108 protein-coding genes, 2 tRNA genes, 4 rRNA genes and 1 pseudogene (2 of these 115 running past the window's edge) are annotated in these 114,876 nt (G+C 58.5%); 58 read left to right on the top strand and 57 right to left on the bottom strand.

From position 1 onward, the window contains the following. Positions 1-232 carry the 5' portion of an aminoacyl-tRNA deacylase gene (locus ACA052_RS00815; RefSeq protein ID WP_497647974.1) on the bottom strand. 230 nt of this gene lie to the left of the window's left edge, so the window shows 232 of its 462 coding nt (coding positions 1-232); it begins with the start codon at positions 230-232; its stop codon lies off the left edge, out of view. A gap of 265 nt (positions 233-497) precedes the next feature. Between ACA052_RS00815 and ACA052_RS00810 the strand changes: the two genes are divergently transcribed. Both ACA052_RS00810 and ACA052_RS00805 read left to right on the top strand, forming a co-directional pair. Beyond that, a complete protein-coding gene (locus ACA052_RS00810) occupies positions 498-1,031 on the top strand; it encodes an NfeD family protein (protein WP_497647973.1) in 534 nt (177 codons plus the stop codon). A gap of 2 nt (positions 1,032-1,033) precedes the next feature. Next, on the top strand, positions 1,034-1,789 hold the full coding sequence (locus tag ACA052_RS00805; protein ID WP_008034707.1) for a slipin family protein: 756 nt from the start codon (positions 1,034-1,036) through the stop codon (positions 1,787-1,789). Between the two features lie 9 nt (positions 1,790-1,798). Here the strand turns inward: ACA052_RS00805 and ACA052_RS00800 are convergent, their stop codons facing one another. Further along, positions 1,799-3,370, bottom strand: coding sequence for a glycosyltransferase family 39 protein (locus tag ACA052_RS00800; RefSeq protein ID WP_497647972.1), 1,572 nt, complete (start codon positions 3,368-3,370; stop codon positions 1,799-1,801). Positions 3,371-3,949: 579 nt separating this feature from the next. Here ACA052_RS00800 and ACA052_RS00795 point away from each other — a divergent pair. Further along, entirely contained in the window at positions 3,950-4,639 is a 690-nt protein-coding gene (locus ACA052_RS00795) for an NYN domain-containing protein (RefSeq protein WP_497647971.1), read from the top strand. Here the strand turns inward: ACA052_RS00795 and ACA052_RS00790 are convergent. The 5 genes from ACA052_RS00790 to ACA052_RS00770 form a co-directional block, all read right to left on the bottom strand. Then, a complete protein-coding gene (locus ACA052_RS00790) occupies positions 4,620-6,206 on the bottom strand; it encodes an efflux transporter outer membrane subunit (protein ID WP_497647970.1) in 1,587 nt (528 codons plus the stop codon). The two genes, ACA052_RS00795 and ACA052_RS00790, sit on opposite strands and share 20 nt — an antisense overlap. Further along, the gene (locus ACA052_RS00785) at positions 6,203-7,276 is read right to left on the bottom strand and encodes an HlyD family secretion protein (protein ID WP_497647969.1); all 1,074 of its coding nucleotides are present in this window, start codon (positions 7,274-7,276) and stop codon (positions 6,203-6,205) included. The genes ACA052_RS00790 and ACA052_RS00785 overlap by 4 nt, the downstream gene beginning before the upstream one ends. Before the next feature lie 26 nt (positions 7,277-7,302). After that, positions 7,303-8,841: an MFS transporter gene (locus tag ACA052_RS00780; protein ID WP_497647968.1), complete on the bottom strand. Its 1,539-nt coding sequence runs from the start codon at positions 8,839-8,841 to the stop codon at positions 7,303-7,305. 183 nt (positions 8,842-9,024) lie between these two features. Beyond that, a complete protein-coding gene (locus ACA052_RS00775) occupies positions 9,025-9,942 on the bottom strand; it encodes a LysR family transcriptional regulator (protein WP_497647967.1) in 918 nt (305 codons plus the stop codon). 214 nt (positions 9,943-10,156) lie between these two features. Further along, a complete protein-coding gene (locus ACA052_RS00770) occupies positions 10,157-10,438 on the bottom strand; it encodes a hypothetical protein (protein WP_497650419.1) in 282 nt (93 codons plus the stop codon). Here ACA052_RS00770 and ACA052_RS00765 point away from each other — a divergent pair. Further along, complete coding sequence (locus tag ACA052_RS00765; RefSeq protein ID WP_497650247.1) at positions 10,343-11,206, top strand: RHS repeat-associated core domain-containing protein; 864 nt, start codon at positions 10,343-10,345, stop codon at positions 11,204-11,206. The two genes, ACA052_RS00770 and ACA052_RS00765, sit on opposite strands and share 96 nt — an antisense overlap. A 93-nt stretch (positions 11,207-11,299) precedes the next feature. Here ACA052_RS00765 and ACA052_RS00760 read toward each other — a convergent pair whose 3' ends face one another. The 4 genes from ACA052_RS00760 to ACA052_RS00745 are packed head-to-tail and all read right to left on the bottom strand — an operon-like array spanning position 11,300 to position 14,992. After that, complete coding sequence (locus ACA052_RS00760; RefSeq protein ID WP_497647966.1) at positions 11,300-12,166, bottom strand: ABC transporter permease; 867 nt, start codon at positions 12,164-12,166, stop codon at positions 11,300-11,302. 20 nt (positions 12,167-12,186) lie between these two features. Beyond that, positions 12,187-13,047 (bottom strand): ABC transporter ATP-binding protein, encoded by an 861-nt coding sequence (locus ACA052_RS00755; RefSeq protein ID WP_497647965.1) that lies wholly within the window; start codon positions 13,045-13,047, stop codon positions 12,187-12,189. Positions 13,048-13,052: 5 nt separating this feature from the next. Then, positions 13,053-14,078, bottom strand: coding sequence for an ABC transporter substrate-binding protein (locus tag ACA052_RS00750; RefSeq protein WP_497647964.1), 1,026 nt, complete (start codon positions 14,076-14,078; stop codon positions 13,053-13,055). Between the two features lie 17 nt (positions 14,079-14,095). Next, positions 14,096-14,992, bottom strand: a complete 897-nt coding sequence (locus ACA052_RS00745) for a TauD/TfdA dioxygenase family protein (RefSeq protein WP_497647963.1) — start codon at positions 14,990-14,992, stop codon at positions 14,096-14,098. Between the two features lie 230 nt (positions 14,993-15,222). Here ACA052_RS00745 and ACA052_RS00740 point away from each other — a divergent pair, with 230 nt between their 5' ends. Next, the gene (locus tag ACA052_RS00740; protein WP_497647962.1) at positions 15,223-15,588 is read left to right on the top strand and encodes a tryptophan synthase subunit beta; all 366 of its coding nucleotides are present in this window, start codon (positions 15,223-15,225) and stop codon (positions 15,586-15,588) included. A 123-nt stretch (positions 15,589-15,711) separates the two neighbouring features. Here the strand turns inward: ACA052_RS00740 and lapD are convergent, their stop codons facing one another. Together lapD and lapG are read right to left on the bottom strand one after the other, a co-directional pair. Beyond that, positions 15,712-17,658 (bottom strand): cyclic di-GMP receptor LapD, encoded by a 1,947-nt coding sequence (gene lapD, locus ACA052_RS00735; RefSeq protein ID WP_497647961.1) that lies wholly within the window; start codon positions 17,656-17,658, stop codon positions 15,712-15,714. A gap of 14 nt (positions 17,659-17,672) precedes the next feature. Then, on the bottom strand, positions 17,673-18,365 hold the full coding sequence (gene lapG / locus ACA052_RS00730) for a cysteine protease LapG (protein WP_497647960.1): 693 nt from the start codon (positions 18,363-18,365) through the stop codon (positions 17,673-17,675). 229 nt (positions 18,366-18,594) lie between these two features. On the opposite strand from lapG, the gene ACA052_RS00725 reads away from it, so the two are divergent. The 5 genes from ACA052_RS00725 (at position 18,595) to ACA052_RS00705 (ending at position 25,577) form a co-directional block, all read left to right on the top strand. After that, positions 18,595-19,305 (top strand): GntR family transcriptional regulator, encoded by a 711-nt coding sequence (locus ACA052_RS00725; RefSeq protein ID WP_497647959.1) that lies wholly within the window; start codon positions 18,595-18,597, stop codon positions 19,303-19,305. A 640-nt stretch (positions 19,306-19,945) separates the two neighbouring features. Further along, positions 19,946-20,722: a DUF3050 domain-containing protein gene (locus ACA052_RS00720; protein WP_497647958.1), complete on the top strand. Its 777-nt coding sequence runs from the start codon at positions 19,946-19,948 to the stop codon at positions 20,720-20,722. Further along, positions 20,719-21,648 carry a diiron oxygenase gene (locus ACA052_RS00715; protein WP_497647957.1) on the top strand — a complete coding sequence of 310 codons (930 nt, stop codon included), beginning with the start codon at positions 20,719-20,721 and terminating at the stop codon, positions 21,646-21,648. Before ACA052_RS00720 ends, ACA052_RS00715 begins: the two co-directional genes overlap by 4 nt. 13 nt (positions 21,649-21,661) lie before the next feature. Then, the gene (locus ACA052_RS00710) at positions 21,662-25,078 is read left to right on the top strand and encodes an amino acid adenylation domain-containing protein (protein WP_497647956.1); all 3,417 of its coding nucleotides are present in this window, start codon (positions 21,662-21,664) and stop codon (positions 25,076-25,078) included. 31 nt (positions 25,079-25,109) lie between these two features. Beyond that, positions 25,110-25,577, top strand: coding sequence for an SRPBCC family protein (locus ACA052_RS00705; RefSeq protein WP_497647955.1), 468 nt, complete (start codon positions 25,110-25,112; stop codon positions 25,575-25,577). Between the two features lie 169 nt (positions 25,578-25,746). Here ACA052_RS00705 and rrf (ACA052_RS00700) read toward each other — a convergent pair. From rrf (ACA052_RS00700) to ACA052_RS00665, 8 genes are all read right to left on the bottom strand, one after another. Next, a 5S ribosomal RNA gene (gene rrf / locus ACA052_RS00700) occupies positions 25,747-25,862 on the bottom strand. Between the two features lie 109 nt (positions 25,863-25,971). Then, positions 25,972-26,087, bottom strand: a 5S ribosomal RNA gene (gene rrf / locus ACA052_RS00695). Positions 26,088-26,247: 160 nt separating this feature from the next. After that, positions 26,248-29,139: ribosomal RNA gene (locus ACA052_RS00690) — 23S ribosomal RNA — on the bottom strand. Positions 29,140-29,378: 239 nt separating this feature from the next. Continuing rightward, positions 29,379-29,454, bottom strand: a tRNA-Ala gene (locus tag ACA052_RS00685). Positions 29,455-29,463: 9 nt separating this feature from the next. Beyond that, positions 29,464-29,540, bottom strand: a tRNA-Ile gene (locus ACA052_RS00680). 123 nt (positions 29,541-29,663) lie between these two features. Next, positions 29,664-31,200, bottom strand: a 16S ribosomal RNA gene (locus tag ACA052_RS00675). Together the 16S, 23S and 5S rRNA genes with 2 tRNA genes alongside form the textbook arrangement of a ribosomal RNA operon. 591 nt (positions 31,201-31,791) lie before the next feature. Continuing rightward, entirely contained in the window at positions 31,792-33,012 is a 1,221-nt protein-coding gene (locus ACA052_RS00670; protein ID WP_497647954.1) for a CaiB/BaiF CoA transferase family protein, read from the bottom strand. Positions 33,013-33,025: 13 nt separating this feature from the next. Beyond that, the gene (locus ACA052_RS00665) at positions 33,026-34,207 is read right to left on the bottom strand and encodes an acyl-CoA dehydrogenase (protein ID WP_497647953.1); all 1,182 of its coding nucleotides are present in this window, start codon (positions 34,205-34,207) and stop codon (positions 33,026-33,028) included. A 157-nt stretch (positions 34,208-34,364) separates the two neighbouring features. Between ACA052_RS00665 and ACA052_RS00660 the strand changes: the two genes are divergently transcribed. From ACA052_RS00660 to ACA052_RS00610, 11 genes and pseudogenes are all read left to right on the top strand, one after another. Further along, positions 34,365-35,264 carry a LysR family transcriptional regulator gene (locus ACA052_RS00660; protein ID WP_497647952.1) on the top strand — a complete coding sequence of 300 codons (900 nt, stop codon included), beginning with the start codon at positions 34,365-34,367 and terminating at the stop codon, positions 35,262-35,264. A 435-nt stretch (positions 35,265-35,699) separates the two neighbouring features. Then, positions 35,700-36,821, top strand: coding sequence for a Re/Si-specific NAD(P)(+) transhydrogenase subunit alpha (locus ACA052_RS00655; protein WP_497647951.1), 1,122 nt, complete (start codon positions 35,700-35,702; stop codon positions 36,819-36,821). An 11-nt stretch (positions 36,822-36,832) separates the two neighbouring features. Beyond that, positions 36,833-37,189, top strand: coding sequence for an NAD(P) transhydrogenase subunit alpha part 2 (locus ACA052_RS00650; protein ID WP_007992881.1), 357 nt, complete (start codon positions 36,833-36,835; stop codon positions 37,187-37,189). Next, positions 37,186-38,619 carry an NAD(P)(+) transhydrogenase (Re/Si-specific) subunit beta gene (locus ACA052_RS00645; RefSeq protein ID WP_497647950.1) on the top strand — a complete coding sequence of 478 codons (1,434 nt, stop codon included), beginning with the start codon at positions 37,186-37,188 and terminating at the stop codon, positions 38,617-38,619. The genes ACA052_RS00650 and ACA052_RS00645 overlap by 4 nt, the downstream gene beginning before the upstream one ends. Positions 38,620-38,808: 189 nt before the next feature. Next, on the top strand, positions 38,809-40,302 hold the full coding sequence (gene scpC / locus ACA052_RS00640; RefSeq protein WP_497647949.1) for a succinyl-CoA:acetate CoA-transferase ScpC: 1,494 nt from the start codon (positions 38,809-38,811) through the stop codon (positions 40,300-40,302). 319 nt (positions 40,303-40,621) lie between these two features. Continuing rightward, positions 40,622-40,837 (top strand): DUF1127 domain-containing protein, encoded by a 216-nt coding sequence (locus ACA052_RS00635; RefSeq protein ID WP_497647948.1) that lies wholly within the window; start codon positions 40,622-40,624, stop codon positions 40,835-40,837. Positions 40,838-41,093: 256 nt separating this feature from the next. After that, positions 41,094-41,303, top strand: coding sequence for a DUF1127 domain-containing protein (locus tag ACA052_RS00630; protein ID WP_497647947.1), 210 nt, complete (start codon positions 41,094-41,096; stop codon positions 41,301-41,303). A gap of 145 nt (positions 41,304-41,448) precedes the next feature. Next, positions 41,449-41,766, top strand: a complete 318-nt coding sequence (locus ACA052_RS00625) for a DUF2388 domain-containing protein (protein WP_497647946.1) — start codon at positions 41,449-41,451, stop codon at positions 41,764-41,766. Between the two features lie 168 nt (positions 41,767-41,934). Continuing rightward, positions 41,935-42,006, top strand: a pseudogene (locus ACA052_RS00620) (DUF2388 domain-containing protein); the annotation flags it as partial. A 27-nt stretch (positions 42,007-42,033) separates the two neighbouring features. Then, a complete protein-coding gene (locus ACA052_RS00615) occupies positions 42,034-42,354 on the top strand; it encodes a DUF2388 domain-containing protein (protein ID WP_497647945.1) in 321 nt (106 codons plus the stop codon). Further along, complete coding sequence (locus tag ACA052_RS00610; protein WP_497647944.1) at positions 42,351-44,312, top strand: DUF7844 domain-containing protein; 1,962 nt, start codon at positions 42,351-42,353, stop codon at positions 44,310-44,312. Before ACA052_RS00615 ends, ACA052_RS00610 begins: the two co-directional genes overlap by 4 nt. Before the next feature lie 155 nt (positions 44,313-44,467). Here ACA052_RS00610 and ACA052_RS00605 read toward each other — a convergent pair whose 3' ends face one another. From ACA052_RS00605 to trpB, 3 genes are all read right to left on the bottom strand, one after another. Beyond that, on the bottom strand, positions 44,468-44,923 hold the full coding sequence (locus ACA052_RS00605; RefSeq protein ID WP_497647943.1) for an anti-virulence regulator CigR family protein: 456 nt from the start codon (positions 44,921-44,923) through the stop codon (positions 44,468-44,470). 121 nt (positions 44,924-45,044) lie between these two features. Next, positions 45,045-45,857: a tryptophan synthase subunit alpha gene (gene trpA / locus ACA052_RS00600; RefSeq protein ID WP_497647942.1), complete on the bottom strand. Its 813-nt coding sequence runs from the start codon at positions 45,855-45,857 to the stop codon at positions 45,045-45,047. Beyond that, on the bottom strand, positions 45,857-47,092 hold the full coding sequence (trpB, locus tag ACA052_RS00595; RefSeq protein ID WP_497647941.1) for a tryptophan synthase subunit beta: 1,236 nt from the start codon (positions 47,090-47,092) through the stop codon (positions 45,857-45,859). The genes trpA and trpB overlap by 1 nt, the downstream gene beginning before the upstream one ends. 112 nt (positions 47,093-47,204) lie before the next feature. Between trpB and ACA052_RS00590 the strand changes: the two genes are divergently transcribed. Then, positions 47,205-48,098: a LysR family transcriptional regulator gene (locus ACA052_RS00590; protein ID WP_497647940.1), complete on the top strand. Its 894-nt coding sequence runs from the start codon at positions 47,205-47,207 to the stop codon at positions 48,096-48,098. On the opposite strand, the gene ACA052_RS00585 is transcribed toward ACA052_RS00590, so the two are convergent. Continuing rightward, entirely contained in the window at positions 48,095-48,421 is a 327-nt protein-coding gene (locus ACA052_RS00585) for an ElaB/YgaM/YqjD family protein (protein ID WP_497647939.1), read from the bottom strand. The genes ACA052_RS00590 and ACA052_RS00585 overlap by 4 nt on opposite strands. Before the next feature lie 155 nt (positions 48,422-48,576). On the opposite strand from ACA052_RS00585, the gene ACA052_RS00580 reads away from it, so the two are divergent. Beyond that, positions 48,577-48,792, top strand: coding sequence for a dodecin (locus ACA052_RS00580; protein ID WP_149412791.1), 216 nt, complete (start codon positions 48,577-48,579; stop codon positions 48,790-48,792). A gap of 123 nt (positions 48,793-48,915) precedes the next feature. Continuing rightward, on the top strand, positions 48,916-49,137 hold the full coding sequence (locus ACA052_RS00575; protein ID WP_497647938.1) for a DUF1161 domain-containing protein: 222 nt from the start codon (positions 48,916-48,918) through the stop codon (positions 49,135-49,137). A gap of 67 nt (positions 49,138-49,204) precedes the next feature. Here the strand turns inward: ACA052_RS00575 and ACA052_RS00570 are convergent, their stop codons facing one another. Then, entirely contained in the window at positions 49,205-50,206 is a 1,002-nt protein-coding gene (locus ACA052_RS00570; RefSeq protein WP_497647937.1) for an LLM class flavin-dependent oxidoreductase, read from the bottom strand. A gap of 242 nt (positions 50,207-50,448) precedes the next feature. Here ACA052_RS00570 and ACA052_RS00565 point away from each other — a divergent pair, with 242 nt between their 5' ends. Together ACA052_RS00565 and ACA052_RS00560 are read left to right on the top strand one after the other, a co-directional pair. Beyond that, the gene (locus tag ACA052_RS00565) at positions 50,449-50,880 is read left to right on the top strand and encodes an OsmC family protein (RefSeq protein WP_497650415.1); all 432 of its coding nucleotides are present in this window, start codon (positions 50,449-50,451) and stop codon (positions 50,878-50,880) included. A gap of 168 nt (positions 50,881-51,048) precedes the next feature. Continuing rightward, the gene (locus tag ACA052_RS00560) at positions 51,049-51,282 is read left to right on the top strand and encodes a DUF1161 domain-containing protein (RefSeq protein ID WP_497647936.1); all 234 of its coding nucleotides are present in this window, start codon (positions 51,049-51,051) and stop codon (positions 51,280-51,282) included. A gap of 6 nt (positions 51,283-51,288) precedes the next feature. Here ACA052_RS00560 and ACA052_RS00555 read toward each other — a convergent pair whose 3' ends face one another. Continuing rightward, positions 51,289-51,708, bottom strand: a complete 420-nt coding sequence (locus ACA052_RS00555) for a PA0061/PA0062 family lipoprotein (protein ID WP_497647935.1) — start codon at positions 51,706-51,708, stop codon at positions 51,289-51,291. Positions 51,709-51,748: 40 nt separating this feature from the next. After that, positions 51,749-52,171: a PA0061/PA0062 family lipoprotein gene (locus ACA052_RS00550; RefSeq protein ID WP_497647934.1), complete on the bottom strand. Its 423-nt coding sequence runs from the start codon at positions 52,169-52,171 to the stop codon at positions 51,749-51,751. 60 nt (positions 52,172-52,231) lie between these two features. On the opposite strand from ACA052_RS00550, the gene ACA052_RS00545 reads away from it, so the two are divergent. Next, positions 52,232-53,308: an aminopeptidase gene (locus ACA052_RS00545; RefSeq protein WP_497647933.1), complete on the top strand. Its 1,077-nt coding sequence runs from the start codon at positions 52,232-52,234 to the stop codon at positions 53,306-53,308. 98 nt (positions 53,309-53,406) lie between these two features. Here ACA052_RS00545 and ACA052_RS00540 read toward each other — a convergent pair whose 3' ends face one another. Then, a complete protein-coding gene (locus ACA052_RS00540) occupies positions 53,407-54,057 on the bottom strand; it encodes an HAD family hydrolase (protein WP_497647932.1) in 651 nt (216 codons plus the stop codon). A gap of 25 nt (positions 54,058-54,082) precedes the next feature. Next, entirely contained in the window at positions 54,083-54,628 is a 546-nt protein-coding gene (locus ACA052_RS00535; RefSeq protein ID WP_497647931.1) for a gamma carbonic anhydrase family protein, read from the bottom strand. Positions 54,629-54,716: 88 nt separating this feature from the next. Between ACA052_RS00535 and prlC the strand changes: the two genes are divergently transcribed. Together prlC and ACA052_RS00525 are read left to right on the top strand one after the other, a co-directional pair. Continuing rightward, complete coding sequence (prlC, locus tag ACA052_RS00530) at positions 54,717-56,768, top strand: oligopeptidase A (RefSeq protein ID WP_497647930.1); 2,052 nt, start codon at positions 54,717-54,719, stop codon at positions 56,766-56,768. Next, positions 56,765-57,052: a YheV family putative zinc ribbon protein gene (locus tag ACA052_RS00525; protein WP_497647929.1), complete on the top strand. Its 288-nt coding sequence runs from the start codon at positions 56,765-56,767 to the stop codon at positions 57,050-57,052. The genes prlC and ACA052_RS00525 overlap by 4 nt, the downstream gene beginning before the upstream one ends. 59 nt (positions 57,053-57,111) lie before the next feature. On the opposite strand, the gene ACA052_RS00520 is transcribed toward ACA052_RS00525, so the two are convergent. Beyond that, positions 57,112-57,756 (bottom strand): phosphatase domain-containing protein, encoded by a 645-nt coding sequence (locus ACA052_RS00520; RefSeq protein WP_497647928.1) that lies wholly within the window; start codon positions 57,754-57,756, stop codon positions 57,112-57,114. 140 nt (positions 57,757-57,896) lie between these two features. Continuing rightward, complete coding sequence (locus tag ACA052_RS00515) at positions 57,897-58,202, bottom strand: hypothetical protein (RefSeq protein WP_497647927.1); 306 nt, start codon at positions 58,200-58,202, stop codon at positions 57,897-57,899. A gap of 206 nt (positions 58,203-58,408) precedes the next feature. On the opposite strand from ACA052_RS00515, the gene ACA052_RS00510 reads away from it, so the two are divergent. From ACA052_RS00510 to ACA052_RS00500, 3 genes are all read left to right on the top strand, one after another. Further along, entirely contained in the window at positions 58,409-59,467 is a 1,059-nt protein-coding gene (locus ACA052_RS00510) for a PA0069 family radical SAM protein (protein ID WP_497647926.1), read from the top strand. A 244-nt stretch (positions 59,468-59,711) separates the two neighbouring features. Next, on the top strand, positions 59,712-60,443 hold the full coding sequence (locus tag ACA052_RS00505; RefSeq protein ID WP_497647925.1) for a carbonic anhydrase: 732 nt from the start codon (positions 59,712-59,714) through the stop codon (positions 60,441-60,443). Positions 60,444-60,533: 90 nt separating this feature from the next. Continuing rightward, positions 60,534-62,060 (top strand): SulP family inorganic anion transporter, encoded by a 1,527-nt coding sequence (locus ACA052_RS00500; RefSeq protein WP_497647924.1) that lies wholly within the window; start codon positions 60,534-60,536, stop codon positions 62,058-62,060. An 85-nt stretch (positions 62,061-62,145) separates the two neighbouring features. Here ACA052_RS00500 and ACA052_RS00495 read toward each other — a convergent pair whose 3' ends face one another. Next, entirely contained in the window at positions 62,146-62,796 is a 651-nt protein-coding gene (locus tag ACA052_RS00495; protein WP_497647923.1) for a hypothetical protein, read from the bottom strand. 372 nt (positions 62,797-63,168) lie between these two features. On the opposite strand from ACA052_RS00495, the gene coxB reads away from it, so the two are divergent. The 4 genes from coxB to ACA052_RS00475 all read left to right on the top strand — a co-directional run bounded on the left by coxB (position 63,169) and on the right by ACA052_RS00475 (position 67,637). Continuing rightward, a complete protein-coding gene (gene coxB / locus ACA052_RS00490) occupies positions 63,169-64,296 on the top strand; it encodes a cytochrome c oxidase subunit II (protein WP_497647922.1) in 1,128 nt (375 codons plus the stop codon). A gap of 82 nt (positions 64,297-64,378) precedes the next feature. Continuing rightward, the gene (gene ctaD / locus ACA052_RS00485) at positions 64,379-65,968 is read left to right on the top strand and encodes a cytochrome c oxidase subunit I (RefSeq protein ID WP_133835161.1); all 1,590 of its coding nucleotides are present in this window, start codon (positions 64,379-64,381) and stop codon (positions 65,966-65,968) included. A 204-nt stretch (positions 65,969-66,172) separates the two neighbouring features. Then, positions 66,173-66,724, top strand: a complete 552-nt coding sequence (locus ACA052_RS00480; protein WP_497647921.1) for a cytochrome c oxidase assembly protein — start codon at positions 66,173-66,175, stop codon at positions 66,722-66,724. Positions 66,725-66,749: 25 nt separating this feature from the next. Continuing rightward, positions 66,750-67,637, top strand: a complete 888-nt coding sequence (locus ACA052_RS00475) for a cytochrome c oxidase subunit 3 (RefSeq protein WP_497647920.1) — start codon at positions 66,750-66,752, stop codon at positions 67,635-67,637. 83 nt (positions 67,638-67,720) lie between these two features. On the opposite strand, the gene ACA052_RS00470 is transcribed toward ACA052_RS00475, so the two are convergent. Next, positions 67,721-67,924, bottom strand: a complete 204-nt coding sequence (locus tag ACA052_RS00470) for a twin transmembrane helix small protein (RefSeq protein WP_497647919.1) — start codon at positions 67,922-67,924, stop codon at positions 67,721-67,723. A gap of 70 nt (positions 67,925-67,994) precedes the next feature. On the opposite strand from ACA052_RS00470, the gene ACA052_RS00465 reads away from it, so the two are divergent. From ACA052_RS00465 to ACA052_RS00445, 5 genes are read left to right on the top strand one after another with little or no spacing between them, the layout of a single operon-like run. Continuing rightward, positions 67,995-68,735: an SURF1 family protein gene (locus tag ACA052_RS00465; protein ID WP_497647918.1), complete on the top strand. Its 741-nt coding sequence runs from the start codon at positions 67,995-67,997 to the stop codon at positions 68,733-68,735. After that, on the top strand, positions 68,701-69,309 hold the full coding sequence (locus ACA052_RS00460; RefSeq protein ID WP_497647917.1) for a PA_0111/PP_0108 family redox-active disulfide protein: 609 nt from the start codon (positions 68,701-68,703) through the stop codon (positions 69,307-69,309). Before ACA052_RS00465 ends, ACA052_RS00460 begins: the two co-directional genes overlap by 35 nt. A gap of 10 nt (positions 69,310-69,319) precedes the next feature. Next, positions 69,320-70,393, top strand: a complete 1,074-nt coding sequence (locus tag ACA052_RS00455; RefSeq protein WP_497647916.1) for a COX15/CtaA family protein — start codon at positions 69,320-69,322, stop codon at positions 70,391-70,393. Further along, a complete protein-coding gene (cyoE, locus tag ACA052_RS00450) occupies positions 70,381-71,280 on the top strand; it encodes a heme o synthase (protein ID WP_497647915.1) in 900 nt (299 codons plus the stop codon). The genes ACA052_RS00455 and cyoE overlap by 13 nt, the downstream gene beginning before the upstream one ends. After that, complete coding sequence (locus tag ACA052_RS00445) at positions 71,277-71,912, top strand: SCO family protein (protein ID WP_497647914.1); 636 nt, start codon at positions 71,277-71,279, stop codon at positions 71,910-71,912. Before cyoE ends, ACA052_RS00445 begins: the two co-directional genes overlap by 4 nt. 150 nt (positions 71,913-72,062) lie before the next feature. On the opposite strand, the gene ACA052_RS00440 is transcribed toward ACA052_RS00445, so the two are convergent. From ACA052_RS00440 to ACA052_RS00430, 3 genes are all read right to left on the bottom strand, one after another. Continuing rightward, positions 72,063-72,833 carry a MetQ/NlpA family ABC transporter substrate-binding protein gene (locus tag ACA052_RS00440; protein ID WP_497647913.1) on the bottom strand — a complete coding sequence of 257 codons (771 nt, stop codon included), beginning with the start codon at positions 72,831-72,833 and terminating at the stop codon, positions 72,063-72,065. Positions 72,834-72,895: 62 nt separating this feature from the next. Further along, a complete protein-coding gene (locus ACA052_RS00435) occupies positions 72,896-73,570 on the bottom strand; it encodes a methionine ABC transporter permease (protein ID WP_497647912.1) in 675 nt (224 codons plus the stop codon). Further along, positions 73,570-74,577, bottom strand: a complete 1,008-nt coding sequence (locus ACA052_RS00430) for a methionine ABC transporter ATP-binding protein (protein ID WP_497647911.1) — start codon at positions 74,575-74,577, stop codon at positions 73,570-73,572. Before ACA052_RS00430 ends, ACA052_RS00435 begins: the two co-directional genes overlap by 1 nt. Positions 74,578-74,790: 213 nt before the next feature. On the opposite strand from ACA052_RS00430, the gene katE reads away from it, so the two are divergent. Continuing rightward, the gene (katE, locus tag ACA052_RS00425) at positions 74,791-76,980 is read left to right on the top strand and encodes a catalase HPII (protein WP_497650414.1); all 2,190 of its coding nucleotides are present in this window, start codon (positions 74,791-74,793) and stop codon (positions 76,978-76,980) included. Positions 76,981-77,068: 88 nt separating this feature from the next. Here the strand turns inward: katE and ACA052_RS00420 are convergent, their stop codons facing one another. From ACA052_RS00420 to zur, 4 genes are read right to left on the bottom strand one after another with little or no spacing between them, the layout of a single operon-like run. Continuing rightward, on the bottom strand, positions 77,069-77,785 hold the full coding sequence (locus tag ACA052_RS00420) for a PA5502 family lipoprotein (RefSeq protein WP_497647910.1): 717 nt from the start codon (positions 77,783-77,785) through the stop codon (positions 77,069-77,071). A gap of 37 nt (positions 77,786-77,822) precedes the next feature. After that, complete coding sequence (znuB, locus tag ACA052_RS00415) at positions 77,823-78,611, bottom strand: zinc ABC transporter permease subunit ZnuB (protein WP_497647909.1); 789 nt, start codon at positions 78,609-78,611, stop codon at positions 77,823-77,825. Beyond that, positions 78,604-79,389, bottom strand: a complete 786-nt coding sequence (znuC, locus tag ACA052_RS00410; protein ID WP_497647908.1) for a zinc ABC transporter ATP-binding protein ZnuC — start codon at positions 79,387-79,389, stop codon at positions 78,604-78,606. Before znuC ends, znuB begins: the two co-directional genes overlap by 8 nt. Beyond that, positions 79,389-79,871 carry a zinc uptake transcriptional repressor Zur gene (zur, locus tag ACA052_RS00405; protein ID WP_497647907.1) on the bottom strand — a complete coding sequence of 161 codons (483 nt, stop codon included), beginning with the start codon at positions 79,869-79,871 and terminating at the stop codon, positions 79,389-79,391. Before zur ends, znuC begins: the two co-directional genes overlap by 1 nt. Before the next feature lie 57 nt (positions 79,872-79,928). On the opposite strand from zur, the gene znuA reads away from it, so the two are divergent. Continuing rightward, on the top strand, positions 79,929-80,858 hold the full coding sequence (gene znuA, locus ACA052_RS00400; protein ID WP_497647906.1) for a zinc ABC transporter substrate-binding protein ZnuA: 930 nt from the start codon (positions 79,929-79,931) through the stop codon (positions 80,856-80,858). 169 nt (positions 80,859-81,027) lie between these two features. On the opposite strand, the gene ACA052_RS00395 is transcribed toward znuA, so the two are convergent. Continuing rightward, positions 81,028-81,978, bottom strand: a complete 951-nt coding sequence (locus ACA052_RS00395; protein ID WP_497647905.1) for a homoserine kinase — start codon at positions 81,976-81,978, stop codon at positions 81,028-81,030. A gap of 56 nt (positions 81,979-82,034) precedes the next feature. After that, complete coding sequence (locus ACA052_RS00390; protein WP_497647904.1) at positions 82,035-82,325, bottom strand: DUF2782 domain-containing protein; 291 nt, start codon at positions 82,323-82,325, stop codon at positions 82,035-82,037. Between the two features lie 74 nt (positions 82,326-82,399). On the opposite strand from ACA052_RS00390, the gene polA reads away from it, so the two are divergent. Beyond that, entirely contained in the window at positions 82,400-85,171 is a 2,772-nt protein-coding gene (polA, locus tag ACA052_RS00385; protein ID WP_497647903.1) for a DNA polymerase I, read from the top strand. Positions 85,172-85,558: 387 nt separating this feature from the next. On the opposite strand, the gene yihA is transcribed toward polA, so the two are convergent. After that, positions 85,559-86,209, bottom strand: a complete 651-nt coding sequence (yihA, locus tag ACA052_RS00380) for a ribosome biogenesis GTP-binding protein YihA/YsxC (RefSeq protein ID WP_497647902.1) — start codon at positions 86,207-86,209, stop codon at positions 85,559-85,561. Between the two features lie 191 nt (positions 86,210-86,400). Here yihA and ACA052_RS00375 point away from each other — a divergent pair, with 191 nt between their 5' ends. The 7 genes from ACA052_RS00375 (at position 86,401) to ACA052_RS00345 (ending at position 93,713) form a co-directional block, all read left to right on the top strand. Beyond that, the gene (locus ACA052_RS00375) at positions 86,401-86,691 is read left to right on the top strand and encodes a c-type cytochrome (RefSeq protein WP_027926152.1); all 291 of its coding nucleotides are present in this window, start codon (positions 86,401-86,403) and stop codon (positions 86,689-86,691) included. Positions 86,692-86,737: 46 nt separating this feature from the next. Further along, the gene (locus tag ACA052_RS00370; RefSeq protein ID WP_497647901.1) at positions 86,738-87,349 is read left to right on the top strand and encodes a c-type cytochrome; all 612 of its coding nucleotides are present in this window, start codon (positions 86,738-86,740) and stop codon (positions 87,347-87,349) included. A 200-nt stretch (positions 87,350-87,549) separates the two neighbouring features. Next, positions 87,550-88,191 (top strand): thiol:disulfide interchange protein DsbA/DsbL, encoded by a 642-nt coding sequence (locus tag ACA052_RS00365; protein WP_497647900.1) that lies wholly within the window; start codon positions 87,550-87,552, stop codon positions 88,189-88,191. Positions 88,192-88,205: 14 nt separating this feature from the next. Further along, positions 88,206-89,081, top strand: coding sequence for an endonuclease/exonuclease/phosphatase family protein (locus ACA052_RS00360; RefSeq protein WP_497647899.1), 876 nt, complete (start codon positions 88,206-88,208; stop codon positions 89,079-89,081). Next, positions 89,082-91,142 carry a GGDEF domain-containing protein gene (locus tag ACA052_RS00355; RefSeq protein ID WP_497647898.1) on the top strand — a complete coding sequence of 687 codons (2,061 nt, stop codon included), beginning with the start codon at positions 89,082-89,084 and terminating at the stop codon, positions 91,140-91,142. A gap of 102 nt (positions 91,143-91,244) precedes the next feature. Next, positions 91,245-92,024, top strand: coding sequence for an N-acetylmuramoyl-L-alanine amidase (locus tag ACA052_RS00350; protein WP_497647897.1), 780 nt, complete (start codon positions 91,245-91,247; stop codon positions 92,022-92,024). A 75-nt stretch (positions 92,025-92,099) separates the two neighbouring features. Next, positions 92,100-93,713: an EAL domain-containing protein gene (locus ACA052_RS00345; RefSeq protein WP_497647896.1), complete on the top strand. Its 1,614-nt coding sequence runs from the start codon at positions 92,100-92,102 to the stop codon at positions 93,711-93,713. A 7-nt stretch (positions 93,714-93,720) separates the two neighbouring features. Here ACA052_RS00345 and ACA052_RS00340 read toward each other — a convergent pair whose 3' ends face one another. After that, positions 93,721-95,511: an ATP-binding protein gene (locus ACA052_RS00340; RefSeq protein WP_497647895.1), complete on the bottom strand. Its 1,791-nt coding sequence runs from the start codon at positions 95,509-95,511 to the stop codon at positions 93,721-93,723. A 10-nt stretch (positions 95,512-95,521) separates the two neighbouring features. Further along, positions 95,522-96,868 carry a sigma-54-dependent response regulator transcription factor AlgB gene (gene algB, locus ACA052_RS00335; RefSeq protein WP_157710038.1) on the bottom strand — a complete coding sequence of 449 codons (1,347 nt, stop codon included), beginning with the start codon at positions 96,866-96,868 and terminating at the stop codon, positions 95,522-95,524. 435 nt (positions 96,869-97,303) lie between these two features. Here algB and ACA052_RS00330 point away from each other — a divergent pair, with 435 nt between their 5' ends. The 5 genes from ACA052_RS00330 to ACA052_RS00310 all read left to right on the top strand — a co-directional run bounded on the left by ACA052_RS00330 (position 97,304) and on the right by ACA052_RS00310 (position 101,885). Continuing rightward, positions 97,304-97,591: a hypothetical protein gene (locus ACA052_RS00330; RefSeq protein WP_497647894.1), complete on the top strand. Its 288-nt coding sequence runs from the start codon at positions 97,304-97,306 to the stop codon at positions 97,589-97,591. Between the two features lie 81 nt (positions 97,592-97,672). Beyond that, a complete protein-coding gene (locus tag ACA052_RS00325) occupies positions 97,673-97,837 on the top strand; it encodes a DUF1328 domain-containing protein (protein ID WP_003170804.1) in 165 nt (54 codons plus the stop codon). A 2-nt stretch (positions 97,838-97,839) separates the two neighbouring features. Beyond that, positions 97,840-98,316, top strand: a complete 477-nt coding sequence (locus tag ACA052_RS00320; RefSeq protein WP_497647893.1) for an inhibitor of vertebrate lysozyme family protein — start codon at positions 97,840-97,842, stop codon at positions 98,314-98,316. A gap of 791 nt (positions 98,317-99,107) precedes the next feature. Next, positions 99,108-100,439, top strand: coding sequence for a glutamate/aspartate:proton symporter GltP (gene gltP / locus ACA052_RS00315; protein ID WP_497647892.1), 1,332 nt, complete (start codon positions 99,108-99,110; stop codon positions 100,437-100,439). Between the two features lie 216 nt (positions 100,440-100,655). Next, positions 100,656-101,885 (top strand): nucleoside recognition domain-containing protein, encoded by a 1,230-nt coding sequence (locus ACA052_RS00310; RefSeq protein ID WP_497647891.1) that lies wholly within the window; start codon positions 100,656-100,658, stop codon positions 101,883-101,885. 84 nt (positions 101,886-101,969) lie between these two features. Here ACA052_RS00310 and ACA052_RS00305 read toward each other — a convergent pair whose 3' ends face one another. From ACA052_RS00305 to ACA052_RS00265, 9 genes are all read right to left on the bottom strand, one after another. Beyond that, positions 101,970-102,596 (bottom strand): ABC-type transport auxiliary lipoprotein family protein, encoded by a 627-nt coding sequence (locus ACA052_RS00305; RefSeq protein WP_497647890.1) that lies wholly within the window; start codon positions 102,594-102,596, stop codon positions 101,970-101,972. Then, a complete protein-coding gene (locus ACA052_RS00300) occupies positions 102,593-103,531 on the bottom strand; it encodes an MlaD family protein (protein ID WP_497647889.1) in 939 nt (312 codons plus the stop codon). Before ACA052_RS00300 ends, ACA052_RS00305 begins: the two co-directional genes overlap by 4 nt. Position 103,532: 1 nt before the next feature. Continuing rightward, the gene (locus ACA052_RS00295; protein WP_497647888.1) at positions 103,533-104,336 is read right to left on the bottom strand and encodes an ABC transporter ATP-binding protein; all 804 of its coding nucleotides are present in this window, start codon (positions 104,334-104,336) and stop codon (positions 103,533-103,535) included. Continuing rightward, complete coding sequence (locus tag ACA052_RS00290; RefSeq protein WP_497647887.1) at positions 104,333-105,481, bottom strand: ABC transporter permease; 1,149 nt, start codon at positions 105,479-105,481, stop codon at positions 104,333-104,335. Before ACA052_RS00290 ends, ACA052_RS00295 begins: the two co-directional genes overlap by 4 nt. Before the next feature lie 54 nt (positions 105,482-105,535). Then, positions 105,536-106,564, bottom strand: a complete 1,029-nt coding sequence (locus ACA052_RS00285; protein ID WP_497647886.1) for a DUF5924 family protein — start codon at positions 106,562-106,564, stop codon at positions 105,536-105,538. Between the two features lie 192 nt (positions 106,565-106,756). Continuing rightward, on the bottom strand, positions 106,757-108,133 hold the full coding sequence (locus ACA052_RS00280; RefSeq protein ID WP_497647885.1) for a M16 family metallopeptidase: 1,377 nt from the start codon (positions 108,131-108,133) through the stop codon (positions 106,757-106,759). Between the two features lie 174 nt (positions 108,134-108,307). After that, positions 108,308-109,966 (bottom strand): Na/Pi cotransporter family protein, encoded by a 1,659-nt coding sequence (locus ACA052_RS00275; RefSeq protein WP_497647884.1) that lies wholly within the window; start codon positions 109,964-109,966, stop codon positions 108,308-108,310. A gap of 293 nt (positions 109,967-110,259) precedes the next feature. Continuing rightward, positions 110,260-111,027, bottom strand: coding sequence for a TerC family protein (locus ACA052_RS00270; RefSeq protein WP_497647883.1), 768 nt, complete (start codon positions 111,025-111,027; stop codon positions 110,260-110,262). 85 nt (positions 111,028-111,112) lie between these two features. After that, a complete protein-coding gene (locus tag ACA052_RS00265; protein ID WP_218439974.1) occupies positions 111,113-112,420 on the bottom strand; it encodes a CitMHS family transporter in 1,308 nt (435 codons plus the stop codon). 416 nt (positions 112,421-112,836) lie between these two features. Here ACA052_RS00265 and ACA052_RS00260 point away from each other — a divergent pair, with 416 nt between their 5' ends. Further along, the gene (locus ACA052_RS00260) at positions 112,837-113,238 is read left to right on the top strand and encodes a GFA family protein (RefSeq protein WP_497647882.1); all 402 of its coding nucleotides are present in this window, start codon (positions 112,837-112,839) and stop codon (positions 113,236-113,238) included. On the opposite strand, the gene ACA052_RS00255 is transcribed toward ACA052_RS00260, so the two are convergent. Continuing rightward, positions 113,239-113,565 (bottom strand): DOPA 4,5-dioxygenase family protein, encoded by a 327-nt coding sequence (locus ACA052_RS00255; RefSeq protein WP_497647881.1) that lies wholly within the window; start codon positions 113,563-113,565, stop codon positions 113,239-113,241. Between the two features lie 84 nt (positions 113,566-113,649). Here ACA052_RS00255 and ACA052_RS00250 point away from each other — a divergent pair, with 84 nt between their 5' ends. Then, positions 113,650-114,315, top strand: a complete 666-nt coding sequence (locus tag ACA052_RS00250) for an NAD(P)-dependent oxidoreductase (RefSeq protein ID WP_497647880.1) — start codon at positions 113,650-113,652, stop codon at positions 114,313-114,315. 72 nt (positions 114,316-114,387) lie between these two features. On the opposite strand, the gene ACA052_RS00245 is transcribed toward ACA052_RS00250, so the two are convergent. Beyond that, positions 114,388-114,876, bottom strand: partial view of a choline sulfate utilization transcriptional regulator gene (locus ACA052_RS00245; protein WP_497647879.1) — the 3' portion only. It continues 462 nt past the right edge of the window; 489 of the gene's 951 nt are visible here — the last part of the coding sequence; the start codon falls outside the window, past its right edge; the stop codon is at positions 114,388-114,390.

Raw genomic sequence — 114,876 nt, 5'->3', positions numbered from 1 at the left:
ATTCGCCACTGCCACGCACTTTAGTCAGGTCCAGATGACGGCTCGCCGGCAGAACGGCCATCAGATAATGACCGTGGTGGTCGTCGAGGATCACCGATTTGGCCACCCGTTCGGCAGGAATGCCCGCGACCCGCGCCGTTTCAAGGCTGCTGGCCGAGTGGGGGTGGGTGACGACGTCATATTCGCAGTGCGCCTTGTCCAGGCTGCCCTGCACGGTTTTTGCCATACGCATGATGCACCTCGGTGTCCGCAACACCTGTTGGCGGACGATGGTTAAGCCTGTTCGCTTCATTGAAAGTCTAGGCCCGCTGACGCCATCGCGCGGGAAATCTGCCGGTCGGATGAGGTCAACAACTGAGCAAAATTCATACAATTCATAGCTCGACTAGACTGTAAGAAGCGATGAGCTAATGCGGACTGCCTGAATCAGCGCGGTGCTCTCAGGTTCATCGTCGGAGCGCCGCCCGGAGCGAGCTCGCTCCTACAAAGGAGGGCGTGTGAACACTCGTTGTTGTGCAGTTGCGCTGCTGTTGGCCTTGAGCGGATCGGTTTTCGCGGCGGACGCCGTCGTGTTGCTGGTTCCCAACCCGATCGGGATCTGGCTGATCACGTTCGGCATTGCATTTCTGATCGCCGAAGCAGCCCTTCCCAATTATGGCGTGATCGGGTTGGGCGGCATTGTGATGTTCGTCATCGGCGCGGTGATCTTGACCAACACCGAAGTGCCTGTCCCATTGATGATCGGCCTGGGATTGGTGAGTGCCCTGCTGCTGATTTTCCTGTTGGTCCATGCCCTGAAAACCCGGCCGCGCCATACGGTCAGTGGCGATGCCGGACTCATCGGCAGCATCACCCCGGTGACGTCGTTGCAGGCCGGCAATGCCTATAACGGTTGGGTACACCTGCAAGGAGAACAGTGGCAAGTACTCAGCGCTACGCCGCTACAACCGGGGCAACGGGTCCGGGTAGTGGCGCGCAAGGGATTATTGCTGCAAGTGGCCGCGACTGACGCGGCGCCGGTTGGAGAATAGTCATGGGCCTGCAACTGGGGTTTGCCGCACTGCTGCTGTTGGTGATCGCGCTGGCGGGATCGACCTTTCGTATCCTGCGCGAATACGAGCGCGGGGTGGTGTTCCAGCTCGGCCGCTTCTGGCAAGTCAAAGGCCCCGGCCTGATCCTGCTGATTCCGGTGGTCCAGCAAATGGTCCGCGTCGACTTGCGCACCGTGGTCCTCGATGTACCGCCGCAAGACGTGATCACTCGCGACAACGTCTCGGTCAAGGTCAACGCCGTGCTGTACTTCCGCGTGCTCGATCCGCAAAAAGCGATCATTCAGGTCGAAGACTTTCTCATGGCCACCAGCCAACTGGCCCAGACCACCCTGCGGGCAGTGCTCGGTAAACACGAACTCGATGAACTGCTGGCCGAGCGCGAACGGCTGAACATCGATATCCAGCAAGTGCTCGACGCCCAGACCGATGCCTGGGGCATCAAGGTGGCCAACGTCGAGATCAAACACGTGGACCTCAACGAATCGATGGTCCGCGCCATCGCCAAACAGGCCGAGGCCGAGCGTGAACGCCGAGCGAAAGTGATCCACGCCGAAGGTGAATTGCAGGCCTCGGAAAAACTCATGCAGGCCGCCGAAATGCTCGGTCGTCAACCGGGTGCCATGCAATTGCGGTACATGCAGACGCTGAGTTCGATTGCCGGGGACAAGAGTTCGACGATTGTCTTTCCACTGCCGATCGAGTTGCTGAAGGGGATGGCCGACCTGTCGAAACCTTAAGCCATCGGCTCAATGCAGCACGAACAAACGCGCATTGGCACCGCCGGCGTGGGTTTCGTCAACGCGCTGCCAGCCTGCGGGCAACGGCGCGAACTCGTCCGGCACACCCACGGTGCCGATCAACCACACTCGGCCGCTGCCTTTGGGCAAGCCGCCAAGGTTGTCCAGGTAGATGTCCTGGCTCACCAACGTGCCGAAACCGTAGGCATTCGGCCGGCTCGAAGCACCATTGGCCAGCGGCGGGGTGTACAGCAGCGGTTTTGCGTCGGTGCGGTTGTAATAGACGTAGCTGAGGTACCAGAGCATGTCGCTGGTGACGATGCGGTCGCCGCTCACGAAGTGCTGGTTCACGTAGTCGACCATGACGCTGGTCTGATCATTAATATCCACCGTGGCGTTGTTCTTCAGGCCCACCAACTCAACGCCGACAAACAGCACCAGCACGGTTAGCGCCAGCATCCGAAAGCCTGAATACAGGCGATCGACAGCCAGCGCCACAATCATTGGCAACCCCAAGGCATAGGCCGTCAGGTAACGCTCGATAAATACCGGCGTGATAAACGACACTCCGAACACCAGTAGCAACGGCAGTGATGTGTAGATCACCAGCAGCGCGCTGCCACGAATGACGCTGCGGTCCCGCACCAGCGCCACCCCCGCAATGGCCAGCAACGCCAGCGGCAGCGCGATGAACATCAGCGTCGGCAGGTTCTCGCCATCGTCCTGCAACAGGAACGACCATAGCATCGAAGGCAACGAGCCGAACGTGACCGGCGTCTCCCACCCCACATCGCCATTGGCCTTTAGCTGATCCATGTGCTGGATCAGATCGATCAGGCTTGGCACCCACGGCAGGTACAACAGCACGATCGCCACGTTCGCCAGCCACCAGCCGGGACGCTGGATATGCCGCAACCGATACCCTGGCTGTACGCGGATCAGCCCCAGATAAAGCCAGTGGCACAGTACACAAAGCGCGGTGAAGTAATGGGTGTAGAAAGCGGCAGTCATCAGCAACGTATACGCCACCAGATAACGCGTGCGCCGGGGGTACCTGACCCAGTAGACCAGCGCAATCGTGGCGCCGATCAACCACAGTCCCAGCAGCGAATACATTCGCACTTCCTGGCTGTAACGCACCGCCGTGGGCAGCAGCGCCAGCAAGAAACCCGTCAGTAACGCGGCACGCCGGGTGGCGATCAGGTCCATCAGCCAGACGCCAAGCCAGACCGTAGCGATACCGGGCAATGCGCTGAGAACGCGGATCGAAAAAATACCGTCGCCGAACAGCTCGACCCAGCCATGCAACAGCAGGAAATATAGCGGCGGGTGTACGTCATGGGCCGCGTGCACCCAGATTCCGGCCATGGAGTAGTGGCTCAGCAACAGGCTGGACCCTTCATCACCCCAGATGGCCGCAGCCGTCAGGTCGTAGAAACGCACCAACGCGGCCAACGCCAGGATCGGCAACAGCCAGTGCTCCTGCGCCCACCGCAACCAGCGCTGAACAGTCGCCCAGACGCCAGGCGCAGCGTGCGGACCATCGGTGCCGCCAAGCGGCGTCTCTCTGCGCGCCTCCATTGCTACCCCTTGCAATTGCCGGTGCAAACACCACGGCCATGACCACGAAGCCTGTTGATCACTGTAGGTCAGGCGCAGTTCCGTCGTCGATACTGGCTTTTCGACCAACGACCGCTGCCAAACATAGGAATCAACTTCACTCTGGTTCGGCGTAGATAGAAGTTTGTTGTTTCAAAGAGACAATCCTTTCAGAGTTGTTGATTGGCCAGCTCCCGAAGGGGCGATGGGTACTAAATCCCACACAAAATCGGGAACCTCCATTCAATCTAAATTGAAAATAGCGATAGACATTGTCCGATCAAGTGACGGGCGCGACCGCCCCCTTTTCCCTGCAATAATTGCTAATAGCTGAGGCTAGGAATGCCTTGACCGTCGCCCCCGCAAACGCACAAAACTAGTCGGCCGGCACTGGAATTCGTCCAGTCGAGTGGGCGCTGGTCAGTCGAGGGTTGACGTGCAAGATGCACTCAATCTAGGATCAGCTCACTACTCAACCCCGTACGCAGAGATTCAGTTCTCTGGCAGTTGGGGTGAAAAAACCGGCCTCGGCCGGTTTTTTCGTTTCTGAGGATTGGATTTGTGCGCACTGCGTTCTTCGTTGACGGCTACAACGTGTTCTACGGGTTGTTGGCAGGCACGCCTTACAAATGGCTGAATCTGCCGCGCTTGCTGACGCATATCGCCAATATCGAAAATCCTCAGAGCGTCCTTGCCTCGATGGACTACTTCACCTCCTCGGTCAAACCTGAGCTTGCTACCCGTGGCAGGATTTCAAAGGAGGCTCAAGACTCTTACGTCCGCGCCCTGAAGGCCAACAATGTCATTGTTCACTACGGTCGCCACCAACTTGAGCGGGCAAGCGCTCCGCGTTTTATCGACAAGAAAATCGCTGCGTCGCGCCAGGACAAAGTCGCGATATGGAAACTTGAAGAGAAAGAAACTGACGTCCATATCGCCATAAGCATGTATCGCACCGCAGCCAAGCAAGCCAATATCCATATTGCCGAACGCATTCAACAGTTGGTTCTGGTATCCGGTGATACCGATATGACACCCGCGCTAAGGGCCATCCGAGAGGACTTCCCTCTAATGACAGTGGGGGTCGTTCTTCCATGCCGGACCGGGCTCAAGCGTTCTCCACCTGGCTCGCTGATAGAATATTCACACTGGATGCGCCGAGTCGTCTCGTCAGAAGAATTGCAATCACACCAGTTCCCAACTCGAGTACCCACTCATAAGGCGCCGGCGATCAAACCGGATTACTGGTAACGACCTCTGGAACCGGATACACCGACTCCCACCCCCCACCCAATGCCTTGTACAACCCGACCATCGCCAGCGACACACCGGTCGAACTCTCCACCCATTGTTCCTGCGTCGCCAGCAGCGCGCCTTGCACCGTCAGCACGTTGACGAAGTCCACCACGCCTTCCACGTATTGCTGCTGTGCAGTGCGCAGGGCGATCTGGTTCTGGCGCACGGCTTCGGCGAGGCTGTCGCGGCGTCGTTGGCTGGCGTTGTAGGCCGTCAGCTGATCATCGATTTCATGCCAGGCGCGCAACACGGTCTGCTGGTAGGCGATTGCGGCTTCCTGTTGCTGGGCTTCGCGCAAGTGCAGCACGCCACGCAAACGTCCGCCATCGAAAAGAGGCAGGCTGAACTGCGGACCGATGCCGAACGAACGCGAGCCCCAAGAACCGAAATCGCTAAGCTGCATCGCCTGCGAACCGAGGTTGCCTGACAGGGTGATCCGCGGGTAGAAATCGCCCTTGGCCACGCCGATACTCGCGGTGGCCGCATGCAGGCGTGCTTCGGCCTGGCGGATGTCCGGACGCCGCTCGGCCAGTTGCGACGGCAGGCCGATGGCGACCTGGCGCGGGGTTGACGGCACCGGAGCGTCTGTGGACAACTCGGTCGATAGCGCTTGCGGCCGTTCGCCCATCAACAAGCTCAAGGCGTTGATCAGTTGCGACTGTCGCTGCTCCAGCGCCGGCAGGCGCGATTCGATGGCCGCCACTTGTGCGGCCGCTTCGGCGACGTCCAGGTCAGTGGCGACACCATCGGCCAGGCGCAGCTGTGACAGTTTCAGGCTGTGACGAGCGACGTCGAGGTTTTGCTCGGTGACCGCTCGCGTACTTTGCACCCCGCGCAACTGAATGTAGCCCTGAGCGGTTTCCGCGAGCACCGACAGCAGCACCCCGCGGCGGTCGTTTTCCGCGACTTCCAGGGTGGCGTCGGCGGCTTCGGTTTCGCGTCGGACGCGGCCCCAGAAATCCAGTTCCCAGGACGCAGAGAAGCCCGCGTCCCACAGGTTGAACGCCGAGTTGCCGTCGTGCCCCGAGGGATCGCTCAAGCCTTCGCCGCTGTTGCGATTACGCCCGTAACTGCCGGTTGCCGCGGTGTGAGGATAACGGTCGGCCGTGATCACCTGACGCGCGGCGCGACTTTGCTGCAAGCGACTGCTGGCGAGTTTCAGGTCGAGGTTGTCGGTCAGGGCACGTTGGGTCAGCGCCGAGAGTTTCGGGTCATGAAAGGTCTCCCACCAGCGTTCTTCCATGTCGGCCGTCACCGCTGCACTGGCGGCGGCTTTTGCCGATTTCGACCATTCAGCGATTTGCGGTGCCTGGGGCTTCTGGAAGTCGGGGCCTACGGTGCAGGCGGTGAGGCTCATGACGAGTAAGGCACAGAGGGTCAGTTGAGGCAGCCGGCCTCTTCGCGAGCAGGCCCGCTCCCACAGTGGATCTCCTTTTGTGCCGAGGTTGTGGCCGTTGCGCAGAAATAATGTGGGAGCGGGCTTGCTCGCGAAGGCGCCAGAACAGTCGACCGAGATCTTCATCGTTGCACAACCTCATGCTCACCCGCGCTCGCTGCGCTCGCCGTATCAATCCTCGCCTCCACCGACATCCCCACCCGCAACCGCTCGACCAGTGGCTGCCCCGATTCCAGCACAATCTTCACCGGAATCCGCTGCACAACCTTGGTGAAGTTGCCGGTCGCGTTATCCGGCTTGACCGACGCAAACGTCACGCCAGTGGCCGGGGCAATGCTCTCGACCCGACCGCGCAACGCTTCACCGCCAAGGCTGTCGACACGCACCTGCACGCTCTGCCCCGGTTGCACGTCAGTCAGTTGGGTTTCTTGAAAGTTGGCGACCACATAAGCCTGCGCCAGCGGCACCACAGCCAGGAGCTTGCTCCCCGGCGTGACGTAGGCGCCGACCCGCACAGCGCGTTCACCGACCATGCCGTCCTGCGGCGCGACGATCCGCGTGTAGGACAACTCGTAGCTGGCAATTTCCAGCGCCGCTTGCGCGCGTTTCAGTCCACCTTCAGCGGCGTCGCGCTGAGCGCTAAGGATGTCGACCTGCTTGCGCTCCGCCGCCAATACGGCCGTTACGTTGGCCAGCCGAGCAGAGGCCTGATCGATTCGGGTCCGTGCCTGCTGAGCGTTTTGCACCGTGCCGGCGCCCACCCCGGCGAGGTGGTCGTAGCGGTTCAATTCATGTTCGGCGAAAGCCATTTCCGCCTTGGCCGACACCACGGTCGCTTGGGCCTGAGCAATCATCGACGTCTGCCGTTCAAGCGTCGCCCGTGCATTTTGCAATTGCGCCCTGGCCACCAATGTCTCGGCGTCGGCAGCTTGAGCGGCGGCGCGCAAATCCCGATCATCGATCAATGCCAGCAACTGCCCGGCTTTGACTTGCTGGTTGTCTTCCACCAGCACGTCCTTGATGAACCCGGCGACGCGCGGCACCACCAATGTGAAGTCCGCCGAGACAAAGGCGTCATTGGTGTTCTGCTGCGTGCGCTTACCGAAAATGCCGGGCACCAGCAGGTAAACCAGAACGCCGATGGCTAACGCTGCGGCAACGCCGACAGCCACTTTTTGCTTTGCATGAGTCGTCATAAAAACCTTCGGTTTCAGTGGAGCGTTCAAGTTGGCGCACGCGGCGGATAGACCCGCGTCGGCAGCCAGAAAATCAGCAGGATCAGCGTCAACGCGATGCCGCTCATGCACAGATAAAGGTCCGCAGCCGTCAGCACCACGGCCTGCTCATGCAGCCGGTGGGCAAGGCCTGAGCTGTCGCTGTCGGCCAGCGGTGAGTTGCCGAGGCTGTCCACCAACATGGTCGAATGAAAATGCAGTCGTGAAGTGGTCAGCGTCTCGATCACCCCGGTGGCAATTACCGCCGACAGGCCTTTGACGGTGTTGAACCAGGCCGAAGCGAAGGGACCTTCCATCGGGGAAATGCTGCCGGTCGCGAGCATCAACAGCGGCAGCACCGCCATCGGCTGACCGAAGATTTGCAGCAGTTGCTGGACGTAGAAGTCATCGCGAATCCACACCGACGTCAGCTGCGAACCGCCGAGGCAGGACAGCGCCAGCATGCCCAGGCCGATCCCCAGCACCCAGCGGCAATCGACCCAGCGCAGATTGCACAGCGCCGCCACCAACGGCAGCGCGATCAACTGTGGCAATGCCGCCAAGAGCATGATCGGCGCGGTTTGCACCGGACGATAACCCTGCACCTGCGCCAGGTAGCTGGACGGAATAACGATTACCGCCAGCAGCACCACCAGCACGCCTGCCAACGTCAACAAGGCGAACGAGAGGTTGCGGATGCCGAGCATCTGCATTTTGAAAAACGGGATCGGCTGCGACCATTCGTTGATCAGGAACAGCACCAGCAACAGCAGTCCACCGCCGAGCAATCCGCAGATCAGGTTCGACGCGAACCAGTCCAGACGATTGCCTTGAAGGATGCCAATCACCAGCATGCAGATCGCTGGAAACCCCAGCAGCACACCGCGCCAGTTGAACTGCTTGAAGCGCTCCAGGCGCACCGGATCCTGGGGCAAACCGTAGGCCACTGCGAGCATGGCAATCAGGCACGGCGCGATGATTTGCCAGAAGGTCCATTGCCAACCGACGTATTCCGTCCACAATCCGGCCAGCGGAGTGCCGAGCCCGGGACCGAACGTCGCCGTCAGGGCATAGCCGGCCAAGCCATACAGCTTCACGTTGGCCGGCAAAAAGCGCAGCGCAACCGTCATCAGCATCGGTGGCAACGCGCCGCCGGCCAGGCCCTGCAAGGTGCGCAGGACCAGCAGGCTTTCGTAGTTCGGCGCGAACGGACAGAGCACGCCCAGCAACGTGAAAGCGCTGATGGCGCAGAGGGTGAACCGGCGCAGCGAAAACGTCACCGAACACCACGGCGCGAAGGCCGTCGCGGCGACCGAGGTCGCGGCATAGCAGGCGACCAGCCAGGTGCCTTCGTCGTAGCCGATGGCCAACGCGCCGCGAATGTCGGACAGGGCAACTTTGGTCACCATCTCGTTCAGGCCCGACACCAATACCGCCACCAACACGCCCACCAGGCCGATGATGATCCGCGGGCCGAAAACCGGTGGCGTGGCAGCAGGGGCTGGGCTGGTCACGGCGAGTGGCGCCGTGACGGTGAGGGAAGTCATGTACTGCAAGCTCCGGAATTTGGGTACCGGAGCATTTTAGGAAGCGCGGGGCGTTACGAAAATCAACTTATTGGCAGGTTATAATTGCGCCGGACGCAATTCTTAAATCAAAAGATCGCAGCCTTCGGCAGCTCCTACAGGGATAACAGGTAGGAGCTGCCGAAGGCTGCGATCTTTTGATCCTCAGGGCTGTGCCGCCAACCACGTCTCATCACAACACGCCTTGAGTGTTTCACGCAGCCAGCGGTGAGCCGGATCCTTGTCGAAACGCGGATGCCAGGCCTGGGTCAACATCAACGTCGGCAGCGGAACCGGCAAAGTGAACGAGCGCAGTTTCAAGCCCAGCCGCCGCACGCTCAATATCGCTTCCTGGGGCACAGGCAGAATCAGGTCGGAATCGGGCAGCGCGAACATCGCCGCATGGAAACTCGGCGCGATCACCGCCACCCGCCGCTCCAGCCCCAAGGCGTTGAGCGCGGCATCAATTGGCCCGCGAGCAATGCCGCGTCGGGACATGCTGATATGTGAAAACCCGGCGAAGCGCTCGGCCGTGATCTCCGCGTCGAACAGTGGATGGTCCTCTCGAACCAAGCCTACGAAGTGCGTGGAGAACAGATTCTGCACCTTCACTTCCGGGGTCTGCGGCCGGGTATTGCTGACGTTCAGATCAATCCGGCCTTCGCGCAGCGCTTCATCATCGCCATCGCCTTCGGGCACGAATCGCAGTTCGCAATGCGGGGCCTGGCGATCCAGGGTGTCGAACAACCTGCCACCGTAGACACCGACGAAAAAGTCATTTGCGCGAATGCTGAAACGCCGGCGCAGCGAACCCAACTCCACCGCATCTGCCGAACGAAACAGCAACGCAGCCTGCTCCACCACGTCGCGTACCTGCTCACGCAACGCCAACGCCTTGGGCGTAGGCACCAGGCCGCGACCGGCGCGTACCAGGATCGGATCGCCGATAGCCTCGCGGATCCGCGTCAACGTCCGGCTCATCGCCGCCGGGCTGAGGTTCATCCGCCGCGCAGCGCCCACCACGCTGCCCTCGTCGAGCAAGGCGTCGAGGGCGACCAACAGGTTCATGTCCGGGAGTTGCATGTTAAGCACTCGTGGCTGATCAGGATTGAGTCAGACGCAATGCTAGCAGATCAAAAGATCGCAGCCTGCGGCAGCTCCTACATGGGAGCGCGTTTCCTTTGCAGGAGCTGCCGCAGGCTGCGATCTCTTTTCAGACGCGACGCGAAATCCAAAAAACTAGCAGTTCTGATAGTTCACAAGCCTTGGGGTGAGGCGTAAAACTTACGAATGGAACTCACCAAGCACCCACCTTTAGCGGAAATTCGGCATGAGCCAAAAAAGTCCTGACTCGCACCGCACCGTGTTGCTGGCAACCGATCGCAATCATTCCATCATCGGCGAAGTCGTCGATGGTCAGGCCAACACCATCGGTTACTCCGCCTATGGCAAGCAATCCGCGCAGCAGGACGTCGAGACGCGGCTGGGTTTCAATGGCCAATTGCGTGAAGCGAACGCCGGCTGGTATTTGCTGGGTAACGGTTACCGCGCTTACAACCCTACGCTGATGCGATTTCATAGTCCGGACAGTTGGAGTCCGTTTCAACGGGGCGGGTTGAATGCGTATATGTATTGCGTGGGGGATCCAGTGAATCGGTCGGATCCTACGGGTCATGTTTCACATTTTCTGGGCAAATTGGGCAAATTTGCCTCTGGCGTCGACAAGTTTCTCTTCGGAGGCGCCGATGTTACCGGCCCTAGCCGTACCAGAGCTCTAAAAGCCTCAGCGCCATTGGGCACAATGAGTCCCGAAAATACGGGGGAAGGAAGGGCACTTGCCGGGATAGGTACTGATGTCGCCGCAGCACCTGGCGCCAGACGACACCCTGACTCAATGGGACTGAATTTGGGCACTACGACGCCTAGGAGTCGCCCTGGGTACGCAGGTGGTGCCGCCATGGACGGACTGACCTATCGCACCTCTCGCTCAATACCTCAAACACCAACCGCTGTTAGTGGTAGCGCCAGCCCCCACAGGAACGGAACTAACACTCCGCCAGCCTACGAACCACCACCGTCATATGCGCAAGCAACAGCTCTCTGGAACGCTGACACTTTTGCTCACTCGCAACAGCCTCAGACCTACACGGTCAACAAAATGGCCAGAGCTCCTGCGGAAAATGTGGGGGCTGCGGCTCCTTACCAGGCACCGGCAGGGGCACCGCCACAGCCACCAGCACTTGTGGTTGAGCAAAATCAGCTTTTGCAGGGAATTGCAGAATTAAACGACATGCAACGGGATATGATTCAGCTTCGAGCTAACGCCTGGAGGTGTCGGATTCTTTGAGTCCGCTGCGGCAATGTCAGCACGCTTTGACACGCGTCGATCGTCGGCGTGAGTATTGGTGGACTATGGTTTTTAGGCAGCATTTTTCTGACCTCACCGCTGCATCCCCCACCGCTTCACCGTCACCCGCTCCAACGTATCAAACACCAGATTCTCCACCAGCAACCCAATCAAAATCACCACCGCCAACCCGGCAAACACCTTGTCCGTATACAGCTCATTGCGATTCTGAAAAATGTACCACCCCAACCCACCCTTGCCGCTGGTAGCGCCAAACACCAGCTCGGCCGCGATCAACGTGCGCCAGGCGAAAGCCCAGCCGATTTTCAGCCCGGCGAGAATCGATGGCAGCGCAGCGGGAATCAGGATGAACAGCACGAAGCGCATGCCTTTCAAACCGTAATTGCGGCCGGCCATGCGCAAGGTTTCCGAGACGCCGAGGAACCCGGCATAGGTGTTCAATGCCAGCGCCCAGAGCACCGAATGCACCAGCACGAAAATCAGGCTGTTCTGCCCCAGGCCAAACCACAGCAGCGCCAGCGGCAACAACGCAATCGCCGGCAGCGGGTTGAACATCGAGGTCAACGTACTCAGCAGATCGCGACCGAACTGTGTCGACACTGCCAACGTGGTCAGGGCAAATGCGAGGACAATGCCGATCAGGTAACCCTTCAGCAACACCACCAGCGAAATCCACACTTTGCCGAGCAACTCGCCACTGAGCAGACCGTCGTACAACGCGCTGCCGGTTTGCAGAAAACTCGGCAACAGCAGGTCGTTGTTTTGCACGCGGGCGACGATTTCCCAAAGCACGGCGAGCAGAATCAGGATCAGGCTTTTACGAATCCAGCCCTGTTGCCACAGACGCTGGCCAAGCGGTAATTCCCGCTCCAGCGGCACACTCGTCAGCGGTTGCAAAACGGTTTCAAATTCTTCACGCACGGATGATAACTGGCTCATCGGGCACTCCTCTCAATGGCTCAATAAGCGATGCGGATGTCGGAAAAATCCAGCTCGCGCTCAGTTTCCGGAGACTGTCCTTCATCAAACAACAGCCGATGAATGCGTCGCGCCGATTCCTGAAACGCTACGCCGCCCAGGCTGTGCAGATCGTATTGGTGGCTGTGGACTTCGGCCCGCACTCGACCCGGATGCGGCGACAACAACAGAATGCGGTTGCCCACCACCAGCGCTTCTTCAATGGAGTGCGTGACGAACAGCAGCGTGAAGCGCACTTCTTCCCAGAGCAGCAGCAATTCTTCCTGCATCTTGCGCCGGGTCAGCGCGTCGAGCGCCGCGAACGGTTCGTCCATCAGGAGGATTTTCGGCTGCATCGCCAGCGCCCGGGCGATAGCGACCCGTGCCTTCATGCCGCCCGACAAGGTGTGCGGATAAGCATCGGCAAACGCCGTCAGACCGACCTTGTCCAGATAGTGCAGCGCCCGCTCTTCAGCTTCACGACGCTTAAGCGTTTTCGACGCCAGCAGCGGAAACATCACGTTCTGTTTGACGGTTTTCCACGGCGGCAGTTGATCGAACTCCTGGAACACCACGATGCGGTCCGGGCCCGGCGCATGGACGGCCTGCCCTTGCAGGCGAATCTCGCCCTCGCAGGGCTGAATGAACCCGGCAACTGCTTTGAGCAACGTCGATTTACCGCAACCGGAAGGACCGAGCAGCACAAAGCGGTCCGCCGGATCGATTTCGAAACTAACTTGATGAGTCGCTCGAACCACACGTTGCGGCGTGCGGTATTCGAGGCTGACATTATCGACCGACAGCAGTGCTTGGGCCGCTGCGTTCGGTTTGCTGACCGTGTGGCCTTGCAAAGGGGCGTTCATCTCGATCAGCTCCCCTGCAGTGGTTTGGCATCCTGGAAGAAGTAGTCCTTCCACGAATCCGGTTTGTTTTTGATCGCGCCGACGCGGTAGAGAAACTCAGCCAGCGGATAGGTATTTTTCGGCGTGACGCTGAACTCGAACTGCGGGTTGTCGATGATTTTCAGCAGTGCAGCACGGTCGATTTTGGCCTTGGTGACGCGGATGTAAGTGTCGGCTGCCGCGCCTTTGTCGTTCTGCGCAAACTGCGCCGCTTCGGCCAGTGCCTCGACGAACGCCTTGTAGGTTTTCGGGTTTTCGTCGCGGAATTTCTCGGTGGCGAACAGCACGGTCGGCGAGTTCGGGCCGAGCAGGTCATAGGTATTGAGCACCACATGCACGTTCGGGTTTTCCAGCGCCTGATCCTGGAACGGCGGGTTGGAGAAGTGACCGGTCAGCTCGGTGCCGCCAGCGATCAGCGCCGCCGTGGCGTCCGGGTGCGGCAGGGCGATGGTGTACTTGTCGAGGCGATTGAATTCCTTGTCACCCCACTGCTTGGCCGCCGCGTATTGCAGGAAGCGCGACTGCACCGACACCCCCACCGCCGGCACCGCGATGCGGTCCTTCTCGGTGAAGTCGGCGATGGTTTTGACCTTCGGATTATTGCTCACCAGGTAGTACGGGAAATTGCCGAGGGACGCGACGGCTTTGACGTTCTGCTTGCCGTGGGTGCGATCCCAAATCGTCAGCAGCGGACCGACGCCGGCGCCGGCAATGTCGATGGAACCGGAGAGCAACGCATCGTTGACCGCCGCGCCACCGGACAGCTGAGTCCAGTCAACCTTGATGTCGATGCCTTCTTGCTTGCCGTACTTTTCGATCAGGTTCTGGTCGCGCACCACATTGAGCAGCAGGTAAACGATGCCGAACTGTTCGGCGATGCGGATTTCACCTTCGGCGTGGGCCACGGTCGGCGCCACCAGGCTACCGGCGATCAAGCTGAAACCCAGGCCGATGGCCGCGGCCAACGGTGCAAATGGAAGACGTTTGGACATGATGGTTCTCCGGCAAATCAGAAAGGCGCGTCGCCCTGGATGGTGGTGCGATACAGCTTGCGGCGCAGAAAGCTCGGGCATCCGGCAGCAAGGTGGATCAGCGAGCGGTTGTCCCAGAACACCAGGTCGTGGGGCTGCCATTGATGGCGGTAGATGTTTTGCGGCCGCACGCTGTGCGCGTAGAGTTCGTCGAGTAATTGCTTGCTCTCGTCTTCCGGTAAGCCGACGATGCGCGTGGTGAAACCTTCGCTGACGAACAACGCCTTGCGCCCGTTTTCCGGGTGCGTGCGGACGATCGGGTGAACCACTTCGGCGACCTGGGCGAGCTGCTCAGGCGTCAGGGTCGGGCGCCAGTTGCCTTCGAATTTGGTTTCGCTGTAGCGCGCCGTATAGGAGTGCGCGGCCGAGCGACCTTCAACGGCATTACGCAACGCTTGCGGGAGGTTGTCCCAGGCTTTGTGCATGTCGGCGAACAAGGTGTCGCCACCTTCGGCCGGCAACTCTTGGGCGTGCAGCATCGAGCCCAGGCTCGGCAGTTCTTTGTAGGAGAGATCGGAGTGCCAGAACTTGCCGGCGTCACCGAGGCCGATGGATTGGCCATCCTCGATGATGTTGGAAACGATGAGAATTTCCGGGTGCCCGGCCAGCAGGAACTGCTTGAGCACATGGATCTGCAACACACCGAAACGGCGGCTGAAGGCGATTTGTTGCTCGGGAGTGATGCGTTGGTCGCGAAACACCACGACGTGATAATCCAGGTGCGCGCGGTGGATGCGCGCGAAGTCCTGGTCATTGATCGGGCGGGACAGGTCCAGGCCGACGATTTCGGCACCCACGGCGCCACTGAACGGACGAACTTCGAAAAACTGCGGCGCGATGGTCGCGGCGCTTGGGGTAGCAGTAGCAGCAGACATAAATCACTCCCACGCACGGCACGCTCGATTGCGCGCGCGTCGATCAGAAACTCACGGAGACCCCGTGTTGGTTCGTGTCGTGCGGCGCGCCGATTGGTCGGCAGGTACGCAGGAGTGTGACTTTATAGGTATAAGAAAACTAATTTAAATACCGTTAGCGAATAACCATATGGCTTATTTCGCCTATGCTGCTGACAGGATTACACGGCGCCACTGCAGAGGGATGTTCAATGTTCTACGTGCAACGCGATACACAAGGCCAACTGATGCGCGTGGAAGCCGAGGCCTACGCCGACTCCACTGAAACGCTACCGGCCGACCACCCTGACCTCCAGGCCTGGTTCGCCAGCGAAGTCATGGCGACCAGCCTCAAACAGCTCACGCAGCTGAAACAACTCAAGCAACTCAAACAGAGCGACCTGGACATGATCCGGGTACTCGACGACTTGATCGAGGTGCTGATCAGCAAGGGCGTGATCCTCGTCACCGACCTGCCGGCCGCAGCGCAGGCCAAACTGATGGACCGGACCCAGGCTCGTGAAGCGTTGGGCGGGTTGAGTCATTTGGTCGATGATGATGAGGATGGGTTGATCTGACATCCGGTATGCCGGAAAAGATCGCAGCCTGCGGCAGCTCCTACAGGTATCGCATTCCCCCTGTAGGAGCTGCCGCAGGCTGCGATCTGTTGACGGCCCAACTGACGCCAGAAATCCTCAGTCTCAATCCCAAGGCTTCGGCTCACCAAACAACCGCCCCTGAACCCCATACACCCCCAGCTCGCGAATCACCGATAACTCCCCTTCGGTCTCCACCCGCTCGGCAATCAACGGCAAGTCGATGCTATGGGCAGCGCGCTGGATCGCCTCGATGAACAGGCGCTTGTCGCTCTCCTGATCTATCGCGCGGATGTAACTGCCGTCGATTTTCAGATAGGCCAACCCGAGCCGCGCCAGGTTGCCGATCATGCTGAATCGCCCGCCGAAACGCTGCAGGCTCAGGGAGAACCCGAGCTCACGCAAACGTCGCGTCAACGCTTCCAGCACCGCTTGCTCCGGCACTTGTTCCTCGCCGATTTCCAGGGTCAGCCGTGGCCCCAGATTGGAATGCGAGCGCAGGATGTCGAAGATTTTATCCAGCGCCTGCGGGTCGGCCAATGTGGCCGAAGACAGGTTCAGCGCCAGCGACTCTTCGTGGCTAGCCATCTGCTCAAGTACCCGCTCCAGCATCAGACGGTCGAGCCGCGTGGTCCAGCCAAAACGCTCCAGCCAAGGCAGGAAACGCCCGGCGGGAATGCTCTGACCCTGGTCGTCGGTCAATCGCGACAGTACTTTGTAGTGCAGTACCAGTTGCGTGTCCTGGCTGGCCACCACCGGCTGGAAGTACAACTCGAAACGGCACTGACTCAACGACCGATCGAGCAAGCCGTGCCACGCATGAGGGTCATCGCCGACACGGGCCGATGCCGCGTGATCCAGGCAGACCCAGCTCGAATCGCCCTGGCCTTCGGCCTGGGCCAATGCCTGATCCGCCAGCCCGAGCACTGCTTGCGGTGAGTCGCCATGAACGAAGGGCGCCAGCCCGATTGAGGCAACCGAGGCGACATCGGTGGCCCCCGTCGCATGCAGGCTGCCCAAGGCACTGTCGAGGGTCTGCGCCAGTTGCAGCGCTTCTTCGCGCACCAGTCCCGGCGCCAGCACGGCAAATTCCCCACCGCGAATCCGCGTGACCAGGTTCAGTGTTTCCGGATACTTGGCGCACGCTCGGGACAGTTGCTCGCCGACCGCTTTGAGTAAGTTATCGGTGTGTTGACCGCCCAGACGCTGGTTCTGCCCGGCCAGATCCTTGACCCGTAGCAGCAGCAGATAACCCGAGCTGGCTTGCTCGGGATTACTCACGCGCGCGTTCAGTTGCATCTCGAAATAGCGCCGATTAGCCAACCCGGTCAAGGTGTCCTGGTAGGACTCGACCCGCAGCTTTTCACTGCGCTCGGCCTGTTCCTGGAACAACGCTTTAAGCTTCTCGACCATCTGATTCATGGCCTGCACCACGCGACGCAATTCCGGGGTGCGCGGCAGGTCTGGCAGGCTAAGGAATTCCCGGCGGGCAATGGCGTGGGATTGCTGAACCATGTAGTCCAGCGGCTTCAATTGCCGGCGCAGCAACAACGCGCCCAGTGCCGCACTCACCGCGCCGCACAGCAGTAACCAGCCAAGGCTGCCCAGGGCACTCTGCCAAAGCTTGGCCAATGCGAACATCGGGTGGCTGACCACCTCGACCCGCGCCGCCTGCTCCCAGCCACGGCTTACGATCGCGTCGCCGCCAGCCGGTTCGAGGCCGATCAGTTTGACGAACCAGTCCGGCACGTTGTTCACCGCCGGAATACCGCTACGCTCGACCAGGGTCTTGTCGTTCGACAGATCGACCACCCGGATGCTCGCGTAATAACCGCTGTCGAAAATCGAACTGACCAGCAACTCGACCATCGCCGGGTCGTCGATATTCGGCGTCAGGGACAGCGCGAGCGCCGTCGCCGCATCCTGGGCATGTGAGCGCAACTGGTTGACGTATTGAGTGCGCGAGCTCTCCAGGCTGACCATGAAGCTGCCGGTAAAGGCGACGACCAGGAACAGACAGATTGCGATCAACAGTTGTTTGAACAAAGACATCTGGGCGCGTGCTCCTAATTAGTCGTCTCGACCGGAAAACCTTCGGCCTGCATTTTTTTCAACACGTCCTGCCAGCGCGACAGCCGCTTGGTGTCCCCGACTTTCTTGTTGCCCTTGGCGCCCGGTAGCCACAACCCCTCGGCATTGAAAGAATAGACCGGCAACAGATCGGTTCGTTGGCTGGCGGGCTTGATTGCATCGATCAGGCTGTCGAGTACCAATGGCATGGCCTCCGGGTTTGAGTAATAGGTCAGCACCATGTGCGCGCGGTTCAAGCTCAAGGCCTTTACGTAGGTAATGCGCAGCTTGTCACTGGAAACACCGAGATGGCGCAAGCTGAAATACTTGGCAATGGCGTAGTCTTCGCAATCGCCAGCGCCCTTCCACAGGGCTTCGATCGGGGTTTCCCAGTAATCGACCTCATGCCACAGGTCGGTGTCTTCTTCGTAGCGCATCTGTTTGTTGAAGAATTGATTGACCACCTCGAGTTGTTCACGCTCGCTGACCTGCTTTTGAGTCGTCAGAAGATGTTGCCAGGCGTCAATTCGCTGCTGACCTTGGCCCAATGGCCCGTACAATGCCTGCGCTCGGCGGCTGATCTGGGAAAAATCCCAATCGGCATGCAGCCCGCCCAGCATGACGCCGGCCAGCAGCAACGCGCAGCCTAACCAGCGCAGAGTCCGAGGGATCGCGAAACGTACCGCCAATGCGAGGCATCCAGGTAGGCAAGTGGAAGTCGGTTGATGGTGGAGGTTAGCCCGTCAAAAGACAATGGCACGGTGAGATCACTTAAGCGCGCTAGACTTTGTATGTCGAGGGTCATAAAAACGTCACGGCCGCTTGAGGCCGCGTTTTGTGTCCGTTTGACAACCTGTCAGGCAGTCTCTAGTGTCCTCTTGGATCCAAATTATTTCAGTCAAAACAGGGTACGTTGTTGTGACACAGAAACCCAATCCTCTGAACAGTATCAAGGTCAACGGGCCGATTCCCGCTCATCTGGCACGCTCGGTGATTGAAGAAACTCTGCGCTCGGCGATTCTCGACGGGCGCATTCCCTGCGGCACCGCCCTGCGTCAGCAAGATTTGGCCGATCTGTTCGGCGTCAGCCGCATGCCGGTCCGCGAAGCCCTGCGCCAGCTCGAAGCACAAGCGCTGCTCAACGTGGTCGCCCATAAAGGCGCAGTGGTCGCACCACTGGTTCAGGGGGATGCCGTGGAAACCTATGCGCTACGCATCCTGCTGGAATCGGAAGCGCTGCGTCTGTCGATTCCGTTGCTCGAGACCGAAGATTTCGAACAGTCAGCCCGCTACATCGACGAGATGGAAACGGAACAAAACTACAGTGAAATCGGCCGGCTCAACCGTTTGTTCCACATGTCACTGTACTGCAAGGCGCCGAACCGGCGGCTATTGACGCTGATAGAAGACGGGTTGAACGAAGAAGAACGCTTCCTGCGTTTTAACCTCGAAGCCATGGGCCTGGGCAAACTGTCCCAGGAAGATCACCGTGCGCTGTTGCGGGCCGTCGAAAACCGTGACATCGACGGCGCGGTGCAGCTGCTCGAATACCACCTCAACCGCGGGGTCGAGGTCATCACTCGCTACCTCGGCAGCCCCGAAGCGTTGAACAAAAAAACCTCGAAATAAATCGCAGCGGCAAACTTGAACGAGCAGGTCGTACTGCTCGTCTTGATTTGTCACAACTCGCCCCGCTCCAAAGCCCCCTCACGCCCATAATTTCACCGACTGGATGACACCTCGGTGATAGCGGCTGCCTTGCATTACGCTCACTCTTGGATGGCCGGATAACGGGTGACGCCCTGCACGAGCGGAGGAGTCCCCGCATCAAGAACCTACGGAAGGAGACTTGCCACGGGACAGGAAGAAACGGCGTCACTCCCGGCCAACTTCCCCCTTCAAATCACCTCATGAAACTCAATTAGAAAGTTGCTTCGAGTGAGGCATTCACTCTTTAATAAAATTCTGGAGCATAGGAACCGGAAGGAGCAACTACGCCCAAATAAAACTTATATTAAAAGTGTTATTGAGGCTTGTCGCGCCCGACAAAGTTAAACTTTTAAATAATATAAAAATAACTTGTCGAAAACTTCACTCATGTATTAGCGTTTCACTTCCGCCAATAAACACTGGCGATCAAGCCACAATTGAAGACTTATAGCTAACTGACGCAGATCAATTCGTTGAGGCAAACGCTCGCCGGCAGAAAACTTTCGACCCGCAGTTACTTATTGATCGCCCCTCGTCCCAGATCACTTATAGGCTCGCCATGACTTCGACTAAAGACCGTTTGAATCAGAAGAAAGCAGAACTAAGTGCCCACCCGATTTTCTCTGAAATACATTCGTTACCGGTCCTGCAACGGTTCATGGAATCCCATGTATTTGCAGTGTGGGATTTCATGTCGCTGACCAAACGCCTGCAACAGGAGCTGACCTGCGTTCAGCTGCCCTGGCTACCGCCGCGGGATCCCCAGGCGGCGCGGTTGATCAATGAGATTGTGCTGGGCGAAGAGTCCGATGACCGTCTCTCCCGAGGTCACTACAGCCATTTCGAGTTGTACCTGGATGCGATGCGTGAAGTCGGTGCCAGCACCGCCACCGTCGAACGCTTCGTGGCCCTGCAACAAGAAGGCGTGAGCTACGACGTGGCGTTGCAAAGTGTCGACGTCGACCCGGCCGCCGCGCAGTTCGTCCGTCACACCCTGCACACTGCGTTGCATGCGCCGGGGCACAGCGTGGCGGCGGCGTTTCTGCACGGTCGTGAGAGTGTCATCCCGCCAATGTTCCAGCGCATTCTCGACGACTGGGGCATCGGCATCGAGCAGGCGCCGACCTTTCGTTACTACCTCGAACGGCACATCGAAGTCGACTCCGAAGACCATGGCCCAGCCGCCGAAAAACTCCTCGCACGGCTGGTCGATGGCGATCCGCAACGCGAAGCGGACGTCTACGCCAGTGCCATGGCCGCCGTCGAAAGCCGCATCGCCCTGTGGGATGGCCTGCGCCTGAGCATGCGTGAACCTGCCGTTGAGGTGAACGCATGAACCCCGCCGACTACCAATCTTTCGCTGACACCTGGGAAAGCCGCGCAACGATCCGCACCCGCCCGCGCCGCATTCTGGAAAACGACGACAAACTGATTTATCCGTTGAGCCGTCAACCGTTGGTTCTGAGCGAAACCTTCTTGCGTGAGTGCCCTGAACAGCGCGACTTCGCGCTGGTGCAGACGCTCTACAAATTTATCAACGACGTGGTGATTTTCGAAACCGAGATCGTCGACAAGACCGCCCGCAGCATCGCCAAGAACCGCTTTGCCATAGCCTTCCCGTTTGCCTGCCGTTACGACGCAATGACCGTGGTGGTGGACGAGGATTATCACGCGCTGGTGGCCATGGACTTCATGCAGCAGACCGTCGCCATGACCGGTATCACGCCCATTGAACTACCGAATGAAATCGAACTGAGCCGGGCCATTCCCGCGGCCTTGGCGCTGGCTCCGGAACACCTGCGCAGTGCCATGGAACTGATCTGCGTGGCCATCGCCGAGAACACGGTGACCGGCGACGTCGCAGCGTTTGCCAAGGACGACACGGTCAAGCAGTCGATCAAGGGCTTGATGGCCGATCACTTGCTGGACGAGGGCCGACACTCCGGGTTCTGGTCACGGATGGTGCGCATCTATTGGCACACCGCGAGTGAAACCGACCGCCAGTGCATCGCGCACATCCTGCCGGTGTTCATCGGCCATTACCTGACCAATGACCTCCAGAAGGCCTTTGACTTCCGGCTGATCGAGTCCTTGCAGATCCGCGATGCGGCGCGCAATGCACTCAAGAGCGAAGTGTCCGGGCTGGCCTTCCCGATCAACCGCCATCACCCGATGGTTGCCAACATCGTGCGATTTTTCTTCAGCAGTTCGCTGCTCGATTCGCCCTGCGTTCAAAGCGCCTTGGGCGACTACCTGGTTTAACGAGGAGCACTTCATGAGACGTCTCGACATCCTGCTCATTGGGCAAAGCCGGGCCTTGACCGACCTGGCGCTGGAACTTGAACAGCACGGTCATTCCCTGGCGCGTCTGACAGCCGCCGACGAGCAACCTTCAGGTGTTGCCGATTTATTGATTGACGACAGCAGCCTGCCGTTCCGGGCGTTCGGCGATGCACCGCGACTGACGCTAAAGCTGGATGTCGGACGGCCCACGACTTCCGGCCTGCCGTCACTGGACCTCCTGTGCTTGTTGGGCTCGACGCTACTCACCCGCGTGCCAATCGCCGCCGAGCCGTCGGGCAACGGCCAGTCACTGCGATTGAGAGCGATGGCGGAATTGGTGGACCACGTCGCGCTGTTGGTCAGTCGTTTTTCGCGGGATGCCGAGTTCTTTCTGATCGCTAAGCCAGCACCTGGCGCTCACGTCGAGCGCGTGGAAAACCTGTTGTTTCTGGAGGGCCTGGCGTTCGTCCATCAACTCAACACAACGGCTGATCCCGAACTGCTGCACCTCGCGCAAACGCCCATGATCGAGCGTCTTGAGCAGCGCTTTATCCAGTCGGCCGAACGCCCGGCACTAAACATCGCAGGCACGTCCCTGAGCTATAGCGAACTTTACGCTCACAGCCGCGCCATTCAGCAGCGATTGCAGCCGTTGCTCGCTCAGCACGCAGGGCCGTGGGTGGTGGGGATTTGTCTGCCGAAATGCAGCGCATTGTATGCAGGGATTCTGGCGATCCTCGGCAGCGGCGCGGTGTACTTGCCGCTGGAACCGAGTCACCCGTTGCAACGTCATCACTACATTTTGTCGAATGCCGGGGCGGTGTTGTTGCTGCACGACGGCCAGCATCCGCTTGCTGGCGAAGTACCCGGGCTGGATATCAGCAGCATCGACCTCGATGACCTGGATCTCGATCAACCGCTGATGCGCCGACGGCCCGATCTTGATGCACCGTGCATGGCGCTCTATACATCGGGCACCACCGGCCATCCCAAAGGCGTGCTGCTCAGCCAGGCCAACCTCGCGCACTTCACCGCGTGGTACGCCGGCTACGTTCAGCTGACGGAGCACAGCCGTGTGTTGCAGTTTTCATCGTTGAGTTTCGACTCGTCGCTGATCGACATTTTCCCGACCCTGCTCCAGGGTGCCGAGCTGATCGCGCCCAGCGACGATCAACGCCGCGATCCCTTGCAACTGGTCGAACTGATCCGCCACCGCCAACTCAGCCACGCCTTTTTGCCGCCGGCCTTGTTGAGCATCCTGCCGCTGGATCAATTGCAAGGCCTGTCGCACGTGATGACCGGCGGTGATGTCTGCGAACCCTATGTCATCCAGCAACTGACGCGCCAGGGCAACCTCTACAACCTCTACGGCCCCACGGAAGCCACGGTGTTGATTACCGCGCGGCGCCTACAAACCGGCGACAGCAATCGCACCCTCGGCGCGCCTGTCGCCAACAGCCAGGTGCTGATTCTCGATGAGGATTTGCAACCGGTGGCCGAACAGACTGTCGGCGAGCTGTACATCGTCGGGCCGGGCGTGTGCCTTGGCTATGTGAACAACCCGCAACAGACCGCCGAACGCTATTTGAACCTGAGCCTGCCCAACCAACAGGACCTGCGCGCCTACCGCACCGGCGACATGGCGAAGTGGACCGGAGAGGGTATCGAGCTATGTGGACGGCGGGACAACCAGGTAAAGATTCGCGGTTTTCGGGTCGAGCCGGAAGAAATCGAACGCTGCCTGCGCGACAGTCAGATGTTCCGTCAGGTGGTGGTGGTCATCGACAGCCATCGACGGATTCTGGCCTTTCTGGCACAACCCCAAGAGGTGCGGCCCGGCGCTGCTCGCGATGCGTTGAAAGCCCATGCGTTGAAATTCTTGCCGGATTACATGCAGCCCGTTGCCTGGACCGAACTGGCCAGCATGCCGTTCGCCAGTAACGGCAAGGTCGACCGCAAAGCGCTGCTGTCGTTGCCGGTAAACCTGCTGGAAAATACGACCCGACGCTTACCAGCCAATGCCGATGAAGCAACGTTGCTGGAGATCTGGGCCGAGTTGCTGGAGCTGCCGGCCAGCGATATTTCCACCGATGAAAGTTTCTTCAATCTGGGCGGTCACTCGATTTTGCTGTCACGCATGCTGTTGCGATTGCGTGAAGTATTCGGACGCAGCATCTCGATCAATCGCTTCATCGAATTGCCGACCCTTATGAAGTTGGCGACGCTGGTTCGCGGCTCGGGCACCGAAGAGGTACTGAGCGAAAGGGCCATGGTCGATGCCTTCCGCGAACTGGATGTACAGCCATTGCCAATCTGTCGGATGGGCGATGTACACAAGGTGATCGTCACCGGTGCCAACAGCTTTGTCGGCGTGCACATCGTTGAAGCGCTGCTGGCCTGGGGTGCCAGTGAAGTCGCCTGCCTGGTTCGCGACGGCGTTGGTCAATCGGCGGTGGAACGCTTTGCGCATGCTTTGCGTGAGAACCGTCTGGAACATCTGGACCTGAGCCGGGTGCGGGTTTACGCGGCGGACATTACGCGCCCCTCATTAGGGCTCGCCGTTGAGGTATACGAGCGACTGGATCGGGAGTTCGGTGCGTTGGTGCACAACGCTGCCAACGTCAATCACGTCCTCGATTACGAGTCACTGGCGCGGGATAACGTCGAACCGATCTTCGAGTGCTTGCGCCTGTGCGAAGGGCGCAGCAAAAAGATCTTCAATTTTGTCTCGACGCTCTCGGCGTCCAGCTCCCTTTCCGCCGAGGGCCGGGTGCTCGAATTGCCCGCTGCCCAGACCCCGCCGATCTACATCAAGAACGGCTACAACCTGTCCAAGTGGGTCGGCGAATGTATTCTCGAACGGGCTCGCGAACGCGGGGTTCAGGTCAATCTGTATCGGCCCGGCAACATCAGTTTCAACAGCCTGACGGGTGTCTGCCAGCCGCACAAAAATCGCTTGATGCTGATGCTCAAGGGCTCGATCCAGCTCGGTCACGTGCCGGCGTTTGCGCTGAATTTCGACCTGATGCCGGTGGATTTCCTGGCCCGCTTCATCGCGTTCCACGCCAGCCGTTATCAACCGGAAAAAGCGGTGTTCAACCTGCATAACCCAGAGCCTTTGAGCTGGGACGATTACGTCGCGTCCTTTCGTGAAACCGGCCGGGAGTTTTCCATGGTCAGCGTCGCCGACTGGCAGCAGCAACTGAGCCGGGTCGACAGCGACAACGCACTGTTCGGCGTGCTCGGTTTCTACCTCAACGGCTTCGAGGAAGACATCGGCGACATCTCGATGATCGGCCACGCCAACGCGCAAGCCGGCGTGCGGCAGATGGGTGCGCGCTACCCGGAAAAATCCCCGGCGCTGCTGCGTCGTGGCTGCGATTACCTCAAGGAAATCAATTTCATCTGATACACCCCTACCTCAAAAATGGAGCAAGACCATGAGCACACTGCAACCCGATTCCCTGATCAAAAATCCGCAAGGCTGCCAAGTAGTCTCCACGGTGGAAGTGCCCGTCGACCCCGCTCAACTCTGGGCTGTGGTCGGCAACTTCGCCGGCTTCGATCAGTTCATTCCAGCGCTGTCACACATCGAAATGACGGGCGAAGGTGTGTCGTCCCTGCGCAAAAAGTTTTTCAAGGACGGCAACCTGGTGGTCGAACAACTCAATAGCCGCGACGACCAAGCGTTGAACATGACCTGGACCACGATCTACAACACCTTGGGTGTGGCCAATTTATGGGCCGCCATGAGTGTTGAGCCGTTGAGTGCGGGAAAATCCAGAGCGACCTGGACCATCATCGCCGAACCTGCGCAGGGAGGCGCGGAGGCGCTCCCGGGGTTCAAGGATTTCGTTCAGGGATTTGCCGATGATGCGATGAACAATGTGCTGAAACTGTTTGCGTGAGGCGGTCATTGGGCGGTGACTGAAGCATCGCTTTCGCGAGCAGGCTCGCTCCCACAAGGGTTCTCAGTGCTCACACATGTTGTGATCAAGTAAGTCCATGGTTTTTATTTGATAGCCCAGAACGACAAAACCCCTGTCTGCGTTAGCAGACAGGGGTTTCGGAATTTAATCTTGACGATGACCTACTCTCACATGGGGAAACCCCACACTACCATCGGCGATGCATCGTTTCACTACTGAGTTCGGGATGGGATCAGGTGGTTCCAATGCTCTATGGTCGTCAAGAAATTCTGTGACCGACCCGTTACAGCAGTAACGTGCCAGCAAAAAATGGTGACTTCTACTTAAAACAAAACCCCTACCTGCGTACGCAGATAGGGGTTTCGGAATTTAATCTTGACGATGACCTACTCTCACATGGGGAAACCCCACACTACCATCGGCGATGCATCGTTTCACTGCTGAGTTCGGGATGGGATCAGGTGGTTCCAATGCTCTATGGTCGTCAAGAAATTCGGTAGCCGGCTCGTTCTCCTTGCGGATCACGCTCCAGCGAATGGGTATGTGATAGCTTTCGGTGTTTTGCGAGTCTTCTCGAACTTTCGGTTCGTTTCGTCTTCACACACCGCAATCTGGCCTCTTTCGAGTTCACAAATTGCTTGGGTGTTATATGGTCAAGCCTCACGGGCAATTAGTATTGGTTAGCTCAACGCCTCACAGCGCTTACACACCCAACCTATCAACGTCGTAGTCTTCGACGGCCCTTCAGGGGACTCAAGGTCCCAGTGAGATCTCATCTTGAGGCTAGTTTCCCGCTTAGATGCTTTCAGCGGTTATCTATTCCGAACATAGCTACCCGGCAATGCCACTGGCGTGACAACCGGAACACCAGAGGTTCGTCCACTCCGGTCCTCTCGTACTAGGAGCAGCCCCTCTCAAATCTCAAACGTCCACGGCAGATAGGGACCGAACTGTCTCACGACGTTCTAAACCCAGCTCGCGTACCACTTTAAATGGCGAACAGCCATACCCTTGGGACCGGCTTCAGCCCCAGGATGTGATGAGCCGACATCGAGGTGCCAAACACCGCCGTCGATATGAACTCTTGGGCGGTATCAGCCTGTTATCCCCGGAGTACCTTTTATCCGTTGAGCGATGGCCCTTCCATACAGAACCACCGGATCACTAAGACCTACTTTCGTACCTGCTCGACGTGTCTGTCTCGCAGTCAAGCGCGCTTTTGCCTTTATACTCTACGACCGATTTCCGACCGGTCTGAGCGCACCTTCGTACTCCTCCGTTACTCTTTAGGAGGAGACCGCCCCAGTCAAACTACCCACCATACACTGTCCTCGATCCGGATAACGGACCTGAGTTAGAACCTCAAAGTTGCCAGGGTGGTATTTCAAGGTTGGCTCCACGCGAACTGGCGTCCACGCTTCAAAGCCTCCCACCTATCCTACACAAGCAAATTCAAAGTCCAGTGCAAAGCTATAGTAAAGGTTCACGGGGTCTTTCCGTCTAGCCGCGGATACACTGCATCTTCACAGCGATTTCAATTTCACTGAGTCTCGGGTGGAGACAGCGCCGCCATCGTTACGCCATTCGTGCAGGTCGGAACTTACCCGACAAGGAATTTCGCTACCTTAGGACCGTTATAGTTACGGCCGCCGTTTACCGGGGCTTCGATCAAGAGCTTCGCGTTAGCTAACCCCATCAATTAACCTTCCGGCACCGGGCAGGCGTCACACCCTATACGTCCACTTTCGTGTTTGCAGAGTGCTGTGTTTTTAATAAACAGTCGCAGCGGCCTGGTATCTTCGACCGGCATGGGCTTACGCAGTAAATGCTTCACCCTCACCGGCGCACCTTCTCCCGAAGTTACGGTGCCATTTTGCCTAGTTCCTTCACCCGAGTTCTCTCAAGCGCCTTGGTATTCTCTACCCAACCACCTGTGTCGGTTTGGGGTACGGTTCCTGGTTACCTGAAGCTTAGAAGCTTTTCTTGGAAGCATGGCATCAACCACTTCGTCACCCAAAGGGTAACTCGTCATCAGCTCTCGGCCTTAGAATCCCGGATTTACCTAAGATTCCAGCCTACCACCTTAAACTTGGACAACCAACGCCAAGCTGGCCTAGCCTTCTCCGTCCCTCCATCGCAATAACCAGAAGTACAGGAATATTAACCTGTTTTCCATCGACTACGCTTTTCAGCCTCGCCTTAGGGACCGACTAACCCTGCGTCGATTAACGTTGCGCAGGAAACCTTGGTCTTTCGGCGTGGGTGTTTTTCACACCCATTGTCGTTACTCATGTCAGCATTCGCACTTCTGATACCTCCAGCAAGCTTCTCAACTCACCTTCACAGGCTTACAGAACGCTCCTCTACCGCATCACCTAAGTGATACCCGTAGCTTCGGTGTATGGTTTGAGCCCCGTTACATCTTCCGCGCAGGCCGACTCGACTAGTGAGCTATTACGCTTTCTTTAAAGGGTGGCTGCTTCTAAGCCAACCTCCTAGCTGTCTAAGCCTTCCCACATCGTTTCCCACTTAACCATAACTTTGGGACCTTAGCTGACGGTCTGGGTTGTTTCCCTTTTCACGACGGACGTTAGCACCCGCCGTGTGTCTCCCATGCTCGGCACTTGTAGGTATTCGGAGTTTGCATCGGTTTGGTAAGTCGGGATGACCCCCTAGCCGAAACAGTGCTCTACCCCCTACAGTGATACATGAGGCGCTACCTAAATAGCTTTCGAGGAGAACCAGCTATCTCCGAGCTTGATTAGCCTTTCACTCCGATCCACAGGTCATCCGCTAACTTTTCAACGGTAGTCGGTTCGGTCCTCCAGTTAGTGTTACCCAACCTTCAACCTGCCCATGGATAGATCGCCCGGTTTCGGGTCTATTCCCAGCGACTAGACGCCCTATTAAGACTCGCTTTCGCTACGCCTCCCCTATTCGGTTAAGCTCGCCACTGAAAATAAGTCGCTGACCCATTATACAAAAGGTACGCAGTCACCCAACAAAGTGGGCTCCCACTGCTTGTACGCATACGGTTTCAGGATCTATTTCACTCCCCTCTCCGGGGTTCTTTTCGCCTTTCCCTCACGGTACTAGTTCACTATCGGTCAGTCAGTAGTATTTAGCCTTGGAGGATGGTCCCCCCATATTCAGACAAAGTTTCTCGTGCTCCGTCCTACTCGATTTCATGACTAAGAGATTTTCGCGTACAGGGCTATCACCCACTATGGCCGTACTTTCCAGAACGTTCCGCTAATCTCAAAGCCACTTAAGGGCTAGTCCCCGTTCGCTCGCCACTACTAAGGGAATCTCGGTTGATTTCTTTTCCTCAGGGTACTTAGATGTTTCAGTTCCCCTGGTTCGCCTCTTAAGCCTATGTATTCAGCTTAAGATAACCATCTTATGATGGCTGGGTTCCCCCATTCAGACATCTCCGGATCAAAGTCTGTTTGCCGACTCCCCGAAGCTTTTCGCAGGCTACCACGTCTTTCATCGCCTCTGACTGCCAAGGCATCCACCGTATGCGCTTCTTCACTTGACCATATAACCCCAAGCAATCTGGTTATACTGTGAAGACGACATTCGCCGAAAATTCGATAATACTCAATTAAGAGCAACTCACAAATTTTACCTTAGCCTGATCCGTTACCAGTGAAAGTAACGTCCAGTCTATCTTTCTATCACATACCCAAATTTTTAAAGAACGATCTAATCAAAGACTAGAAATCAATATTCACGCTGGAATATTCATTTCTAAACTCTAACAGCAGAAGCAGTTAATGGTGGAGCCAAACGGGATCGAACCGTTGACCTCCTGCGTGCAAGGCAGGCGCTCTCCCAGCTGAGCTATGGCCCCATACAAAATTGGTGGGTCTGGGCAGATTCGAACTGCCGACCTCACCCTTATCAGGGGTGCGCTCTAACCAACTGAGCTACAGACCCAATTTCGAGCGCGTAACTGTTAGCGTTGAGCTATCAGCTTGGAGCTTAAAGCTGCTTCTATCGTCTTCTTCAATGAATCAAGCAATTCGTGTGGGAACTTATGGAGCAGCTGATGTCGTCGATTAAGGAGGTGATCCAGCCGCAGGTTCCCCTACGGCTACCTTGTTACGACTTCACCCCAGTCATGAATCACACCGTGGTAACCGTCCTCCCGAAGGTTAGACTAGCTACTTCTGGTGCAACCCACTCCCATGGTGTGACGGGCGGTGTGTACAAGGCCCGGGAACGTATTCACCGCGACATTCTGATTCGCGATTACTAGCGATTCCGACTTCACGCAGTCGAGTTGCAGACTGCGATCCGGACTACGATCGGTTTTCTGGGATTAGCTCCACCTCGCGGCTTGGCAACCCTCTGTACCGACCATTGTAGCACGTGTGTAGCCCAGGCCGTAAGGGCCATGATGACTTGACGTCATCCCCACCTTCCTCCGGTTTGTCACCGGCAGTCTCCTTAGAGTGCCCACCATTACGTGCTGGTAACTAAGGACAAGGGTTGCGCTCGTTACGGGACTTAACCCAACATCTCACGACACGAGCTGACGACAGCCATGCAGCACCTGTCTCAATGTTCCCGAAGGCACCAATCCATCTCTGGAAAGTTCATTGGATGTCAAGGCCTGGTAAGGTTCTTCGCGTTGCTTCGAATTAAACCACATGCTCCACCGCTTGTGCGGGCCCCCGTCAATTCATTTGAGTTTTAACCTTGCGGCCGTACTCCCCAGGCGGTCAACTTAATGCGTTAGCTGCGCCACTAAGAGCTCAAGGCTCCCAACGGCTAGTTGACATCGTTTACGGCGTGGACTACCAGGGTATCTAATCCTGTTTGCTCCCCACGCTTTCGCACCTCAGTGTCAGTATCAGTCCAGGTGGTCGCCTTCGCCACTGGTGTTCCTTCCTATATCTACGCATTTCACCGCTACACAGGAAATTCCACCACCCTCTACCATACTCTAGCTCGACAGTTTTGAATGCAGTTCCCAGGTTGAGCCCGGGGATTTCACATCCAACTTAACGAACCACCTACGCGCGCTTTACGCCCAGTAATTCCGATTAACGCTTGCACCCTCTGTATTACCGCGGCTGCTGGCACAGAGTTAGCCGGTGCTTATTCTGTCGGTAACGTCAAAACAGCACAGTATTAATGTACTGCCCTTCCTCCCAACTTAAAGTGCTTTACAATCCGAAGACCTTCTTCACACACGCGGCATGGCTGGATCAGGCTTTCGCCCATTGTCCAATATTCCCCACTGCTGCCTCCCGTAGGAGTCTGGACCGTGTCTCAGTTCCAGTGTGACTGATCATCCTCTCAGACCAGTTACGGATCGTCGCCTTGGTGAGCCATTACCTCACCAACTAGCTAATCCGACCTAGGCTCATCTGATAGCGCAAGGCCCGAAGGTCCCCTGCTTTCTCCCGTAGGACGTATGCGGTATTAGCGTCCGTTTCCGAGCGTTATCCCCCACTACCAGGCAGATTCCTAGGCATTACTCACCCGTCCGCCGCTCTCAAGAGAAGCAAGCTTCTCTCTACCGCTCGACTTGCATGTGTTAGGCCTGCCGCCAGCGTTCAATCTGAGCCATGATCAAACTCTTCAGTTCAAACATCTTTGGGTTTTTAAGAAACCCTAAACTTGGCTCAGCAATCGTTGGTTACATCTTTGATTTCTCGCGGAGTAACTTGTGATGCTGATAATCTTGTTGACTATCAGTCTGACTCCACAAGCACCCACACGAATTGCTTGATTCAGTTGTTAAAGAGCGGTTGGTTAAGATCTTTCGTCTCAACCGAGGCGCGCATTCTACAGCAGCCTCTGTTGCTGTCAAGCGGTTATTTTTCGAAGTTTTCAAAGTTTCCTCTGCAACTTCAACCACTTGCGCTTTCGATCTCTCGTCAGCGGGAGGCGAATTCTACAGCGTTACTCGCTGCTGTCAACACCTCTTTTTCAACTCCCTTTCGGCTTCGATGACCTGAAGCAACTCACTGTCGAAAACTGCGTAACTCTTTGTTTACCAAGGAGTTTTCCGTTTCGACTGCGCCGGAAGTGGGGCGAATTATAGAGGTTCAGAATCTGCCGTCAAGCGCTGATTTTGCTTTTCTATCAATAACTTGCACAAAGCCGGAAATCGGCCCGATTTCTCCCTATATAGAAGATAGAAGAGCAAAACCCACCTTCTATATAGAAAGAATCCTCAGAGCACCCCCGCTTCCTTGAATGCAGCCACTGCCCCAGCATCCAGCCCCAACACCCGCTGCAATACCTCGAGCGTATGCTCACCTAGCAATGGCGGCGCATTGCGGTATTCAACCGGGGTCTCGGACAGTCGAATCGGGCTCGCCACCTGCGGCACCATTCCGGCCAGCACGTGGGGAAGCTCGATAGCCAACCCGCGCGCCTTGACCTGAGGATCAGCAAACATCTGGGCCAAGTCATTAATAGGCCCGCACGGTACGCCCGCCTGCTCCAACTGCACCACCCACTCAGCAGTAGTCTTGAATACCGTTGCCTGGCGGATCAGCGGAATCAACAGCGCCCGATTGGCCACTCGCAACTTGTTAGTAGCAAAACGCGGATCATCTGCCCACTGAGGCTGGCCTGCCACTTCGGAAAACTTGCGGAACTGCCCGTCGTTCCCGACAGTGAGGATGAAATCGCCATCCGCCGTAGGAAAGTCCTGATAAGGCACGATGTTCGGATGCGCGTTACCCAAACGCTTGGGAGCGACACCCGTAGTCAGATAGTTCATCGCCTGGTTGGCCAGACATGCCACCTGAACATCCAGCAACGCCATATCGATATGCTGGCCGCCACCCTCATGATCCCTATGTGCAAGCGCTGCAAGGATCGCTACAGTCGAATAGAGCCCGGTCAGGATATCCGTCAGCGCTACACCGACTTTCACCGGCCCGGCGCCCTCATCACCTTCAGGCCGGCCGGTCAGGCTCATCAGGCCGCCCAGCCCCTGGATCATGAAGTCATAACCCGCGCGCTTGGCGTATGGGCCAGTCTGACCGAACCCGGTGATTGAGCAATAGATCAGGTTCGGATTGATTGCCTTGAGCGTTTCGTAGTCCAGCCCATAGGCCGCCAGACCGCCGACCTTGAAGTTCTCGATCAGGATATCTGACTTGGATGCCAGCTCACGGACCAGCTTCTGCCCCTCTGGACGCGTGAAGTCGATGGTCACCGATTGCTTGTTGCGGTTAGCCGACAAGTAATAGGCGGCCTCGCTGGTGTTTTCGCCATAGGCGTCTTTCAGAAAAGGAGGGCCCCAGGCGCGCGTGTCATCGCCATTGCCGGGACGCTCGACCTTGATGACGTCAGCACCAAGGTCCGCCAGGATCTGCCCGGCCCAAGGCCCGGCCAGGACCCGCGATAAATCCAGTACCCGTAGATGCGAAAGCGCGCCCATGGCCGTTCTCCTATTAATAGAACGCCTGGATGCCAGTCTGCGCGCGACCGAGGATCAGCGCGTGGACATCATGCGTACCCTCATAGGTATTCACCACTTCCAGATTGACCAGGTGGCGAGCCACGCCGAACTCATCGGAGATACCGTTGCCACCCAACATATCGCGCGCCATCCGCGCAATGTCCAACGACTTGCCGCAAGAGTTGCGCTTCATCATCGAAGTAATCTCGACCGCAGCAGTCCCTTCATCTTTCATGCGACCCAGACGCAGGCAACCTTGCAGCGCCATGGTGATTTCGGTCTGCATGTCGGCCAGTTTCTTCTGGATCAGCTGAGTGGCCGCCAAAGGACGACCGAACTGCTGACGATCCAGGGTGTACTGGCGAGCGGTATGCCAGCAGAACTCGGCTGCACCCAGCGCGCCCCAAGAGATGCCGTAGCGTGCCGAATTGAGGCATGTGAACGGACCCTTCAAGCCGCGGACATCCGGAAAGATGTTCTCTTCAGGAACAAACACGTTGTCCATGACGATCTCGCCGGTGATCGATGCACGCAGGCCAACCTTGCCGTGAATCGCCGGAGCGCTCAGGCCCTTCCAGCCCTTCTCCAGCACGAAGCCACGGATGTCGCCCGCATCGTCCTTGCCCCAGACCACGAACACATCGGCGATCGGGCTGTTGGTGATCCACATCTTGTTGCCGGTCAGGCTGTAGCCGCCTTCTACCTTGCGTGCACGTGTAATCATCGCGCCCGGGTCGGAACCGTGGTTAGGCTCAGTCAGGCCGAAGCAACCGATCCATTCACCGGAAGCCAGTTTCGGCAGGTACTTCTGTTTCTGGGCTTCAGTACCGAACTCGTTGATTGGCACCATCACCAGCGAAGACTGCACACTCATCATCGACCGATAACCGGAGTCGACGCGCTCGACTTCACGAGCAATCAGACCGTAGCTGACGTAGTTGAGGCCACTGCCACCGTACTGCTCAGGGATAGTCGCACCCAACAGGCCGACTTCACCCATCTCGCGGAAGATCGCCGGGTCGGTCTTTTCATGGCGGAAAGCTTCGAGAACACGCGGTGCGAGCTTCTGCTGAGCGAATTGCTCGGCGGTGTCGCGAATCATGCGCTCTTCTTCGGTGAGCTGTTGATCCAGCAGCAGGGGATCGATCCAGTTGAAGCTAGCTTTACCGCCCATGAGTGTGTCCTCTCGAATCGGGTCAAATAACGTGAACTGATCCTAGGCCGGGTTCAGCGCCACGGCAAACGAGGATTTCGCATACTGTTGTGCTAATTTCTCACTCCGAAACATCGCGAAATGCCGTTTATGCGATGTATTAGTGAGGTTGACGTACATGCGCAGAAAAATACCCAGTACAACCGCCCTGATCAGCTTTGAAGCGGCGGCGCGCCACGAGAGCTTTACCAAGGCCGCTCTAGAGCTTTCGCTGACCCAAGGCGCGATTTGCCGACAAATCGCCAGCCTTGAAGAGTTCCTCAGCGTGGAACTTTTCCGACGCTCGCGACGCGGAGTGAAGCTGACGGAGGCAGGTCTCTCCTATAGCCGCCGAGTCGCCACCCAGCTGGATGCCGTCGAACGAGACACCCTTTCCGTGATGGGCCAACAAGGCGCAAACGTGATCGAACTGGCGGTCGTACCGACGTTCGGCACTCAATGGTTGCTGCCTCGGCTCAAGGATTTCCAGCAAAAACACCCGGAAGTGACGGTCAACCTCACAAATCGCACGCGGCCCTTTCTGTTTGCCGACACCGATTTTGATGCCGCCATCTATTTCGGCGACGCGGATTGGTCAGGTACAGAATCCCACAGGTTGATGGGTGAAAATCCGATGCCGGTGTGCAGCCCCAGCCTACTCGGGAGAAAGACACACCTGAGCGCCAGTGAAATCGCCGAGCTGCCGCTGCTTCAACAAACCACGCGCCCCTATGCCTGGCGTCAGTGGTTCAACGCTCAGAACCTTAATATCCCTCGAGACATGACAGGGCCGCGCTACGAGCTATTCTCCATGCTGTCCCAAGCGGCGATGCACGACATGGGGATTGCGTTGATTCCGCCGTTTCTGATCCAGCGCGAACTTGCCGAGAAGCGTCTGGTGGTCGCCAACCCTCAGGCACTCACCAGCATTAAGGCGTATTACCTGATGATTCCCGAGAGAAAGGTCGAATCGGCCTCTTTAAAGGCATTTCGGGACTGGTTGATCTACCAGGCACACAGCTACAACCTAGAAGATTAAAGGCTTCAGCCTTTTAGCTGACCCCGTAGTCAAAATAATGAAAGCCCTACAGATATAACTATATGTCGCATATTCGCAGACTGTACCAACAGGGGGTACAAACGTCCCAGAAGCGCCTGAAGACGTGGCCTTGAGCCTCTACTTCAACGAAATGACGCTTCATTCACCGTAACGATTTGTAAATTATAAAAATTAGCCGAAAACGCCTACAAGTCACGTGCTGCAAGGGGTTGAGCCAGTTAGTTGCGACATTCGGTCACGGGGTGACTTGTAGTTAATTTTCCGTCACCCGTCATAACCCCTTGAAGGGCACAAAGTTCGCCTGCAAAATGCCGCGCCCCGCCCTGATTTAGCGGGATCGTGCTGATCGGCCGCCCCAGCCGCACCATCCGAAGTGCCTGGGTTCACTCAATAAGATCACGCAGGAGATTTGACGTGCACATTGGTGTCCCTCTCGAAACCCAGACGGGTGAAACACGGGTTGCTGCAACCCCGGAAACCATCAAGAAGCTGATCGGCCAGGGTCATAAGGTCACTGTGCAAAGCGGCGCCGGCATTAATGCCAGTGTTGTCGACAGTGCCTATGAAGCGGCAGGCGCAACCATTGGCAGCGCCAACGATGCGTTTGGTGCCGAGCTGATTCTGAAGGTGGTCGCCCCCAGCGACAGCGAACTGGCGCTAATAAAGAGCGGCACCGTTGTGGTGGGTATGCTCAACCCGTTCAGCAATGAAACCATTGCCAAGATGGCCGAGTGCGGCATTACCGCGTTCGCGCTGGAAGCCGCCCCGCGCACCTCCCGCGCCCAGAGCCTGGATGTGCTGTCTTCCCAGGCGAACATTGCCGGCTATAAAGCCGTGTTGCTGGCCGCTCACCACTACCCTCGCTTCATGCCGATGCTGATGACGGCTGCCGGCACCGTGAAAGCGGCGCGCGTACTGATTCTCGGCGCTGGTGTCGCTGGCTTGCAGGCCATTGCCACGGCTAAACGCCTGGGTGCGGTGATCGAAGCGTCTGACGTGCGTCCTGCGGTAAAGGAGCAGATCGAATCCCTCGGCGCCAAGTTCGTCGATGTGCCTTACGAGACCGATGAAGAGCGTGAATGCGCCGTCGGTGTCGGCGGTTATGCGCGCCCAATGCCCGCGAGCTGGATGCAGCGGCAGGCATTGGCCGTGCACGAGCGCGCCAAACAGGCTGACATTGTCATCACTACTGCACTGATCCCGGGCCGCAAGGCACCGACGCTGCTGAGCGCGGAAACCGTGGCACAGATGAAGCCGGGCTCGGTGGTCATCGACCTCGCGGCGGCACAGGGCGGCAACTGCCCGTTGACCGTGGCGGACCAAGTGGTGGTCGAGAATGGCGTGACCATTTGTGGCCCGACCAATTTGGCCGGCGCGGTTGCGGCAGACGCTTCGGCGTTGTATGCACGCAACCTGCTGGACTTCATGAAACTGTTGTTCGATAAAGAAGGACAACTGGTGATCAACCTTGAAGACGATATCGTCGCCGCGTGCCTGATGTGCCGCGACGGCCAGATCGTGCGCAAGAACGGCTGAGGATAAAAACAATGGAAGACATGCTGATCTCTCACGGTATCTACAACCTGATCATCTTCGTACTGGCCATCTATGTCGGCTACCACGTGGTCTGGAACGTGACCCCTGCACTGCACACACCGCTGATGGCTGTCACCAACGCCATCTCGGCCATCGTGATCGTCGGCGCCATGCTCGCCGCCGCCCTCACCGTAACTCCGCTGGGCAAGACCATGGGCACCCTGGCCGTGGCCCTGGCCGCGGTCAACGTATTTGGTGGCTTCCTGGTGACCCGGCGCATGCTGGAAATGTTCAAGAAGAAAGCGGCTCCAGCAAAAGCTCCGGCAGCCAAGGCCGAAGCAGTCAAGGCTGAGGTGCAGCAAGCATGAGCATGAACCTGGTTACTTCCCTGTATTTGATCGCCTCGGTCTGCTTCATCCAGGCGCTCAAGGGGCTCTCGCACCCAACCACGTCGCGTCGCGGCAACCTGTTCGGCATGCTCGGCATGGGCCTGGCGATCCTTACTACGGTCGGCCTGATCTACAAGCTCAGTACCGAGTTGGCCCATGACGGTATCGTCTACGTGATCGTCGGCCTGCTGATCGGCGGCACTGCCGGTTCGATCATGGCCAAACGCGTTGAAATGACCAAGATGCCCGAACTGGTCGCGTTCATGCACAGCATGATCGGCTTGGCAGCGGTGTTCATCGCCGTGGCTGCCGTGGTGGAGCCACAGTCGCTGGGCATCGTCCCGCAGCTCGGTGACGCGATCCCGGCCGGTAACCGTCTGGAACTGTTCCTCGGTGCGGCCATCGGTGCGATCACATTCTCCGGCTCTGTCATCGCCTTCGGCAAACTGGCTGGCAAGTACAAGTTCCGCCTGTTCCAGGGTGCGCCCGTACAGTTCGGCGGCCAGCACAAGCTGAACCTGCTGCTGGGCCTGGCGACACTGGCACTCGGCGTGACCTTCATGTTGACCGGCGACCTCAGTGCTTTCGCCCTGATGCTGGCCCTGGCCTTCGTGCTGGGCGTGCTGATCATCATCCCGATCGGCGGCGCAGACATGCCGGTCGTGGTATCGATGCTCAACAGCTATTCCGGTTGGGCAGCAGCGGGTATCGGCTTTTCGCTGAACAACTCGATGCTGATCATCGCGGGCTCGCTGGTAGGTTCGTCCGGTGCGATCCTCTCGTACATCATGTGCAAGGCGATGAACCGCTCCTTCTTCAATGTGCTGCTCGGTGGTTTCGGCAATACGGCCGATGCCGGTCCTGCAGGTGCCAAGGAAGCCCGCCCGGTGAAATCCGGTTCGGCTGACGACGCGACCTTCCTGCTGACCAACGCCGACACCGTGATCATCGTTCCGGGTTACGGCCTGGCGGTAGCACGGGCGCAGCATGCGCTGAAAGAGCTGACCGAGAAGCTGACCCATCGTGGCGTGACCGTGAAGTACGCGATCCACCCGGTTGCCGGTCGGATGCCCGGGCACATGAACGTTTTGCTGGCCGAGGCCGAAGTGCCCTACGACCAGGTGTTCGAGATGGAAGACATCAACTCCGAGTTCGGCCAGGCCGACGTGGTGCTGGTGCTCGGCGCGAACGACGTGGTCAACCCGGCCGCGAAGAACGACCCGAAATCGCCGATTGCCGGCATGCCTATTCTCGAGGCGTTCAAGGCCAAGACCATCATCGTCAACAAGCGTTCGATGGCCAGCGGCTATGCCGGTCTGGACAACGAACTGTTCTACCTCGACAAAACCATGATGGTCTTCGGCGACGCCAAGAAAGTCATTGAAGACATGGTTAAAGCCGTCGATTAATTGACTTCGGCAACCTGAACGCCCCGACTCGTCGGGGCGTTTTTGTTTGCGCCTATTACCGATCCGGTAACGGTGTTTTGTCTGAAAACAGCTAAATAGACGCCTTTAATGCGACCTTGGTAGCGGGACGGGCACCCGGCAAATTTACTAGACTGCGAACCTTGCTTCCGTTGCCCGAGATAACAATCCATGTACCGTGATCGTATTCGCTTGCCTTCGTTGTTGGACAAGGTGATGAGCGCCGCTGACGCTGCCGCCCTGATCGAGGACGGCATGACCGTCGGAATGAGTGGTTTCACTCGCGCCGGCGAAGCCAAAGCCGTGCCCCATGCATTGGCCGAGCGCGCCAAGATCACCCCACTGAAAATCACGTTGATGACCGGCGCAAGTCTGGGCAATGACCTGGACAAACAACTCACCGAAGCCGGCGTTCTTTCCCGACGCATGCCCTTCCAGGTCGACAGCACTCTGCGCAAGGCAATCAACGCCGGCGAAGTGATGTTCATTGACCAGCACCTCTCGGAGACCGTCGAGCAACTGCGCAATCAGCAGCTCAAACTGCCGGACATCGCGGTCATCGAGGCTGTTGCGATTACCGAGCAAGGCCATATCGTGCCCACTACCTCGGTTGGCAACTCGGCCAGCTTCGCGATATTCGCCAAGCACGTGATCGTCGAGATCAACCTGGCGCACAACCCGAACCTCGAAGGTCTGCACGACATCTATATCCCGACTTATCGCCCAACGCGCACACCCATTCCGCTGGTGAAAGTCGACGATCGCATTGGCAGCACCGCTATCCCGATCCCGCCGGAAAAGATCGTTGCGATCGTGATCACCAACCAGCCTGATTCGCCATCGACTGTGTTGCCGCCAGACGTTGACACCCAGGCCATTGCCGACCACCTGATCGACTTTTTCAAACAGGAAGTTGCAGCTGGGCGTATGACCAACAAGCTGGGCCCGTTGCAGGCCGGCATCGGTACCATCGCCAACTCGGTGATGTGCGGCCTGATCGATTCGCCGTTCGAAGACCTGACGATGTACTCCGAAGTGCTTCAGGACTCGACCTTCGACCTGATTGACGCAGGCAAGCTGAGCTTTGCGTCCGGCAGTTCGATTACTTTGTCTGCTCGGCGCAATACCGACGTTTTCGGCAATCTGGAGCGCTATAAAGACAAACTGGTCCTGCGCCCACAGGAAATTTCCAACCACCCGGAAGTGGTGCGCCGGCTCGGCATTATCGGCATCAACACGGCGCTGGAGTTCGACCTGTACGGCAACGTCAACTCCACCCACGTCTGTGGCACGCGAATGATGAACGGCATCGGCGGTTCGGGCGACTTTGCGCGCAACGCGCATCTGGCAATCTTCGTCACCAAATCGATCGCCAAGAGTGGTGCCATCTCCAGCGTGGTGCCGATGGTCAGCCACGTCGACCACACGGAGCATGACGTCGACATCCTTGTGACCGAGATCGGCCTGGCAGACTTGCGAGGACTGGCGCCGCGGGAGCGTGCTCGCGTGATCATCGACAACTGTGTGCACCCCGACTATCGCCAAGCGCTGAATGATTACTTCACTGCCGCTTGCGCGGTGGGTGGGCACACGCCGCATATTCTTCGCGATGCCCTGAGCTGGCACATAAATCTGGAAGAAACCGGACGGATGCTGACGGTGTAATTGATACAGATGGCGGCTGGCGCAAACACAATTTCGTCAGCTTGCTCTCTCGAATAGATTTTCTGTTTAAAACTGTACTGCTGTACCGGTCATTTCCTACCGTATTCACCTACCATTTTCGCTGAAATCAACAAATACGCACCTTTTTAGTGCCTACAAGTACAGTTGCCTCAATTTCGACCAGTACACTGCCTTTAAACAGTTAACTGAGCTCTCACAATACAGGTGAACTGTATCTACAGAGACTAGGCAAACGAGAGGATCATGGGCACCAGTCAAACCACTACCTAATCCCGCCACAAGCGGAAGGATGAAAACCATGGAACGTACACTCAGTTCCGAACTGTTCTTCGAAGACACCGCTGCAAAAACCCAGGCTTCCATGCCTCTTCGCGTTCTTGCCAACCTGATGTTGTGGCAGCGTCGTTTGTCCAGCCGCCATCAATTGGCTCGCCTGGATTCGCGTCTGCTGGCTGATGCCGGGATTAGCGAATCACAACGCTACGAAGAGCTGAGCAAGCCGTTCTGGCGCTAAGTTAGCGTCGCTGGCTCTGACCTGTAGGGTCCACCGCCAGCAACCCGAATTGAAAAAACAAAACCCGTCGTGGGAAACCACGACGGGTTTTGTCGTTTTGGGCCGTTTAAACGGCCACACAATTGGCAACATCAAATACAAGTACAGTTTTTAATACAATCAAACTGAACCAGTACAATTATGTCGCAGTGTATCTGTTGTGAAAGTCCGGCCAAGGTCACCATGACTCACCGACCGCTAGCAAAAGGAATGCGCCATGAATCACGTACTGGAAGTTTGCGCTCTCACTCCCCAGACAAAATCCCGTTTGCGCTGGCTTCGCGCATTACTGAGGGGGCTCGCCAATAGCTTGGAAAGAGCCAGAACCCGACGATTATTGGGTCAGCTCAATGACCGGCAACTGTCGGATTTGGGCATCAGCCACGCTGACCGTGTCAACGAATTGGATAAACCGTTCTGGCGATAGAGCACTGTGGGCACAGACAGGACTGTTCGAATCCCTGCCAGCAGGCCTAATATCAAATCAGAACGTGGCGAACCCTGCGCTACAGGCGTCTGATCCAACAGATGCTGCGCCACCTTTCACTTGGTTTATCAATAGGAGTTACACCATGTCCCGACTTCGTCTGCTCAGCGCTGCAGCCCTGCTTGCCGTGGCTGCCAATTCCCACGCCACCAGTTTTATCGTGACCACCGATGCCGTCGTTGGAGCCCTGAAATCCAGTTCCGACGCAACCTCCGATGTCACATCATCGTTTCATGACGACAAAATTGTTCTCGCAGCCCGGGATGACGCAGCCAGCTTCGTCGCCAGTGAAGGGACTATCCGTGGTGTGAAACTGGAAAGCGCCCTCGACCATATTCGTCACCAGGCTCCGCAGCTGAACGCGACGGATGCACAGTTGGCGCAAGCGATTCTGACTATCTAAGCGACCTGCCAGACAAGGGACACGCCTGTCGTGTCCCAATGTATCGACGCTGGCTCTAGACCGGGGGTTGCGCTAGCCTTGGGACTCGCTTTCAGCTATCGAGTCTCATGCGTTTTCTTTCAAATCTGTTGATCACCCCAGTATTCGTAACGGCCTGTTGGGCGAGTTCATCTGCGTCGGACCCAGCCAAAACTTCATGCAAGCGACCTTGAACTGGCGCAAGCAATTCTCGTCCAATAAATATCCTTGTTCCTCCGGAGTCGTTCCATGCGTAACCCACTGATTGCTGCCACCCTTGGCCTGCTGTTGTTGGCCGACGTGGCCCAGGCGCACACCCTGGTAGCCACCAGCAACATCCTCATCAATGCTACCCGGCGCACCCTTGACTTCACTTCCGATACCACGACGTCCATCCGTGACTCGAAGATCGTCCGTGAAGCGCACGACGATGCGGCCAGTTTCGTTGCCAGCGACGGCGACATCCGCGGCGCTCACCTGGAAGCAGCCTTTAACACGCTGCGCACCCGTGTGCCGGAAGCGCGCGATGCCAGTGATCAGGTGCTCGCCGAAGCCATCCTCGCACTGTGAGGTCCGCAGGCGCCTGGCTGGTGGCCGGGGTCTTGTTGCTTTTCGGCAACTCGGCCCTGGCTGGCTTACAGTTACAGCTCAAGACCGACGGACTGAACCCCGCGCAACAGCAGGCCAGCCAGGCGTTGCTCGATGAAGCCCTGCAGGCGTTGCCCCCGCGGTTCATCGAACAACTCGACCGACGCATCGACGTCGGCTGGACCGACGACATGCCGAGTAACGCCTATGGCCAGGCGTCGCTGGTGTCTGAACTCGACCTGAACCGCAACTTGCTCGCCAGCCTCACCGATGGCAGTGCCGCCACCAAAAAGACTTATCGCCCCCATGGCACCGTGCGCCAGGAAATGCTCGCTACCGTGCTGCATGAGCTGACTCACATTTATGACCGCTCACGCCTGTGGCCAGACGCGGAACGCAAGCTGATTCAGAGTTGCACCCGACGCAACAACAGCTCAGGGCTGATTGGTATTCCCGACCAATGTCGCGGTCAGACCGATCGACGCTTCACACTGAGCGATGATCCGCGCCTGCTAGATCTGGCCGGCTGGCAGCAATACGTTGGTCGCCGTGGCGAACGCGAACAGCACAATCGACAGATCGCCCGCAGCCCGGACATCTACGAGACGTCCAGCCCCAAGGAATTCGTCGCGGTCAACATGGAGTATTTCCTCCTTGACCCGAGCTACGATTGTCGCCGGCCTGCACTGTACCGCTACTACAAAGAACATTTTGGCTGGGCTCCCGCCGCCAAAGCTACTTGTGCCAAATCCTTCGCATTTCTCAACGCCGGCAACGACTTCGCCAAACAACCTTTGGGCCAGGTCGACCCGGAACGGGTTTATGCCGTCGACTATCTGCTGGCTGAAGCCAACCAGAACTGGGTCAGCCGCTGGGGCCATAGCATGTTGCGGCTGGTGATCTGTGCACCGGGCCGACCACGTGGGCCGGACTGCAGGCTGGATCTGGATCAACACCTGGTGTTGTCTTACCGCGCCTTCGTGGGTGATGTACAGCTGTCGAGCTGGGATGGACTGGTGGGAAAATACCCGTCGCGCCTGTTTGTACTGCCTCTGTCCCAAGTGATCGATGAGTACACCAAGACCGAACTGCGCAGCCTGGCATCGGTCCCGCTGAACCTGTCGCGCAGCGAAATCGAAGATGTCGTGGAACGCGCCGCCGAGATGCATTGGAGTTACGACGGCAACTATTTCTTCCTGTCCAACAACTGCGCGGTAGAAGAATTGAAGTTACTGCGCGGCGGCACCAACAATGCACAACTGGTCGGCCTAGACAGCATCATGCCCAACGGCCTGCTGGAAGTGCTCAAAGGCCGCGGACTGGCGGACACCAGCGTGCTGGACGATCCGCGTGAGGCACTGCGTCTGGGTTATCGCTTTGACTCTTTCCGCGACCGCTATCAAGCGATGTTTGAAGTGCTGAAGAAGCGCTTGCCAATTCAGCAGGAAACGGTCGAAGACTGGATGGCATTGAAAGCTGAAGAACGCCGCAAGTGGTTCGATCAGGCGGATTTGCGCACCAGCGCGGCATTGCTGCTATTGGAGCAAGCCAGCTTACGCCAGCAGTTGCTGCTGGCTCAGGACGAAGTCAAACAACGCTATTTGGGCGCTCGGGAATTGAAGAACGGCGGCATGGACAAGGCCAACGCGACCTTGCAGCAGATTCTCGCCAACAGCGGCTTCCTCAGCCGTCCGGCAGAGTTGCTCGGTACCGGCGGATATGGCTTGCCGCAGCCCAACGAATCGCAACATCTGGAATCGGAAAGCAGCCTGCGACAGAAGCAGCTTCAGGCGCTGACCGGCGATCTGGACAAGGAAGTGAGAGCGTTGCTTGAGCCGAGCCGAGCGGCCGAAATGGCTGCCAATGAAGCCAACCTGAAGCAGGTTGGCGAGCATTTGAGGAAGTTGCACAAGGCGGCGGGTGGGTTGGAGCTGCCCTGATTGAAACAACGCAGAACTTGTAGCAGCTGCCGAGGCACGAGGCTGCGTTGCGTGTCCGCAGGACCGCCCTCGGGGGCCGCTGCGCAGCCCAACGCAGCCTCATTCCTCGGCAGCTGCTACATAGGCGAGTCAGCCTGCGAAGACTCGATGAACTGCTAGAGCACCCCTTCAAGAACTTCATAAACGATCCCGGTACCCACGGCGATCAGCACAATGTCACCCCCCGCACGGCGCCATTCGTAGCCTTGGTAATACGGCAAATGCGCCAGCGCGCGGTTATCCAGGCGCTCGCCATAATAACCGTGAGGCAGAGGCCGGCCACGGACCAGATGAATGCCTGAAGGTGGCGGCGCACCGCGTACGAAATAACCGTGATTATCGTGAATAGACTGGCGCACCGGACCGAAGTCACGTGGCGGTGGGCCACCGCGATGGTTGTCCTGGCCACGCTGATCATCACCGTGATTGTTGTTACCGTGATTATCGTACTGGCCCTGCTGCGGGCCGCCGTGGTCGTGATCGTCGCGTTGATCGGCGCTGGCGTGCAGCAACGGGGTCGCACTCAACATCAGCACACCCACGCTGGCAATCAGACGTTTCGGCATTTTCATCAGGTCTTTCCTCACTGCACGTACAGCAAAAAGGGCTTCAGAACGTAGTCCTGAAGCCCTCGGTCTTGCTGATTAGTCTGTGCTGCGAGGCTCTAATTCCTCTGTATCAGAAACTTTACCTTCAGCTGACCCGCGCCTTACGCACGCCTTCTGCCAGCGCCGAGCAAAGGCCCAGCACGCCATCAATCGCCTGGTCCGGCGTCGAGGCATTCTCGATGTGATCGATCAGTGCCGACCCCACCACCACACCGTCGGCCAGACGCGCAATGGACGCTGCTTGCTCCGGTGTACGAATGCCGAAACCGATGCTGATCGGCAAGTCGGTGTGGCGACGCAGACGGGCGACCGCTTCCTCGACGTGTTCCAGAGTGGCCGCGCCCGCACCGGTCACACCGGCGACAGACACGTAATAAACGAAACCGGAGCTACCGTTCAACACGGTTGGCAGGCGTACGTCGTCGGTGGTCGGGGTGGTCAGGCGGATGAAGTCGATGCCAGCGGCTTGAGCCGGGTCGCAAAGCTCGGCGTTATGTTCCGGGGGCATGTCGACCACGATCAAGCCATCAACACCGGCTTCTTTCGCGTCGGCAATGAAGCGCGGCACGCCGTACATGTGAATCGGGTTGAAGTAACCCATCAGCACCAACGGCGTTTCGGTGTTGCCTTCACGGAACTCGCGAACCATTTGCAGGGTTTTCGCCAGGTTCTGCTTGGCGCCGAGGGCACGGATGTTAGCCAGCTGGATCGCCGGGCCATCCGCCATCGGATCGGTGAAAGGCATGCCCAACTCGATCACGTCGGCGCCGGCGCCGGGCAAGCCTTTGAGGATCGCCAGGGACGTGTCGTAGCTCGGGTCTCCGGCGGTCACGAAGGTCACCAGGGCGGCGCGATTCTGTTCCTTGAGTTCGGCAAAGCGCGTTTGCAGGCGGCTCATCAGTGTTTCTCCTGCTGAGAGTGCTCTTGTTGAGAGTGTTCCATGTGATGCATCACGGTTTGCATGTCTTTGTCGCCACGACCGGACAGGTTGACCACCATTAGGTGATCTTTCGGCAGGGTCGGTGCGCGTTTAAACACTTCGGCCAGGGCATGGGCGCTTTCCAGTGCAGGAATAATCCCTTCCAGACGGCAGCATTTGTGAAATGCGTCGAGGGCTTCGTCATCGGTCACCGAGGTGTACTGAACGCGGCCGATGTCGTGCAACCAAGCGTGCTCCGGGCCGATACCTGGATAGTCGAGGCCGGCGGAGATCGAGTGGGCGTCAATGATCTGCCCGTCGTCGTCTTGCAACAGGAACGTCCGGTTGCCGTGCAGCACGCCTGGGACTCCGCCATTCAGACTGGCCGCATGCTTGCCGGTTTCGATGCCGTAACCCGCCGCCTCAACGCCGATGATCTCAACGCTTTTGTCATCAAGGAACGGATGGAAAAGCCCCATGGCGTTGGAGCCACCGCCGATGCACGCTACCAGGCTGTCTGGCAGGCGACCTTCCTGTGCTTGCAGTTGAGTACGGGTTTCCTTGCCGATCACGGCCTGGAAATCGCGAACCATCGCCGGGTAAGGATGCGGGCCCGCCACGGTGCCGATTAGGTAGAACGTGCTGTCGACGTTGGTCACCCAGTCACGCAGGGCTTCGTTCATCGCGTCTTTCAGGGTGCCGGTGCCGGCCACCACGGGGATGACTTCGGCCCCCAGCAGCTTCATGCGGAACACGTTGGCTTGCTGACGTTCGATGTCGGTGGTGCCCATGTAGATCACACAGTCGAGACCAAAACGTGCCGCCACGGTGGCAGTCGCCACGCCGTGCATGCCGGCGCCGGTCTCGGCAATGATGCGTTTCTTGCCCATGCGTCGCGCCAACAGGATCTGGCCGATGCAGTTGTTGATCTTGTGCGCGCCGGTATGGTTCAGCTCTTCGCGTTTGAGGTAAATCTTCGCGCCGCCACAGAACTCAGTCAGACGTTCGGCGTAATAAAGAGGACTTGGACGACCGACGTAGTCGCGCTGAAAGTAGGCTAATTCTTCTTTGAATGCCGGATCTTCCTTGGCCAGTTCGTATTCCCGGGCCAGGTCGAGGACCAACGGCATCAGGGTTTCGGCGACATAGCGGCCACCGAACGAACCGAACATGCCGTTGGTGTCGGGGCCGGTGCGCAGATTAGTCTGGGTCATGGGTCGCTCCAGTTGAATGCGTGAGATGACAATGGGCCTTACTCTACCCCTGACGTCACAGGCTGAAAACCGATAAGATCGCCACAACCTGTCAGGAAAACTCACAGATAAAATGAGCCATGACCTTCCTCCGCTAAACGCCCTGCGCGCCTTTGAAGCCACCGCGCGCCTGAACAGTGTCAGCCAGGCGGCCGAACAGCTGCACGTTACGCACGGGGCCGTCAGTCGGCAATTGAAGGTGCTCGAGGAACACCTTGGCGTGAGCCTGTTCATCAAGGATGGACGCGGCATTAAACTCACAGATGCCGGTGAGCGTTTGCGTGATGTCAGCGGCGAAGCCTTCGAGCGTCTGCGCACTGTGTGTGCCGAGCTGACCCAAAGCACCGCCGACGCACCATTCGTGCTCGGCTGCTCGGGAAGCCTGCTGGCACGCTGGTTTATTCCACGCCTCGGACGGTTGAACGCAGACCTGCCGGACTTGCGCCTGCACTTGTCGGCCGGAGAAGGCGATCTCGATCCCCGCAAGCCCGGGCTGGACGCGTTACTGGTGTTTGCCGAGCCTCCATGGCCGGCGGACATGCAGGTCTACTCACTCGCCAGCGAACGAATCGGCCCGGTGATGAGCCCTCGCTTTACCGGTTACCAGAGGCTCGAAAAAGCACAGGCCAGCGAATTACTGACCGAACCATTGCTGCACACCACCTCGCGTCCACAGGCCTGGCCTAGCTGGGCACAGCAAAGCGGCCTCGACGCCAAGGCGTTGAAGTACGGTCAGGGATTTGAGCATTTGTATTATTTGCTGGAAGCCGCTGTCGCCGGCCTGGGTGTGGCGATTGCGCCTGAACCGTTGGTGGCCGAGGACCTGAAGGCCGGTCGCCTGGTTGCACCATGGGGTTTCAGTGAAACCCCGGCGCAACTGGCGTTGTGGCTACCCAAGCGCGCCGCCGACGGTCGCGCTCGGCAACTGGCGCAATGGCTCAAGAACGAGCTGCGCCAGGCGGATTAGTCGCCGCGTTTGCACAGCAGATAAGCGGCGAGCAAACCCAATGCGCCCACTGCGACGCCGGCCGTAGTCCAAGGGTGTTCTTGAGCGTAGTCCCGAGTGGCGAGCCCGGTTTCACGGGTTTTGACTTTGACTTCTTCGTACGCATCGCTGAGCAGATGGCGCGAATGTTTCAGCGCGTTCTCGGCGTTGCTTTTCAACGCCTTGAGGGTTTTGCGCGACTCGTCGGAGGCATCGTCTTTTAAGTTTTCCAGAGATTTCAGCAGACTCTCGATCTCGGCTTCCATGCTTTGCAATGAGGCTTTACGTAAAGAGGTGTTGGCCATGGTGGCTCTCCTGCATTGATTGAGTTGCGTGTGTTGGTTGGGACTTCAGGGGTTCGAGAAAGTGCAGTAAATCTGAACTTCCCTGTGGGACTGGCCGACAGAAGTAATACGAAAAATCACTGCTAGGCTGTATTTCACACCCTAAGGAGAACGCCATGACTGACCATCACACCTACAAAAAAGTCGAGCTGGTCGGCTCGTCCCCCACCAGCATTGAAGACGCCATCAACAACGCACTGGCCGAGGCCAGCAAAAGCATCAAACATCTGGAATGGTTTGAAGTGACCGAGACCCGCGGGCACATCAAGGACGGCAAGGCTGCGCATTTCCAGGTGACGCTCAAAGTCGGGTTCCGGATTGCCAGCAGCTGAGTTTGAGCCAGCCTGCTGAACTTACGCGCTGGCCGAATGCCATAGGGAAATGGCATATCGCTACACGAGTGCATCAGGCAGATGCCTGGATGCTCCTTTTGATCCGACCAGGTAATGCGACCGATGAAGAAGTTTATTTTGGCGGTAGGTTTATTGAGCCTTGCGGGGACAGCCTTTGCCGATGGCAAGTCGTGCGAAGAGCTGAAAGCCGAAATTGCCGCAAAACTGGATGCAAAAGGCGTTTCTGGTTATTCACTGGAAATCGTCGATAAAGGTGCTTCGGCCGGCGGGAAAGTCGTCGGAAAATGTGAAAAAGGCTCCAAGGAAATCGTCTACAAAAAGTAGGTCGATTCCTTCGCAAATAAAAAAGCCGACACGCAAGCGCCGGCTTTTTGTGGACGCCTTTTGAGCGTCAGCCCTTCATGACCTGCGCCAGCAGTTCGTAGGAATGGACGCGATCAGCATGTTCATACAGGTCGCAGGTGAAAATCAGTTCGTCGGCCTGAGTTTGCTCGATCAGCACGTCCAGTTTGGCGCGGATTTTCTGCGGGCTGCCGACCATTGCCAGCCCGAGGAAATCACCGACCGCTTCTTTTTCATGCGGCAACCACAGGCCATCCATGGTTTTCACCGGCGGACGTTGCACCAGACTCTGACCACGCATCAACGCGAGGATGCGCTGATAGACTGAGGTCGCCAGGTAATCGGCCTGTTCGTCGGTGTCCGCCGCGACCAGCGGTACGCCGAGCATCACGTAGGGCTTATCCAGTACCGCCGATGGCTTGAAGTGATTGCGGTAGACGCGAATCGCCTCATGCATGAAGCGTGGTGCGAAATGCGAAGCGAAGGCGTAAGGCAAACCGCGCTCACCGGCCAGCTGTGCACTGAACAGACTGGAACCCAGCAGCCAGACCGGGACATTGGTCCCGGTACCCGGCATTGCGATAATGCGTTGATCCGGCGTGCGCGGGCCGAGGTAACGCATGAGTTCGGCCACGTCTTCCGGAAAATCATCCGCGCTGCCCGAGCGTTCACGGCGAAGCGCGCGGGCGGTCATCTGATCGGAGCCGGGGGCGCGGCCCAGCCCAAGATCGATCCGGCCTGGGTACAGGCTTTCAAGCGTGCCGAACTGCTCGGCGATGACCAACGGCGCGTGGTTGGGCAGCATCACGCCACCAGAGCCGACACGAATAGTCGAAGTGCCGCCGGCGAGATAGCCAAGCAATACCGAGGTCGCGGAACTGGCGATGCCGTCCATATTGTGGTGTTCGGCAACCCAGAAGCGGTTGTAGCCGAATTTTTCGACATGCTGCGCCAGGTCCAGAGAGTTGCGCAGCGACTGGGCCGCGCTGCCGTTTTCCCGTACGGGTACCAGATCGAGCGTCGAAAACTTGATATCGGACAGATGTTTCATAAACCTGCTTCTCCAATTGAGGGCGCAGGTTTTTTCTTACAAACGAAAACCTGCCGAATCCATAAGCGTGTTTCATGCAATGAGGGCATATACCCGAGTTTCAATAGCTCAGGTGAAATTTCCTACGAAAACGGTAGGACTAATGAGATCAGGTGAACTTTGCACCCTCGTCTACCCTCAGAACCCTAGCAACCGAAACCACAAAGGCGCGACGCTTCGCGCCGGATCTTGAGGAGGCAGGCATGGCTATTACAAAGAAAGCATCGGCTCATTGGGAAGGTGATCTGAAAACCGGTATCGGCTCGATTTCCACTGAGACGGGCGTACTCAGAGAAGCACCCTACGGCTTCAAGGCACGTTTCGAGGGCGGCAAGGGTACCAATCCAGAAGAGTTGATTGGCGCAGCCCATGCAGGTTGCTTCTCGATGGCGTTTTCAATGATTCTCGGCGATGCCGGCCTCAAGGCTGACAGCATCGACACCCAGGCCGAAGTCACCCTTGACCAGGTGGACGGCGGTTTTTCGATCACGGCGGTAAAATTGATCCTCAAGGCGAAAATTCCCGGGGCGACCCAGGCGCAATTTGAGGAGCTGAGCAACAAGGCTAAGGAAGGTTGCCCGGTGTCCAAAGTGTTGAATGCGAAAATCAGCCTGGAGGCGACGCTCGTCAGCTAATTTCGTGTTTATACGAAAAGATCGCAGCCTGCAGCAGCTCCTACAGAGTTGATGCAGGCTGCGATCTTTTTTGCGCTGAAATAAAACCTGACAGACGTACCTGTGGTCGAATAAATGACAGCAGTGGAAAGCGCATCACCTGCGCGCTGCCTCAAGGGAGCTTCAACCATGAAACGTTTTGCCTTGGCGATTATCTGTTTCACACTGGCCACTTCGGCCTTCGCCGCGCCGAAGTCCTGTGAAGAGCTCAAGGCCGAGATCGAAGCCAAGATCCAGGCCAACAACGTCTCGTCCTATACCCTGGAAATCGTCTCCAATGACGAAGTGCACGATCAGAACATGGTCGTTGGCTCCTGCGAGGGCGGTACCAAGAAAATCATCTACCAGAAGAACGATCGCTGATTCGCTTCACAGGCAGTAGGACTCTCGATCTTCAGCGACTATCTCCCGCTTGGCGTTGTACAAACGGGCGCCGGGGGTGAACGCCATCGAACGGCCTTCCAGCAAATAACGCTGGCCGGCTTCGAAATGATCGTAGTTGATGGTCAGGTAGCACAACCGCTCCGAGGGACCATCCATCACCCCCAAGCCACCCCCTCCGGGCACCTCAAAGTCGAAACGAACAATCAGCTCATGGCTACCGGGAGTGACCTGGAAAAAACGCCCGTCGCGCAACCGCTGCTTGTCCAGGCGTTCGGCCATTAACAATTTGTCGTTGGGAAATGGCGTGGAAAAGTCGACCCAGGCCATCTGCGGATTGACCGCCGGTAGCGGGCTCTGGCAACCGGCAACGACGCTAGCAGCGAGCAGCAACATCAACCTGCGCATGATGAATATCCCAAGGATTGGACATTCAGCATAACGCCGATCAGGTGCGTTGACAGCCTGCCGGTGTGCCTTGGCCAATCACTTTTCGCTGTTGATCATAGAGCTTTGCCCACGGCCTAAAGCCGATATTCCCTGCTTGCAGCTGATACCGCTCACCGGCGTTGAAGTCCTTGAACTTCACGTTCAGCTGGCAATCACGCCACAGCGGCTCGGCATCGGGGCCGATGTTGGTCGGCTGGACCGGAAATTGGTAGCGCACCGTCAGCTCATGGCTGCCGGGCTGTACTTCAAAAAAACGTTTGTCGGTGGCGGCTTTGTCATCGACCTCCAGTGCTTGCAGGGCCGTATCTTCCTGCTTCGATTCGAGGTCGATCCACGCTTGAGACGGATCATGATGGGGTAATCCGAAACCAGCGCAGCCTGTCAGCATCAACAGGCCTCCCGTCAGCATCATCTTGCGCATAGCGGAGCTCCAGTCAGGCGGGATAGTCTTGCGGGCAGACTCTCCAGGGATGATTTTATTTTGATCAGGCCGCTTCCAAGCCTTGGGTTACTTGATCGCGTTTTACGCGTTTTGTTTCCGGGTGCGTTGTTTTTGTTGCTCAACGGTTGCGCAGGTGTCAGCTATTACGGTCAATTGGCCAGCGGTCAGCTGCAATTGTTGCGGGCTCGGGAGCCCGTTTCCGAGGTGATCGCCGATCCGTCCCGCGATCAGCAACTGCGCGCGCATCTGGCCCAATCGCAAAAGGCCCGCACGTTTGCCAGCCAGCACCTGCATCTGCCGGACAACCAGAGCTACCGCTTGTACGCCGACATTGGGCGGCCATTTGTAGTCTGGAATGTCTTTGCCACGCCGGAATTTTCCCTGACACCACAAAACCATTGTTTTCCGGTCGCCGGTTGCGTGGCCTATCGTGGTTATTACAGCCAGAGCGCGGCACGTGGAGAGGCGGCGTTGCTGCGATTGCAAGGTATGGACGTGTCGATCGGCGGAGTCGAGGCGTATTCGACGCTCGGCTGGTTTAACGATCCGATCATCAGTTCGATGATGGGTTGGGGTGATGAGCGCCTGGCCACGCTGATCTTCCACGAACTGGCGCACCAGCGCTTTTATGTGAAGGACGACACCGAATTCAACGAGTCTTTCGCGACCTTCGTCGAGCAGGAAGGCACACGCCAATGGCGTGCATTGCGCGACCTGCCGCCGGACAACGATGCGCAGGCGCAGCAACGGGACCAGTTTATTCAGTTGGTGCTCGATACTCGCACCCGGCTCGAACAGCTATACGCAATGCCGTTGCCGACAGACCCAATGCGCCAGCGCAAAGCGGCGGAGTTCGACCGATTGCGCGGTGAATATCGAAAGATGCGCGATAGCCAGTGGGCCGGGGACAAGCGCTACGATGCCTGGGTCAATGCGCCGATGAACAATGCGCGATTGCTGCCGTTCGGTTTGTACGACCAATGGGTGCCGGCGTTTGCGGCGCTGTTCAGGCAGTCTGGGGGGGATTGGGTGAAGTTTTATGCGGCGGTCGAGAAGCTTGGTGCGTTGCCGGTTGGTGAGCGCAAGGCGGATTTGAAGGCATTGGCGGGATCCTAAAATTTCGGTGGCTGAGCGGGCCTCTTCCCGGGCAAGCCTCGCTCCTACAGGGTTATCGACGCCTGTAGGAGCGAGGCTTGCCCGCGAAGGCGTATTAATTAACGCTGCAAAAACGCCTGATGCATTTCATCCAGCGTTTCAAAGTGATACGCCGGCGCTTCCGCGCTCAATTCTTCCCGGCTGCCAAACCCATAACCCACCGCCGCCGCGTCCAGCCCATTGCTGCGTGCACCGATCAGGTCATGTTTACGGTCGCCGATCATCAGGGTGTGGGCCGGGTCCAGGCCTTCTTCCTTCATCAGGTGGGCGATCAGCTCGACTTTGTTGGTCCGCGTGCCATCCAGTTCGCTGCCGTAAATAACCTTGAAGTGTTTGGCGAAGTCGAAGTGCCGGGCGATTTCCCGGGCGAATATCCACGGTTTGGAAGTCGCGATGTACAGCTGCCGCCCTTGCCCGCCCAGGGTTTCCAACAAGGGCGTGACACCGTCGAACACGCGGTTCTCATACAGGCCCGTGACCTTGAAACGCTCACGATAAAAATTCACCGCCTCCCAGGCCTTGGGTTCGTCGAAGTCGTAGAACTGCATGAACGCCTGCAACAGCGGCGGGCCGATGAAGTGCTCGAGTTTGCTCAGGTCGGGTTCATCGATGCCCAATTTGCCCAGGGCGAACTGGATCGAACGGGTGATGCCCTCGCGCGGGTCGGTCAGGGTGCCATCGAGGTCGAACAAAACGGTTTGGTAATGCATGTTGAATCCTGAATAAGGGCGCGCGTCAGAGTTGGTCGTAACCTTCGGCCAGATGCAAATTCTTGAGCTTCACGTAATTCGCCGCGCTGTAGGTGAAAAAGGCTTTTTCCTTGTCGGTCAGCGGACGAATCTGTTTTACCGGACTGCCCACATACAGGAACCCGCTTTCCAGATGCTTGCCCGGCGACACCAGACTGCCGGCGCCGATGATCACATCGTCTTCGACCACTGCGCCGTCCATGACGATGCTGCCCATGCCGATCAGCACCCGGCTGCCCACGCTGCAACCGTGAAGCATGACTTTGTGCGCGATGGTCACGTCGTCACCAATCAGCAACGGAAAACCATCGGGGTTAAACGGTCCGGCGTGGGTAATGTGCAGCACACAGCCGTCCTGCACGCTGGTGCGCGCACCGATGCGGATGCGGTGCATGTCGCCGCGGATCACGGTCAGCGGCCAGACTGAGCTGTCTTCGCCGACTTCGACGTCGCCGATCACCACCGCCGAGCTGTCGACAAAAGCGCCTTTACCCAGCAGTGGCACGTGGTTCTGATATTTGCGAAGGGACACGATAGGTTCTCTCTCTGTCGCTGATAGCTGCGGTGAGTGTCGATTGTAATTAAGATGGCTGCATGTTTCTCCAGCCAAGGTATCAACCGTGAGCGTGAACAACCCTCTTTTGCAGTCCTACGACCTGCCGCCGTTCTCGGCGATCCGTGCCGAACACGTGCAACCGGCCATTGAACAGATCCTGGCTGACAACCGCGCCGCCATTATCGAGATCCTCAAAACCCAGGGCAAAAAACCGACCTGGGCCGGCCTGGTGCTGGCGATGGACGAACTCAACGATCGCCTCGGCGCAGCCTGGAGCCCGGTCAGTCACCTGAATGCCGTGTGCAACAGCGCTGAGTTACGCGAAGCCTACGAGGCCTGTCTGCCAGCGCTGAGCGCCTACGCCACCGAGCTGGGCCAGAACCGCGAACTGTTCCAGGCTTTCGAAGCCTTGGCCAACAGCCCGCAGGCCGCCGGTTTCGACGTGGCGCAGAAAACTATCCTGGAACACGCCCTGCGTGACTTCCGTCTGTCGGGTATCGACCTGCCAGAAGCCGAGCAAAAACGTTACGCCGACGTGCAGAGTAAATTGTCGGAGCTGGGCAGCCGATTCTCCAACCAGTTGCTCGACGCAACCCAAGCCTGGACCAAACACGTCACCGACGAAGCTGTCCTCGCCGGCCTGACTGAGTCGGCCAAGGCGCAAATGGCCGCTGCGGCACAGGGCAAAGGCCTGGACGGCTTCCTGATCACCCTGGAATTCCCGAGCTACTACGCGGTGATGACCTACGCCCATGACCGTGCTCTGCGCGAAGAAGTCTACGCCGCCTACTGCACCCGCGCGTCGGACCAGGGGCCGAATGCCGGTCAGAACGATAACGGCCCGGTCATGGAAGAAATCCTCGACCTGCGTCAGGAATTGGCCAAACTGCTCGGCTTCGCCAGCTTTTCGGAGCTGAGCCTGGCAACCAAAATGGCTGAATCCAGCGACCAGGTTCTCAGTTTCCTACGAGACCTGGCCAAGCGCAGCAAGCCGTTCGCCGCTCAGGACCTGGAACAGCTCAAAGCCTACGCCGCCGAACAAGGCTGTCCGGACCTGCAAAGCTGGGACAGCGGTTTCTACGGTGAAAAACTCCGCGAACAACGTTACAGCGTTGCCCAGGAAGCCCTGCGCGCTTACTTCCCGATCGACAAAGTGCTGAGCGGCCTGTTCGCTATCGTCCAGCGCCTGTACGGCATCGAGATCGCCGAACAAAAAGGCTTCGACACTTGGCATCCGGATGTTCGCCTGTTCGAAATCAAGGAAAACGGCCAGCACGTCGGCCGCTTCTTCTTCGACCTCTACGCCCGCGCCAACAAGCGCGGCGGTGCCTGGATGGACGGCGCACGCGACCGTCGCCGCACGGCGGTTGGCGTACTGCAAAGCCCGGTGGCCAACCTGGTGTGCAACTTCACTCCGGCGGACAGCGGCAAGCCAGCGCTGCTGACCCACGATGAAGTGACCACCCTGTTCCACGAATTCGGTCACGGCCTGCATCACCTGCTGACCCGCATCGAACACGCTGGCGTGTCCGGCATCAACGGCGTGGCCTGGGATGCGGTCGAGTTGCCAAGCCAATTCATGGAAAACTGGTGCTGGGAGCCGGAAGGCCTGGCGCTGATCTCCGGTCACTACGAAAGCGGCGAACCACTGCCTCAAGACCTGCTGGGCAAAATGCTCGCGGCGAAGAACTTCCAGTCCGGTCTGATGATGGTTCGCCAAATCGAGTTTTCGCTGTTCGACTTCGAATTGCACGCCACCCACGGCGACGGCCGCAGCGTGCTGCAAGTGCTCGAAGGCGTGCGTGACGAGGTGTCGGTCATGCGTCCACCCGCCTACAACCGTTTCCCGAACAGCTTCGCCCACATCTTCGCCGGCGGTTACGCGGCGGGTTACTACAGCTATAAATGGGCTGAAGTGTTGTCGGCCGACGCCTTCTCGAAGTTCGAAGAAGACGGCGTGCTCAATGCTGAGACAGGGCGCGCGTTCCGCGAAGCGATCCTCGCTCGCGGCGGTTCTCAGGAGCCAATGGTGTTGTTCGTCGACTTCCGTGGCCGTGCACCATCGATTGACGCACTCTTGCGCCACAGCGGCCTGAGTGAGGACGCTGCAGCATGAGCGAGGGACCTGTGATTACCAAAAGACGCTTTATCGCCGGTGCAGTCTGCCCGGCCTGCAGCGAGCCGGACAAGTTGATGATGTGGAACGAAGACGAGGTCCCGCATCGCGAGTGCGTGGCCTGCGGTTATTCCGACACGCTGAATGAACAAGGTCTGTCGGTGCCCAAGGAATTGGGCACGCGGGTCAACACGTCGGCGCTGAAAGCACCGGATGCCAAGGTTCAGGCCGTGCAATTTTTCCCGAACCCGAAGCTGAAGAAAAAACCTGACGAGCAGCATTGAATGGCCACTTGTGGGAGCGAGTTTGCTCGCTCCCACAAGGATTGCCGCTTTCAAATTTTCTACTTTTCGACATTGGCCGACTTGAACCAGCTCTTCATCGAGCAGCTGGCAAATGGACTGGTGCTGCAATCGCCATTGGCCAGCGCGGTGCGAAGTTTGTCGACATCCGCCTGCATCATGTAACGAACGCCATCCTTGAAGTGAGTGCTGTCGCCAAAACCACCCTGAGTCATTTCGCTCAGGGCATCTTCTTTACTCCAGCCCTGGACCACTACCCGGTACATCGCCGCCATCAGGCCGGTCCGGTCCGAACCATGTTTGCAGTGCATCAGCACCGGGCCTTTGGCTTCAGCGGTCTGAATGGTGCGCAGGGCCTTGAGCACATCCGCGTCATCCACGTGATTGGTGCGATAAGGCAACTGTACCTGTGCGATACCTTGCGTGGACAACCAGCTCGAATCCGACTCTGGCAGGAAACTGATTACGGTTGCGACCTTGAGCTTGTTCAGCAAGGGGACCGCGCCCTTGTCCGGCAATGCGCTGCGGTAGAGCGTCGGGGACATTTGAAAGAGGTTGTACTGCACCTCGACCGATTGCGCCCACTCCGCAGGCCGGGGCACCGTGTCGTCAGCGTGGACGAGCGTCAGGTTGAACAATGCCACCAGCGACAGATAAATCGCAGGGATGAAGCGTGGTAGGAACATGCTTGGGATGACCGTTCAGGAAGAGGCTGGAAGATGACACCCAGATTCCGCTCCGAACAGTCAAAGACCTGTGAGCCGTCTGTCAAAGAATCGTGAATCAGACGGCTTTTTACTAAAAACGGTTAGTTCGGATAATTAGATTAAGGCCGGACAATGCTGACATAAGCTTTTGCCAACGCTAACAGTCGCGCCTTGTCATCATCGTCAATGTCGCCATCACCATCCACATCCTTGCTGATATTGCCGATTCGAAAAGACTGACCGCCATCATACGAAGCCGCAATGATGGTGCTTGAATCGAGGAGATTCTCCACAGGCACTGAGTTCTCGGGGTCCCAATTCGACTCCTTCAGTGCAAACTGCATCGATACCAACACTTCATCAGGATCAACTGGAGTAGGGCCGAGTTTTTGAAGAAAGATGCCACGACGATCAAAAGCAGACATAATTAAATCCTTTTAAATTAATACTCATTAGTTGTTTGCAGCGAAAAAAATAATACCGACACCGAACACTTTTTCGCCAGTGTTCACATGTATCTCTTAGTTGCTATAAAGCAACTTTCATATAAAAAAATGAAAGCGCCGAACGGCACTGGCTAGCGGGCCGCGATCGCTATACTGTATGCACATACAGCTAACGAGCTTTCGCCATGAACACGCCATTGCCACCCCGCGGCCGCGGCACCGCGACCAACCCGCACAACCGTTTCGCGCCGAACCGTTCGGTGGCCGAGGACGATGGCTGGTATCAGGAAGCCCCCCTGACCCAAGGCACTGAAGTGCGCATCGAAACAGCGAAAACCATCATCACCCGCAACACCTCGCCGGATTTGCCCTTCGATCGCTCGATCAATCCCTATCGCGGCTGTGAGCACGGTTGCATCTATTGCTACGCGCGGCCCAGCCACGCCTATTGGGATATGTCGCCGGGACTGGATTTCGAAACCAAGCTGATCGCCAAGACCAACGCGGCCGATGTGCTGGAAGAACAACTGTCCAAACGCGGCTATCAATGCGCACCAATCAACCTGGGCTCCAACACCGATCCGTATCAGCCGATCGAGCGCGAACACAAAATCACCCGTAAAACCCTGGAAGTGCTGCTGCGTTACCGCCATCCCGTGACGATCATCACCAAGGGCTCGCTGATTCTGCGTGATCTGGACTTGCTGGCCGAACTGGCTCAGCAAAGGCTGGTGGCGGTGATGATCAGCCTGACCACCCTGGACGATGAACTCAAACGCATCCTCGAACCCCGCGCCGCTGCGCCCAAGGCTCGGCTACGGGCAATCCGGGTGATGCGCGAAGCGGGAATCCCGGTGGGTGTGCTGTGTTCGCCGATGATTCCGATGATCAACGACAGCGAACTCGAAAGCTTGCTCACCGAAGCCCACGCAGCCGGCGCGCAGAGTGCCGCCTACATGATGCTGCGCTTGCCATTGGAAGTGGCACCACTGTTCGAAGAATGGTTGGCCGCCCACTACCCTCAGCGTGCGGCGCATGTGCTGAGCCTGATTCGCCAGAGTCGCGGCGGTGAATTGTATGACAGTCGGTTTGGCGCGAGGATGCGTGGCGAAGGTCCCTTTGCCGACCTGTTGGCACAACGTTTTGCCAAAACCATCAAACGCCTGGGGCTTAATCGCCGGGAAGGCTTTAATCTGGACAGTGAAGCCTTCTGTCCGCCGGGGCGCCAGATGTCGTTGATTTGAGGACAATTGGCCTATGGTTGAGTGGTGCGAAACACACAAGCCTTTTAGGCTGGTCACATTTTTTGTGACCTGGAACATACGTTCTAGAGCGTTTCATTCAGTTTGAGTTAAGTTTCAACCGCTACCTTGTTCATCGAGTGACTGATGGGTCAAGCTTCTCGGCCTGGATGTTTTTTAAACAGCCACTGGCTTCACACCGGACTAGACGGGAAAATCCCCATACTCCGCCAATGAGGATGAATTCATGAGTGACAAGGATAAACAGCCGCTGGCTGCGTCGGCTTCCACCCAACCCGAGGCGGAAACCGCGGATGCAGCCCTGAAGCATATCGTTGACGGCTTTTTGCATTTTCATCACGAAGTTTTTCCGCAGCAGGAAGAACTCTTCAAGAAACTCGCCACGGCCCAGAGCCCCAGGGCGATGTTCATTGCCTGTGCCGATTCGCGCATCGTTCCTGAACTGATCACCCAAAGCGCCCCGGGCGACCTGTTCGTGACCCGTAACGTTGGCAATGTCGTGCCACCCTACGGGCAAATGAACGGTGGTGTTTCCACGGCGATCGAGTACGCGGTGTTGGCCCTCGGCGTCCAGCACATCATAATTTGCGGCCATTCCGACTGCGGCGCCATGCGCGCGGTACTCAACCCGCAAAGCCTGGAAAAGATGCCGACGGTCAAAGCCTGGCTGCGTCATGCGGAAGTGGCGAAAACCATGGTCCAGGAAAACTGCCACTGCGCTGACGAAAACGAAAGCATGCACATCCTCACCGAAGAGAATGTGATCGCACAGTTGCAGCATTTGCGCACCCATCCGTCAGTGGCTTCGCGCATGGCCAACGGTCACCTGTTCATCCATGGCTGGGTCTACAGCATCGAAACCAGCGAAATCAAAGCTTACGACGCGGATCAGGGCTGTTTCCTGCCACTCGATGGCAGCCATCCGATTCCGGTCGCGACGCCCAAAGCGCGCTTCTAAATCCTCCTAAATAACAGTGTGGCGTAGCCGAGGCTGCTCATCGAGCAGCCTGGCTTCGCCATGCCTGAAGAAAACTTCGGGAGAATCACCATGCGTGCTGCTCAACTTAAAGCTGTTCTGCCACGGGAGCTACTGGCCTCCGTGGTGGTATTTCTGGTCGCCCTGCCTTTATGCATGGGTATCGCCATCGCTTCGGGGCTGCCGCCCGCCAAGGGTTTGATCACCGGCATCATCGGTGGCCTTGTGGTGGGCTGGCTTGCCGGGTCTCCGTTGCAAGTCAGTGGTCCGGCGGCCGGACTGGCGGTTCTAGTGTTCGAACTGGTGCGCCAGCACGGCATCGCCATGCTCGGCCCCATCCTGTTGCTGGCAGGCTTTCTGCAACTGGTGGCCGGACGCTTGAAACTTGGCTGCTGGTTTCGGGTGACAGCACCTGCGGTGGTGTACGGAATGCTCGCCGGGATTGGCGTGTTGATCGTGCTGTCACAGGTACATGTGATGCTCGATGCCGTGCCCAAACCCTCAGGGCTGGATAACCTCGCCGCCTTCCCGGCTGCCGTGGCCCAAGCCTTGCCGTCCTTCGGCTGGCAGGCCGGTTTGCTCGGGCTGGCGACGATCGCCGTGATGTACCTGTGGGAAAAACTACGTCCGCATTCCCTGCGCTTTATTCCCGGCGCATTGCTTGGCGTCGGATTGGCGACGGCTGCCAGCCTGATGCTCGCCTTGCAGGTCAAACGCGTGGAAGTGCCGGCCAATCTCGCTGAAGCCATCGACTGGCTGAAGCCCGCCGACCTGCTCAACCTGGCTGACCCGGCGCTGCTGATTGCCGCTTTCGCCGTGGCCTTCATCGCCAGCGCTGAAACCCTGCTCTCGGCAGCAGCGGTGGACCGCATGCACAGCGGGCAGCGCTCCGATTTCGACCGGGAACTGTCGGCCCAAGGTGTGGGTAACATGCTCTGCGGATTGCTGGGTGCGTTACCCATGACCGGCGTGATCGTGCGCAGTTCGGCCAACGTCCAGGCCGGCGCCACTACACGACTGTCTGCGGTGTTTCATGGCGTGTGGCTGCTGGCTTTCGTATTGCTGCTGTCCAGTGTGCTGCAAAGCATTCCGGTGGCAAGCCTGGCGGGGGTTCTGGTCTACACCGGTTTCAAACTCGTCGACTTCAAGGCCTTTCGCGGTCTGGGTCGCTATGGCCGGATGCCGATGTTCACGTATGCGGCGACCGCACTGGCGATCATCTTCACCGACTTGCTGACCGGCGTATTGATCGGTTTTGGTCTGACCCTGGCCAAACTGGCGTGGAAAGCGTCGCGATTGAAAATCAGCCTGATCGACCTGCCGGCAGACGGGGAAATGGAATTGCGCTTGATGGGTGCAGCGACGTTCCTCAAAGTCCCGGCGCTGACTCAAGTGCTGGGGACCATTCCCCCGGGCGCGACAGTGCATGTGCCGCTCAACAACCTGAGCTACATCGATCACTCGTGTCTGGAATTGCTTGAAGAGTGGGGACGGGCGAATGCGGCGAAGGGTTCAAAGTTGCTGATTGAAGCGCGGGGGTTGAAGCGCAGACTGGAAGGGCGCTTGCGTACGACCACCGGGGTTGGTTCGGGGGTTTAAAAGCAAAAGATCGCAGCCTTCGGCAGCTCCTACAGGATGTTCTTTGTAGGAGCTGCCGAAGGCTGCGATCTTTTGATCTACTGGATCAAGCCGCTGGCTGATCCAAATCCAGGCCTAAGCCCAAACGGCGTGACATGCACGGCCAGCGCTTCCACGCAGCGCCGGTGTCCGGGCTGCTGAGTTTCTCGCGGTAGGCTTCCACCGACTCCAGCGCAAAGCTGTCGTCGTCGAGCATATTGTCCACGGCGTGGTGCACCACTTCATCCAGTTGGTTGGCAAATTCCTCACCGATCAATTGGTGGGCAATCAGGTTGGCAACAGTCATGTCCAAGGGGATCAGTGGCTGGCCAAAATGCTTTATGTACAGGTCGTTGACCTCTTCGACGAACCGATGCGCCAGATAGGCCTCATCCAGCAGGCTGTCGAGCCCGACATGCCCGGTCATGATGTCCGGCGGCTGGAGGAAGTACTGCTCGGCGATTTTCAACACCGGTTTGATCTGTGATTCGATACCCGCTTCCCTGGCAACTTCATTGGCTGCATCCAGCAGGTCCGGCACTTCGTCGATGTAGGCAGCGACAAAACGCGTCAGCACGACGTTGGCATCCGATTCGGGCAGTTTGATCGACGGGTGTAGTTGAGGCAGCTTGGTTTCCAGCTGACGAGTCAGCAGGCCGGTTTCGGCTTCATGTTGTTGGGCTTTTTGGATCTGCTCGCGCAATGCGGCGGTGTTCATGAAAACTCCAGGAAACAAAGGCAATGAAATAGGGAAGACATAACTTAGCTGGCTTACGAAAACTGCTAAGACGCATTTGTCATAATTATTTCATCCTTGAGACATCACAGTTATATCGATTTGCCACCACTCGTCTGCATCCTTCTCCATTCGTGACCTTGAACGCAAGTCCCAGCTGTTTCAGATGATTTACGCCGTCACATTGCGAGGTCGCAGTCGCTGTCTATACTCGGGTTGGAAATGGAGTTAGCTGATGACGCCCGACTGCACATGCAGCAAGGCCCGGCGATTCAAGTTCGTAGTCTGAAAAAGCCGCTCCCTTGCCGCAGGTGAAAGCCGGCGGGATAACAAGAACGATAAGGGGAACCCGCAATGATGCGACATCCACACGTCTGGATGGGCCTCCTGTTGTGGTCGATTTTCAGCCAGGCGCAAGCCGCCTGGACTGTGAATATGGCGCCGGGAGCGACTGAAATCAGTCACGCAGTATTTGACCTGCACATGACCATTTTCTGGATCTGTGTGGTGATCGGCATCATCGTCTTCGGCGCCATGTTCTGGTCGATGATGGTCCACCGCCGCTCTACCGGACAGGTGGCCGCAAAATTTCATGAAAGCACCACCGTCGAAATTCTCTGGACCATCGTGCCGTTCCTGATCCTGGTGGCCATGGCGGTTCCCGCTACCGCAACCCTGATCAAGATGTACGACGCCAGCGAACCGGATATTGATATCCAGGTCACCGGCTATCAGTGGAAGTGGCACTACAAATACTTGGGCCAGGACGTCGAGTTCTTCAGCAACCTGGCCACGCCCGCCGATCAGATCCACAACAAGGAAGCCAAGGGCGAGCACTATTTGCTCGAGGTCGACAAGCCGCTGGTGCTGCCGATTGGCGCCAAGGTGCGCTTCCTCGTGACGTCCGCCGACGTCATCCACTCCTGGTGGGTGCCGGCGTTCGCGGTCAAGCGTGATGCGATCCCGGGGTTCGTCAACGAAGCCTGGACCCGAATCGACAAGCCCGGCATCTACCGTGGCCAGTGCGCCGAGTTGTGCGGCAAGGACCATGGCTTCATGCCGATCGTGGTCGAGGTCAAGGAAAAGGCCGATTACGAAAAATGGCTGGGCGAGCGTAAGGCTGAAGCCGCGCAACTCAAGGAACTGACCAGCAAGGAATGGACCCTCGACGAGCTCAAAGAGCGTGGCGACAAGGTCTATCACACCACCTGCGTGGCCTGTCACCAGGCTGAAGGCCAGGGCTTGCCGCCAATGTTCCCGGCACTCAAAGGTTCACCGATTGCTACCGGGCCGAAAGCAGACCACCTGCACCGCGTTTACTTCGGCAAGCCCGGCACCGCCATGGCGGCGTTCGGCAAGCAGCTTTCGGAAGTCGATATCGCGGCGGTCGTGACCTACGAACGTAACGCCTGGGGCAACAACAAGGGCGACATGGTCACTCCTAAAGAAGTGTTGGAGTTGAAACAGGCGGAAAGCAAATGACCCGGTCTATTGCGCAACCCAGGAACCGGTCGGGGCTACGCGCCTCGGCCTGCCCAGCCCATCTGTTTGCAGGAGAAAAGCCATGAGCGCCGTCATCGATGATCATGGTCATGCTACCGATCACGCCCACGGCCCTGCCAAAGGCCTGATGCGCTGGGTGCTGACTACCAACCACAAGGACATCGGCACGCTGTACCTGTGGTTTGCGTTCTCCATGTTCTTGCTCGGCGGTTCGTTCGCCATGGTGATTCGCGCCGAACTGTTCCAGCCCGGGCTGCAAATCGTCGAACCGGCGTTCTTCAACCAGATGACCACCATGCACGGCCTGGTGATGGTCTTCGGTGCGGTAATGCCGGCATTCGTCGGCCTCGCCAACTGGATGATCCCTTTGATGATCGGCGCGCCGGACATGGCCCTGCCACGGATGAACAACTTCAGTTTCTGGCTGTTGCCGGCGGCGTTCATCCTGCTGGTCTCGACCCTGTTCACTCCCGGCGGCGGACCCAACTTCGGCTGGACGTTCTACGCCCCGCTGTCGACGACTTACGCGCCGGAAAGCGTGACATTCTTCATCTTCGCCATCCACTTGATGGGGATCAGCTCGATCATGGGCGCGATCAACGTGATCGCCACCATCCTCAACCTGCGCGCCCCCGGCATGACGCTGATGAAAATGCCGTTGTTCGTCTGGACCTGGCTGATCACCGCGTTCCTGCTGATTGCGGTGATGCCGGTACTGGCCGGGTGCGTGACGATGATGCTGATGGACATCCACTTCGGCACCAGCTTCTTCAGTGCCGCCGGTGGCGGTGATCCGGTGCTGTTCCAGCATGTGTTCTGGTTCTTCGGTCACCCCGAGGTGTACATCATGATCCTGCCGGCCTTCGGCGCCGTCAGCTCGATCATCCCGACCTTCTCGCGCAAGCCACTGTTCGGCTACACCTCGATGGTTTATGCGACGGCGAGCATCGCCTTCCTGTCGTTCATCGTCTGGGCGCACCACATGTTCGTGGTCGGTATTCCGCTGGTGGGCGAGTTGTTCTTCATGTACGCCACGCTGCTGATCGCGGTGCCCACCGGGGTGAAGGTGTTCAACTGGGCGAGCACCATGTGGCAAGGCTCGCTGACCTTCGAGACGCCGATGCTGTTCGCTGTGGCATTCGTGATTCTGTTCTCCATCGGCGGTTTCTCCGGGCTGATGCTGGCCATCGCCCCGGCGGACTTCCAGTACCAGGACACCTACTTCGTGGTCGCGCACTTCCACTATGTATTGGTGCCAGGGGCGATCTTCGGGATCTTCGCCTCGGCCTATTACTGGATGCCGAAATGGACCGGCCACATGTACGACGAAACCCTCGGCAAGCTGCACTTCTGGCTCTCGTTCATCGGCATGAACATGGCGTTCTTCCCGATGCACTTCGTGGGATTGGCCGGCATGCCGCGGCGGATTCCGGACTACAACCTGCAGTTCGCCGACTTCAACATGGTGTCGTCGATCGGGGCATTCATGTTCGGTACCACGCAGCTGTTCTTCCTGTTCATCGTGATCAAGACCATCCGCGGCGGCCCGCCAGCACCGGCCAAACCGTGGGATGGGGCCGAAGGCCTGGAGTGGAGTATTCCGTCGCCGGCGCCGTATCACACCTTCACCACGCCGCCGGAAGTTAAATGAACACCGTCACTTTCGGAACTGGCGAAACCCCTGTGGTGAGGGGATTCATCCCCGTTCGGCTGCGAAGCAGTCGTAAAACCGTACTCCGCGGTGTGTCTGATACACCGTGGTCACAGGGTTTGGGGCTGCTTCGCAACCCAACGGGGATGAATCCCCTCGCCACAGGTTGGTGTTCGCCACAGCTTCGTGTTGAGGGTTTGCGTCATGGCTGATTCGATTTCGATGAAGAAGCTGGTGACTCGCCTGCTGATTGTGGTGGTGGCGATGTTTGTCTTCGGGTTTGCCCTGGTGCCGATCTACGACGTGATGTGCAAGGCGTTTGGCATCAATGGCAAAACCGCCGGGCAGTACGAGGGCGAGCAAACGGTCGACACTTCGCGGCAAGTCCGCGTGCAGTTTCTGTCGACCAACACCGCCGACATGCCTTGGGATTTCTATCCCAAGAGCGAAGAGCTGACGGCCCATCCGGGGGCGGTGAACGAGATGATTTTCATCGCACACAACCCAACGGATCGCCCGATGAGCGCCCAGGCTGTGCCGAGCATCGCACCCAGCGCCGCGGCGGCGTATTTCCACAAGACCGAATGTTTCTGCTTTACCCAGCAAGTGCTGCAACCCGGTCAACGGATCGAGATGCCGGTACGTTTCATCGTTGACCGTGACATGCCCAAGGATGTGAAGCACCTGACGCTGTCCTACACGCTGTTCGATATCACCGCCCGACATCCACCGGTAGCTGTAAACACTGGCGGCTGAGCGTGCCCGATAAGGAGAACAATAAATGGCAACTCATGAACATTATTACGTTCCGGCCCAGAGCAAATGGCCGATCATTGCCACGGTCGGCATGTTTGTCACCGTGTTCGGCCTCGCCACCTGGTTCAACGATCTGAAAGCGGCGCGGCCCGAATCCCACGGCCCGCTGATCTTTTTCGTCGGTGGCCTGTTGCTGGCCTACATGCTGTTCGGCTGGTTCGGTACGGTGGTCAAGGAAGGTCGCTCCGGGTTGTACAGCGCCCAGATGGATCGCTCGTTTCGCTGGGGCATGAGCTGGTTCATTTTCTCCGAGGTGATGTTCTTCATCGCCTTTTTCGGTGCGCTGTTTTACGTACGGCACATTTCCGGGCCGGCACTGGGTGGTGAAGGCCCGAAAGGCATTGCCCACATGCTTTGGCCGAACTTCCAGTTTACTTGGCCATTGCTGCATACCCCGGACCCGAAACTGTTTCCTCCGCCCAAAGAAGTCATCAGTCCCTGGGGCCTGCCGCTGCTCAATACCATTTTGCTGGTGAGCTCCAGCGTCACCGTGACCATCGCTCACCACGCCTTGAAAAAGGGCCATCGCGGCGCGCTGAAAATCTGGCTGGCGATCACTGTATTGCTCGGATGCGGGTTTCTCGCCTTCCAGGCCGAAGAGTACATGCACGCCTATCACGAACTGGGCCTGACCCTGGGCTCGGGCATCTATGGCGCGACCTTCTTCATGCTCACCGGTTTCCACGGGGCTCACGTGACGATCGGCACCATCATCCTGTTCGTGATGCTGATGCGGATCATGCGCGGGCACTTCGACGCCGATCATCAGTTCGGCTTCGAGGCGGCGAGTTGGTATTGGCACTTCGTGGACGTGGTGTGGATCGGTTTGTTCGTTTTCGTTTATGTGCTTTAGAACAGCTGCAAGCTGCAAGCTGCAAGCTGCAAGCTGCAAGCTGCAAGCTGCAAGCTTGAAGCTTGAAGCTTGAAAGCTGATAACTACCACGGAACGTGGGACACCAACTGGCCGCTGTAGAAACCCCAGGCAATCAAGCCGACGGTGGTGGCGGCCAGCGCAACACGAATACTCAAGGCAATGACGAGGCGGTTCGAACTGCTGTCGTCCTTGACCAGAAAAAACAGGCCGCTGAACAGGCTGACAACCGTGGCAATCAGCATCAGGACGATGGCTGTTTTGAGCATGGTGACACTCCGGGGGTAAGGCGATGCACTTGAGTATAGCTATCGCGATGACCGACTTTCTGGCGACGCCATGAAGCGCTTCCGGCCGGGCGTCGTGCCGACACTGGTGGTCGCAGTCTTGCTGCCGCTGCTGGTCTCGCTCGGCTTCTGGCAACTGAGCCGGGGCGCGGAGAAAAGTGCCCTGCTGTACAGCTACGCCGAGCGCCGTGCCGCGCAACCGATGGCCAGCACCGAGCTGCAACACACCGAGGACCCGGCCTTCCGCCGCGTTCGCTTGCACGGCCAGTTCGATGCTGCGCACAGCCTGCTGCTGGATAACCGTCAGCGCGATGGCAAGGTCGGCGTCGAGTTGCTGCAACCGTTTCAGGATCAGGCGACCGGGCTCTGGCTGCTGGTCAATCGCGGCTGGCTGCCATGGCCGGACCGGCGCACGCCGCCGCAATTCATCACACCAACCCAGCCATTGAGTATCGATGCCTGGGTCTACGTTTCTCCCGGCGCGACCTTCCAGTTGCACGCCGATCCCGACGCCACCACCTGGCCTGAATTAGTCACCACTGTAGAACCGGCGAAGCTCTGGACGATGCTGGGCCGTGAAGGTTTTGCCTACGAATTACGTGAAGAAACCGGACCCGCGTCCTACCAGGCCGACTGGCCGGTGGTGGCTATGGGGCCGGAAAAACACATCGCTTATGCCGTGCAGTGGTTCGCCATGGCGATCGCCCTGCTCGGCCTTTTTATCTACCTCGGCTGGCACAACGCAAAGGAGAAACACCATGGGAGCGGCCATGAATCCACCCAGCATGTCTGAGGCGAAAACGCCGGCAAGTCGGCGCAAGGGTCGCTTGCAGTTGCTGCTGATCCTGCTCGGGGTGATCGGTCCGATGATCCTCGCCACCGGCATGTACAAATTGCAGTTCTGGGTACCGGAGGGTCGCAGTTATCACGGTGAACTGATCGGTAACGGCCAGACCCGCGCCGACCTTGGCGTGCAGGCGCAAGAGGACCGCTGGCAAATGCTGGTGACCGCGCCGAAGGAGTGCGCGGTGGACTGTCAGCAACTGGTGTACCTGGCGCGACAAATCCAGATCGGCCTCGGTCGCGATGCTTCCCGCGCCAGCCATGCATTGGCCGCTGCGCAACCGCTGACGGCGGACTACGAAGCCAAATTGACCCGCGAATACCCGCAACTGCAACGCTACCCCATGGACCTGACGACCTTCAGCGTTTTCAATAAAAACGGCGGGACGGGCGACAAGGCTGTGCCGCAGCTGTGGATCATCGACCCTCACGGCAATCTGGTGTTGCGCTACGACCCGACGGTAAAGGGTAAGGACCTGCTCAACGACCTGCGTCAATTGCTGAAACTGTCGAACATCGGATAAGGGCATCATCATGGCCAAACCTGGATTTCGTCTCGCGCTGTTTGCCACGTTGCTGGCACTGATTGTGGTGTTGCTCGGCGCCTACACGCGCCTGACTCACGCCGGTCTTGGCTGCCCGGACTGGCCCGGCTGCTATGGCTTCATCAGCGTACCGAAAAGCGAAGCCCAGTTGGCCCATGCCGAACTGCACTTTCCCGACGCCCCCGTTGAGGCCCACAAGGGCTGGAACGAGATGGTCCACCGCTACTTCGCTGGCACCTTGGGGATGTTGATCGTCCTGCTGGCCGCTCGTGCTTGGGTAAATCGCCGTCATCCGGGACTGCCGTTGAAGTTGCCGCTGTTCTTGCTGGCGGTGGTGTTCGCCCAAGCCGCGTTCGGCATGTGGACGGTAACGCTCAAGCTCTGGCCACAGGTGGTGACCGGGCATTTGCTGGGCGGTTTTGCGACTTTGAGTTTGTTGTTTTTGCTGACGCTGCGCCTGTCCGGCGTGCTGCCGGCGCTGACCGTGCCACGGCGTTTGCAACATTGGGCGACGGCCGGGTTGCTGCTGGTCATCCTGCAAATCGCCCTCGGTGGCTGGGTCAGCTCCAACTATGCCGCCGTGGCGTGCATCGACTTCCCGACCTGCCACGGGCAATGGTTGCCACCGGCTGATTTCGCCAATGGCTTTCACCTGACCCAACACATCGGCCCCAATTACCTCGGCGGGCAACTGGACAGCGATGCCCGCACCGCCATTCACCTGACTCACCGTATCGGCGCGGGGCTGGTGACGTTGGTGCTGCTCGGCCTGGCGTGGCAACTGAAAGTGGTCGGCATGACGCGACTGGCGGGGTTGGTACTGGTCGCGCTCGCGGCACAAATCACCCTGGGCATCAGCAACGTGCTGTTTCATCTGCCCTTGCCGGTGGCCGTCGCGCACAACGCCGGCGGCGCGGCACTGCTGCTGACGATGGTGCTGGTCAATTATCACGCCCGGACCAGTCTGGTTCGGGTCAAGCAGCCGACACGCTGGCGCTTCAGCCCGCGTAAACACTCAGCCGGGCCCATAACAATAAAAGGAGAGATGCCATGGCGATTCTGATCGGCGAACGTCACAGTCAGGCGATCTGGCGTGATTACCTGGAGCTGACCAAACCGAAAGTGGTGGTGCTGATGCTCATCACCTCACTGGTCGGGATGTTTCTTGCGACGCGCGCCGGGGTGCCTTGGACCGTGCTGGTGTTCGGCAATCTGGGGATCGCCTTGTGCGCTGGTGGCGCAGCGGCGGTCAATCATGTGGTGGACCGGCGTATCGACGCGGTCATGGCCAGAACCCACAAACGTCCCTTGGCCGAAGGTCGGGTTTCCCCGACGGCTGCGCTGACGTTCGCCCTGGTGCTGGCGCTACTCGGCCAGGCCTTGCTGCTGGCCTTTACCAACCCGCTGACCGCTTGGCTGACCCTTGCCTCGCTGCTCGGTTATGCCGTGGTCTACACCGGTTTCCTGAAACGCGCGACGCCACAAAATATCGTCATCGGTGGGCTGGCCGGCGCAGCCCCGCCACTGCTCGGTTGGGTCGCCGCCACCGGCCACGTCAGCGCCGAACCGCTGTTGCTGGTGCTGATCATCTTCGCCTGGACCCCGCCGCACTTCTGGGCGCTGGCGATCCATCGCAAAGAGGAATACGCCAAGGCCGACATACCGATGCTTCCAGTGACGCACGGCGAGCATTACACCAAGGTCCACATCCTGCTTTACACCTTCGCACTGCTGGCCGTGAGCCTGATGCCCTATGTGATTCACATGAGCGGCGTGCTCTACCTGATTTGCGCCCTTGGCCTGGGCGCGAGGTTTCTGCAATGGGCAGTGGTGCTGTACCGTGGCACTCGGCCGCACGCGGCGATCAACACGTTCAAGTACTCTATCTACTACTTGTTCCTGCTGTTCATTGCCCTGCTCGTAGACCACTACCTACTGTTGAACTTATGACTCGAACCCAGAAAACAGTCTTCATCCTTGTCGCCCTGATCGCGCTGGTCCTGGGCCTGACCATCAACAAAGTGCTGTCCGGCAAAGGCCAGGGCGACCCGACGGCACTGATCGACGCCGGGATCATCCTGCTGCCGCAAAGCCGCAATCTGCCGGACGTGACGATGACCGATCAGGACGGCAAGCCGGTGGCGGTCAACGAACTGAAAGACAAGTGGAGCCTATTGTTCTTCGGCTACACCTTCTGCCCGGACATCTGCCCGACCACCCTCGCCCAACTGCGCCAGATCAAGAGCGAACTGCCGCCCGAGGCTGTGGACAAGTTGCAGATCATCCTGGTCAGCGTCGACCCGAATCGCGACACGCCCCCGCAGCTCAAGCAATACCTGGGTTATTTCGATCCGCAATTCAGAGGCCTGACTGCTTCGTCGGTGGACGACATTCAGAAACTGGCGAATGCGGTGAGCATTCCGTTTATTCCGGCGGATACCAGCAAGGCGAACTACACCGTCGATCACAGTGGCAATCTGGCGGTGATTGGGCCGGATGGGACGCAGCGCGGGTTTATTCGGGCGCCGTTGAACAACGCCAAGTTGGTGGCGCAGTTGCCAGTGATGCTCAAGCGAAAGTAAGCATCACGCCCCTTGTAGGAGCCAGGCTTGCCGGCGAAGGCGCCCGTAAGATCGCCTTCGCCGGCAAGCCTGGCTCCTAAAAGGTCGGTGTTTCAGGCATAAAAAAATGGGGCGCATTCGATGCGCCCCATTTTTTGTTACAGCCTCAAATCAGAACGCCGGCACGACCGCGCCTTTGTATTTCTCGAGGATGAACGCTTTCACTTCCGGGCTGTGCAGCGCGGCAACCAATTTCTTCATTGCGTCGCTGTCCTTGTTATCCGGACGGGCAACGAGGATGTTCACGTAAGGCGAGTCGCTGCCTTCGATGACCAGCGCATCCTTGGCCGGGTCTAGTTTGGCTTCCAGTGCATAGTTGGTGTTGATCAGCGCCAGGTCGACCTGGGTCAGCACGCGCGGGATGGTCGCGGCTTCCAATTCGCGGATCTTCAGGTCCTTGGAATTCTCGGTGATGTCCTTGACGGTCGACAGGATGTTGTTCGAATCCTTCAACTTGATCAGGCCAGACTTGGCCAGCAGCAACAGCGCGCGGCCGCCGTTGGTGGCGTCGTTCGGGATCACCACGTTGGCGCCACCTGGCAGCTCGGCCAGGGATTTGTACTTGCTCGAGTAAGCGCCCAGTGGCTCCAGGTGCACACCGGCAACGGCCACCAGATCGGTGCCTTTGGCCTTGTTGAACTCATCGAGGTACGGCTGGTGCTGGAAGAAGTTGGCGTCCAGGCGTTTTTCGGACACTTGCACGTTCGGCTGGATGTAGTCGGTGAAGACCTTGACCTTCAGGTCCACGCCTTCTTTGGCCAGGGCCGGTTTTACGAATTCGAGGATTTCTGCGTGCGGGACCGGGGTGGCCGCGACGGTCAGGGTGTCGGCGTGGGCGGAAAAGGCTGCAACGGCAGCGAACGCGACGAGTAGTTTTTTCATTCAGCTAACTCCATGTGAGGCGCCTGTTTGCGGCGCCTGCCAGCGAATGGCCGGCTCAATTGTCATTTACGAGAGAAGTGGACCACAAGCTTATCGCCAACGGTTTGCAGGACTTGAACCAGCACCAGCAGCAACACGACGGTAACCACCATCACATCGGTCTGGAAACGCTGGTAACCAAAACGGATTGCCAGGTCGCCCAAACCACCAGCGCCAACCACACCGGCCATTGCCGTGTAGGACACCAGTGTAATGGCTGTCACCGTAATCGCTGCGAAGATGCCTGGGCGAGCCTCCGGCAACAAGGCGTTGGTGATGATCTGCCGAGTGGTCGCGCCCATGGCCTGGGTCGCTTCGATGATGCCGCGATCGACTTCACGCAGGGCGGTTTCCACCAGACGTGCGAAGAACGGCGTGGCGCCCACCACCAGCGGTGGAATCGCACCGGCGACACCGAGGGAGGTGCCCGTGATCAGTACCGTGAACGGAATCATCACGATCAACAGGATGATGAACGGCAGCGAACGCAGAATGTTCACCACCAGCGACAACATCGCGTAAACGCCTTTGGCTTCCAGCAACTGGCGCGGGCTGCAGAGGAACAACAGCACGCCCAGCGGTAGGCCCAGCAAGACAGTGAACAACAGCGAGCCGCCGAGCATCATCATGGTGTCGCCGGTGGCCAGCCAGATTTCGAACCAGTCGATATTGGCGAAGAAACTCATCAGGGCTTCCATCAACGCAGCACCTCCATGTGGACGTCAGCCGCGGTGAAGTGGGCGAACGCGGCTTCCATGTCGCCCCCGGTGACGGCCAAGGTGAGTTGCCCGTAGGGAATGTCTTTGATGCGATCGATACGACCGGCCAGGATGCTGTAGTCCACACCGGTCTCCCGAGCGACGGTACCCAGCAACGGCGCGTAGGTCGCTTCGCCCTGGAAGGTCAGACGCACGATGCGGCCCGGCACGTGAGCGAAATCGTCACGTTGCTCGCTTTCGTCGATCTGCTCGTCTTCTTGCACGAAACGCTTGGTGGTCGGGTGCTTTGGATGCAGGAACACCTGCGCAACCGAACCTTGCTCAACGATCACGCCAGCGTCCATCACCGCCACCTGGTCGCAGACGCGACGGATCACGTCCATCTCGTGGGTGATCAGGACGATGGTCAGCTTCAGCTCGCGGTTGATCTCGGCCAGCAGTTGCAGGACCGACGCAGTGGTCTGCGGGTCCAGGGCGCTGGTGGCTTCGTCGCACAGCAGGATTTTCGGTTTGGTGGCCAGGGCGCGGGCAATACCGACGCGCTGCTTCTGGCCGCCGGACAACTGCGCCGGGAATTTCTTGGCGTGGTCGGACAAGCCAACCCGCGCGAGCAGTTCCGCCACACGCTGGTCGATTTCACTGCGAGACAATTCGCCGGCCAGGGTCAGCGGCAGCGCAACGTTGTCGGCCACCGTCTTGGAGGCCAGCAGGTTGAAGTGCTGGAAAATCATCCCGACCTGCTGCCGGAAGCGGCGCAGGCTGTTGGCGTCGAGTGCGGTGACTTCTTCGCCGTCGACGATGATCTTGCCGCCACTGGAATTCTCAAGGCGATTGATCAGACGCAGCAGGGTACTTTTTCCCGCGCCGGAATGGCCGATCAGGCCGAACACCTGGCCGTTCTCAATCGTCAGATTGGTCGGGTGCAGGGCGGGAATGTCTTTACCGGCGACGCGGTAAGTTTTGTGGACGTTTTGAAACTCGATCACGTAGCGAACCTTGTGGGGCGCGTTAGAAAAGGATCAGCGGTTAGCCGGGCGCGCATTTTAGCCTGTCCGTATAGAGGTTATTAGCATTTATTCCGCATTCAACCTTCGATTTGGCAATAACGCGATCAAAGGTCAGAAAAAAGGAACGGCTAAAAATGTCATCAGTCACTAATTAGGCAACTCGATAACGTTCCCGGTGCCGTGCCGGGGGTATTGCTCAAGAGTCCTGGCTACGACGGGAATCGCAACGAGGAGTTTAGACCGATGAATACCAAGAAGCCTGCCACCCCTAAAAGCGCATTGGCCGGGACCGATACTCTGGACCGCAGCAACACCAATGCCAAGCTCGACAGCCTGGAAAAATTCCGCTCCGACGCCACCGAGCAAGCTTTGCGCACCAATCAGGGCGTGAAGGTTTCGGACAACCAGAACACGCTGAAGGTTGGCGCCCGAGGGCCGTCGCTGCTGGAAGACTTCATCATGCGTGAAAAAATCACGCATTTTGACCATGAGCGAATTCCTGAACGCATTGTGCACGCGCGCGGCACCGGGGCTCACGGGTACTTCCAGACTTACGAAAATCATTCCGTGCTGACCAAGGCCGGTTTCTTACAGGACCCAGGTAAGAAAACCCCAGTCTTCACCCGTTTTTCCACCGTGCAAGGCCCTCGCGGGTCAGGCGATACCGTGCGGGACGTACGAGGTTTCGCCGTGAAGTTCTTCACCGACGAAGGCAACTTCGATTTGGTGGGCAATAACATGCCGGTCTTTTTCATTCAGGACGCGATTAAGTTTCCTGACTTCGTGCATGCAGTAAAACCCGAGCCACACAACGAAATTCCTACAGGCGGCTCGGCTCACGACACCTTTTGGGATTTTGTTTCGCTGGTACCGGAGTCGGCGCACATGGTGATCTGGGCCATGTCCGACCGGGCGATTCCGAAAAGCCTGCGCAGCATGCAGGGCTTTGGCGTGCACACTTTTCGCCTGATTAACGCCGAGGGCAAATCGCGCTTCGTCAAATTCCACTGGCGCCCTACGGCCGGCACGTGTTCGCTGGTCTGGGATGAAGCGCAAAAACTCGCTGGTAAAGACACCGACTTCCACCGGCGCGACCTCTGGGAAGCCATCGAGATGGGCGACTATCCGGAATGGGAGCTGGGCGTCCAGATCATCGAAGAGGAAAACGAGCACACATTCGACTTCGACATCCTCGACCCGACCAAACTGATTCCCGAAGAACTGGTGCCGATCACGCCGCTGGGCAAAATGGTGCTCAATCGCAACCCGGACAACTTCTTCGCCGAAACCGAGCAGGTCGCTTTCTGCCCGGGGCATATCGTGCCGGGGATCGACTTCTCCAATGATCCATTGCTGCAAGGCCGGCTGTTTTCTTACACCGATACGCAAATCAGCCGACTCGGTGGGCCGAATTTTCACGAGATTCCCATCAACCGTCCCGTAGCGCCGTTCCACAATGGCCAGCGAGATGCGTTGCACCGCACGACCATCGACAAGGGTCGCGCCTCCTATGAGCCAAACTCCATCGACAGTGGCTGGCCGAAGGAAACGGCGCCTGCGGCACAGGACGGCGGCTTCGAGACTTATCCAGAGCGTATCGACGCGAACAAGGTCCGTCAGCGCAGTGAGTCGTTCAGCGATCACTTCTCCCAGGCGCGGCTGTTTTTCCACAGCATGAGCAAGCACGAGCAGGAACACATCATCGCGGCCTATAGCTTTGAGCTGGGCAAGGTGGAGCGGGACTTCATCCGCGCGCGCGAGGTGAATGAGATTCTGGCCAATATTGACCTGGAACTGGCCAAGCGCGTGGCTGCGAACCTTGGTTTGCCAGCGCCGAAGGCCGGGACCGTCGAGGTGCCAAAAACCTCTTTGGACCGTTCCCCGGCGTTGAGTCAGGCCAACTTGCTGCCAGGCAATATCAAAACGCGCAAGGTGGCGATTCTTGCGGCCAACGGCGTCGATGGCGCGGCGATTGATGCGATGAAAAAAGCGCTAATGGCTGAAGGCGCGCACGCCAAGCTATTGGGTCCGACTTCCGCCCCAGTGACAACAGCGGATGGTAAAACCCTGCCAGTGGACGCTTCGATGGAAGGTTTACCCTCAGTTGCGTTCGACGCGGTGTTCGTGCCGGGTGGTGCGGCGTCGGTCAAAGCGTTGAGTACGGACGGCGTAGCGCTGCATTATCTGTTGGAGGCGTACAAGCACCTGAAGGCGATTGCATTGCATGGCGAAGCAAAGCAACTGCTGGATGTATTGAAGCTGGAGGCTGATGCGGGGTTGATCGTGGGCACGGATGCCAAGCTGAACAAGGCATTTATCGCCGCGATTGGGCAGCATCGGGTGTGGGATAGAGAGCCCAAGGCCAAGGCGATTCCGGCCTGACGCCCTTAAAAGCTAAAGATCGCAGCCTGCGGCAGCTCCTACAGGGATATGAAAACCCTGTGTAGGAGCTGCCGCAGGCTGCAATCTTTTAAGGTTTACGCGGACTCAAAACCATCTGCGCGGGAACGCTGCGCAGAATCTGGCGCTCCAGTTTCAGATCGAAATCTGTATCCAGCTTCTTCACTCGCTTGGTCAGCAAAGTCGCCAGCCAAGGGTAGTCCTCAGTCCGCGGCGCCTGAATACTCACATCACACTGATAATTCACCACATCCGCAGCAATGGCGTCCAATTGGCGACGAAGTTTGACCATATCGGTGACGTTCAGCGCAACCGTGGTGCTTTTCGCCGTCGGATCAATAACTTTCGCCTGTGACTTGGCTTCTGCAGCATTGAGCGCCGCCTCTGCTTTATCCAGCTCAGCCTTGCGCGCGTTAACGATGGCGTTGTTCACCCCACCGGTCAGCGCCGGGGCCTTGGGCATCAACGCCCGGGCGCGGCTGAGCGCTGTGGCGGCGGCGTTCACGTCACCTTTCTGCAGCACGATCCGGCTGCGCAGCAAATAGGCTTCAGCCAGTTGCCGCTGGTATTGCTCAAGGGACTGATCGTTGGGCGACTCGGCCTGTAAGGCCGCCAATTGATCTTCGGCAGTGGCTAGCTCGCTGCTGGCGAGGCTTTGTTCCAGTTGCGTGATGGCCGTGGCCCGGGCATCAGTAGCCTCTGTGGCCGCCGGTGGCGTGCTTTGACATGCGCCCAGTAGCAGCGAAAATGCGACAAGGAGCAGATAACGGGAGGCGAACAGCTTCATTCCTGCGACTCTCTATTTGCGCAAAAAACGAGCAAGTCTACACCCCTCGACGGGGCAGGACAAAACTCAGCAAAAACAGTGCGGCGGCCGTCACAACAATCGAGGGGCCTGCCGGGGTGTCCTTGAACCAGGACAGCGCCAGTCCGCCACACACCGCGAGCATACCCAGCAGGCTTGCGCCCAGTGCCATCTGCTCCGGCGAGCGGGCGTGACGTTGTGACGCAGCCGCCGGAATGATCAACAACGAAGTAATCAGCAATACGCCGACGATTTTCATCGCCACGGCGATCACCACCGCAATCAGCAACATCAAGGTCAGGCGCAACGCTGGCACGGGCAAACCTTCCACCTTGGCCAGTTCCTCATGCACCGTGATCGCCAGCAATGGCCGCCACAATGTGACCAGCAAGGCCAGAACGGCCGCGCTGCCACCCAGTATCCAAGCCAGGTCGGTCGGACTGATCGCCAGCAAATCGCCGAACAGATAGGCCATCAGGTCGATCCGCACTTCGTGCATGAAGCTTAGTACGACCAAGCCCAGAGAGAGCGTGCTGGGTGCGAGAATTCCCAAAAGCGTGTCGGACGCCAGCGGCTGACGCTGTTGCAAAGTCACCAGCAACACCGCCAACAGCAAACAGCCGACGGTGACTGCCACGGTCGGGCTGACATCCAGCAGGAAGCCCAATGCCACGCCGAGCAACGCCGCGTGGGACAGGGTGTCGCCAAAATAAGCCATGCGCCGCCAGACGACGAAAGACCCCAACGGGCCCGCGACCAGTGCCAGGGCCAGACCTGCAAGCAGGGCGTAGAGCAGAAAATCAGCCATGCTTGCAGCTATCTCCATGAACGTGAGGCAGGCCCGTCGGGGCCGCCGTAACCACCGAGCCATGCAGGTCATGGGCGTGGTCATGATGGTGGTGATAAATCGCCAGGCTTTGTGCGTTCTTTCCGAACAGTTCAACGAATGCCGGATCGCCGCTGACCTGTTCCGGGTGCCCGGAGCAGCACACGTGCCGATTCAGGCACACAACCTGGTCGGTGGTGCTCATCACCAGGTGCAGGTCGTGGGAGACCATCAGCACGCCGCAACCGTGACGGTCGCGCAGCCGTGTGATCAGGCTGTACAACTCGGCCTGACCTGCGACATCGACCCCTTGCACAGGCTCATCGAGCACCAGCAATTCCGGCTCGCGCAACAATGCCCGGGCCAGCAGCACACGCTGCATTTCACCACCTGAAACACTTTGCACCGGGCTGTCGATCACCTGTTCGGCCCCGACTTCCTTGAGTGCCGCCAAGGCGCGAACACGATCCACACCGGGCACCAGTCGCAAAAAGCGCAGCACTGACAGCGGCAGCGTTGGATCGACGTGAAGTTTTTGCGGCATGTAACCGACCCGCAGTTTCGGTTTGCGCCACACGCTGCCGCTGTCCGGTTTCAACAGACCGAGTACGGCGCGCACCAGCGTTGTCTTGCCAGCACCGTTAGGGCCGATCAGGGTGACGATCTGCCCCGGCTCGACACTTAATTCGATGTTATCCAGCACGTTTTGCCCGCCAAAGGTGACGGCAACCTGCTCGAGGCGGATCAGCGCGTCGCTCATCAAACCCCCTGGCAACCCGAACAGAGACCGACCACTTCGACAGTCTGGCCCTCGACGACAAACCCGACGTCTTTGGCGCTGCCGATGATCGCGTCGCTGATGGATTTTTGTTCGAGCTCGATAGCAGCGTGGCATTCGCGGCAGATCAGGAATTGGCCCTGGTGGGCGTGTTCCGGGTGATTGCAACCGACGAAGGCGTTCAAAGAGGAGATGCGGTGCACGAAGCCGTTTTCCAACAGGAAATCCAGCGCGCGGTACACGGTTGGCGGCGCGGCGCGTCGGCCGTCCTGCTCGCTGAGCACCGCAAGGATGTCGTAGGCGCCCAACGGTTTGTGACTCTGCCAGACCAATTCCAGCACCCGCCGGCGCAAGGCAGTCAGGCGCAGGCCCTGACGTGCGCACAATGCATCGGCCTCTGACAAAGCGCTATGGACGCAATGAGAGTGGTCGTGGGGACGGCTGGCAATCGGTGTTTTAGGCATGAGCGGCGACGAGTTTTGTGAGAGACGTTATTATGTTACCCGTTCTCGCCTCTTCGAGTGGTCATCGTGTCCCGACTTTTTTCTGTTTTTGTCGCATTTGTCACTGGTTTGCTGCTGATGGGCTCGGCTCAAGCCGAAGTCAAAGTCCTGACCAGCATCAAACCCCTGCAGCTGATCGCCGCTGCCGTACAGGACGGCGTGGCGATTCCGGAAGTCCTGCTTCCGCCTGGTGCTTCGCCGCATAACTATGCCTTGCGCCCTTCCGACGTACGGAAGGTGCAATCGGTGGATCTGGTTTACTGGATCGGCCCGGACATGGAAGGTTTCCTGCCTCGCGTGCTGAATGGTCGTACGCTGCCCAGCGTCGCCGTACAGGATTTGCCCGGCCTGAAACTGCGACGTTTTGCCGAAGACAGCCGCTCCCACGCTGAGGAAGCTGACGAGCATGATCACGATCACCGTCCCGGTAGCCTGGATGCGCATTTGTGGTTGTCGCCCGCCAACGCTCGCGTGATCGCCACGAAAATGGCCGCGGACCTCAGTGCTGCCGACCCTGAAAACGCGGCCCGCTATCAAAGCAACCTGAAAGCGTTCGATGAGCGCCTCGACGCGCTGGACCTGCGCTTGAAGAAACGTCTGGCCGGCGTTGAAGGCAAACCGTACTTTGTGTTCCATGAAGCTTTCGATTACTTCGAAGACGCCTACGGCCTCAAGCACACCGGCGTGTTCAGTGTCGCTGCCGAAGTCCAGCCCGGTGCCCAGCACGTCGCGGCGATGCGTGCGCGCTTGCAGGAAGTCGGCAAGACCTGTGTGTTTAGCGAACCGCCGCTGCGTCCGCGCCTGGCCGAAACCCTGGTGGCTGGCCTGCCGGTGAAACTGGCGGAACTGGATGCGCTGGGCGGGTACACGCCAGCGACCGCTCAGGGGTATGAGCAGATGCTGGAGAAATTGGGGAATGATTTGGCGGGGTGTCTGGAGTCGTTGTAAGCATCGCGCGACCCTGTGGCGAGGGGGCTTGCCCCCGTTGGGCTGCGAAGCAGCCCCAAATCGGTTCGGTCAATTCAATCGCATGGGAGCGCTTCGCACTCCGACGGGGGCAAGCCCCCTCGCGACTATTTATTCGCACTCCGACGGGGGCAAGCCCCCTCGCGACTATTTAAAGGGCGAAAGGCAACGGTGTGCTGACCTTCTGCCGCTGCGCCAACCGCAGCTGAAACTCCATCGGATCGTGAATCAACACGTCCTGCCCGGCGAAAGACTCCGCTGCAATCAACCGTGACAACCAGAACCGCACGCACGCCACTCGAAGCATGGTCGGCCAAAGTTCGGCTTCAGCCGCCGTGAACGGTCGCAGTGCCGCATAAGCCCCGAGCAACGCCCGCGCTCGCGGCCCGTCGATCAAACCTGCCTCATCGGAACACCAATCGTTCAACGCAATCGCCACGTCGTAGAGCATCGGCCCCGAGCAGGCGTTATAGAAGTCGATCAACCCCGTCAGGTGCGTGCCTTCGAACATCGCATTATCGCGAAACAAGTCCGCGTGGATGTTGGCCCGTGGCAACGCCAGAATTTTCTCTTTCTGCTGTGTGATTTCGTCCAGAGCCCGTTTAAGCAGATCGCTTTGCTCGGCATTCAGGTGTGACAGAAACTGTGTGCCCTCTTCCAGCATCCAGTCCAGGCCACGATCGGTCTTGCGCTTGATCATGTTGGCCTGGGTCGCTAGGTGCAGATGTCCGAGCAACTCGCCGACCTGAGCGCAATGTTGCGCGTTGGCTTCCTTGATGTGTTTGCCAGCCAGGCGTGGCTGCAACAACGCAGGCTTGCCGGCCAGCGCGCGTAAGGCGACGCCGTCGGTGGTGCGCAGCGCATACGGCACCGGGAGATCAGCCTCATGCAGGACGTCGAGCAGCTCGATGAAGAACGGCATTTCCTGAACCGGACCGCGTTCGACCAGGGTCAGGACAAATTCGCCCTGCTCCAGGCTGATAAAGAAATTGGTGTTTTCGCTACCGGCGGCAATCCCCTGGAAATCAAGCAGGCGGCCGAGCCCGTAAGGGGCGAGAAAGGTTTCCAGCTCGGGCCGAGCCAGCGGGGTGAACACAGACATGTTTTAACTGCCAGTACGGGCGCCGCTGCTGAGCCAGCGCCGATTGAATTAAGAAACTACTTCCACTCAAAGATTTTCCACGACGGAATCAGCATATCGGGCTGATCCGAGCGGATGAAGTTTGCATCGGTACCGTCCGCCCGCACCAGAAAATACGGCGGTGCGCCCTTCGGCGTGACCTTGATCGCGTACAGGAATCCGTTTTGACGGTATTCCTGAATGACCTTGTCCCCTTCCGTGCGGATCGTGACTTCCGGCTCTGCAGTGGGCGCATCGTCCGCCGCCATGACGGCCAATGGAGTGATTGCAAACAAGCCAGCCAGCAACAGGCGATTTAGTGTGCGCATGATAACCTTGTCCCTTTGTCGTCAACGGTCCCGCTATTCTAGCGCCGGACCCGCCGAAAAGGTTGATCCTGCTCATGAGCCAAGCCCCCCTCGTCCTGGTGGACGGTTCTTCTTATCTGTACCGCGCCTTTCACGCCCTGCCACCGCTGACTACCTCCAAAGGTCTGCCGACGGGTGCGGTCAAAGGCGTGCTGAACATGCTCAAGAGTCTGCGCAAGCAGTACCCGGACAGTCCGTTCGCCGTGGTGTTCGACGCCAAGGGTGGGACTTTTCGCGATGACATGTACGCCGAATACAAGGCCAACCGCCCGAGCATGCCCGATGACATGCGCGTGCAGATCGAGCCGCTTCACCAGAGCGTGATCGCCCTGGGCTTCCCGCTGTTGTGTGTCGAAGGCGTCGAAGCCGACGACGTGATCGGCACCCTGGCCCGCAGCAGCGCTGCGGCCGACCGCCCGGTGATCATCTCCACCGGCGACAAGGACATGGCGCAGCTGGTCGATGGCCACATTACCTTGGTCAACACCATGACCGGTAGCGCGATGGACGTAGAGGGCGTGAAGGAGAAATTCGGCGTCGCTCCCGAACAGATCATCGATTATCTGGCGCTGATGGGCGATTCTTCCGACAACATTCCGGGCGTTCCGGGCATCGGTCCAAAGACGGCTTCCGGTCTGCTTGTAGGCGTGAACGGTGGCCTGACCGAGCTGTATGCACACCTCGATATCGTCCCGACCTTGCCGATTCGCGGCGCGAAAACCCTGCCGGCCAAGCTCGAAGAGCACAAGGAGATGGCATTCCTCTCCTATCAGCTGGCGACGATCAAGATCGACGTGCCGCTGGATATCGGCCTCGACGACCTGCAAATGGGCAAGCCGGATCACGACAAACTGGCCGAGCTCTACACGCTGCTGGAATTCAAGAGCTGGTTCGATGATAACCAGCGTGACGCCAAGCGCTCCGGCCAGGAAGTCACTGCACCGGAGGTTGAAGAAGTTACCGTCGAGACCGCACTGAACTACACCACCATCCTCACCCAAGCCGATTTCGACCTGTGGCTGAAGAAGCTCAACGACGCCAAGCTGATCGCCTTCGATACCGAAACCACCGGCATCGACGCGCAGCAGGCGCAACTGGTCGGCCTGTCTTTCGCCGTACAAGCCAACGAAGCGGCCTACATCCCGTTGACCCATTCCTACATGGGTGTGCCGGATCAGCTGGATCGCGACACGGTGTTGCGCGCCCTGAAACCGATCCTGGAAGACCCGAACAAACTTAAAGTCGGCCAGCACGCCAAGTTCGACATGAACATCCTGGCCAATTGCGCCATCGGCGGTGATCAGAGCTGCGGCATCACGGTGCAAGGCATCGCCTTCGATACCATGCTCGAATCCTACGTGCTGGACTCCACCGCGACCCGCCATGACATGGACAGCCTGGCGCTCAAATACCTGAATCACACCACCACCAGTTTCCAGGACATCGCCGGCAAAGGTGCCAAGCAGCTGACCTTTGACCAGATCTCGCTGGAGCTGGCCGGACCCTACGCCGCCGAAGACGCCGACGTGACGCTGCGACTGCATCAAACCCTGCAAGAAAAACTCAACGCCATACCGACCCTGAGCAAGGTGCTAAGCGAAATCGAAATGCCGCTGGTGCCGGTGCTGGCGCGGATCGAACGCCAGGGTGCGCTGGTCGACGCGAACCTCTTGGGCATTCAGAGCGTTGAGCTTGGCGAAAAAATGGTCGCCCTTGAGCGTGAGGCGTTTGCCATTGCCGGGGAAGAATTCAACCTGGGTTCGCCGAAGCAATTGGGCGTGATCCTGTATGAAAAGCTCGGCCTGCCGATCCTCAGTAAAACCGCCAAGGGCCAGGCTTCAACCGCAGAAGCCGTGCTGGCGGAACTGGCTGAACAGGATTTCCCGCTGCCCAAGGTGCTGATGCAGTACCGCTCGATGAGCAAGCTGAAAAGCACGTACACCGACCGCTTGCCGGAGCAGATCAACCCGCGCACGGGAAGGATCCATACGTCTTATCATCAGGCAGTGGCAGCGACCGGGCGTTTGTCGTCCAGCGATCCGAACCTGCAGAACATTCCCATCCGCACCGCCGAAGGTCGTCGGATTCGTCAGGCGTTCGTTGCACCAAAAGGCTACAAGCTGTTGGCTGCGGATTACTCGCAGATCGAACTGCGGATCATGGCGCATCTGGCCAAGGACGAAGGGTTGCTGCACGCTTTCCGTAATGACCTGGACGTGCACAAGGCCACTGCCGCCGAAGTGTTCGGGGTAGAACTGCCGGATGTCACCACCGACCAGCGGCGCAGCGCCAAGGCGATCAACTTCGGTTTGATCTATGGCATGAGCGCATTTGGCCTGGCCAAGCAGATCGGCGTTGATCGCAAGCAATCCCAGGCTTACATCGACCGTTATTTCGCCCGTTACCCAGGTGTGCTGGCGTACATGGAGCGGACCCGCGCCCAGGCTGCCGAGCAGGGATTTGTCGAAACCATCTTCGGCCGTCGCCTGTACCTGCCAGAAATCAACGCAAAAAACCCGGCCTTGCGCAAAGGTGCAGAACGCACTGCGATCAACGCCCCGATGCAAGGCACCGCCGCAGACATCATCAAGAAAGCCATGGTTGCCGTGGACAACTGGCTGACAGCGTCAGGCCTGGACGCCAAAGTCATCCTGCAAGTGCACGACGAACTGGTGCTTGAAGTGCGTGAAGACCTGGTCGACCAGGTTCGTGAAGAAATTCGCATGCACATGAGCGACGCAGCGAAACTGGATGTGCCGCTGCTGGTCGAAGTGGGTGTAGGCAATAACTGGGATGAGGCTCACTGAGCCGACTGTGTGTCCTTGTAGGAACGAGCTTGCTCGCGAAGAACGAAAAGGCGCCGCGTTCATCCAGGCAGCCCGCGTGATCGTTAACGTCCATCGCGAGCAAGCTCGCTCCTACATAACGTATGTATCCCGCGGCAGGTCCCGCGAAGGGTGCTTAGTTCCGAAGGCGATTAGGGCTATTCCAAAGGCATTTGGAAAAAATTTGAACTAATTTCGCAGACCACCACTCAGATTAACTGAATGGCTGGTGAAGCCCTTCGATGCTCCTATGTTGTGTTAAGTGTTGGCAGATAATCTGGACCCCGCCCTAGCGGTCTAGAGCTTGAACCCCGGAACTTCCCCCTCCCCATAAGAAGTCCGGGGTTTTTTTTGCCTGGCGTTTAACGATCAAAGGCCAGGCTGGGCTACTTCGGCGCCCTTGTCTGCCAATTCCATCCAGCCCGCCAACACAGTGTAGGCGTCTTCCAGGCCCATGCGCTTTGGTGCCGAAAACAACTGGATGCTAATGGCATCGCCCCAGCCCTTTCGAATGTCCGACTGAACCTTGAGCAGGACGTTTTTCGCCGCGCCGTAGGTCAGCTTGTCCGCTTTGGTCAGCAAAATGTGCATCGGCATACCGCTAGCGACGGCCCAATCGAGCATCAGCAGATCGAAGTCAGTCATTGGATGACGGATGTCCATCATCAAAATCAAACCTTTCAAACTCTCCCGACCACCCAGGTAAGCTTCCAGGTGACGCTGCCAGTGCAGCTTCAATGGGATAGGTACTTTTGCGTAACCGTACCCCGGCAGGTCGACCAGACGCCGATCATCGTCTAGCTTGAAGAAGTTCAAGAGTTGCGTGCGACCCGGCGTTTTCGAGGTCCGCGCCAGGCTGGCATGCGTCAGGGTGTTCAACGCGCTGGATTTACCGGCGTTGGAACGCCCGGCGAAAGCCACTTCGAAGCCTTCGTCGTCGGGGCATTGATCGACTTTGGCAGCGCTGAGCATGAAGGTGGACTGTTGGCACAGGCCGAGGATGGGGTTCTTGAGTTGCATGGGATTTCCGATGTGGGCGGCGCCGGGAATGGACGCGGCAAGCGGTGTCGTTTCCGTTTCAGTGACGCCAGTATATAATGCCGCAGATTTTGTGTGCGCTTTGTCCCAGCGTAGGATGAAGTTCACGAGAGCGATTGACCTTGATTGCGCACTAGAACGCAGAACGCTCTCAACCCTGAAAAGGTCGTTTTATGACGAAATGGCTGCTAGCTGCCGGTGTCTTGATACCGCTTTACAGCGCTCAGGCTACACAGGATCCGGAAGCTGTGTACAACCGTGTTTGTGGTGCCTGTCATTCCGGCCAACTACCCATGGCGCCCCAAAAGGGCGATCAGGAAGCTTGGACGCCGAGGTTGGCGAAAGGTATGGAGACGCTGGTGCAACACGTGACCCAGGGTTTCAAGGCGATGCCGCCGCGTGGTTTGTGCATGGACTGCAGTGCCGAGGATTACCAGGCCATCATCCACTGGATGAGCGAGTGATCCCGGTCCATAACTCTTTAACCCTTAGCCGTAGTTGGATTAGCTGATGAACAAATTGATCGTGAGTCTGCTGTTGACCGTGGGGATCTCCGGCATTGCCCATGCTGCAGGTGATGCGACTGCTGGTCAGGCGAAAGCCGCAGTATGTGGCGCCTGTCATGGCCCGGATGGCAACAGCATGGCGCCTAACTTTCCGAAACTGGCAGGTCAGGGCGAGCGTTATCTGAACAAGCAGTTGCACGACATCAAGTCCGGCAAGCGCACGGTACTGGAAATGACCGGCCTGCTGACCAACCTGAGCGATCAGGACCTGGCCGATATCGCCGCTTACTTCTCCAGCCAGAGAGGCAGTGTTGGCGCCGCCGACCCGAAAGTCGTGGCTCGCGGCGAGGCCTTGTTCCGTGGTGGTGACCTGGCCAAGGGCCTGCCGGCTTGTACCGGTTGCCACTCGCCAAATGGCGCAGGCAACGCGGCGGCCGGCTTCCCACACCTGGGCGGCCAGCACGCTCAGTATGTTGCCAAGCAACTGACCGACTTCCGCAAGGAAGAAGGCGGCCGCAGCAACGATGGCGACACCAAAACCATGCAGACCATTGCCAAGCGACTGAGCGATGAAGACATCGCGGCAGTGTCCAGCTACATTCAGGGCCTGCACTAAGACCGGCAGATCGGGCATTGCGAGAGGTGTACATCTCCTGCAACGTTAACGCTCTATTAATCCGTCGCAGCAAGTATAAAAAGGGTGGCTCAGGCCGCCCTTTTTTGTGGCCGCTGCCGTTACACTACAGAACTCAAGTCCGCCATGACCTGTCTCAAAACAGGTCGCGCGAGGCGACCAAAATTGTCCAGGAGTAAAGCATGCGTAATCTGATCATCAGCGCCGCGTTCGTCGCTGCCAGCCTGTTCGGCATGACGGCCCAAGCCGCCGAAGCACCCGCCGCACCCTACGTCGAACTGAGCAATCCGGTTCCGGTGGCCGTGCCTGGCAAGATCGAAGTCGTAGAGCTGTTCTGGTACGGCTGCCCGCATTGCTACGCGTTCGAGCCGGTGATCAATCCCTGGGTTGAGAAACTGCCGTCCGACGTGAACTTCGTGCGCATCCCGGCCATGTTCGGCGGCCCATGGGACGCACACGGTCAGATGTTCCTGACCCTGGAAGCCATGGGCGTCGAGAGCAAGGTTCACGCTGCGGTGTTCAACGCCATTCAGAAAGAACACAAAAAGCTGGTCGACAAGAATGAAATGGCCGACTTCCTGGCCACTCAAGGCGTAGACAAGGACAAGTTCCTGGCCACCTTCGACTCCTTTGCTATCAAGGGTCAAATCGTCAAGGCACGTGAACTGGCCAAGAAATACGAGATTTCCGGCGTTCCAACTATGATCGTCAACGGCAAATACCGCTTTGACGTGGGCTCTGCCGGCGGTGCCGAGCAAGCCCTGCAACTGGCCGATAAACTGGTCGACAAAGAGCGAGCGGCGAACAAGGCTGCCGCCAACTAAGCGCGGGGCCTGCCATGCGCCGCTGGGGAACTGAACGCGTCGTTGGCCTGCATGATCCGCGGGTCAACGAACATCACCTGGAATCAACGGGCTTGCCCGCAGACAGTCGTTTGCGGCTGCTCAGTTTCAATATCCAGGTCGGCATCAGTACCGAGCGGTATCGGCACTACCTGACCCGGGGCTGGCAACACCTGTTGCCGCACACCGGGCGCGCCGACAATCTGCAAAAAATCGGCAATCTGCTCGGTGACTTCGATCTGGTCGCCTTGCAGGAAGCTGATGGCGGCAGCCTGCGATCCGGCTACGTCAATCAAGTCGAACACCTGGCCCAACTCGGCGCCTTCCCCTACTGGTATCAACAACTCAATCGCAACCTCGGCCGCCTCGGCCAGCACAGTAATGGCGTGCTCAGCCGGCTGCGCCCGTGGGCGATCGAAGATCATCCACTCCCTGGCCCCAAGGGCCGGGGAGCGATTCTGGTGCGCTTCGGCGAAGGTCCGGAGGCGCTGGTGGTGGTCATGATGCACCTGGCGCTGGGCGCCCGCGCCCGCAGCATGCAACTGGCGTATATCCGCGAGTTGATTGGCGGTTATAAACACCAGGTGTTGATGGGCGACATGAACACCCATGCCAGCGACCTGCTGCAAAACTCCCCGTTGCGTGACCTCGGCCTGCTGGCGCCGCAACTGGAAGCGACCTTCCCCAGCTGGCGCCCGCAGCGCTGCCTGGACCACATTTTGCTCAGCCCGACCTTGACCCTTGAAAAGGTCGAAGTGCTGGCCCAACCCATTTCCGATCACCTGCCGGTCGCGGTAGAAATTCGTCTGCCGGGTTCGCTCACGGCCGATGCATTGCCCGCGTTGAGTCCAGCCCCCTCGCGGATCCCATGAATGAGCGACGAAACACAGCGCTGGAAAGAGAAGTACCTCAAGGGCATCGAACAACAGGAAAAGCTCGAACGTCGTTGGGACGCCCGGCTCGACTTGCTGCGTCGTGGGCTGGTACGCAGCACCCTGGCGGCGGAAGGTACCGACCGCGCGGTTGACCAATGCATGAAGGAAATGCGCGAGGTGGTGCGCACCGACGACATGGACGCCGGGCTGGCCGCGCTGATTCCACGGCTGGAGAAAGCCGTGCTCGACTCCGAACAGCGCCGGGAAACCCGGGTCAACCAGACCAGTGCCGCACTGACCGCGCTCGTCACTCAGCTGCAAGCATTGCCATTGCCTCGAGAGGTGAGCCGCCCCCTCAAGAATTTCGCCAAAAGCCTGGATGCACGCGTCAGCCAGGCGCGCGAGATGCCATTGCTGCTGAGCGAACTGAGTGGTCTGCAAGGCAAAGCCCTGAGCCAGCTGGAGACCCCGGCAGAACCCGACCGCCCAGGCTTCTTGCAGCGGCTGTTCGGTCACCGTGAAGCCGATGAAGCGGCGCCACAGGTCGCCGCCACCGTGGAACACCCTTCCACCGCGCAGTCTATTGCAGTCGCTTTGCCGCCACTTGCAGCACCCACGCCGGTCACCGTCCTCGCGCCCGCCGTTGATCAACCGCACAGTTCGCTGCTCACCGCACAGGTTGCCGAGGCAGAACCGCCGACGCCAGAGACGCCTCCCGCACCGGCGCCCTCACCGACCGTCGTGGCGTTTGTCCCGCACGTCATTGATCCAGAGCAACCCCATGTCTGCGCCGAAGAAACGCCGCCCCCGGCAACTATAGAAATGCCGGAAGAGTGGGTGCCGACGCCAACGCCACGGCCCCAACCGGAAAACAATCCCGACGAACTGACCCGGATGATTGGCCTCGACAGCCCGACTCACTCCGTTGTCACGCCGCAAACCTCGGCAACCATCGATGCGCAAGAATCCGAGGGAGATATCCTCTACGCCCTCCCCGATTCACCCGAGCCTTCCTACAGCTCGGTGGCCAAGCACATTGAAGACACGCTATTGGGTCTGCTCGACGACCTGACGCTACCCGAGCGTCATCGACCGCAGGCCGAAGCAATGCGTGATCGCCTGCAAAACGGTTTGAACTGGTATGAGTTGCTGCCGATTCTCGACGATCTCGCCACGTTGATGCTGGCGATCAACGACAGCGGTCAGCATGAGTTTGAAGCTTATCTGCAACAGCTCAACGAACGTCTGGAGTCCTTCCAGAGCAATCTGCAAGCCGCCAGCGTCGGCCATGCTGACAACCGTTCCGCGGCGCGCGCCATGGATACGCAGATTCGCGAACAGGTCGACGGCCTGCAGAGCAGCATGCACGAAGCGGCGGACCTGGACGATCTGAAGCACGTCCTGGAAAACCATCTCGAGGGTCTGCTCGGCACGATGGACCATTACCAGAAGCAGCGCGATGAGCGCGAGCACGAAGTGGCGAACCGATTGCATAGCCTGGCTGAACGGGTGGCCCACATGGAGCAGGAAGCCCTGGGTTACCGCGAGCACCTCGAAGAGCAGCGCCAGAAGGCCTTGATCGACCCGCTGACCGGCCTCCCCAACCGGGCGGCCTGGAGTGAACGGCTGGAACACGAAATCAGCGAGTGGCAACAGCACGGCAATACTCTGTTACTGGCAATGCTCGACCTCGATCATTTCAAACGCATCAACGATAACTACGGTCACCTGGCAGGTGACAAAGTGCTGAAAATCATCGCCACCGTACTGCGCAAACGTCTGCGCGGGACGGATTTCATTGCCCGATTTGGCGGTGAAGAGTTTGTCCTGCTGATGCCCGGGACGATCCCGGCGGTTGGTGCAAAGCTGTTGGAGCATTTGCGGGCAGCGATCGAGGCGTGCCCTTTTCACTTCAAGGGCGAGCCGGTCACCATCACAATTTCCATGGGCCTGACCGCGTTCAAACCCGGCGAAAACAGTGATTTAGTGCTTAAAAGAGCCGATCAGGCGTTGTACCGGGCGAAACACGCAGGCCGTAATCGAGTGGAACTGGGCTGACGCCGAATTGTTCCAGTTTGTTTAAAGCTTGGCGATTGCCGTCCGTGCGCAAGGCAGTACGTTACACTGTTGCATTATTGTCTTGCGTGTATTGCCACTGCCATGAAATATCTTGCCCTCATCGTATCGCTGGTTCTGTTGGCGGGTTGCACCAGCGGCCCCCGATTCGACACCAGCCATCCTTCAGCCAATCACGACAGTCGTGTCCAGTTCGTGGTGGTGCATTACACCTCCGCATCGATGGAGCGGTCGCTGCAATTGCTGACCCACGGCGAAGTCAGCAGCCATTACCTCATCGGCGACGACAAGGGCGCCACTGTCTTCAAACTGGTGGATGAAAATCTACGGGCCTGGCACGCGGGCGAAAGCGAGTGGCAAGGCAGGACCTGGTTGAATTCCAGCTCCATCGGCATCGAAATAGTCAATCCGGGTTTCAAGGACACACCGACCGGGCGTCTGTGGTATCCCTACAGCGAAGCTCAGGTCCAGTCCTTGATTGTGCTGCTCAAGGACATCAGCAAACGTTACTCGATCAACCCCAGCAACATCATCGGTCACAGCGACATTGCGCCACTGCGCAAGCTCGATCCCGGTCCGCTGTTCCCTTGGAAGCGCCTGGCTTCCGAAGGCATCGGGATTTGGCCGAATGAACAAGTCGTCGCGCGTCAGCAAACACAGTTCGAGAGCGAACTGCCCAGCATCGGCTGGTTCCAGGGTCAATTGGCGCGCCTGGGTTATGCCACGCCGCAAACCGGTGAGCTGGATGTAGCGACTCGCCATGTGATTGCTGCTTTTCAGATGCACTTCCGGCCCTCTCGCTTCGATGGCAGTCCGGACGCGCAAACGGCGGCGATCCTCCAGGTACTGAATCAGACAAAATAATGACGGCCGCCCGACGGTCAGGTCTTTTTCCTAATCAGCAGCTATAACTCATTGGTAATTCTTCGGATATTCCATATGTCTGCTGCTCGAGAAACATTGCGTAGTTGGTTCTATCGCCCTTGGTTCTTGGCGATGATCGCCACTGTCTTGAGCATGACATTGTTGATGACCGGCAGCCTGTTCGTGGCCATTCATCAGGTCGAGCAAAACGAAAGTCAGGAAATGAACGCTCAGGGTGAGCGCTTCCGTGCCCGCCTCGAACAACTTTTCGGGCAGCTGCGCGAAAGCCTTGATGATCTCGAAGCACAGCCGCTGCGGGGCTGTGATGCTGAAATGATCGCGACCCTGCAGCAGGTCAGTTTCAATTACCGCTTCGTTTACGAAGCCGCCTACATGGACGCCTCGCGCATCTGTTCCAACCGCCCCCGCCAGGAAGGCCTGTCGCTGATACGAAAACCGGACATCGCGGGCCCCACCTACAGCTACTGGCTGAACACCACCACCGAACCCGATGAAAACCGGGCCGCCTTGATGCTCGGGCGCGGCAATTTCCGGGTCGCAACGTCTCGCGGTCATTTGACCGACATGGTCGACTTGTCACCGGGAGGTAGCCTGCTAGTGGTACTGGCCAAGGGCAGTCGCGCTATTCCGGTACTCGGCGCGGAGCAAGTCTGGCCGCCGACTGAACCCTGGCCACCGAACAGCCTCGATGCGCTGCAAGTCACGCAAACTCGCTTGATCTATCGCATGCCGACCAGTAATCCGGAGTACCAGCTGGTACTCATCATCCCGCGGACCGGCATGCATCTGCCCGCCGTTTGGTGGTGGCTGCTCCCCGCCAGCCTGGTATTGGGTGTGTGTGTAGGCATCATGGTATTTCTCCTGGTGCGCCAACGACAGTCGCTGGACGCCGAACTCACTGGCGCCATACGCCGAGGCGAATTGCAGGTGTTGTATCAACCGATCTTTGACCTCGACAGCCGCAACTGTGTCGGTGCAGAAGCCCTGCTCCGCTGGCGAAGGCCGGACGGCACCCTGACCAGCCCCGACCTGTTCATTCCAATGGCGGAGAACACCGGCCAGATCCGCCAGATGACCGACTTCGTCCTGCAACGCTTGCTTGAACAGCTGGGGCAATTGCTGCGGGCCAATCCGCAGCTGTACATCTCGGTCAACCTGGCAGCCTGCGATGTCATGGTGCCGCGTATCGGCCAGGTCATGGCACGCCTGCTGACGTTGCACCGGGTTGCGGCCAGGCAAATTGCATTCGAGGTCACCGAGCGGGGATTGATCGATGTGGTGGTCGCCCGGGAAAATCTACAAGCGTTACGCGATGTCGGGCATCAGGTGCTGATCGATGATTTCGGCACCGGCTATTGCAGCCTTGCCTACCTGCAAACCCTGCCCGTGGATTGCCTGAAAATCGACAAGGCCTTTATCGACGCTCTGGGTCACGACGCAGCGAGCAGCGGTGTGGCGCCACACATTATTCATATGGCCCAATCGCTGAATCTCAAGGTGATTGCCGAGGGCATCGAATATGAATCCCAGGCGACGCTTCTGAGCAGTGAAGGCGTGAAGTTCGGCCAGGGTTGGTTGTTCGCCCGTGCACTGAGCGCGGTGCAGCTCATCGAGCTGATTACCCGTGGGCGCCGGCTGGCTGGGCGTCGCCTGGATGATGAAGCATAAACGCGACTTAAACCGCCAGCGCCATATAGAACTGCGTGCCCTGCCCCGGCCGCGAATAGACGCCCATTCGCCCGCCGTGCAATTGCACGATTTCCTTGCACAACGCCAGCCCAAGTCCCGCTCCCCCTTTCTTGCGACCGACCTGGACGAAGGGCTCGAAGATCCGTCCCTGTTGGCCGTAGGCAATACCCTCGCCGTTGTCCTCGACGCTGATGATCACCCGCTCGCCATGGCGCCGGGCCTGCAAGCGTATCTGCCCTTCAGAGGCGGTATGGCGCAACGCGTTATCGATCAAGTTATCAAGCACCCTGTCCAACTGCGCTCTATCGGCTTGCAACCACGGTAGTGGCCCTTGCACTTCCACCAGCAGATCGATGCCCTTCTGTGCTGCAGATTCGGCGAAACGCGCCTGGGCCTCGTCCAACAACTCCTCGATCGCACAGGGCGCCAGCATGAGTTTCTGTAATCCGTTCTGATAACGAGAGAAATTCAGCAAGTCGTTGATCAACTGCATCAAGCGCTGCATTTCTTCATTCACGGTGTCCAACAGGTCCGCCTCACGGGAGTCAGCAGCAAAATGCGCGCGCTCCCGGAACAGACCGAACGCCATGTGCATGCCAGTGACCGGCGTTCGCAACTCATGAGAGGCACGCAATACGAATTCACTGCGTACCCGTTCGAATGCCCGCTGTTCGGTGACGTCGTGGAGCACCATCACGGCGCCGAGAATATGACCCTGCGTATGGCTGACTGGCGTCAGGCTGTAGGTCAGCAAACGCGACTCACCATCGACCTCGATACTCAGGTCCTCCGGCGCACGTTCCAGGGTGCCGCCACGCAGTACCAGTTGCAGTTGCGCATCAAGTTCGGGGCGTTCAAGGGCGCTGCCCAATCCCTGCCCAAGGCGGGCGGCGTCCCATCCCAACTGACGCTGTGCCACCGGATTGAGGTGTTCCAGATTGCCATCGCGGTTGATCATCAACAAACCGTCGTCGATGCTGTCGAGTACTGCCTGTAACCGCTGCTGGCCGGCCAGAAGCTCATCGACGTTGGTGGCCTGATGCTCACGCAACGCCTCGGCCATGATGCCGAAACGCTTGGTGAGCTGGTTCATTTCCACCGCCGAGGAGATCGGCAGGGTCACTTCGAAATTGCCCTGACCGATGTTGTCCGCGGCCTGCGCCAACGCTTCGATCGGTGCGCCAAAACGGCGAGCGATCGCGTGGGCGGTGACGAAACCGATAATCAACACGGCCAACCCGACCAACCCCAGCAACCCGGCAATCAATAGCGCTCGATCCCGCGCCTGGCGTTGCGTTTCATTGATGTTATCCAGCGCTCGCTTGTGCTCGGTAATCAACCCGTTACGCAACACGTTGAATTTCTCGGTCAGAGCCTCGTTGCCCGTCAGCACATGGGTCGTATCGTGTGACAAGTCCAACGTCTGCAGAAAACTCAGGTAATCAGATTTAGCCTGGGCAAACCCATACAGATTGCCCTCGGCGCCCCGTTCGTGGGCAATACCTTCATCGAGCAGCTGCAAATAATGCTGTCTGGACGCCTCAAACGCCGCCGCGTCAGGCTTTTCAGTGAGCATCAGGATTAACTGATCGCCCAACGTCTGCCGCAACTTGAGGCCCAGGTCGAGGGTGACGAAGTTATCGCGAACTAGCGCTTCCTGGTTCCCCGCCATCTGCATCACGCTGACCAGCCCGAGCAAGAGTCCGAGCAGTGCGACGGTGATCAGTGCGGAAATACTCAGAAAAAGCCGAGTGCGCAACTTCATCGCCAGTTTCATCGGGTGCGACTCACAAATTGTACTGCTTGCGTTTGCGGTAGAGCGTCGAGGCGTCGATGCCCAGCGTCTTGGCAGCTTGGTCGAGGGTATCGGCGGTGGCGAGCACCGCGCCGATGTGGGCTTTTTCCAACTCGTCCAGACTCAGCGCAGCGCCAATGCGCGGTGCATTATTGATCGGGGTTTCAGCCATGCCGAGGTGACTGATCTCCACCCGTTCCTGGGGACAGATAATGCTCGCCCGCTCCACCACATTGCGCAGTTCGCGGATGTTCCCGGGCCAACGATAGCCGAGGAGCGCTTCCCGGGCCTCATCGCTGAAACCCCGCGCCGGACGCGCATATTCCTTGACGAAACGGGCCAGGAAACGATCCGCGAGATTGAGGATGTCTTCGCGTCGCTCACGCAGGGGTGGCAGGTGCAAAGTAATGACATTCAGGCGATAGAGCAGGTCTTCACGGAAACGGCCGTCGCGCACCATGTCTTCAAGATTAAGGTTGGTGGCCGCGAGGATTCGCACATCGGCACGGCGGGTGACCGGATCGCCGACACGCTCGTACTCTTTATCCTGGATAAAACGTAGCAACTTTGGTTGCAACGTTAGCGGAAAATCGCCGATTTCATCGAGAAACAGCGTGCCACCGTCGGCCTGATTGACCCGTCCGAGCGTGCTTTCGCTGGCCCCGGTAAAGGCGCCACGACTGTGTCCGAAGAGTTCGCTTTCCATGAGCTCGGCGGTCAGGGACGGGCAGTTGATGGTGACGCAGGATTTTTTCGCACGTTTGCTCCAGCCGTGAATGGCCTGGGACAATTCGCCTTTGCCGGTGCCGGACTCGCCGAGAATCAAAATGTTGGCATCGGTGCTGGCAACCTGACGCGCGGTTTCGAGGACCACTTTCATCGCCGGGCTGTGGGAATCCAGACCGTCCTTAGGCTTGCGCACTTCGCCTTCCAGGGCTTCCAGTCGTGCCGACAATTGGCGCACTTCCAATTGTTTGGCGGTGGCGAGGCGCAACTGATCGGGGCTGCAGGGCTTGACCAGATAGTCTGCGGCACCGGCCTGTATTGCATCCACGGCGGTGTCCACGGCCGAGTGAGCGGTGACGATTACTACACGCATCCAGGGAGCCTGGATGCGCATTTGCGCCAGCACATCGAGGCCGTTGTCTTCGCCCAGGCGTAAATCGAGGAAACACAGGTCGAAGACCTGGCGCTGCAATAAGGCATCGGCCTGTGCTGCGCTGTTGGCGGTGGCAACGCTATAGCCCTCGTCTTCGAGGCAATAACGAAAAGTTCGCAGGATGGCGGATTCGTCGTCCACAAGCAGAATGCGGCCTTGATGCTCAGTGGCTGATTCCATTTTCCTACGCTCCTGAAAGAATGATCTTGGTTAGTCCCGGAAAAATCGGGCAAGTTGCATGGTTAATTCTGGTCGATTCCAGCCCTAGCAGGGTAGTTTTCTCTTTACCCTTCGGCTAATGGCCTGATTTCGTTGGTTTTTCAAATAAAAACCGATAATTAGGCAATTGCCTACGTCCCTGTGTGACACCTACGCCCTCCTCTCAATTCAAACATTATTGAAACTTCCTACGAAACTATCGTGCATTTCGCACGACCATAGATAGGTCATCGTGCAGGATGCGTCCGAAAGGATTTTCACTGCACATATAACTATATGATTTATAACGATTTTTTTTGATCAAAAAACTGGCATGCGGGCTGCAATGATCTGATTAACCCAGGGCAACAACTAACGCCCTAAACCAGATCACCCCAATGTGGGAGGAGCTTCAGGATGAGTCGCCAACGTGCCGCCCAGTTGCGTTTCTCGCCACTGCATATTCAACAAGGCCTGTTTGCTGTTCTGGCGCTTTTGATCACCTTGATTGGCGGCCAGCAATTTCAGCGCTGGGAGCAGAGTCAGCAGCAAGACGCGGTGCGAGTCTCGATTCAGCACCCTACCCAAACGCACTTCTCTGCCGCCAGCACCAGCTTCGCTGACAACACTTCGATGCGAATGATGGACGTCGACCAGGCACAGCCTGCGGATGAGATGCCTCGTCAGGAACGTTGGGTGTTCTAAGTATCCGAACTTGGCGCGTCCGATGCGCCGGGAAAAGCACCACTAGCACTACCTCTAAATAGAAGCGTAAGGAGAATCACCATGTTGAGCTGGGCAATTACATTCTTGATCATTGCCATCGTCGCGGCCGTTCTGGGCTTCGGTGGTATCGCGGGCACCGCCACGGGTATCGCCAAGATTCTCTTTGTCGTGTTCCTGGTGATGTTTATTGCTTCCTTCTTCTTTGGCCGTCGCGGCCGAGGCTGAACATGAGCGTTTGGTTAAAGACACTGGCAGCCGCCCTGCTCCTGGGCGGTGGTGCCATGGCGATGGCGATGGCGATGGCGGCCAATGATGGCCAGGCGCGGGTCAATGAATTGCTTAATGCAGACCCGCAGTACCGTGAGACGTGGCAAAGCGTTGTCAAGAAGGAAGAACGCCTGCCGGAATGGGTGATCAACTTGTCCGGTGACGCCGAGCAAATGAATGCAGTTGAAGAAGATGGCGACAAGTACCTGGTGGGGCCGCTCTGCGAATCGCAGGCGACGTGCCTTAATCAACGCCTGATCGTTGCCGTCAGCTTCGACAAAAAGGATGCCTACGCGATGCTGGTCGAAGTGCCTGCAGGGTTGCCCGCCGACAAGTCGCCCACGCGACATGCCGACTATCGCTTCCTTGGCAAGCCGGACCAGGGCATGCAGGACCTGTTGATGGAACAGCTGAAAAAAGATCCAAAGTGGTACTGAGTTCTGCCTTTGTAGGAGCGAGCTTGCTCGCGATGGACGCTAACGATGACGCGTGTTTTCAGAATACACGCGTCGCTCCTGAATCAATCGCGAGCAAGCTCGCTCCTACACCAATGCGCTACCCGAGGACGGTAGCCGCATGACCAAGGGGTCGGGACGTTCTGCCTGTTTCAGGGGCGGAGTGACCTACGGGCACAGGGAGTGCCTGCGCAAGGGCCGGGTCAGGTAAAAGCTGCGACGCAAGTTCGCCAACCTTTCAAGGTTCGACGGACTTGCGGAGAGCTTCTTCGCGCAATGCGTTGAAACAGGGCAATCCACTCGGATTCGCCATTTCCCCTTTCGATCGCCTTTGATTTCCTTGAGAAATATTTTTCTCGGTGTGTCGTGCCGACCGTACATCGAGAAAAAGAGCCGATCATTAATGGCGAATTTTCTCCATCCCTCGTGGGATTTTCCTGAAAAAAACGTCTCTCCAGACTGATCGAAATTTGCTCAACCTGCCCTGTGATGGCCGGTTCACGGCACTTATGCCTGCCGATATGTCGTATTTGAACCGACTGGAACGGGAGTTTCAGTAAAAAAAGCTCATGCCGATTCGGCATAGGGTAGGCGTTTACGGCATTAGACGTTGCCTCCTTGCATCGGAATAGTTGCGCCTTTTTTCGCCTGCCAGAGAGCCGCAAACACGCGCTCCAGGGCACCTTATACGGGGGCAGGTGCACAAGACTTTTTCGCCACAAGCGTTCCAGTTCTTGCATCTGCCTGAGTCAAACGCAAGTAAGGGTAAAGATATGAAGAAGGCAAAGCTCAGCCTCGCCTGGCAGATCCTCATCGGTCTGGTATTGGGGATTGCAATCGGTGCGCTGCTCAACCATTTCAGTGCCGAGAAGGCCTGGTGGATCAGCAATGTCCTGCAACCGGCAGGCGATATCTTTATCCGTCTGATCAAGATGATTGTGATCCCGATCGTGATCTCCTCGTTGATCGTCGGCATTGCAGGCGTCGGTGACGCGAAGAAACTCGGGCGTATCGGCCTCAAGACCATCATTTACTTCGAGATCGTCACCACCATCGCCATCGTGGTCGGCCTGGTGCTGGCCAACGTGTTCCATCCGGGCACCGGCATCGACATGAGCACCTTGGGTACGGTGGATATTTCCAAGTACCAGGCCACGGCCGCCGAGGTTCAGCATGAACACGCGTTCATCGAAACCATCCTCAACCTGATCCCGTCGAACATCTTCGCCGCCATGGCGCGCGGTGAAATGCTGCCGATCATTTTCTTCTCCGTCCTGTTCGGCCTCGGCCTTTCGAGCCTGCAAGCGGACCTGCGTGAACCGCTGGTGAAGATGTTCCAGGGCGTGTCGGAAAGCATGTTCAAGGTCACCCACATGATCATGAACTACGCCCCGATCGGCGTTTTCGCACTGATCGCGGTCACCGTGGCCAACTTCGGCTTCGCCTCCCTGGTGCCGCTGGCGAAACTGGTGATCCTGGTTTACGTCGCCATCGCTTTCTTCGCCTTTGTGGTGCTGGGCCTGATCGCTCGCCTGTTCGGCTTCTCGGTGATCAAGCTGATGCGCATCTTCAAGGATGAACTGGTGCTGGCCTACTCCACCGCCAGCTCCGAAACCGTGCTGCCACGCGTGATCGAGAAGATGGAAGCCTACGGCGCACCGAAAGCCATCTGCAGCTTCGTCGTGCCAACCGGCTACTCGTTCAACCTTGACGGTTCGACCTTGTACCAGAGCATCGCGGCCATTTTCATTGCCCAGCTGTACGGCATCGACCTGTCGATCAGCCAGCAATTGCTGCTCGTACTGACGCTGATGGTCACCTCCAAAGGCATCGCCGGCGTGCCGGGCGTTTCCTTCGTGGTACTGCTGGCGACGCTCGGCAGCGTGGGGATTCCGCTGGAAGGCCTGGCGTTCATTGCTGGCGTCGACCGCATCATGGACATGGCACGTACCGCATTGAACGTGATCGGCAATGCCCTGGCCGTGCTGGTTATCTCTCGCTGGGAAGGCATGTACGACGACGCCAAGGGCCAGCGCTACTGGAACTCCCTGCCGCACTGGCGCAGCAAGGAAAAGCTGCCGGCCGGTGAAGTCTCGAACAACTGATACACCCCTGTAGGAGCTGCCGAAGGCTGCGATCTTTTGATCTTGCTTTTTAAAACAAAATCAAAAGATCGCAGCCTTCGGCAGCTCCTACAGTAGATTAAGGCCAGCCATGTAAATGGGACGCCAGCAGTTCCATACAAACCCCGGAGAAATCCGGGGTTTGTCGTTTCTGGCTACCCCGCTATCATTCGCCGCATCTTCCGGGGGATTTGACTGATGCTTAATGGCCTGTGGCTTGGCTTCTTCATCGTGGCTGCCGTTTCGGCACTGGCGCAATGGCTGATCGGCGGCAACGCCGGGATCTTCGCGGCGATGGTGGAAAGCATTTTCGCCATGGCGAAATTGTCCGTCGAAGTGATGGTGCTGCTGTTCGGCACCCTCACCCTCTGGCTAGGCTTTCTGCGCATTGCCGAGAAAGCCGGGATTGTCGAGTGGCTGGCCAGAGCGCTGGGGCCGCTGTTTCTGCGCCTGATGCCGGGAGTCCCCGCCGGGCACCCCGCCATCGGCCTGATCACGCTCAACTTCGCCGCCAACGGCCTCGGCCTGGACAATGCCGCCACGCCCATCGGCCTTAAAGCGATGAAGGCCCTGCAGGAACTCAACCCCAGTGCCACCGTTGCCAGCAACGCTCAAATCCTGTTCCTGGTACTGAACGCTTCATCGCTGACGCTGCTACCGGTGACCATCTTCATGTACCGCGCCCAGCAAGGCGCACCCGACCCGACCTTGGTGTTCCTGCCCATCTTGCTGGCCACCAGTTGCTCGACCATCGTCGGCTTCCTGTCGGTGGCGTTCATGCAACGCCTGCGCATCTGGGACCCGGTGGTGCTCGCCTACCTGATACCCGGTGCCCTGGCCCTCGGTGGCTTCATGGCGCTGCTGGCGACGCTCTCGGCGACCGCTCTGGCGGGCCTGTCCTCGATCCTCGGCAACCTGACGCTGTTCGGGCTGATCATGCTGTTCCTGCTGATCGGCGCGTTTCGCAAAGTCAAAGTCTACGAAGCGTTTGTCGAAGGCGCGAAAGAAGGCTTCGACGTGGCCAAGAATCTGCTGCCGTATCTGGTGGCGATGCTCTGTGCGGTCGGTGTGCTGCGCGCGTCCGGCGCGCTGGACTTTGGTCTGGACGGCATCCGGCACTTGGTGGCATGGGCTGGATGGGACACGCGTTTCGTCGATGCGCTGCCGACGGCGATGGTCAAACCGTTTTCCGGCAGCGCGGCCCGGGCGATGCTGATCGAGACCATGAAGACATCCGGCGTGGACAGCTTCCCTGCCTTGGTGGCGGCGACGATTCAGGGCAGTACTGAAACGACGTTCTATGTGCTGGCGGTGTACTTCGGTGCGGTGGGAATACAGCGGGCGCGACATGCGGTGGGGTGTGCGTTGTTGGCGGAACTGGCCGGGGTGCTGGGCGCTATCGGGGTTTGCTACTGGTTTTTTGGGTGAATCAAAAGATCGCAGCCTTCGGCAGCTCCTACAGGGAAATGTGTACCTCTGTAGGAGCTGCCGCAGGCTGCGATCTTGGCAATCTCAAGGCCTGATCGGAGGTGCCAGCTTCTGGCCTTGTTCCACCGCCCAAGCCACCACCTGCGCCGTCAACTGATCGCTCGCCAGGCCAAACCCGGCAATCACCGAAGGCACCTGCACATCGCTCAGCGGCTGGCGCACTTCAAAGCGGCGGCTGGCGAGGATTCGCTGGTCATAACCCCGCACCAGCAACGCATCCAGCCGCACAATCACGCTCGCGTTCGTGCCTTGGTACTCGGTCTGGAACGCTTGCAGGCTCCCACCCAATTCCAGATCCGCCTGAAAATTGCTGTCATCGGTGCTCAACAACGGCACTCGACCGTCACGCTGGAAACCATCGAGCAGACGATTGCGCAGCAGCACCGGTGCCGGGTCGCTCCAGCGCGAGGCCTTGTAGCTGCTGATCAAATCACCCTGCGGGATGACCGCGATTTTCGGGCTGTTCAACGCCTCGCTGGCCTGCGGCTTGGCCAATCGCAACGACCAGCGCTGCGGCGTCCCGTGGCTGGCGGCGACGCTGTTCTGTGTTGATGGCAATCGGTAGACATCGGACGGCTCGGACTTGGGCAGAATCGAGCAAGCGCTGGCCAGCGTGAAACTGGCGAGGAGGGCGAAGTGCGCAAGCTTCATGGCGTGAACTCCTTGTTCTTGTCAGTGCCCAGCAGATATCCACTGGGGTTGGCTTCCAGGCGTTGGGAGATGGCACGCAATGACGTCAGGGTGTCGCGCAGTTCACGCACGGCCGGCGCCAGGCCATTGAGACCCTGCAGGCCGCTGTTGAGAGAATCCTGATTGCTGCTGAGTAGCTTGTTGATGGTCGCGCTGCTCTGCTCCAGCGACTTCATTGCCTGCTCGGCGCTGCCGAACATTTGCTTGCCTTGATCGTTGAGCATGCCGTTAGCGTTGCGCATCAGCGCCGACGTCTGTTCCAGCATGGCGCCGGCCTGCTTGCCGACTGATGCCAGTTGCTGCATGGCCTGACGAATGTCGCCACGTTGATCAGCGATGGTGCCGGTGGTCTGCTCAAGATGCTCCAGGGTACTGCTGATGCGCTCAACGTTCTCCGTGGAAAACATCAGGTTGGCGTTGTGCATCAACGTGTTCACGCCGGCCATCAGATCGTTGCTGTCATTTAGCAAACGGGCGATGGGCGAGGGCGACGCCACAATGACCGGCAGGTTGCCGTCCTTGCCTTTAAGTTTCGGGCTCTGCGGGGTACCACCGCTGAGCTGGATGATCGAGGTCCCGGTGATACCGGTCAGCGCCAGTTTGGCCTGGGTGTCTTCCTTGATCGGCGTTTCGCCGCCCAGACGAATCCGTGCCAACACCCGACGCGGGTCTTTCGGGTCCAGGCGCAGCGTCACGACGTCACCGACCTTGATCCCGCTGTACTGCACGGCGCTGCCCTTGGACAGGCCGCTGACTGCCTCGTTGAAGACAATTTCGTAGTCCTTGAACTCGGTGTCGACGCTGGACTTGGCCAGCCACAAGCCGAAGAGCAGGGCGCCCGCCACCACAATCACGGTGAACAGGCCAATCAGCACATGATGGGCTCGGGTTTCCATGTCAGACCTCGTTCAACTGTTGAGCGGCCGTCAGCGCCGCGCGGCCGCGAGGGCCATGGAAGTATTCGTGAATCCACGCATCGTTGGTTTCCGAGACTTTATCGATGGCGTCCGCCACCAGTACTTTCTTCTGCGCCAGCACCGCGACGCGATCGGTGATGGTATAGAGCGTGTCGAGATCGTGAGTGACCAGAAACACACTCAACCCCAGTGCATCGCGCAGGGTCAGGATCAGTTGATCGAAGGCGGCGGCGCCAATCGGGTCGAGGCCGGCAGTGGGTTCGTCGAGAAACAGGATGTCCGGGTCCAGTGCCAACGCCCGGGCCAACGCCGCGCGCTTGATCATGCCGCCGGACAGCGAAGCGGGGTACTTGTCCGCCGCCGACAGCGGCAGCCCTGCCAAGGCCAGTTTCACTGCCGCCAGGTGCTCGGCATCGTGGCGGCTCAGGCCGGCATGTTCGATCAAGGGCAGGGCGACGTTTTCGGTCACGGTCAGCGAAGAGAACAGGGCGCCTTTCTGGAACAGCACGCCGAAGCGGCGCTCGACCATCGAGCGCTCATGCTCGGACAGCGTCGGCAGGTTTTTACCAAACACTTTCACCACGCCTTCGCTGGGCTGGCGCAAGCCGACGATGCTGCGCAACAACACCGATTTACCGCTGCCGGAACCACCGACCACCGCCAGGATTTCGCCCTTGTACAAATCCAGGTCGAGGTTCTCGTGAACGCTCTGGCTGCCGAAGCGATTGCACAGCCCACGGACTTCGATCACCGCCTCGGAAGGCGCTCGGGGTAGACGACTCACCAGCCCATCTCCATGAAAAACAGCGCGGCCACGGCATCAAGCACGATCACCACGAAAATGGATTGCACCACACTCGATGTGGTGTGGGCGCCGACGGATTCGGCGCTGCCGCTGACCTTGAAGCCTTCGAGGCAACCGATGGCGGCGATCAGGAAGGCGAAGACCGGCGCTTTGACGATCCCCACCAGAAAATGTTGAACGCCGATGTCGGTTTGCAGCAGCGACAGGAACATGGCGGGCGAGATGTCCAGCGACACCGCGCAGACTACGCCACCACCGATAATCCCCGAGATCATCGCCAAAAAGGTCAGCATCGGCAACGCCACCAGCAGGGCCAGCACGCGCGGCACCACCAGCAGTTCCATCGGGTCGAGGCCCAAGGTGCGGATGGCGTCGATTTCCTCGTTGGCCTTCATCGAGCCGATCTGTGCGGTGAACGCACTGGCGGTGCGCCCGGCCATCAGGATCGCGGTCAACAGCACGCCGAATTCGCGCAGGAAGGAGAACGCCACGAGGTCCACGGTGAAGATACTCGCGCCGAAACTCGCCAGCACCGTCGCCCCGAGAAACGCCACCACGGCGCCCACCAGAAAGGTCAGCAGGGCAACGATGGGCGCGGCATCGAGGCCGGTCTGTTCGATGTGCGCGACCATCGGCGTGAGACGCCAGCGCTGGGGGCGGAACAGTCCGCGGGCGATGGTCTCCAGGATCAGGCCGACGAAGCCCAGCAATTGCAGGGTGTCCTGCCATACCGCGTCAACGGCGCGGCCGATGCGGGTCAACAGTTGAATGCCGACGCTGGTTTCCGGTTCCTTGATCGGGACGCAGAAGTCCGTCAGCGACTGGTAGACCGTCTGCAACAAGGCGCGGTCGGCCGTGGACAATGTGCAATCGGGATGTTCGGCGGATCGACCCAGCCGCTCGGAGCCCAGCAACTCCACCAACAGCGACGCGCCGGCGGTATCGAGCGCGCCGAGACCATTGAGGTCGATGTGGGTACTGTCGTCGTATTGGCCGTGGAGCTTTTCACTCAGCTGCTTGAGATCGGCGTAATGGGCGAGCGTCCAGTCACCCGTCACCCGCAACTGCGCGGGGGAGTGAGAGGCGTCCAGTTGGGCATTGCCGGCCATTGTGCTGCTGGTCATAAGCTCCGTGCTTGTTCGGCTGTTTGGCGGAACTACGTAATAGCACGAACCGCATTACTTTTCTTTGGTCGGTGTGCTGTCCGTGATCTTGAAACGCAGCACGCCGATGACCTGGCCGTCTTCGGTCAGCACCCGGACCTGCCAGTTGCCGGCCGGATTACCCGGGAAATTCTGCTTGTGGGTCCAGGCCCGGTAACCTTCCTTGCGCCCGCCGTGGATATCCAGCGGGATGCGGTCGACTTCTTTGCCGTTGAACTGCCACACATGATAAATCCGCTCGTCCAGCCCGCGCGGGGCGTTGATCGCGGTGTAGGCGTACAAACCGCCGCCCCGAATCTGCTCGGCGCTGACTTCATCGAGGCTGTCACCGGGGCTGCGGTCCTGCATTTGCGTACTGATTGCCACGTCAGTCATCCACAGTGTCGCCGGCGGCACCCACGACCGCAGCACCCAGCCAACACCGCCAATGCCCACGGTGATGCTCAGAATTGCCAAGGCGTTGCGCACGGTCCGAATCGGGAAGATCGATGCCAGGCTCGGGAATGACAGGACGACGGCCGTGCCGAGGGCCAGTTTGAAGCTCTGGGAAGTGGTCAGGTGCAGGATGACGGGGAGGGCGGTCAGCAGTGCCGCGAACAGCGTCAGCGTGTGCAGCGCCAGGAACGCCCAGCGCCGGGGCGCCAGCCATTTGTAGTAGAGCGGGTCGGTGATGGAAATCAGCGCGGCGATGCTCAGCAGCCCGGTGAAGAACAACTGGCCACTGTTCCAGGTGGTGGTGATGAAAAAGAACGGCAGGACGAAGAACAGGCTTTCCTGGTGGATCATTTGCGTGGCGTATCGCAGCAGCGGCTGGGGGATTTCGCGCTTGAAGATCCTGGCGAACAGCTTGGTGAGGCTGTTTTCCAGCATCAGCCAGATCCAGCTGAGCACCATGATGATGGTGATCCAGGTCGCCAGGCCTTGTTGGCGATCCACCAGGATGAAGCTGCCGACCCCGGAGATAAAACCGCCGAGCGCAATGACCCCGGGATAGCGCTTCATCAATTCCAGGATGCGCTGTACGAAAAGGGTCAGAGTAGGCATTCGGCGGTTCGCAATAGTCGTAGGAAAAATCCTCGACAGGTTACCGCCCGGACGACGGTGTGGCGAGGGCTGCGGTCCGTTATGTGGCGAATTCACTGGACCCAAAAGATCGCAGCCTTCGGCAGCTCCTACAGGGGAATGCGTACGCCTGTAGGAGCTGCCGAAGGCTGCGATCTTTTGAGGTCACCACGCTCATCTTTTGCGATGAACGCGCCAGGCCAGGAAACCGAGCACCATCAGGCCAAACACCCCGGCAAGCGCCCACATCACCTGGTCATAACTCATCAGCGGCTTCTCGATCCGCACATAACCGGGCTGCAGGAGCAACTCACGCACCGCCTTGTTCGCCTCTTCCAGCTTCACGCCTTGCAGCTCCTTGGTCGGGTCGGCGAAACGGCCGTCTTCGTAGTCTCCGAGGGCGCTCCAGTAGTAATCGGCCAGCGCGCTGTTGCCTTGAACGGCCCACGCCTGGCGGGAGATGGCGGCCTGTTTGAGCCGGTTGAACGTCTCGGCATTCAGGCCGTTTTTGAGAATGTCGGCCTTCAATTCATCCAGCACCTGCTGGGCCTCGGGCACATCGTCGCGTTCAAGGTCGGCGTTCAGGCTCATGAAGCCCACACCGCCAAACACTTCGCGCTCCGCCCACGGGCCGTAGGACAAACCGTGAGCAAGGCGCAACTGGCGATAAAGCGCCCAGTCCAGGTAGTCCTTGAGCAGGTCGAAGGTTTCGTCGTGCTGGTCTTCCAGCACCGGCTCGGGCACCAGCCAGTGCAACTTGGCACCACCGCCGACAAAGCCGTGAATCAGACTTCGTTCGTGGGCCGCGCTGGCCTTGATCTCCGGGAGGGGCAGGTGATCGGTGGGGTCGATCGCTGCCAGTGCGCCATAGGTCCGTTCGAGATAGGCCGGCAGCAACCGCTCAAGATCACCCACCACGATCAGCGTCATGTTATTGGGTGCGTACCAGTCTTTGCGCACCTTCTCCAATTGTTCGCGGGTCAGGTGATCGACTTCCGCCCGCTCGGGGCATTTGAGGCCCAGTTCCACCGCCAATTGATTACTGGCCGTGTGCCCCAGGTCCTGGCGATCCAGCCAGCGTTGCAGGTGCGAATAATGGCCGCCGTCTTCACGCTCGACCACTTGCTTGGCGGCGTTGATCGCGTTGTCGTCGATTCGGGTCTGGGTCAACAGTGCCAGCAGCAGATCAAGCACCTTGCGCTGGTTTTTTGCCGGTGCTTCGATGACGAACGTGGTGTCGGCGTTGCTGGTGTAAGCGTTCCACTCACCGCCCAGGGCCTGCATCCGTTCTTCCAGCCCGCCCTCGCCGCTGGCGTCGATGCCGCTGAACAGCAAGTGTTCGAGCAGGTGCGGCAATTCCTTGTCGGCGCACGTGAAGTCATCCAGACCAACGCCGACCACCAGGCGAATCGCCACATGCCCGCGCTCGGTGCCGGGTTTGAGCAGCAATTGCAGGCCATTAGGCAGCGTATAGCCTTCGACCTGGAAGCGATCCAGGGCAAACGAGGGGAATGAACCGAGCAGCAGACAAGCGAACAACAGACAACGCATAACAAGCTTCCATACGGCTGATTGGAGATCCGTGTCGTCAGTCAGGCCCTCTTCGCGAGCAAGCCCGCTCCCACACTGATCTGTGTCGTACACAAAACCACTGTGGGAGCGGGCTTGCTCGCGAATGGCCTTCATGCTGAATCAGTAGTACTGACTGACCACTCTGCCAGACGTTCAAGGCGAATGCGTGATGTCAGCCAAATCATCGACAACCAGAGCACCGGTGTCCGACGTTTCGAGCACCACATAGGCGCTGCTGCAGAACAGAGAATTCAGGCGCTTCATGTCCGCGATCAATTCCAGGTGCAACGAACTGGTCTCGATGCTCTGCACAATCTTACGTTGCAACCGGCTGACATGAGCGTGGGCCAGGCGGCGTTCCTGTGCGCGAAAGCGACGTTTCTCACGCAGCAACTGGCGGGCGCTTTCCTTGTCGGCGCTGAGGAACACCGACAGCCCCAGGCGCAGGTTGGAAATCAGCTGAGTGTGCAGCCCCGCCAATTCTTCCAGCCCGACCTCGGAGAACGACCGGCGCTGCGAGGTTTTCTGCTGCTGAACCTTGCGCAGCATGCGTTCGATCAAGTCGCTGGCCAGTTTGAGGTTAATCGCCAATTCGATGATTTCCGCCCAGCGCCGACTGTCCAGATCGCTGAGGTCTTCCCGGGGCATTTGCGCCAAATACAGTTTGATGGCGCTATAGAGCGCCTCGACATCATCGGTCAGACGCCGCATCTCCTGGGTGACCGCCGTCTGTTTACCGTTCAGCACGTCGAGCATGGCTTCGAGCATGTTATCGACCAGGTCGCCCATGCGCAGGGTTTCCCGTGCGGCATTGGCCAGCGCGAGGCTGGGCGTGACCAGGGCTGTCGGGTCCAGGTGCCGGGGTTTGGCCATGCCGTTGATTTCCGGGCGCTCCGGCAGCAACCAGGCACACAGCTTGGCCATCGGTCCGACACTCGGCAGCAGGATCAGGCACCGCGCCGTGTTGTAGAGCAGGTGGAAGCCAATGACCATTTCCTGAGGACTGAAGTCGAGGCTGTCGATCCAATGCACCAACGGGTCGAGCACCGGAATGATCAACAGCAGGCCGATCAGCTTGTACAGCAGGCTACCCAACGCAACCTGTCGACCCGCGGCGTTCTGCATGCTGGTACTCATAAACGCCAGAATGCCGCTGCCGATGTTGGCGCCAATCACCAGGCCAATGGCCACGGGCAAGCTGATCACCCCGGCACCGGCCAGGGTCGCGGTCAGCAGGACGGCCGCCAGGCTGGAGTAGGAAATCATCGCGAACAGCGCACCGATCAGGGCATCGAGCAGGATGTCACCGGTCAATGAAGCGAAAATCACTTTCACGCCCTGAGCCTGGGTGATCGGTGCGGCGGACTCGACGATCAATTGCAGCGCCAGAATGATCAGCCCCAGGCCGATACTGACGCGGCCCATCTGGCCCAGTCGAGTCTGCTTGCGGGACAGGAAGAAAATCACCCCGAGAAAAATCAGCAACGGTGACAGCCACGACAGGTCGAAGGTCAGCACCCGCGCCATCAGTGCGGTACCGACATCCGCGCCGAGCATGGTTGCCAGGGCAGGGGTCAGCGCCATCAAGCCCTGACCGACAAACGAGGTGACGAGCATGGCGGTGGCGTTGCTGCTCTGGACCATCGCAGTCACAACGATCCCCGCGATGAACGCCAGCCAGCGCCTGGACATGTTCTGGCCGATCACATGGCGCAGGTTGGAACCGTAGACACGCAGGATGCCGGTTCGGACGATGTGCGTGCCCCAGATCAACAAGGCCACGGCAGATAACAAATTGAGCAGGGTGAGCATGCAGGCCCCCTGTGGTGGTAGCGCCCCAAAGGGGCAAGTTGACGGTGCCGCGCTTTTTCTACGTTCTGTACTTAAGCTGTAGTTGGCTAACGGTCTGCGCGCCAGCATCGCACAGCTAAAGAAGTGATTGAAACAAAACTGTCATGAAAACAGCTCCATGCAACCGCACAAAACAATGTGGGAGCGGGCTTGCTCGCGAAGACGTCATATCAGGCACATTGATGTCGACTGATATGACGTCTTCGCGAGCAAGCCCGCTCCCACAGGTTTTGCGTGTTCAGGAAGGCCCGGGCTTACTGGCCCGGAATATCCTTGCGCAGTTTCACCGGATCCTGCTGTTTCTTCTTTTTCGCGATGGCGGTGCGCATCTTGATGTTGATCGCTTCAACCGCCAGCGAGAACGCCATGGCGAAGTAGACGTAGCCTTTAGGCACGTGCACGTCGAAGGATTCGGCAATCAGCACGGTACCGACGATCAGCAGGAACGACAGCGCCAGCATCTTCAGCGACGGGTGCTTGTCGATGAACTCGCTGATGGTGCCGGACGCCCACATCATCACCAGCACGGCAACGACGATCGCCGCGACCATCACCGGCACATGGGACACCATGCCGACGGCGGTGATGACCGAGTCGAGCGAGAACACGATATCGATAATCGCGATCTGAATGATGGTGTAGAGGAAGTTGCCGCCCTTGCCGCCCGGCTCCTCATTGGTTTCGTCTTCGCCTTCCAGCGCGTGATACATCTCCTGCGAGCTCTTCCACAACAGGAACAGACCACCGAAGAACAGGATCAGGTCGCGCCCGGAGATACCTTGGCCGAACACCACGAACAGGTCGGCCGTGAGGCGCATGACCCACGTGATCGACAGCAGCAACAGAATCCGCGTGACCATGGCCAGCGCCAGCCCGAAAATCCGGGTGCGCTGCTGCATATGCTTGGGCATGCGGCTGACCAGGATCGAAATCATGATGATGTTATCGATACCCAGGACAATTTCCAGGGCGGTCAGGGTAAAGAAGGCAACCCAGATTTCAGGGTTGGTCAGCCATTCCATGTGTATTCCTTTGAGGATGTGTTAAACCACGAAGGGCCCGGGCTTCAATCAACAAAACCTGGACCCGTCATGGTGAGTCTTGGGCCTATAGAGTGCTGAACAGCGGAAAAATCCCCATCAGCAACGCTGCAACCAGTATGCACATACACACCAACACTGCCCATTTCAGGGTAAAGCGTTGATGGTCACCAAAATCGATACCGGCCAGTGCCACCAGCAAATAGGTCGATGGTACCAGCGGGCTCAGCAAGTGGACGGGCTGACCGACGATGGAGGCACGTGCCATTTCAACCGCGGTTATACCGTAATGACTGGCGGCTTCTGCAAGCACTGGTAACACGCCGTAATAAAATGCGTCGTTCGACATGAAGAACGTGAACGGCATGCTCACCAGTGCAGTGATCACGGCCAGGTACGGACCGAGGAAATCCGGGATGACCGCCAGCAGGCTTTTCGACATCGCGTCGACCATGCCGGTGCCCGACAGGATACCGGTGAAGATACCCGCCGCAAAAATCAAACCGACCACCGCCAGCACGCTACCGGCGTGGGCTGCTACGCGATCCTTCTGCTGTTGCAGGCAAGGATAGTTGACGATCATCGCGATACTGAAGGCCACCATGAACAGCACCGGCAGCGGCAACAGGCCCGCGATCAGGGTGCACATCAGCGCCAGGGTCAGCGCGCCGTTGAACCAGATCAGCTTCGGACGGCGGGCGTCAGGGAACTGGGATACGCTGATTTCGCTGTGGTCGATTTCGTCACCCACCAGATGCAGTTCACCCAGGCGCGCCCGCTCACGTTTACCGTAGAAGTAGGCAATCGCCAGGATCGCCACCACACCGGCCAGCATCGCCGGAATCATCGGCACGAAAATGGCGGAGGGGTCCACATGCAGGGCACTGGCCGCACGTGCGGTCGGGCCGCCCCAAGGGGTCATGTTCATCACGCCACCGGCGAGGATGATTAGGCCGGCCATGATCCGCGGGCTCATGCCGATGCGGCTGTACAGCGGCAGCATGGCGGCCACGCAGATCATATAAGTGGTCGCGCCGTCACCATCGAGGGAGACGACGAGCGCCAGTACGGCGGTGCCGACCGACACTTTCAGCGGATCGCCCTTGACCAGTTTGAGGATCTTGCGCACGGCCGGGTCGAACAGGCCGGAGTCGATCATCAGGGCGAAATACAGAATGGCGAACATCAGCATCACGCCGGTCGGCGCAAGCTTGGTGATGCCTTCGAGCATCATTGGGCCGATCTTCGGCGCAAAACCACCGAACAGGGCGAAAATGATTGGAATGATGATCAGGGCGATCAGCGCAGACAGGCGCTTGGTCATGATCAGGAACATGAACGTGATGACCATGGCAAAGCCAAGGAAAGTCAGCATGGGAATACTCCAGGCGTAGCGCGGCTAGGGAATGGGCGAACCGGATGGGGTCAGCGCAGAACGGGAAGCACGAGACGTACGGGCGGAGTTGCAGCGAAGCGGCGGGTAGCAAAGGACATCAGGATCACCATTGTTGTTGTTAAATGGGCTGTGCGAGCCATCAAACACTCGCTTTAGCCAACCGGTCTGTTGCCGGCAGTGGGGCGATCCTAATCGCGCAAGCTTTCAGCCAGCTTTCGTTGATGAAAGCATTCACCGGATGTGCAACCGGTCGTCGGACTGGGGCGCGACACGGATCACACCTGTAGGAGCTGCCGAAGGCTGCGATCTTTTGATCTTGCTGTTAAAAATCAAAGTCAAAAGATCGCAGCCTGCGGCAGCTCCTACAGGAGGCATACGCATCAGGAGGACACAGCATGGTCAAAATTCATACAGGCGGCTGCCACTGCGGACGCTTGCGCTATCAATTCAGCGGCCCGCTGCACGACATCGCCCACTGCCATTGCTCGATCTGCCGGCGGGTCAGCGGCGGGATCGTCACCACCTGGATCACCGTGCCCGTGTCGACCTTTGAATGGGTGAAAGGCACGCCCGCGCAATACGAATCCTCATCCAGCTGCGTGCGTTATTTCTGCCCGACCTGTGGGGCGCAACTGGCGCTGGTGACACGCCTCAGCCCCGAGAGCATCGACGTCACCATAGCGACCCTCGACCACCCGGAGCTGGCGCCGGCCGAGCGGCATATCTGGATGGACAACCGTTTGCCCTGGCTGCATCTGGACGGACACTTGCCCGGCGAAGCGGAAGAAAGCCTTTGATCAAAAAATAGACAAATCCAGTGGCCGGATCGCGCCCATCCAGATCGCATGCTCGGTGTGGTCGAGCAAGTCGTCGCCAGTGTCCGGGTGCAGGAACACCACCAACCCCTTGCGGTTGAGCGCCAGCCACGGCAGCACTTCGCCAATGTGATCCGGCCCGAAAGCCAGCTGGCAGCTCCAGTCGGGGTGCGGGCCGACAGGACGTTCGTGAACGCGGCCCATCGTCAATGGGAATAGCTGCGCCGCCCGCTCACATAAGGCTCGCGCCTGGGGGAGGGTACTGGCGTCAAAATAGACATGCGCGTGATAACCCTTGATCTGCTGCATCTGAATCCCTCTAAAACCCGGTCGAACCCTCACCGATCCGCACAGGTCACACGCCATATACGTCGGAAACAAGGAACCTCAGCCATGAAAAATGCCGAAACCCCCGTAGTGAAAGTGGTGCTTTATGGTGCCATGAGTAGCCTGGGCAGTGCGCTGATGGCTGAAATGCTGCGTCGTCAGCATGAAGTGATCGCCATTCTTGATGACTTGACCGCATTGGCACCACGTCCGGGTCTGCGGACCAAGTCGGGCGACCTGTTTGATGCCGATCGCGTGAAGCAAAGCGTGGCGGGCTGTTCGGCCGTCATCTGTTTATTAGACGCACCAGGGCTGCCGATCAACAGTGAGCATGTGGAAAAAACCATCGTGCCGGGTCCGGTCGAGCAAGTACTGGCGGTGGATGCGTTGATTGACGGCATGCAAGCCGCGGGCATAACCCGACTTTTTTTGGTGGGCGATTTCGAGGTGCTGGACGACCCGGAAATAGATGATCGACTGCAACGCCACGCCGCCGAAGAAATCCGCGAAGCGCTGCAAAGCAGTGGCTTGCACTGGACGTTGGTGAATGCTCCGCGCGGCGTGGCCGGGTTGACCATTGAGCATTTCATCCAGGTCAGCACCAGCCTGGAACCGGGACTTGCCGAACCACTTGCGCGGTTGAACCGCGTCGCGGTAGGGATTGCTGATGAGATGCACCTGAACCTACATGTGGATGAACATGTGAATTTTGTGGCGACTTCAGAGCCTTAAAAGATCGCAGCCTGCGGCAGCTCCTACAGGGAACGCATGTAGGAGCTGCCGCAGGCTGCGGTCTTTAGACTTTCACACCGCAATCGAAGGCAACGGCAAGCCATTCAACGATTGCGCGCTATTGGCCTGCTCCTCCATCAACCAATCCACAAACTGCTGAATCAATACTCCACGCCGTTTGCGCTGGGGCAAAACGACGTAATACCCGAGCCTGGACATGACCGTGTCCGCAATCGGCCGACACAACAACCCCTGCGCCAGCAAGTTATCCACAAGGTGCCGCCAACCGATCGCCACGCCCTGGCCGCCAATCGCCGCTTGAATCAACAACGTGTAATTGTCGAAGCGCAACTGCCCGGGCACCGGCGCAGAAGTTATCCCCAACTCGCGAAACACGCCGCTCCAGTCAAACCAGTTGCTACTGTTTTCACCCCGCAGGTGCAGCAACGGAAATTCCAGCAGGGCCTGGGCCGGCAAGGGCAGTGAACGGTCTTTCAACAACTGCGGACTGCACACCGGAAACACTTCTTCGCTGAACAGCCAACGGCTTTCACCTTGTTT

The sequence above is a fragment of the Pseudomonas sp. LBUM1644 genome (assembly GCF_059716195.1).
This window is presented reverse-complemented; position numbering and strand designations above follow the sequence as displayed.

Bases quoted from the DNA above. Each gene is read 5' to 3' on its own strand.
- ACA052_RS00805 (WP_008034707.1), top strand. From the start codon at position 1,034: ATGGGCCTGCAACTGGGGTTTGCCGCACTGCTGCTGTTGGTGATCGCG.
- ACA052_RS00800 (WP_497647972.1), bottom strand. From the start codon at position 3,370: ATGGAGGCGCGCAGAGAGACGCCGCTTGGCGGCACCGATGGTCCGCAC.
- ACA052_RS00790 (WP_497647970.1), bottom strand. From the start codon at position 6,206: ATGAAGATCTCGGTCGACTGTTCTGGCGCCTTCGCGAGCAAGCCCGCT.
- ACA052_RS00785 (WP_497647969.1), bottom strand. From the start codon at position 7,276: ATGACGACTCATGCAAAGCAAAAAGTGGCTGTCGGCGTTGCCGCAGCG.
- ACA052_RS00780 (WP_497647968.1), bottom strand. From the start codon at position 8,841: ATGACTTCCCTCACCGTCACGGCGCCACTCGCCGTGACCAGCCCAGCC.
- ACA052_RS00775 (WP_497647967.1), bottom strand. From the start codon at position 9,942: ATGCAACTCCCGGACATGAACCTGTTGGTCGCCCTCGACGCCTTGCTC.
- ACA052_RS00770 (WP_497650419.1), bottom strand. From the start codon at position 10,438: ATGAAATCGCATCAGCGTAGGGTTGTAAGCGCGGTAACCGTTACCCAG.
- ACA052_RS00760 (WP_497647966.1), bottom strand. From the start codon at position 12,166: ATGAGCCAGTTATCATCCGTGCGTGAAGAATTTGAAACCGTTTTGCAA.
- ACA052_RS00755 (WP_497647965.1), bottom strand. From the start codon at position 13,047: ATGAACGCCCCTTTGCAAGGCCACACGGTCAGCAAACCGAACGCAGCG.
- ACA052_RS00750 (WP_497647964.1), bottom strand. From the start codon at position 14,078: ATGTCCAAACGTCTTCCATTTGCACCGTTGGCCGCGGCCATCGGCCTG.
- ACA052_RS00745 (WP_497647963.1), bottom strand. From the start codon at position 14,992: ATGTCTGCTGCTACTGCTACCCCAAGCGCCGCGACCATCGCGCCGCAG.
- ACA052_RS00740 (WP_497647962.1), top strand. From the start codon at position 15,223: ATGTTCTACGTGCAACGCGATACACAAGGCCAACTGATGCGCGTGGAA.
- lapD (WP_497647961.1), bottom strand. From the start codon at position 17,658: ATGTCTTTGTTCAAACAACTGTTGATCGCAATCTGTCTGTTCCTGGTC.
- ACA052_RS00720 (WP_497647958.1), top strand. From the start codon at position 19,946: ATGACTTCGACTAAAGACCGTTTGAATCAGAAGAAAGCAGAACTAAGT.
- ACA052_RS00715 (WP_497647957.1), top strand. From the start codon at position 20,719: ATGAACCCCGCCGACTACCAATCTTTCGCTGACACCTGGGAAAGCCGC.
- ACA052_RS00710 (WP_497647956.1), top strand. From the start codon at position 21,662: ATGAGACGTCTCGACATCCTGCTCATTGGGCAAAGCCGGGCCTTGACC.
- ACA052_RS00705 (WP_497647955.1), top strand. From the start codon at position 25,110: ATGAGCACACTGCAACCCGATTCCCTGATCAAAAATCCGCAAGGCTGC.
- ACA052_RS00670 (WP_497647954.1), bottom strand. From the start codon at position 33,012: ATGGGCGCGCTTTCGCATCTACGGGTACTGGATTTATCGCGGGTCCTG.
- ACA052_RS00665 (WP_497647953.1), bottom strand. From the start codon at position 34,207: ATGGGCGGTAAAGCTAGCTTCAACTGGATCGATCCCCTGCTGCTGGAT.
- ACA052_RS00660 (WP_497647952.1), top strand. From the start codon at position 34,365: ATGCGCAGAAAAATACCCAGTACAACCGCCCTGATCAGCTTTGAAGCG.
- ACA052_RS00650 (WP_007992881.1), top strand. From the start codon at position 36,833: ATGGAAGACATGCTGATCTCTCACGGTATCTACAACCTGATCATCTTC.
- ACA052_RS00645 (WP_497647950.1), top strand. From the start codon at position 37,186: ATGAGCATGAACCTGGTTACTTCCCTGTATTTGATCGCCTCGGTCTGC.
- scpC (WP_497647949.1), top strand. From the start codon at position 38,809: ATGTACCGTGATCGTATTCGCTTGCCTTCGTTGTTGGACAAGGTGATG.
- ACA052_RS00635 (WP_497647948.1), top strand. From the start codon at position 40,622: ATGGAACGTACACTCAGTTCCGAACTGTTCTTCGAAGACACCGCTGCA.
- ACA052_RS00630 (WP_497647947.1), top strand. From the start codon at position 41,094: ATGAATCACGTACTGGAAGTTTGCGCTCTCACTCCCCAGACAAAATCC.
- ACA052_RS00625 (WP_497647946.1), top strand. From the start codon at position 41,449: ATGTCCCGACTTCGTCTGCTCAGCGCTGCAGCCCTGCTTGCCGTGGCT.
- ACA052_RS00615 (WP_497647945.1), top strand. From the start codon at position 42,034: ATGCGTAACCCACTGATTGCTGCCACCCTTGGCCTGCTGTTGTTGGCC.
- ACA052_RS00605 (WP_497647943.1), bottom strand. From the start codon at position 44,923: ATGAAAATGCCGAAACGTCTGATTGCCAGCGTGGGTGTGCTGATGTTG.
- trpA (WP_497647942.1), bottom strand. From the start codon at position 45,857: ATGAGCCGCCTGCAAACGCGCTTTGCCGAACTCAAGGAACAGAATCGC.
- trpB (WP_497647941.1), bottom strand. From the start codon at position 47,092: ATGACCCAGACTAATCTGCGCACCGGCCCCGACACCAACGGCATGTTC.
- ACA052_RS00590 (WP_497647940.1), top strand. From the start codon at position 47,205: ATGAGCCATGACCTTCCTCCGCTAAACGCCCTGCGCGCCTTTGAAGCC.
- ACA052_RS00585 (WP_497647939.1), bottom strand. From the start codon at position 48,421: ATGGCCAACACCTCTTTACGTAAAGCCTCATTGCAAAGCATGGAAGCC.
- ACA052_RS00580 (WP_149412791.1), top strand. From the start codon at position 48,577: ATGACTGACCATCACACCTACAAAAAAGTCGAGCTGGTCGGCTCGTCC.
- ACA052_RS00575 (WP_497647938.1), top strand. From the start codon at position 48,916: ATGAAGAAGTTTATTTTGGCGGTAGGTTTATTGAGCCTTGCGGGGACA.
- ACA052_RS00570 (WP_497647937.1), bottom strand. From the start codon at position 50,206: ATGAAACATCTGTCCGATATCAAGTTTTCGACGCTCGATCTGGTACCC.
- ACA052_RS00565 (WP_497650415.1), top strand. From the start codon at position 50,449: ATGGCTATTACAAAGAAAGCATCGGCTCATTGGGAAGGTGATCTGAAA.
- ACA052_RS00560 (WP_497647936.1), top strand. From the start codon at position 51,049: ATGAAACGTTTTGCCTTGGCGATTATCTGTTTCACACTGGCCACTTCG.
- ACA052_RS00555 (WP_497647935.1), bottom strand. From the start codon at position 51,708: ATGCGCAGGTTGATGTTGCTGCTCGCTGCTAGCGTCGTTGCCGGTTGC.
- ACA052_RS00550 (WP_497647934.1), bottom strand. From the start codon at position 52,171: ATGCGCAAGATGATGCTGACGGGAGGCCTGTTGATGCTGACAGGCTGC.
- ACA052_RS00540 (WP_497647932.1), bottom strand. From the start codon at position 54,057: ATGCATTACCAAACCGTTTTGTTCGACCTCGATGGCACCCTGACCGAC.
- ACA052_RS00525 (WP_497647929.1), top strand. From the start codon at position 56,765: ATGAGCGAGGGACCTGTGATTACCAAAAGACGCTTTATCGCCGGTGCA.
- ACA052_RS00520 (WP_497647928.1), bottom strand. From the start codon at position 57,756: ATGTTCCTACCACGCTTCATCCCTGCGATTTATCTGTCGCTGGTGGCA.
- ACA052_RS00515 (WP_497647927.1), bottom strand. From the start codon at position 58,202: ATGTCTGCTTTTGATCGTCGTGGCATCTTTCTTCAAAAACTCGGCCCT.
- ACA052_RS00510 (WP_497647926.1), top strand. From the start codon at position 58,409: ATGAACACGCCATTGCCACCCCGCGGCCGCGGCACCGCGACCAACCCG.
- ACA052_RS00505 (WP_497647925.1), top strand. From the start codon at position 59,712: ATGAGTGACAAGGATAAACAGCCGCTGGCTGCGTCGGCTTCCACCCAA.
- ACA052_RS00500 (WP_497647924.1), top strand. From the start codon at position 60,534: ATGCGTGCTGCTCAACTTAAAGCTGTTCTGCCACGGGAGCTACTGGCC.
- ACA052_RS00495 (WP_497647923.1), bottom strand. From the start codon at position 62,796: ATGAACACCGCCGCATTGCGCGAGCAGATCCAAAAAGCCCAACAACAT.
- coxB (WP_497647922.1), top strand. From the start codon at position 63,169: ATGATGCGACATCCACACGTCTGGATGGGCCTCCTGTTGTGGTCGATT.
- ctaD (WP_133835161.1), top strand. From the start codon at position 64,379: ATGAGCGCCGTCATCGATGATCATGGTCATGCTACCGATCACGCCCAC.
- ACA052_RS00480 (WP_497647921.1), top strand. From the start codon at position 66,173: ATGGCTGATTCGATTTCGATGAAGAAGCTGGTGACTCGCCTGCTGATT.
- ACA052_RS00475 (WP_497647920.1), top strand. From the start codon at position 66,750: ATGGCAACTCATGAACATTATTACGTTCCGGCCCAGAGCAAATGGCCG.
- ACA052_RS00470 (WP_497647919.1), bottom strand. From the start codon at position 67,924: ATGCTCAAAACAGCCATCGTCCTGATGCTGATTGCCACGGTTGTCAGC.
- ACA052_RS00465 (WP_497647918.1), top strand. From the start codon at position 67,995: ATGAAGCGCTTCCGGCCGGGCGTCGTGCCGACACTGGTGGTCGCAGTC.
- ACA052_RS00460 (WP_497647917.1), top strand. From the start codon at position 68,701: ATGGGAGCGGCCATGAATCCACCCAGCATGTCTGAGGCGAAAACGCCG.
- ACA052_RS00455 (WP_497647916.1), top strand. From the start codon at position 69,320: ATGGCCAAACCTGGATTTCGTCTCGCGCTGTTTGCCACGTTGCTGGCA.
- cyoE (WP_497647915.1), top strand. From the start codon at position 70,381: ATGGCGATTCTGATCGGCGAACGTCACAGTCAGGCGATCTGGCGTGAT.
- ACA052_RS00445 (WP_497647914.1), top strand. From the start codon at position 71,277: ATGACTCGAACCCAGAAAACAGTCTTCATCCTTGTCGCCCTGATCGCG.
- ACA052_RS00440 (WP_497647913.1), bottom strand. From the start codon at position 72,833: ATGAAAAAACTACTCGTCGCGTTCGCTGCCGTTGCAGCCTTTTCCGCC.
- ACA052_RS00435 (WP_497647912.1), bottom strand. From the start codon at position 73,570: ATGGAAGCCCTGATGAGTTTCTTCGCCAATATCGACTGGTTCGAAATC.
- ACA052_RS00420 (WP_497647910.1), bottom strand. From the start codon at position 77,785: ATGAAGCTGTTCGCCTCCCGTTATCTGCTCCTTGTCGCATTTTCGCTG.
- znuB (WP_497647909.1), bottom strand. From the start codon at position 78,611: ATGGCTGATTTTCTGCTCTACGCCCTGCTTGCAGGTCTGGCCCTGGCA.
- znuC (WP_497647908.1), bottom strand. From the start codon at position 79,389: ATGAGCGACGCGCTGATCCGCCTCGAGCAGGTTGCCGTCACCTTTGGC.
- zur (WP_497647907.1), bottom strand. From the start codon at position 79,871: ATGCCTAAAACACCGATTGCCAGCCGTCCCCACGACCACTCTCATTGC.
- ACA052_RS00395 (WP_497647905.1), bottom strand. From the start codon at position 81,978: ATGTCTGTGTTCACCCCGCTGGCTCGGCCCGAGCTGGAAACCTTTCTC.
- ACA052_RS00390 (WP_497647904.1), bottom strand. From the start codon at position 82,325: ATGCGCACACTAAATCGCCTGTTGCTGGCTGGCTTGTTTGCAATCACT.
- polA (WP_497647903.1), top strand. From the start codon at position 82,400: ATGAGCCAAGCCCCCCTCGTCCTGGTGGACGGTTCTTCTTATCTGTAC.
- yihA (WP_497647902.1), bottom strand. From the start codon at position 86,209: ATGCAACTCAAGAACCCCATCCTCGGCCTGTGCCAACAGTCCACCTTC.
- ACA052_RS00375 (WP_027926152.1), top strand. From the start codon at position 86,401: ATGACGAAATGGCTGCTAGCTGCCGGTGTCTTGATACCGCTTTACAGC.
- ACA052_RS00370 (WP_497647901.1), top strand. From the start codon at position 86,738: ATGAACAAATTGATCGTGAGTCTGCTGTTGACCGTGGGGATCTCCGGC.
- ACA052_RS00365 (WP_497647900.1), top strand. From the start codon at position 87,550: ATGCGTAATCTGATCATCAGCGCCGCGTTCGTCGCTGCCAGCCTGTTC.
- ACA052_RS00360 (WP_497647899.1), top strand. From the start codon at position 88,206: ATGCGCCGCTGGGGAACTGAACGCGTCGTTGGCCTGCATGATCCGCGG.
- ACA052_RS00355 (WP_497647898.1), top strand. From the start codon at position 89,082: ATGAGCGACGAAACACAGCGCTGGAAAGAGAAGTACCTCAAGGGCATC.
- ACA052_RS00350 (WP_497647897.1), top strand. From the start codon at position 91,245: ATGAAATATCTTGCCCTCATCGTATCGCTGGTTCTGTTGGCGGGTTGC.
- ACA052_RS00345 (WP_497647896.1), top strand. From the start codon at position 92,100: ATGTCTGCTGCTCGAGAAACATTGCGTAGTTGGTTCTATCGCCCTTGG.
- ACA052_RS00340 (WP_497647895.1), bottom strand. From the start codon at position 95,511: ATGAAACTGGCGATGAAGTTGCGCACTCGGCTTTTTCTGAGTATTTCC.
- algB (WP_157710038.1), bottom strand. From the start codon at position 96,868: ATGGAATCAGCCACTGAGCATCAAGGCCGCATTCTGCTTGTGGACGAC.
- ACA052_RS00330 (WP_497647894.1), top strand. From the start codon at position 97,304: ATGAGTCGCCAACGTGCCGCCCAGTTGCGTTTCTCGCCACTGCATATT.
- ACA052_RS00325 (WP_003170804.1), top strand. From the start codon at position 97,673: ATGTTGAGCTGGGCAATTACATTCTTGATCATTGCCATCGTCGCGGCC.
- ACA052_RS00320 (WP_497647893.1), top strand. From the start codon at position 97,840: ATGAGCGTTTGGTTAAAGACACTGGCAGCCGCCCTGCTCCTGGGCGGT.
- gltP (WP_497647892.1), top strand. From the start codon at position 99,108: ATGAAGAAGGCAAAGCTCAGCCTCGCCTGGCAGATCCTCATCGGTCTG.
- ACA052_RS00310 (WP_497647891.1), top strand. From the start codon at position 100,656: ATGCTTAATGGCCTGTGGCTTGGCTTCTTCATCGTGGCTGCCGTTTCG.
- ACA052_RS00305 (WP_497647890.1), bottom strand. From the start codon at position 102,596: ATGAAGCTTGCGCACTTCGCCCTCCTCGCCAGTTTCACGCTGGCCAGC.
- ACA052_RS00300 (WP_497647889.1), bottom strand. From the start codon at position 103,531: ATGGAAACCCGAGCCCATCATGTGCTGATTGGCCTGTTCACCGTGATT.
- ACA052_RS00290 (WP_497647887.1), bottom strand. From the start codon at position 105,481: ATGACCAGCAGCACAATGGCCGGCAATGCCCAACTGGACGCCTCTCAC.
- ACA052_RS00285 (WP_497647886.1), bottom strand. From the start codon at position 106,564: ATGCCTACTCTGACCCTTTTCGTACAGCGCATCCTGGAATTGATGAAG.
- ACA052_RS00280 (WP_497647885.1), bottom strand. From the start codon at position 108,133: ATGCGTTGTCTGTTGTTCGCTTGTCTGCTGCTCGGTTCATTCCCCTCG.
- ACA052_RS00275 (WP_497647884.1), bottom strand. From the start codon at position 109,966: ATGCTCACCCTGCTCAATTTGTTATCTGCCGTGGCCTTGTTGATCTGG.
- ACA052_RS00270 (WP_497647883.1), bottom strand. From the start codon at position 111,027: ATGGAATGGCTGACCAACCCTGAAATCTGGGTTGCCTTCTTTACCCTG.
- ACA052_RS00265 (WP_218439974.1), bottom strand. From the start codon at position 112,420: ATGCTGACTTTCCTTGGCTTTGCCATGGTCATCACGTTCATGTTCCTG.
- ACA052_RS00260 (WP_497647882.1), top strand. From the start codon at position 112,837: ATGGTCAAAATTCATACAGGCGGCTGCCACTGCGGACGCTTGCGCTAT.
- ACA052_RS00255 (WP_497647881.1), bottom strand. From the start codon at position 113,565: ATGCAGCAGATCAAGGGTTATCACGCGCATGTCTATTTTGACGCCAGT.
- ACA052_RS00250 (WP_497647880.1), top strand. From the start codon at position 113,650: ATGAAAAATGCCGAAACCCCCGTAGTGAAAGTGGTGCTTTATGGTGCC.